Below are 115,091 nucleotides of genomic sequence, written 5' to 3'. Positions count from 1 at the left end.
CTCCAGCGCCTCGCGGTAGGCCGCGCGCTTCATCACCTGGGCGGCGACCCGGGAGGCGGCGCGGCCGCCGAGGGCCGAGCCGATGCTGTGCTCCGCGGTCACCCTGCCGAGCATGTCGCGCAGGCCGCCCTTGGCGACCCCTTCGGCCGCGTGCTCCGCGATCGAGCGGGCCGCCAGCCGGTCACCTATCCACTTGAGCGGCAGTTTCCGCCCGAGGTTCTGGATGGCCTCGTCGGCCGCGTCTCCGGCGACGTGACTCAACGCGTTCGAGGCAGCGTCCTCACCGGCATCGGCCAACGCCTTCGTGGCCGCGTCCTCACCGAGGTCGGTCAACGCCTTCGTGGCCGCGTCCCCACCGAAATCGGCCAACGCCTTCGAGGCCGCGTGCTCGCCGACATCGGCCAGCTGCTTGGCCCCGGCGCTCAACACTGTGCGGTCACCGAGGAACTTCGAGAAGTCGGCCAGCTCCCCGACGAACTTCTTACTGAGCAGCTTCCCCAACAGCTGCCGGGACGTCACCAGGAAGCTTTCCCGACAGGCCTCCTCCGCGGCCGGGGCGGCCAGCGTGGACAGTCCAAAGGTGGTGATGGCGGTCATCGCGATGGTGTAGATGGCCCACGCCAGCATGGCGAGATTCAGCGCGAACTCGCACAACGCCGTCTCGATCGCGACGCCGGCGTTCTCCACGACATCCGCTATACCGGAGAAGCCGCCGATGGCCTTGGAGAACTCCGTCTGAACCTCGGGCCAGTACTCGGCGAACTGCTCTGCTGCTGTGCCGGTCCACGATTCGACGATCGGCGAACTCATGGTGGCGAGCTGCTGCGCGCGGTCGGCGAGGGTCTCGCTCGCCTTGATGTAGAGGTCGGCCAGCTCGTACAGCTTGCCCGAGCTGCCCTGCGGCTTGTTCAGCAACCAGCTGTTGACCTCGCCGGCCAGGCGCGCGCTGATCTTTCCGATCCAGTCGAGGACCGGCCCGATCAGCTGATCGAAATCGTCACCACCTCCAGCCACCCTGTTCTTCCCCCGTTCCCGCGGACTCAGACCGAGCGGATCGAGTCGCCGCCGCTCGTGTCGGTGGCACCGACCTTGGCGAACGTGTTGACGACGTCGAGTCCGGACTGCGAAACCGTCTGCCCAGCGTCGACGGCCCCCTTCTGGGTCTGGTCGGCGGGCTTCACATACCCCTGGCGGTACGCGCTGGCGTAATCGTCGTCGTGGCCCTCCGGGTGCTGCTCCTCGACCTGCTTAATGTCGTCGATCAGCTTGTTGGTCAGCTCCGTGAGTTCGCTACCGAAATCGACGATGCGCATGGCGAGGTTGATGGCCTCGTCGGGTCCACCATTTGTGACGCTAACGGTCGGCTGACTCATCGCCGTCCTCCTCCTCGCGCGACAGCTCACTGTCGTGGGTCTCCATCAGCTTCCTGATGTTGAGTGGGCCGAGATTGTTCATCCGCATGTCGCTCGGGATCTTTTCGTCGAGCAGTTCGCGGCTGCGCCGGTTCGCGTCATCGACCGCGGCACGCACCGTGGCCACGACGCTCGCGGCGAGAGCCTTCGAGTCGGGCCGTCGGTAGATTTTGGGGTCGATGTCGAGCTCGATGAGCTGGCCCCGGGGACCGACCACCGCCTTGATGAGACGATCCTGCGACCAGGCGGTACCCGTGATCTTCATCATCTTGCGCTGGGTCTCGTCGAACCCGTCGATCGCCCGGCGCAGGTCGTCGAACTGGGCGTACACCGCGCCCCAGTCCGGCCGCTCAATCATCGTCGTTCCTCTCGGTCACCGTGCTGCCACGACGAATGCCCGGGCGGTCGCCGGTCGGCATTGCGCCGCAGCCTAGCTAAGCCCAGCATGATCGGTTCGCGCAAGGTCAACCGGCCCGGGTGGAGCGAGTGCCGCCGCCTCGGGCGCTGGCGTGTCTGCCTCACGACCGTGGGGAAGCGCGGCGCGGTCGCAGTGGCTGCCGCCGCACCACCGACCGGCGCGTCCAGGTGGCCGGCCCACCGTCCGGGACGGTGACGGTCCACGCCACCACGTCGAGCAGGAGCGTGAGCCCCACCGGGTGCCGGCGAGAGGACAGGAACTCCAGCACGGTCGTGTCACCCTCGCGGCGCACCACGGGAGCGCTGATCAGCCCCGGGTCGACCTCCGGGTACCGCGACCAGAACTCCTCCGGCTCGTCGATGAGGTATCCCGGACGGCCGCTGCGATGTACGGCGCGCTCTCCCTTGTCGTCGGTGTAGAGCGCCGCCAGGAGCTCCGCGTAGGCCAGCGGGTCGAGGCCGGTGGCCAGCCTGGCTCCGAGGCCCGCGAGCACGACCCGGTCGTTGAGAAAATGCTCCCCGCCGTCGCGCTCGAACAACAATCCGTAGTACAGCTCCAGATGCGTGACACCGAGCGAGGTGAACACCAACAGCGCGTCATCCACCCACGCCTCATCCTGGATCCGCCACCGCGCCGGAAAGGCCTCGTACCGCACGTCGTCGGCGAGGACCACGACACGCTCGCGCAGGTCGTAGACCTTGGTCACCCGCTCCTCCGGGTGCATCACGAAGCGTTGTATCGCCCCGGCGATTCGGTCCGCCTGCATAGGAACGCTCGACCTCCCCGTACCGTCCCGGCCCTGAAGAGGATAGACGGCATATGCGCGGATAGGGCCGGGCGCCCTGTCGTCACCCCGGACCCGGCGGCTACCCTCGCTTCCGGACGCGGTGCGAAGCCGCCCGCCGATGACGCGAACAGACTGCTCGAACGGGGACGAGGAAGCGTGTGGGCATGACCGATCAGGTACCGGTCGGCTCGTCGCTCGCCGGCCGGATCGTGCACCTGCGCTCCCCGGTGCTGCGCCTGCGCTACCGCTACGGCGTCTACGTCACCCAGCGCGGGTACCCGGACTGGCAGCCGTACGCGTCGGCGATGGTGCGCCTGCCACCGGTCCCGGCCGGAATGGCGGCCGACGAGGCGCGGCTGGTCGACGTGCTCGTGGCGAACCGGCTGCTGTCCGACGCCCTGGCCGCGACCGGGCGCGCCGACGCGCCACCGGCGGACGGGGAGACGGTGCGGGGCGGCACGCCGGCCGGCTGGGTGTGGGCGCACTCCGGCGCGGAGCGGCGGCTCGCCCTGGTCCCCGCCGAGCTGCACGCGGCGTTCCGCCACCGGGGCGGGGTCGGGGCGATGAGGCCGGCGGCCGGACGGGGGCTGCCGCTGGCCGCCCCCGAGGGGCAGGTGCGGTTCCGCGCGGCGCGCCCCGTGTCGCGGGAGGCGATGAGCAAGCTGGAGGGCTGGCTGGGCACGCGGCTGCCCCATGGGTACCGCGATTTCCTGCTGGCCACCAACGGTGGCGTGCCGTCCGCGCCGGCCGTGCATCCCAGCGCCGGGTTCCTGGTCGACCAGCCGCTGTTCGGGCTGGCCGAGGCCGATCGCACCCGCGACCTGACGCACGCCCGGGTCTGGTTCGCCGACCGCTTCACCGGCGACTACCTCGCCGTCGGGCCGGTGCAGGGCGGCCTGCTCGCCATCAAGCTGCGCGGCGAGGGGGCCGGCTCGGTGTGGTACTGGGACGACGACGACCCTCGCGACGACGACCGGTACTCGCCGGCCGTGATCTGCCGCGACCTGCTGATCCGGTGCGCCGACGACTGGCCGGCCTTCGTGGACCAGCTGTCCACGGTTCCGGTCCGGCTGCGCCGGATCACGCAGGCGCGGCTGGAATCGGGACGCGCACGGCTGATCGCCGAACCGGACGCGGGCGCGGCGCTGCCCCGGTCGCGCCGGCCGCAGTGGCTCGGCCGGGTGGGTGAGCCGGTCGGCGAGGCGGCGGCCGGATCCGCCTGAGGTCGGCGCGCGGGCGGGCGCACCACGGCAACGCCTCGGGCCGCGCCGAGGCCAGCCCGCCGAAGACCGCCGTCGCGGCGAGTTCAGCCCGCCTGGAGCCGCTGCTCCGTGCGGTCGCGCAGCTCCGCCGCCGCGACCCAGGCCCGGTACACGCCCGGCTCGGAGCGCTGAGGTGGCCACCAGGGCGGCCCGTCCGGCAGATCCCCGAGGTACTCGACCAGCACCCGCGCGCCCGCGGGGTCGTCCCGCTCATCCAGGAGTACGACCGGCTCACCGCGCAGCGTCGCCACAGTGCGCCGGTACCCGAACCACTCGGCCTCCTCCGCCGGCATCAGCCGCCGGTACCGGTCCGGCCCGACCGGCTCGAAGCCCGGCTCGGGCCGGTCGGTGTACAGCCGGATCAGCGCGCCGTCCGGGCTGGCCGGGTAATCCCGGCCGCGCCAGCTCGCCCAGTAGCCGTTGACGCTCATGAGCCGAGGGCCGCCCGCAGCAGCCCCGCGTCCGGGGTCCGCACCCAGCGCTGGGTGTCGGCGTCGTAGCTGGCCACCGGGGTAGTCCGGCCGGCCGCGTCGATCCGGAAGAACTGGGCACCGTGCGGTAGCACCGCCGCGTGGCTGTGCAGCAGCGTCACCGTCGCGGGCCGGCGGGCCGGCGGATGCAGGTCGGGGCAGGGCGCGAGCCACCGGATCGCGTGCACCTCACGGTCGTCGGGCCGGAACGGCTCGCCGAGCCCAACAGCGGCGTACAGCCGCGCCGGTGTCTCCAGGTCGCTGACCTCGTCGTGGGCGCACACCGCGCCGCTGACGAGGTGGCCGTGCCCGTTGAGGTACCAGTCGACCAGGTCGGGTGGCACCAACTTCTGCAGCATCATCAGCCGCCGCTCGCCGGGCCGCACCGGCACAGGCCCCGCCGGCACCGGCGACGCATCCGGTTCCGATACCCCCGTCGAAGCCGCGCCGACCAGCTCGTCGGCCCAGCCGATGAAGCCGAGCACGTGCTCGCCCGGAAGGTCCAATTCGATCGACGTGCCCGGGGCGACCATCAGCGCGACGGAGGGCCCTGGCCAGTCCAGCACCAGGTCCAGCAGCGCGATCGGCTTCGTGGGCAGGCCGTCCGGCACCCGCTCCGGCGCGGTGAACACCGCTATCGTCGCCCGCGGCGCCGGCCAGCGCAGCCACTGGCCGTCCGGCAGCACGGGCACGTGCACCTCGCCGGTCACCAGGGCGCCGATCAGCCCCTCGGTGTCCCCGGCATCCAGCGCGTCCACAATGGCGCGCTCGGTGTCGTTGACCGGCACCAGCTCATCCAGGTCGCCCGCGTACACCGGAGCCGCCTCGATCCCCCCGGCTGCGCCGTCCACCGGTGCCCCGAAGGGCATGTACCCCTGGATCGGCAGGCCGGGGTCGACCGCGAGTTGCCACTGGGGATTCGGCCAGTCCTCGGCCAGCTCCGCGTAGCGGATGGTGCGGTACCCGTCGATCCCGGTGAGGGTCGCGGCCAGGCTCTCCGGCGAGGTGAAGGTGAGCAGATAGGTCTGGTCTCCCGCGGTGGTGGTAACCACCCGCGGTTCGTCGGGGCCGGTGAAGCCGGGCAGGTACAGCGTGGCGCCCATCAGCGCCCGGAAGTACGCGGTGGTGTCCCCGTCGCGCAGCGCGTCGGCCATCGCGCGCTCGGTGTCGTTCGCGGGAGTCCACGTCGGCTCGGCGCTGGCGGTCATGCCACCCTCCTCGCCGGCCGTCGACCTCCCCTGGACCGGCCCACCTTAGCTCAGCGCCTCCCACCAGCTTCGTCGCCCGGGCTCGGCGCCCGGCCACGTCGGCGCCTACCGGCGGGTGTGCCCGGCCGGCTACGCTGACGTGGCACGCCGTGATCATCGGCGCGCCGCACGGCAAGCACGAACGGGGAACCGAGGAGCGCAGGTGAGTCTGGAACCGCCGGATACCTCTTCCGAGCCGTATGCCGGCCAGACCCAGACGAACACGGGCTCGGAGAAATGGCTGTCGAGCTACCAGACCATCAAGGCCGACTTCGGCAGCATCGCGGCGTACGCGTTGAACATGTTCACCGCGGCGCAGGACCTGCAACCGGCGGTCATGGCGCTGTTCCAGATTCCGGAGCTCATCAACGAAGCCTTCCGCAGCGGCGGCATGAATCAGCTCCCTGAGGGGGAGCTGGCCGCCGTTTACTCGACCGGCAATTTCCAGGACCTGACGAGCATGCTGAACGACCTGCACGTCGGCCTGCAGAACACCGCGTTCGCGGCGCAGACCATCTCCGACTCGTACCACCTCACCGACGGCATGAGCGCGCACGATCTCAACAGTGTGATCAAGGTCGACGGCGTCGACTTCGCGTTCGGAATGGGCGGGAGCCGGCCCGAAGGTCTCGACAAGCGGATCGGCGAGACCTGGGCCCAGGACGAGCAGAAAGAGGCCATCAAGGCCAGCAAGGCCGGCGCCAACGCCCCAGCGCTCAACTACGCCTCCGACCCGAACCAGCTGGGCGGCAAGGTGGCGGTCACGTGGGCCGGACCAAACGGGATCAAGGACACGACGATCACCTACCAGGACGGCAGCAAGATCATCATCGAGGAGTCCGGCGGCGGCGGTGGAGCCACCATCCGCGACACCTACATCGTCGGCGCGGACGGCAATGTCCAGTCGTCGAGCCGGGAAATCACCACCACCAAGGGCGGCACCACCACCGTGGTGAGCCAGGCGCCCAACAAGAACGGCGAGTTCCACGAGACCGGGCGACAGTCCACCACCACCAAGGTCGACTCGACCGGCGCCAAGGTGACCACCACCAAGTCGAGCAGCGTCCAGAAGGGCAAGGAGACGCCCAACAGCACCACGGTGAAGACGCAGAACCCGGACGGCAGCACCGAGACGGACACCACCACGATCACCCAGGAAAAGGGCGGCAAGACCTCCAAGCAGACCGACAAGCTTGCCGTGGGCGGCAACGACGGGGACATCAGCGACCAGAAGGGCGCCAACGACCCGAAGGCGCAGGCCGACAAAAAGGACACCACCTTCACCCAGCGGGCGCTCACGTGACGGCGCGGGCCTCGGTCGGGACCACGGCGGCGCGGCCGGCGGTGGCCGCACCGTGAGTGACAGCGGCGCCGACAACTTCGGGTACCAGGGCAACGATTACCAGCACGGCTTCTCCGGCGACACCGGCACCTACACGCAGACGCAGCTGCCCGCCAAGTACAAGCCGACCCCGAAACCGGACAGCAACTTCAAGTACCCGTACGACTACGACGAACAGAAGCTGTCCGACTCGATGCGCGACATCGAGAACATCAGGGCGACCATCAAGGCGCAGCAGCCGGGCAGCATTTCCGCGTTGGCCGACTACTGGGTCAAGATCGTCCAGCTGCTCGACACGGTGCAGAAGGCCGTCACGAGCAACGCCAACGCGCTGCACAGCGGCAACGACCACGGTTTCGCCGGCTGGTCGTCGCCCGCCGCCACCGAGTTCCTGCGTTGGGGCCCCGGCGCCACGCTCTACTCGCTCAAGCAGTGGACCGACGCCGCCAACGCGAACGTGCGTGGACTGCGCGCGCTGGTGGATGCCGTGCTGCAGGCGCACGCCGACATTGACCTGGCCTGGGAGGGCTACGTCGAGGAGTCCAAGTCCGACAAGGCCGGCCTCCTGCAGGAGTGGACGTACGACCCGACCGCGATCCCCGAGGCGCAGCGCAAGCAGCTGCCCGGGCCGGTCGCCGACAAGATAAGTCAGATCTACGAGCACCAGACCGCCATCTGGCGCAAGTGGAGCGTGAAGGCGCAGGGCATCGCGTACGAGCTGTCCCAGAAGTACTACGCCCAGTTGGAGGGCGACATCGGGGACGGGCGCGGTACCCGCTTCGAGGGGCCGTCCAACGCGGTGATCGACAACCCGATGGGAAGGACCGTCCCGCCGCCCGGCAGGCCGCCCGGTGGCCCTCCCCGCGCGGCGCCCCCGCCCGCACCGCCGCCCGGTGGGGCGGGCGCCGCCCCGCCACCTCCGCCGCCCGGTGCATCGGCCGCGCCACCGCCGCCCCCACCCAACGCCTCGGCCCCGCCACCACCACCGGACAATCCGCTGAACCAGCTCACCAAGCTGGCGGCGGACCCCCCACCGCCGCCAGCGCCGGAGCCGCCACCCGCGGCGGACACGCCCGCACCGCTGCCCGACGCGCCGCCCGGCAGCTCCCCGCTGCTGAGCCCGAACACCGCGCTGCTGCTCGGGCTGACTCCGCCGCCCGGGCCGGGCCTGACGGGGAACGCGCCGCCCGGAGCGGGTTCGGGGCCTGGCCTGTTCGACCGCTCGACGTCCGGCGTCAACGCACCCCCCGGCTCGAACGGACTGCGGGGCACGCTCACCAGGTCGGGGGTGCTCGGCAAGCAACAGGGCATGCCGCGCCCGCCGGCCGCCGAGGGGGCGCACGAGTCAGCTCCGCCCGGCGGCCAGGGCCGCGCGCAGGTGTCCCGGCCACGGTCGAGTGCGCCGCCCCAGGGCGAGGAGCCCGAGGGCTCACCCGGGCGGCGCGGCACGGCGCGGCCCGGGCAGGGGCCGGGCGACGCCAAGCGGCCCGGCGCCCCGGCGTTCGGCGACGAGGACCTGTTCAAGCGCGGCACCGCGGCCTCGGCGTCCGTGCTGGGCGGCCGGCGCACCAACGGCGTACCCAATGGGTTCCAGGACGAGCCGCCGCCCCGGACGGGCCCGACCCGGCCTGGTACCTCGCCGTCCGTGCTCAAGGCGGCCAAGCCCGGCCGGGGCACTCCCGGCGCCGGGGCGCCGGTGGACGAACCGTTCGGCGGCGAGCCCGGCCAGCCGGGCGCGCTGCGGCCGGTGCTCGGCTCCCCGGCCCGGCACCGCGACCGGGCACCGGACGAGCGGCTGGAGGAGATTCCGCGCGGGCTGCGTGCCGCGCGGCACGCGGCCGGTGCGGCGCCGCAGGCCGGACCGGCCGAGCTGGCCGCCCGGCACCGGCACGCCGCCGATTCGGCCGCGACCGACACCGGTGCGCACCCGGAGGAGGTCGACGACGTGTCCCGCGTGGTCAGCGACGAGGAGGCCTGGGCGGTACAGACCCCGGGCGGCCCGGTGCTGACCGGCCGCGCCGAGCAGCCCGGGTACCAGGCCGAGCACCGGCCGGTGCTAGGCGGTGGGGGCTGAGCGCCGCCGAGCACCGGCCGGTGCTAGGCGGTGGGGGCTGAGCGCCGCCGAGCACCGGCCGGTGCTAGGCGGTGGGGGCTGAGCGCGCGCCGTGCACACGAGGTCGAGCCGGGGCGGCGCCCGCCCCGGCTCAGGCCGCCGGCCAACGCTCCTGGCGCGGGGCGGACAGCTCCATCTGCCTGACCCAGGCCCAGCACACACCGGGCTCCGGCCGGTCGGCCGGCCACCACTGCGGGCCGTACGGCAGGTCGCCGCAGTACTCCACGAGGGACTGGCCGTCACGCTCGACGAGCAGCACGACCGGCTCCCCACGCAGCATCGCGACGGTGCGCACGTAGCCGAACCACTCGGCGTCCCGAGCCGGGATCACCCGCCGGTACCGTCCTGGGAAGACCACCTCGAAGCCGGGCTCGGGGCCGGTCGTGTACAGCCTGAGCAGCGCACCGTCGGGCGTGGCCTCGTAGTCGCGCCCCTGCCACCGGGCGCGGTAGCCGTTGACCACGCTCGGTGGTGCCGCCATCGGCTCGGGCCGGACCGTTTGCGGCGCCGCCACCCAACGCCGCAGATCGGCGTCGAAGCTGGCGACCCAGCTCGACCCGGCCTGGCCCAGCCGGTGCAGTTGGGCCCCGTGCGGCAGGGTGGCCGCGCGGACCCAGAGCACGGTGACGGGGCCGCCGGTGGGCACCGGGCGATACAGCCCGGGGCAGTCGGCCGCCCAGCGGATGACGTGCACCCACGGTTCGCCGGGTTGGAAGGCGCCGCAGGCTCCCGCGCTCGCCGCGTACAGGTCGGCCGGGGTACGCGGGTCGCCGAGCTCGGCGTGCCGGTACACCGGGCCGCTGACCTGAGCCCACTGCCCCCGCAGGTAGGACTCGACCTGCCGGAGCGGCACGATTTTCAGCCGCGGCTCGGTCGGCGGCGGCGCCACGACCCGCGCGACGCCCACGGACCGGGCCGCGACCGACCCTGCCGGCACCTCCGACTCCTCGACCGGCACGTCCGGCTCCTCGACCCGCACCGTGTCCTCGACCGGCGCAGGCTCCTCGACCGGCGCAGGCTCCTCGACCGGCTCGGCCGAGTCCTCGGCCGGCATCACGTCCGCCGGTATGGCCGGAAACGCCGCCCGACCCGCAACTCCCTCGGTGACCAGGCCTATCGGCATGAACGCCTGAATGGGCAGGCCCGGATCGAGCGCCATCAACCACTCCGGATCCGGCCACTTCGCTCGCAACTCCGGATAGCTGGTGGTGAGTAAGGAGTCCACGCCCTCCAACCGGTCGGCCAGCGCCTCGGTCGAGGTGAACACGAGCAGGTACGTGTGCTCGCTCGACGTCATCGTGACCGGTTGCTGGCCTGCGGACTCGCCCAGTCCGGGGAGGTAGAGCGCCGCGCCCTCCAGCGCCTGGAAGTACGCCCTGTCGTCACCGCGCAGCAACGCCTCGGCCATCGCCGTCTCGCCGTCGTTGGCCGGTGTCCACGTTGGTTGTGCCACTACCGCCGCCCCAGTCGAAGACGCACCCGGGCCGGTTGGGGTGATGCCGACCCGGTACGTCATGCCGACGCACGACCATACCGAACCCGCGATGGTGCGGCCGACTTCGCGCGGCGGCGGCTGCGGTAGAGTTTGCCGTCTCCCGATCCCGAGCAGGCGGAGCGATGGCACAAACTTTGTCGGTCTCCCCACGGCAGCCAGGCGCCCTCCCGACGATTAAGGATGCGCTTGAGGTCGCCGACGACGACGCGGTCATCACCATCGCGCCCGGCACCTACAACGAAACGGTGCTGCTTCAGGGGCGCCGGCTGAGTCTGGTGGCGGGCGGCGAGCCCGGAAGTGTGATTATCACCTCCGAGACGCCCGGACAGGCGACTATCACCTGTCGTGACAGTCAGATCACGCTGCAGGGATTGACGGTGCGCGCCGGCGACGCACCCGCCGTCGCGAGCATGCGCGGCCGCCTGAGGATCCGCCAGTGCGAGGCGAGCGCGCGCTTCGCCGCCGCGATCAGCGTCAGCGACGGCGCGGTCATCGAGGCCACCGAGGTGAGGGTGACCGGCGGCCAGTACGGCATTCTCATCGAGGACTCCGGCGGGTCCCTCGACCGGTGCGAGATCCGCGACGTCGGCGAGGACGGCCTCATCGTGCGGCTCGGCGCGGATCCGACCATCCGCGATACGGTCATCACCGGCAGCGGCTACCGCGGCGTGTACGTGTACCAGGGCGCCCGGCCGACGCTCGAGCACTGCGAGGTCGCCGAGTCCGGCGACATCGGCATCGCCATCGCGCACCAGAGCGCGCCTACCCTGCGCAGTTGCCAGATCGTCGGCGCCGGTGGCGTCGGCATCACGGTGGGCCGGGGCTGCCGCGGGCTCATCGAGGGCTGCACGGTGGAGAAGTGCGCCGCGCCGGGCATCCAGGTGGACGAGGGCGCCGCGCCGCAGATCGTGGAGGCGCGCGGCGGCACGGTCGGGCCCCGCTCCGTCGACGCCAAGCCCGACGGCGCCGGTCAGCAGGATCCGGAGCGGGTCGAGCGGCTGCTCGCCCAGCTCGACGCGATGGTGGGCCTGGCCGGGGTCAAGGAGGAGGTGCGCGCGCTGATCGACGAGATCCAGGTCAACGAGTGGCGCCGCGATGCCGGGCTGGCCGTCGGCGCGGTCAGCCACCACCTCATCTTCACCGGCGCGCCCGGAACGGGTAAGACCACCGTGGCCCGGATCTACGGCGAGCTACTCAAGGCGCTCGGCGTGCTTCCCGGCGGCAAGTTCAAGGAGGTCGCCCGGCGCGACCTGGTCGGCCAGTACATCGGCCACACCGCGGAGAAGACCAACGCCGTGTTCGAGGAGGCGCTCGGCGGGGTGCTGTTCATCGACGAGGCCTACACCCTGTCCCGCTCGAGCGGCGGCGGGGCGGACTTCGGCCGGGAGGCCATCGACACGCTGGTCAAGCTGATGGAGGACCACCGGGACGCGATAGCCGTCATCGTCGCCGGGTACACCGGCGAGATGCTCGAGTTCCTGGACGCCAACGCGGGTCTGGCGTCGCGTTTCGCGAAGACCCTGGAGTTCGCGAACTACAGCCCCGACGAGTTGGTGCTCATCGTCAATCGCATCGCGCACGGCGACGACTACCTGCTCGCCGCCGGCCTCGACGACGCGCTGCGCGAGTGGTTCGGCCAGGTCGAGCGCGACCAGAACTTCGGCAACGCGCGTGAGGCACGCCGGCTGCTGGAGAGCATGCGCAAGGCGCAGTCCGGCCGGCTGCGCAAGCTCGGCCGCGTCCCGGACCGCGATGACCTGCGCACTCTGGTCCTCGACGATCTGCTCGGCGCCACCCGGTAGCGGCGCCGCCCACCCCGCTCCGCCGACATCCCACGTCGGCCGGTTACGATCACCCGTACGAGGACGATTACGGTAGGAGAACTCCGCCGGCCGCGCCCGTGGCCCGCCTCGACGACACCTGATAGCCTCCGGCCGAGTGGACCCGCGTATGTCGATTGAGCCGCTGGTACCCGACCTACCCGGGTACGGCGATGTGACGCTGATCAGCACCGGCAGCTCGTCGCTGGTGTTCCGTGCGGTGCAGACCAGGTTGTCGCGCACCGTGGCCATCAAGGTGCTGCTCGTCGACGGGGACTCCGCCCTGCAGGCGATGTACCAGCGCGAGCTGGAGACGACCGTGCTGCTGTCCAGCCAGCCGCACATCGTCGGCATCATCGACACCGGTACCACCAGCGCCGGCAACCCGTACATCGTCATGGAGTACTGCCCCGGCGGCTCGTACGCGCAGATCCTCAGGCAGCGCGGCCCCCTGCCCGTCGACGAGGTGGTTGACGTCGGCATGAAGGTCGCCGAGGCGCTGCAGGCCGCGCACGACGTGGGCGTCCTGCACCGGGACGTGAAGCCGTCCAACATCCTGCGCTCCGCGTTCGGTCCGTCGCTTGCCGACTTCGGCATCGCCCGCGCCCCGCACATGCTGTCCAGCACCATGAGCGTCAACCGGATGACGCCGCACCACGCGTCGCCGGAGGCGATGCGCAAGGACGACCAGACGGCGGCCTCCGACCTGTACAGCCTCGCCTCGACCATGTGGCAGTTGCTGACCGGACAGCCGCCGTTCGTCGATGCCAAGCGCACCGACCTGGACAGCCTGCGCCAGCGGGTGCTCAACGAGCCGGCGCGGCCGGTGCCCCGGCCGGACGTGCCCAGTTGGCTGCAGCATGAGTTGCTGACCGCGCTGGCCAAGGACCCGGCCGCCCGGCACCCCAGCGCGGCGGCGTTCGCCGAGGCCCTGCGATTCCACGCCTACAACACGCCGACCGGCGCACCCGCCTCGGCACCGCCCGCCATGCCGGCCGGCCCGGTCGGCGCGCCGATGTCGGGGGTACCGCAGCAGTACGCCCAGCAGTACCCGCCTCAGCAGTACGCCCAGCAGTACCCGCTGCAGGGGTACGGACAGCAGTACCCGCTGCAGGGGTACCCCTCTCAGCCGTACTCGCCGCTGGTTCATCCGCAGCAGGAGTACCCGCAGCAGGAGTACCCCCAGCAGGCACCGGCGGTGCCCCAGCCACCCGCCCCGCCGCAGGCGTACCAGCCGCAGCCGCCGGCGTACCAGCCCCCGCCGCAGGCACCCGTTCAACCGCAGGCGTACCCACCCCAGCCACCGGTGGTGCCGCACCTGCCGGCGGCGATGGCGTCGGCCCCGCCGGCGGCGCCGACCAGCGCGCCCAGGGACGCGTTCCGCTGGCCGTCGGCCGCACCCACCCGCCGCGACGAGCCGGTGGTGGAACAGGCCGCTCCGGTGCTCGATCCGGCGGCCAAGGAGGCGGCGGGCGCCTCCACGATCCTGTGGCACGACAGCCCGGCCGCTGAGTCCTCCGCCGGAACCTTCGGTGAGCCAGCCGCCGACGGGGCCGAGCCCGACCCGCAGCCGGCCGGGCCGGACCACGAGGAGGACGCCAACCCGCCGGCAGAGGAGCCGGACGATGGCCGGATGTCGCTCGACGACCTGCTGCGGCCCATCGACGAGGAGCCGGACGAGCCCGGGCCGCACGATCTGCCGCCCGCGGAGGTCTCGAACGGCGCGGCGCTGACTCGGCCGACGGAGTTGCGCCCCACCCTCACCCCGCCGCACGAGACCCAGGCACCGGTCTCCGCCCCGCCCACCCCGTCGTACCCGGTCGGCCCGGTCTCGAGCCCGCCAGGTCAGTTGGGCTGGCCCGGCGAAGGCGGGTACAGCTACCCGTCCGGCCAGCCGATGTCGGGACCCCCGATGTCGGGCCCCCCGATGTCCGGCCCGCCGATGTCCGGCATGCCGATGTCCGGACCACCCATGTCGGTGCCGCCGCTGTCGGGACCGCCGATCTCGGGCGACCCTTTCGCCCCGCGACCGATGTCGGGCTCGCCGATGTCGAACGGGCCGATGATGGGTGGCCCCATGTCCGGCGCGCCGTCGTCGGGCGGGCCGTACGACCAGATCCCCCGGGACCGGTTCGGCAACCCGGCGCCTCCGTCCCGGCCCGGGCTCGAATTCCGCAAGGTCCCGGTCAAGCCCGGCCGGCCCCGGTCGCGCGACTCGGAACGGCCGCGGATACCGCTGGTCGCGATCGGCGCCTTCGTTGGGCTGATCGTGTTCGTGGTCATCGGCATCAAGTTCGCCGCGGGCGGCGACTCGTCCAAGCCCAATTCGGCCAACGTGGCCGGCGTGTCGCCCCAGGCGACCGCGGTCAACTCGCCGGCAGGCAAGCCGTCGGCCGCCAAGCCCCCGGCGGGCAAACCCCCGGCCGCCAAGCCCCCAACGGGCAAGCCCAACCCGACGGTCACCGCCAACCTCACCCACGAGGGTGCGCCCACCGACGTCAAGCTGACCGACAAGCACACCAGCATCACCCTGACGTGGACCGATCCGGCCCACGGCACCGTGCAGTTCTACGTGCTCGGCGCGCCCGCGCCCAACGTGCCGGCGCTGGTGGGCAGCGTCCCCGCGGGCACCACCACGTACACCCAGGACGGCGTCAACACGAGCGTCGACTACTGCTACACGGTGGCGGCGATCTACAGCGCCTCCGACTACGCGATCTCGCCCCAGGTGTGCACCAACCGGCGCAAGTGAACGACCGACCGGCCGCCGGGCCCGGCGGCCGGTCGCGGTTGCCGGCCCTCAGGCGCTATCTCCGGAGCCTGTGCTCGCCTCGCCAAAATGCGGCTGCGGCTGCGCTCAGGCGCTATCCCCAGAGCCTGTGCTCGCCTCGCCAAAAAGCGGCTGCGGCTGCGCTCAGGCGCTATCCCCAGAGCCTGTGCTCGCCTCGCCAAAAAGCGGCTGCGGCTGCGCTCAGGCGCTGATCGAGATGCCGATCCCGCCCCGGGTCTGGCCGCCGTAGCGGGCCTTTTCCCGGTCCAGGTCGAGGCGGCCGATGCGCATCCGGGCCGAGCGCGCCTCGTCGTCGAGCAGGTCCGCCGGGATGATCCAGGCGATCTCGAACTCCAGGCCGTCCGGGTCCTGGCCGTACAGGCTCTTGGTCGTGCCGTGGTCGCTCGCGCCCACCAGCGCCCCGGCCCCGGTCAGCAGCCCGCGCAGCCGCTCCAGCTCGTCGAGGGTGTCGACCTCCCACGCCAGGTGGTAGAGGCCGACCGTGGACCGCCCGGCCGGCGACGGGCCGGCCGCCGCGCCGATCTCGAACAGGCCGAGATCATGATCGTTGTTCGAGTCGGGGGCCTGCAGGAACGCCATGCCCGGGCCGGTCGTGACCGCCCGGAAGCCCAGCACGTCACGGTAGAAGGCGACGCTGCGCTCGACGTCACGGACGTAGAGCACCGCGTGGTTGAGGCGATGGATAGGCATCGTGGGGTCCCTCCTGATACGTGACCACAACGGTACGGCGGCCAGCCGGCCAGCGCGCCCGAGCGTGCCGTAGGCCACGCCCGCGCGGGGGCGAGGGTGCGACAGCATCAACCGGCCGGGCCGGCTGCCTCAGTCCTCGGTGCCGAGCGCCTCGAGCGCCGGCAGCGCCGCGGCCAGCGCGGCCCGCTGCTCCTCGGGAAGGCGGGCCATCCAGGCGTCGAGCAGCGCGGTCCCCTGCGAGCGCACCTCGTCCAGCAGCGCGGCGCCGGCCTCGGACAGCGCCACCCTGGTCGACCGGGCGTCGACCGGATCCGGGCTGCGTACGATCAGCTCCCGCTCGTCCAGCAGGGCCAGCAGCCGGGTCATGGTGGGCGCGGTCATCGACTCCCGGGCGGCCAGCTCACCGAGCCGCAGCGGGCCGTACTTCTCGATCGACGCCAGCGTGGACAGCTGCAGTGGCGACACGCCCATGTCGGCCTTAAGCCGGATCCTCCGGTACAAACGGGCCACCGCTATGCGCAGGCGCGCCGCGAGATGGGGATCTGCTTCAACCGGCGCGGTCATCACCGGCCACTCCCTTCGAACTGCGGGGCCGTGGTCAGGCAGACTACCGCGCCAGCAAGGTTACCGGCCGTAACACGTCAGGCATCGGCCGCCGCCAACTCGCCGATCCTGCTTCTCGCCGCTCAGGACGCCGAGCGCAGCCCGTTCACGGCGAGGTCGGCCGCGTGCTGGATCTGGTCGATGCCGTTCTGCTCGCTGGGGTGGTAGTTGGACAGCACCACCACCAGCCAGTCGTGCCCGGGCTCGATGATCCGGCCGACGCTGTTGACGATCCATTTGTAGTTGTCGGCGCTGTAGGACAGCCAGCCGTTCTTCACGTACACGTTGGTCGCCTGCTTGCTCGCGGCGTCGGGAACCCCCCCAGCGCTGATCGCTCTCCACCCGGTTCATCAGGCTGAAGATGTAGTCGCAGCTGGCCGCGTCCAGCGGCCCGGGGGTGCCGTGGCCGGCCGCGGAGGCGGGCGGCGCGCCGTCCGGCGGGTCGGTCGGGGTGTTGGCGGCCGGCGGGTTGCTGATCACCTGCAGCAGCCGCAGCTGGTCGGCGGCGGTGGTCTTGGTCAGCCCCCAGTACCCGTCCGTGCCCGGGACGGTCTCGGTGAGCCCGAACACCCGGTTCGCGGCGGCGAGCCCGTCGGCGCCGCCGAGGTCGTTCCACAGGGCGGTGGCCGCGTCGTTGTCGCTCTGCGTGATCATTTTGACCGCGTTGGCGTCCTCGGTCGAGCTCAGCTTCTGGTTGGCCTGCTGGTGCTGGTAGAGCACGGTGGCCAGGATGTCGACCTTGATGATGCTGGCGGTGTCGAACTGCTGGTCCTGCTGGTAGAGGACCTTCTCGCCGGTGTCCTGGTCGAGCAGGGCGAGCGCGGCGTGGGTGCCGGACGGGCCGAGATACGACGCCACCGCCGCGCGAACGGCGATCGCCGGATCGACCTTGGGCGACGGGGACGGGCTGGGGGACGCGCCGCCCCAGGTGGTGGTCCCGCTGGCGGAGGCGCTCTGGCCGCCCGGGCCGGCGTACACGCCGTAGATGATCACCATCGCTCCGGCCAGCACGATAGCGATGATCACAGCTCCGACCGTGCCTGGCCGTCCCGATGCACGCGACATGGGCCCCACAATGGACCTGAATTGTCCCCATTAGGTAAACGGAAGGTCACTATTAGGTCAACGAGATCAACTCGGCTCGCCGCCAACTTCCAGGACCCTCACAGGGAGTTCCAAGTTTCGGCCGGTACACCGTAACTGCAGCTAGACCGGCTAGTGATGAACCGTGGGGGTGGAGTGCGGTGACCGATGTGTCGAGCCGCCAGACCAAGGTGCTCGTCGTTGACGACGAGCCCAACATCTCGGCACTGCTCTCCGCGACGCTACGCCTGATCGACTTCGATGTCCGTTCCGCCGGCGGCGGCAACGAGGCACTGCTGGCCGCCGCCGAGTTCCAGCCCGATCTCGTGGTACTGGATGTCATGCTGCCCGACCTGGACGGCTTTCAGGTTGCCCAGCGGCTGCGCTCGGGCGGGCGGCCGGTGCCCGTGCTGTTCCTCACCGCCCGCGACTCGGTGGAGGACCGGATCTCCGGCCTGACCGTCGGCGGCGACGACTACGTGACCAAGCCGTTCAGCCTGGAAGAGGTCGTGCTGCGGATCCGGGCGATCCTGCGCCGCACCCACGCCGAGCCCACCCCGACGCCGGACGACGGGGTGCTGCGCTACGCCGACCTGGAGATGGACGAGGACGCCCACGAGGTACGCCGGGCCGGCAAGCTCATCGACCTGTCCCCCACCGAGTTCAAGCTGCTGCGGTACCTGCTGACCAACGCCGGCCGGGTGGTCAGCAAGGCGCAGATCCTCGACCGGGTGTGGAGCTACGACTTCGGTGGCGAAGGGCGCATCGTCGAGTCGTACGTGTACTACCTGCGCCGCAAGATCGATAAGGCTGCCCCTCCGCTGATCCACACCGTGCGCGGCGTCGGGTACGCGCTGCGCCTGCCCAGAGGCGCCGAGGAGTGATCCGCCGCCGGGGCCTGCGGCGCTGGCGACCTCGACGGTGGCGGCGCTGGAGCCTGCGGTCCCGGATGGTGGCGGCGATCGCGAGCCTGGCCGGCGTCGCGCTGATCCTGGCGAACCTGGCCGGCCTGTTCCTGCTGCACTCCTACCTGCTCGGCCGCATCGACCAGCAGCTGGCCAGCACCGTGAGCGCCTACGAGCACACCCCGGCGGCCAACGAGCCGGACCTGCCCGCCGCCCGCCCGCGCTTCCTGCAGAACCTCTCCCCCGAGCTTCGGGTCTACATCTTCGCGCCGGACGGCTCGCTGGTGCGGGGCAGCGCCGACAGCGGCGGCGGCGCGCCCGACCTGGGCTCGTTCGGGGCGCTGGCCGACCGGGCCGACGCCGGCCCGTACACGGCCCGGAACACGCGCAGGGGCGACCCGTGGCGGGTGCAGACCGCGCACCGCGAGGACGGCGACGTCGTCGCCGTCGCGGTGTCGCTGCGCCAGGTCGACGCGACCGCCGACCGGCTCTCCGCGATCGATTCCGCGGTCACCCTGCTGATGCTCCTGCTGCTCGGGCTGGCCGCCGCCTCGGTGGTGCGGCTCGGCCTGGCCCCGCTGACCCATATGGAGGACACCGCCGAGGCCATCGCCCGGGGCGAGGTGTCCCGGCGGGTCGAGGGCAGTGACCCACACACCGAGGTGGGCCGGCTGGGCATCGCGTTGAACACCATGCTCGGCCAGATCGAGGCGGCGCTGGCCGCCCGTACCGCGTCCGAACAGCGGCTGCGCCAGTTCCTCGCGGACGCCTCGCACGAGCTGCGCACCCCGCTGACCTCGATCCAGGGCTTCGCCGAGCTGTACCGGCGCGGCGGCGCCCCGCCCGGCCCGGCGCTGGACGAGGCGATGGGCCGGATCGAGTCCGAGGCCGCCCGGATGGCGCTGCTCGTGGCCGACCTCATGCTGCTGGCCCGGCTGGACCAGGAGCGGCCGCTGGACCGCTCGCCGGTCGACCTGCTGGCCATCGCGATGGACGCGGTACGCGACGCGCACGCCCGGGTACCGGGCCGGTTCATCCGGCTGGAGCCGTCCCCCGAGCCGCCCATGGTGTACGGCGACGAGCCCCGGCTGCGCCAGGTCGCCACCAACCTGATCGCCAACGCCCTCCAGCACACCCCGGCCGAGGCCGCGATCACGGTGCGGGTGGACACCGTGCGCCCGTCCGACGGCGAGCCGACCGCCGCGGTCGGGCGGGAGCCGGACCCGGGCACGCCGCTGGCCGTCCTGGAGGTCGTGGACACCGGGCCGGGGCTGACCCGCGCGGAGGCGGTCCACGTGTTCGAGCGGCTCTACCGGGCGGACCCGAGCCGCTCGCGGGCCGCCGCGCCGGCCGGCACCACCGCATCCGCCACCGAGGCCGAGTCCGCCAGCGGGGCCAGCGGGGCCGGGCTGGGGCTGGCCATCGTGGCCGCCATCGTCACCGCGCACGGGGGCCGGGCCGAGCTGCGCACCGCCCCCGGCGCCGGGTCCGCGTTCCGGGCCCTGCTGCCGCTGCGCACGCCGCCCGGCGCCCCCGCCGATGACGAAGAGGCGTGCGACGAGGAGCCGGGCGGCCAGGGGGTCGACGGCCGGAAGCACGGCGGCCAGGGGGCCGACGGCGGGGACGGGCCTTACCCGATCGAGCTGACCGGCTCGCCGCGGGGCTGAGTAGTCGCCCGGTCTGCCGGCGGCGGATCGGGCAGACTGGTGGCATGACCGACGAGAGGCGGGGACGGCTACGGGTCGAGACCGGCCACAAGCGGGTGCGCGCGTACCTCAACGGGGAGCTGGTCGCCGACACCCTGCGGCCGTTGCTGGTGTGGGAGGTGCCCTACTACCCGACCTACTACATCCCCTCCGGCGACGTGCTGGCCGAGCTGCGCGGCACCGGCGCCACCGACCACTCGCCGAGCCGGGGCGACGCCGACGTGCTGAACGTGGTGACCAAGCGCGGCACGGCGGCCGGGGCGGCCCGTTGGTACCGTGACTCGCCCGTCGAGGCGCTGCGCACCGCGGTCCGGCTGGACTGGGGTGCGATGCACGAGTGGCTGGAGGAGGACGAGCCGGTCTACACCCACCCCCGCGACCCGTACACCCGGGTGGACATCCTGGGCAGCGGGCGGCACGTGCGCGTGGAGCTGGACGGGGTGACCCTGGCCGACTCGCACAACCCCCGGATCCTGTTCGAGACCGGCCTGCCGCCGCGCTACTACCTGCCGATCGGCGATCTCCGCACCGACCTGCTGCGCCCCTCGCAGACCCAGACCCACTGCCCGTACAAGGGCACCGCCGCGTACTGGTCGATCGAGGTCGAGGGGCGCCTGCACGAGGACCTGGTGTGGATCTACCGCACCCCCCTGCCGGAGAGCCAGAAGATCGCCGGATTGGCCTGCTTCTACAACGAGAAGGTGGACATCGACCTCGACGGGGTGCGGCAGGAGCGGCCCCGGACGTTGTTCAGCTGACCCGCGTCAGTCCAGCACCACCACGCTGCGCAGCACCTCGCCCCGGCTCATCCGACCGAACGCCTCCTCGACATCCTCGAGCCCGATCGTCTCGCTCACGAACCTGTCCAGCGGCAGCCGGCCCTGCTGGAACAGCGTGATCAGCGTGGGGAAGTCGCGGCTGGGCAGGCAGTCGCCGTACCACGAGGACTTGAGTGCGCCTCCGCGACCGAACACGTCGAGCATCGGCAACTCCAGCGTCATCTCCGGCCGCGGCACCCCGACCAGCACCACGGTGCCGGCCAGATCCCGGGCGTAGAACGCGCTGCGGTACACCTCCGGCAGGCCCACCGCGTCGATTGCCACGTCCACGCCGTTGCCGCCGGTGAGCGCCCGGATCGCCTCGACCGGCTCGGTCTGGCGGGAGTTGATGACGTGGGTGGCCCCGAAGTCGCGGGCCCAGGCCAGCTTGCGGTCGTCCACGTCGACCGCGATGACGGTGGTGGCGCCGGCCAGGCTCGCGCCGGCGATCGCCGCGTCGCCCACCCCGCCGCAGCCGAACACCGCCACGCTGTCGCCGCGCCCGACGTTGCCGGTGTTCATGGCGGCGCCGAGGCCGGCCATCACCCCGCAGCCGAGCAGGCCGGCGACCGTGGCCGGCGCCTGCGGGTCGACCTTGGTGCACTGGCCGGCGGCGACCAGCGTCTTGGCCGCGAACGCGCCGATGCCCAGCGCGGGCGACAGCGGCGTGCCGTCGGCCAGCGTCATCTTCTGGGTGGCGTTGGCGGTGTTGAAGCAGTACCACGGGCGACCCCGCCGGCACGCGCGGCACTGGCCGCAGACCGCGCGCCAGTTGAGCACCACGAAGTCGCCGGGCGCCACGTCGGTGACCCCGTCCCCGACCGCCTCGACCACGCCGGCCGCCTCGTGGCCGAGCAGGTACGGGTAGTCGTCGCCGATCCCGCCCTCGCGATAGTGCAGGTCGGTGTGGCAGACGCCGCACGCCCGCACCGCGACGAGCGCCTCGCCCGGACCGGGGTCGGGCACCACGATGGTCTCCACCGTGACCGGAGCGTCCTTGGCCATGGCGACCACCGCAGAGACCTGACTGGGCATGCTGGGCTTCCTTCCGTCGACGAGGTACCACCGTCCTATCAGAGCCGGCCGCCTCGCGACAACGGCCGGTGCGCGCGGGCCCTCGGGAAAAACCGCGACTATCCCTTGTGGACATTCGGGCGGTCGGCGTTGATCTCGGAATATTCGCAAGTTCCAATCTGAGTCTTGCCACCCGAGATCGCGATGGGCGATAGTGGCGCGGTGTCATGGTTCCGGATGGGTACCGCCATCGTCGGCCGGTACGTCCTGCTCGGCCCAATCGGCTATGGCGGCGTCTCGGTGGTGTACAAGGCCATCGACACACTTCGCGGCGTGCGCAGCGCGGTCAAGCTGCTCGCGCCCGCCCTGGCCGGCGATCCCCGCGCCCGGATCAGGGTGCACGAGGAGGCCGTGATCACCGAGCGGCTGCGCCACCCCAGCGTCCCGAAGGTGTACGGGTTCGGCGACGCGCCACTGCCGGACGGCCGGTGCGTGCCCTACGTCGCGATGGAGCTGCTGACCGGCGCGGTGCTGGCCGGCCGGCTCGCCGGCGGGGCGCTGCCCTGGCGGGAGGCGGTACGGACAGCGGCGACCATCGCCGACGTGCTGGCCATCGCGCACCGGCGAGGGGTGGTGCACCGCGACCTGACCCCCGGCAACATCATGATGACGTCGAACGGCGTGAAGATCATCGACTTCGGCGCGGCCACCACCGTCGAGCCGGTCTCCGCCATGGCCCGCGCCGCCGGGCCGCTGCCCGCCCGCCGTGCCAGCATCGCCAACTCCCCCGCCGATGACGTGTACGCGCTGGGCGTGGTGCTGTACCAGATGCTCACCGGGCGCTCGCCCTACCCGAGCGCTGGGCCGGACGGCGACCTGGCCGCGGCCCGGCTGCGGCACAGCGCCCCGGTCCCGGTGCTGCTGGTGCCGCAGCTGCCGGACGGGCTGGCCGAGCTGTGCCGGGACTGCATGGCCAGGCGTCCCGAGGGCCGGCCGGACAGCGCCACCGTCGCGCTGGCGCTCTGGGCCATGCTGGCCGCCGAGCCGGGTCAGCTCATCCGCTGGCGCCGACCGACTCCGTCCGCTGCCCAGGCCCCGGCGGTTCGGTCGCGGCGCCGGGCGCGCCGGCCGGCTCCGCGACACGCCGCGCCGGCCGCCGCCGCGCGCGCCCGATCAGCGCCTTACTCCACGGGGTGCGACTGAGCAGGGCGGCCACCGCCACCGCGAGGAGGAAGTCCAGCACGCAGATCGTGAAGGTCACCGTCACCGCGTGCCGGGCCACCCCGGCCGGCAGCCGGCGCTGCAGGTAGAGCAGGCCGGTCAGGATCGCCGGATGGCTCAGGTAGATGCCGAAGGACAGGTACGTGCCGGAGGCCACTATCCGGCCCGACCACCGCCGACCGGCCAGCCACACCGAGACCTGGTAGAAGGCCGCGATCGCGGCGAGGCTCAGCGGCACCGTGATCGGCTGCAGCGAGCGCCCGGCGAACTCGGGCGGCTCGCCGGCCTGCACCGCGCCGAGAAACAGCCCGGTCGCCGCCAGGCACACGCCGGCCAGCGCGAACCCGACCACCAGCCGCCGGCGCATCGCCCAGGCGTGGAACCGCCCGAAATGGATGGCGGTGACGCCGCCGAGGATCACCCAGAACTGGTACGCGGTCAGGCTCGACTCGCCGACGAACGCGCGCCACCAGCCCTCCGGCTGGTACACGTAGTGGAACAGCGCCATGGTGGCCAGTTCCAGCAGGCCGGAGACGATCAACAGCCGGCCGTGATGCCCCCGGGTGGCGTGCAGCAGCTTGAGGAACACCGGGAAGACCAGCGCGAACTCGACGCTGACCAGCAGGAAGTACATGTGGTAGCCGTCGGTGCCCTGCAACAACCCGACGAACCAGGTCCACGGCAACTGCCGCAGCGCGCCCCCGGAGTAGGCGGTGACCAGCCCGAGTACTGCGTAGAACGTGCTCCACACCAGGTACGGCACGCCCAGCACGGCGACTCGCCGGCGCAGCGAACCGGGCGTGCTGTCCACCCGGCCGTCGGCCCGAACGTCCGACCAGTGCACGTGGACCAGGACCAGCGCGCTGATGAAGAAGAACGCCTGCCGGGTGTAGTGCAGGACGTTGACCACCGCGTTGGCCGGTCCGCTCTCCATCGGGTTGGCGTTGGACACGACGTGGGTGGCCACGACGGAGGCGCAGATCAACAACCGCATCACGTCGATCTGCGGAAGCCTGGCCGGCCGCGGCCGACCGCCGTCCCGGGTCTGCGCGGCCGAGGCGGATCGAGGCGCGGCCGAGCGCCCGCCACGCCCCTCCGGGGCGGCTGGCACCGGACGCTGGTTGGTGGAGGAAATGGCGGCCTCGGCCGAACTGGTTGGCACTCGCATCGGTGTCCAGCTTGCCGCAATTCGCCCGCGACGCAACCTGGTATGGGTAGGAGTTGCCTGGGAAGTCAACGCCAAGCCGCTGGTAGCGGCCTCGCGGGCGGTCACGCCGGGGAATGGTCGGTCGCGGCGCGGTGGGATTGAGCGGTACGGCATGCTGGCAGGGTGGCCGATCTTCTGCCGGTGACCCGCTCCGTCGCCATCCCTCGCAGCGAGTTGAGCTGGCGGTTCAGCCGCTCCGGCGGGCCGGGCGGCCAGTCGGTGAACACCGCCGACTCCCGGGTCGAGCTGCGGTTCGACCTCGCCGGTACCACCGCCCTGCCGGATCATCTCAAGGCGCGCGCGCTGGACCGCCTCGGCTCGCGGCTGATCGACGGCGCGATAGTGGTGACCGCGTCGGAGCACCGTTCGCAGCTGCAGAACCGGCGGGCCGCGGAGGCCCGGCTGGTCGCCCTGCTGGCCGAGGCGGTGGCGGCGCCGGCCAAGGCCCGCCGGCCGACCCGGCCGTCCCGGGGCAAGGTGCAGGCCCGGCTCGACGCCAAGAAGCGCCGCGGCCAACTCAAGCAGCAGCGCCGCGGCACCGAGGAGTAAGCCGGCGCCGGGCCGCGTCGCTACCCGTCGCCGGGCTGATCTGTCAGAGTCGGTACATGCGCGCACAGATCCTCGCCGACGGCGCCCAAGATCTGCCCGGAGTCAGGTTCGTCGGAATAGTCCTCGGACTGCTGCTGATCTACGCCGCGATCCGGGCCATGTTCGGCAAGGGCAAGGGCAAGCGCTGAGCACACCCGGGCCGGGCGCCGGCCCGGACCCCTCAGGCGGCGTTGCTCGGCTTGATCTCGTCCGGGTCCTGGCTGGGCACCACGGTCGGCATCGGCTGCAGGTGGAACCGCTGCTCGAGGTTGGGCAGCAGTACGCCCAGCGCGCTGATGGTGTGGCTGCGGTCGCCGCCACCATCGTGCATGAGCACTATCGAACCGGTGGTGGTCTGACTCAGCACCGTGTTCTCGATGGTGGACACCGCCGGCACCGTCCAGTCCTGCGGGTCGACGCTCCAATCCAGCGAGCTCATGCCCATCTCCGTGGCGATCTGCACGATCTGCGGTGACCAGTTGCCGCCGGGCTGCCGGTAGTACTTGATGGGCGTACCGGGCGCCGCCGCCTCGATCGCGTCGGTGGTGCGCTGGAGTTCGCTGCGGATGTACGACTCGGACTTGCCGGCCATCTCCTCGTCGTGGTCCCAGGAGTGGTTGCAGATGGTGTGCCCGTCGGCGACGATCGCCTGCACCAACTGCGGGTACTCCTGCACCTGCTCGCCGATGAGGCAGAACGTCGCGTGGATTTTGTACTGGCGCAGCAGGGCGAGCACCTGGAGGGTCCAGTCCGGGTTCGGCCCGTCGTCGAAGGTGAGCGCGACGTTGCCGTTGCCGGTGTCGGTCAGCGCACCGTCCGGCCCGGTCGGGTCGGGCGGCAGCGGAGGCCCGGACGGCACCGGGGCCGACGGCGAGGGCGTGGGGCTGGCGGACGGGAACGCGGGCCCCGCACCGGGACGGTCCGCCTGAGCGCCCGAGTCCGGTCGAGCGGCGGTCTGCGCGTGATGTCTGCCGACTCCGGCGAGGCCGAGGCCGATCAGCACGGCCGCCACCATCATCATCGCTATCACCGCGGCCGTGTACCGGCGCCGCGGACTCCACCGCTCACTCACAAAGTCAACGTTAGGCACAAACCATAGTGAGATATCTTCTAACCATTGATATCATCACAAAATCACTCAAATCGGTCAGTCGTCGGTGCGGTGTCGGCGGCGGGCCGCTGGGGCCGAGTCATGACGGCATCGGCGCCGGCCGCGCCCGGATGGCGGTCACGCTTCCGCGCAGCACGCACTGCCCCGACCCGTACCCGATGACCAGCGTGTCGCCGCCCGCGACCGGGACGGCGGGCCCGTCCTCCGGCTCGAGCACCCCGTGCCCGGCATCGACCACCACCACGCAGAAGCCCGGGTCGAGCACGCTGATCGGGTCCGGGCGCAGCAGTTCGGCGGCGAAGAACTCGTCGGCCGCCGCGGGGAACAGGCGCGCGACTCCGGGACGGCCGGCGATCCCCTCCGATCCGGCCGACGCCCGGTCGCGGCGCAGGCCGGACAGCCGGTCTGCGCCCCAACCGCTGCGGTCCACACAGGCCAGCGCCCGGTCGCGGGGCAGCCCGAGCAGCGCGGTGGCCGGGTCCAGCCCGAAGCCGTCCTGCTCCAGCATCACCGAGAAGTCGGTGGCCTCCTGCACCTCCACCAGCAGCACGCCCTCGCCGATGGAGTGCGGCAGGCCGGCCGGTACGAGCACGGTGTCGCCGGCACGCACGGGCACCCGGTTGACCGCGGCGAGCATGGCAGCCGAATCCCGCCCGGCGATCCAGCCGGCCAGCTCATCCCCGCCGACCGGACGACGGAAGCCGAGGAACACCTCCGCGTCCGGTACGGCGTCGAGGATCACCCAGGCCTCGGTCTTGCCGTACGGGGACGCCAAATGGGCGCGGGCGAACCCGCGGTCGGGGTGCACGTGCAGCGGCAGCCGTTGCCCGGTGTCGAGCAGCTTGACCAGGATCGTGGGGTCGGCGCCGTACCTGGCCACGTGCCCGGGTCCCAGCCACCGCTCGGGCGCCTCGGCTATCGCGTCGGCCAGCGGCCGGCCGTCGGGCAGGACGGTCATCCCGTCGGCGGGCGCGCCACCCTCCCGTCCGGTGCCGAAGCGCGCCGTGGTGGAGGCGATCCAGTCCTCCGGATACGTCTGGCCGGCGGCCGGCAGGTTACGGAACCGGGCGATCCGGCCGGCGCCCCGGTAGAACGTGGCCGGTGGGTTGGCTCCCAGCGCGACGGGCTGCATGCGTCACTCCCTCCGCCGGCCTCCGTGCCCCGTGCCCGCGACGGTCGGTGAGTTCGACCCCGCGCCGGCCAGCATTTTACTTATGGTTATCGATTATTTGCGATCGGCGACATAGGCTCCGCCCTATGTTTTCGCCATCGCGCCGCCGCGCCCTCATCCTGGGCGCGGCCGCCTTGCTGGCCGTCGGCCTGCTACCCGCACCGCACGCGTCCGCCGCAGCCACCGTCCACCGGGTGCTCTTTGACGACACCAAGGCGGAGGATGCGGGCAATGCTGACTGGATCATCAGTACCAGCATGCCAGATCCGTTGTCACAGAACGCCAACCCGACGAGCGAGACCTCCTGGACCGGAGCGCTCTCGGCCTGGGGGGTGGCCCTGCAGAGGACCGGGCAGTACAGCCTCAAGACGCTGGCGCCCGGCAACACCATCACGTACGGCGGCTCCGGTTCGCTGGACCTGTCGAACTTCGACGAATTCGTCATCCCCGAGCCCAACGTGCGCTTCAGCGCCGCCGAAAAGACCGCCATCATGCGGTTCGTCCAGAACGGTGGCGGCCTGTTCCTGATCGTGGACCACACCGGCAGCGACCGCAACAACGACGGCTACGACTCGGTGCAGGTCGCCAACGACCTGTTCACCAACAACGGCGTGGACAACACCGACCCGTTCGGCTTCAGCGAGGACTCCAACGACATCAGCACCGACAACCCGAAGGCCATCCACGACACCAGTAACCCGGTCCTCAGCGGCTCGTTCGGCACCGCGACCGGCAGCATCATCCGTGACGGCAGCACGCAGACCCTGCACCCGGCCGACAACCCGAACGTCAAGGGGCTGGTCTTCCGGACCGGGTCGAGCACGACCGGCACCACCGGCGCGTTCTTCACCACCTCCACGTTCGGCTCCGGCCGGGTGGCGATCTGGGGTGACAGCTCGCCGATCGACGACGGCACCGGACGGTCCGGTAACACGCTCTACAACGGGTGGAACGACCCGGCCGGTACCGATTCGACGCTGGCGCTGAACGCGACCGCCTGGCTGGCCGGCGCCGGCACGAGCGGCGGCGGAGGCGGCGGTGGGGGCGGCGGAGGCGGGGGCGGCGGAGGCGGCTGCACCGCCAGCCAGCTGCTGGGCAACCCGGGCTTCGAGTCGGGCACCTCGCCGTGGACGGCCGGGTCCGGAGTAATCAGCCGATCCACCAACGAACCGCCCCACGCGGGCAGCTACGACGCCTGGCTCGACGGGTACGGCACCACCCGCACCGACACCCTCTCGCAGACCGTGTCCATCCCGGCCACCTGCGCCAACGCCACGCTCTCCTACTGGCTGCACATCGACACGGCGGAGACCACCACCTCCATCGCGTACGACACGCTGACCGTGTCGGTCGGCGGATCCACGGTGGCCACCTACAGCAATCTCAATAAGGCGAACGGTTACGTCCAGCACAGCGTGAACCTCAACAGCTACATCGGGCGCAGCGTCGCGGTCACCTTCACCGGCGCGGAGGACTACCAGAAGCAGACCTCGTTCGTGGTGGACGACACCGCACTTTCCGTCTCCTGAGATTCCGTCTCCTGAGGCCCGTCTCGCTCGTTAACCAGACGTTATTGGAAACGGCCGACGCCGCGCGCCCCTCCGCCAGGGACGCGCGGCGCCGCCGCGTACGGGTCGGGCGTCAGGAACAGGTGACGGCCGTGGGGTTGGGCGTCGAGGAGCCGTTGGCCTGGAAGCCGAACGTCGCCGAGGCGCCCGGCGCCAGGTCGGTGGCCCAGGCCGGCGCCTTGACGGTCCAGGTGGAGCCGCTGGTGGTGACGGTGGCGCTCCACGCGTTGACCAGCGTCACGCCCGACGGCGCGGTCCAGGTGACCGTCCAGTTGTGCCAGGCGGCCGTGCCCTTGTTGGTGACCGTGACATTGTCGTTGAAGCCGCCCTGCCAGGCGCTGGCCACGCTGAAGGCCACCGTGCAGGAAACCCCTCCGCCGCTCGGCGTGCTCGGCTGGCCGGTCGGCCGCGACGAACTCGGTGGCGTGGTCGGCGGCGTGCTGGTCGGCGGGGTGCTGCTCGGCCGGCCGGTGGTCGGCGGGGTCGTCGGGGTGCCGCCGGTACCGCCGGCCACCGGCGGGATCAGGTACGGCTGGAGGATGTCCTGCTTGGCCTGGTTGACCGTGACCCAGTCGTCGGACACGATGCCGCCGGTGTCGCCCGAATCCGGGTTCCACGACCAGTACGTGAACGACATGCCGCCCGTCCCCGAGCCCATGTACTGCAACAGGCTCTGCAGCCAGACCTTGTCGATGTTGCTGGAAAGCGTGGTGCCGAACTCGCCGACCATGATGGGCGCGATGTTCTGCTTGTAGATGTATCCCCAGAAGTAGTCCCAGATGCCGGGCAGGTTGGCCGGGTAGCTGGGGTCGTGGAACCAGGTCTGGTCGGAGACCGACGTGGCGTAGTCGTGCGGCGAGTAGACCACCCGGTTGGCCACGTTGAGCTGCACCGGGTACTGCGCGACGCCGTGCAGGTTGCCGCCCCACCAGCCGCACGGGTCGTCCGGGATGTTGTCCCAGGTGTTGGCGTTGCCACCGTCCAGGCAGCTGATGCCCTCGACGAAGATGAGCCAGTTCGGGTTCACCGACAGGATGGCGTTGCCGGCCCGCTGGGCGGCCAGCCGCCAGTCCCGGCTGGTGTCCCCGCAGCCCCAGCAGGCGCCGGTGCCGTTGGGCGAGGTGCCGTCCGCGTGCGGCTCGTTGTGCAGGTCCGCGCCGATGACGGTCGGGTTGCCCGCGTAGTGCTGGGCCAGCATCTGCCAGTCGGAGATCCAGGTCGACTCCGGCACGGTCGGCGTGTACCACAGCGCGGTCTGGCCCGCGGAGTTCGGTCGGTGCCGGTCGAGGATGATGCGCATGCCCTTCTGGCCGGCGTAGTCGACCACCTTGTCGAGGATCTGCATCGGGGACAGCCCGATCAGATCGGGGTTGACGAAGGTGTTGATGCTGTTGGCCTGCGCGCCGGGCTTGAGCGCGTCGTCGGAGAACGGCACCCGGATCGTGTTGTACCCGAGCGACGCCATGTGGTCCATCATGGATTTCCAGGTGACGCTGGCCCACAGTCCGTGGAACGTCTCGTTGTCGGTCTCCATGCCGAACCAGTTGATGCCGGTCAGCCGCACGGTGGCGCCCGTGCTGTCGACAATCTTGTTGCCGCTGGTGTGCAGATAGCCGGTACCGGTGCCGCCGGACGCGGCCACCGCGGGTGGGGTGTTCAACAGGACCGCGGTCAGCGCGGTCGCGGCGAGGGTGACGGCGCCGGCCAGCGCTGCCAACCTCCGGGGAGCCGACCGGATGGCCGGCCGGAGTGCGCGGATTGCCATGAGGGGTGCCTTCCGGATCTGGTGCGGGCACGCGGCGCGGCGGGGCCTCGGCGGTACCGCCCGGCGCGATGCCTGGTCGGATGCCGCGCGGCACGGCTACCGATCAATGCCCGGCGGGACGCCCTGCTCGGCGCCGCCGGGCGCGGTCCGGCCCGTGCGCTGGGTCGCGGCTGATGGCGGGTGCGCCGCGGGATTGCCCGCACGCGGCGCGTTGATCCGGCTCCCCGGTCATTGTCGAACGGCCCGTGCGGCCGGTCAACCGGCGATGTTCAGGCCGAAGCGGCCCGGCCGCGCGTGGTCGGCCGGGCCGGGCGAGTGGTGCGAATGGGTTTGGTGCGAATGGATCGAGTGGGCTCTCGTGCGGCCGGCGCGGATGGGCCGGCGCCGGGAAACGGCTAGTCCTCGCCGGTGTCGTGGTCCGGGTGGTCCGCCTCGCCGTACTTCCAGTAGCCGCGGGTGTACAACCGCTCGGGCGCGATGCCCCGGTCATTGACCAGGTGGCGGCGGATGCGGCGCATCGCCAACGCCTCGGCGGCCACGAACACCTGCCCCTGCCCGTCGGGCAGTTCGGCCGCGCTGACCGCCAGTTCGAGGGACGAGCCGGCCACCGCGTCCCCCCGGTACACCCAGGTGATGCGCAGGTCGGCCTTGCTGTCCAGCGGGAGCTGCTCCTCGGCGTCGGCCACCTCCACCAGGACCAGGGCCGGCACGCCCGGCGCCAGGGACTCCAGGATGGTGGCGATCGCCGGCAGCGCCGTCTCGTCGCCGGCGATGAGCTGCCAGTCCACCGCGGGGTCGGGTAGGTAACGCCCGCGGGGCCCGACCATCACCACGGTGTCACCGGGACGGGCCCGGTAGGCCCAGGCCGACGCCGGCCCGGCGTGATCATGCAGGACGAAGTCGATATCCAATTCCTTGCGCGCGGGATCGAACCGGCGCGGTGTGTAGGTGCGCATCAGGGGGCGGGGCTGCCCGTCCGGCCAGACCAGCCCGTCCGGGCCGACGGTCGGAAGGGTCGGGTAATCCTGTCCGGGCGCGGGAAAGACCAGCTTGAGGTGGCTGGCCGGGCCTTCCGTAGCAAAGCCCGCCAGATCCTCCCCGGTCAGGGTGATCCGCACGGATCGCGGGGTCAGCCGACTCCTCGATGCCACCGTCAGGTTACGGAAGCGGGGAGCGGTTCGGGGCCTGGGTAAGGTCACCAGGTTACGGTAACCGCAACGTTCGACCCCGAACCTGGCATCGCACCAGCATGTGGCGTATGTCAACCCGCGGGAACCCGGTGACTTGACTGCCTCAACGCCCGTTTTCCGTACCCTTTCCCGTTGCCGGCGCGATCGGTCGGGCCACTGCGCCGGTCGGTAGTCATCGACCCGGACACGCCCGGCCAAACCTCCGGCACGGATCATGGTGTTCAGCGAGGTCCGGCGCCTCACTACAGTAGGCCCGGTGACGCCAGTCTTCGATCTTTGTAACGAGTACATCACGGCATCGGCCCTTCTCGACCCGGTCGCCGCGAGCAGCCGGGGAATCGCCGCCGAGTTCGGCGCGGCCACGGACTACAGCCCCGCTGGCCACGCCGCCCGGGCCGACCTGATCCGCGGCACGCTGGCCAAGCTCACCGGCCTGACCGCGACCTCCGACGCCGACCGGCACGCCGCCGCCCACCTGCGGGAGCGGCTTTCGGCCGAACTCGCCTGGCACGAGTCCGGGGAACCGCTGCGCACGCTGCGCGCCCACTTCGGGCTGATGGGCAGCGTGCGCGACAGCGTCGACCTGCTGCCGCACACCGACGACGACCAGTGGCGCGACGTGGCGTCCCGGCTCACGGCCGTGCCGGCGATGCTGGAGAGCTGGCGCGCGAGCCTCTCCGCCGGGCTGCGGCAGGGTCTTCCGGCCGCGCGGCGCCAGGCGCTTGAGGCGGCCGGCCAGGCCGACCGGTACGCCGGCACGCACGACGCCCTGGTGGCCTCCTACGGCGACGGGCCGCTGGCCGGCGAGCTGACCAAGGCCGCCGCCGCGGCGCACGAGGGGTACGCCGAGATGGGCCGCTACCTGCGCCAGGAGTACGCGCCGAAGGCGGCGGACGCCGACGGGGTCGGCGCCGAGCGGTACGCCGTCGCGTCCCGGCTGAGCCTCGGCCAGGACATCGATCCGGGCGACGCCTACCTGTGGGGCTGGGAGGAGCTGCGCCGGATCGAGGAGGAGATGCGGCGCGAGGCCGACCGGGTCCGCCCCGGAGCCAGCGTGGACGAGGCCATCGCGATCCTCGACGAGACCGAGTACGTGGTCGGGCTGGACGCCTACCGGGGCTGGCTGCAGGAGCGGCACGACTGGGCCATCGACCAGCTGCAGGGCAGGCACTTCGACATCGCCGAGCCGCTGCGTACCGTCGACGTCACCCTGGCGACCTCCTCGCTGTCCGGCGCGGCGTACTACACCGGGCCGAGCGAGGACCTGAGCCGGCCGGGCCGCACCTGGTGGCCGTTGGGTGGCCGGGATCGGTTCTCCACCTGGTCGGAGCTGTCGACCGTGTTCCACGAGGGGGTGCCCGGGCATCATCTGCAGATCGGCGCCACGGTAGCGGCCGGCGATTCGCTGTCCCGCTTCGCGCGGCTATCGATGGTCAGCGGGCACTGCGAGGGCTGGGCACTGTACGCCGAGCGCCTCGCCGACGAGTTGGGCTGGTTCTCCGAACCGGGTACCCGGCTGGGCATGCTCACCGGCTCGGCGTTGCGCGCCGCCCGCGTGGTCATCGACATCGGAGTACACCTGGACCTGCCGCTACCCGACGGTTCACAGTGGACGTTCGAGCGGGCCTGCGAGGTGCTGCGGGATCGGGGCCGCGCCGAGGAGCACCGGGTGCACGCCGAGGTGGTCCGGTACTTCGGCTGGCCGGGCCAGGCCATCTCGTACAAGCTGGGCGAGCGCGGCTGGCTGGCGGCGCGCGAAGAGGCCCGGCGCCGCCCCGGTTTCGACCTCAAGAGCTGGCACACCGCGGCGATCGGGCTCGGACCGATCGGGCTGGCCGGCCTGGCCGAGGCGCTGCGCCGGGTCTGAGCAATCCCGACCCGCCCACCGCCGACTCAGAAATGTGAGATCTTGGTGGCTTTCCGCCCTCATAGGGGCGGAAAGCCACCAAGATTTTAGAGTCGGCGGGTGACCGGGCGCCGGGCTCGCGCGTCGTACGAGTGATGGACGAACGAGAGCAGGTGCGAGAGGTCTACGCCGTGTCGGCCGGCCGGCTGGTGGCCCAGCTGTACGCGCTGACCGGCGACTTCGGCGAGGCGCAGGACGTCGTGCACGAGGCGTTCGCCAAGGCGCTGGTGCGCCCCGGCCAGCTGGCCCGGGCGGACAACCCGGAGGCGTGGCTGCGCACGGTCGCGGTCAACCTGGCCCGGTCGCGGTACCGGCGGCGCGCCGTGTTCGACCGGCTGGTGCGCACCGGCCGGGTGGACCGCCCCGAGGCGTCGGTGCCGGGGCTGTCCCCGGACCGGGTGGCGCTGGTGGCCGCGCTGCAGCGGCTGCCCCACGCGGTACGCGAGTCGATAGTCCTGCACCACCTCGCCGACCTGCCGGTGGCCGAGATCGCCGCGGTGCTCGGCTGCTCACCGAGCACCGTGAAGGCCCGGCTCGTCCGGGGCCGCAGGGCGCTGTCCGAGCTGCTCGGCGAGGACGACCCGGTGGTCGCCCTGGCGCCCGATCCCGAACCCGACCCGCCGGGCGTGCTCGCCGCCGGCCCCAGCCTCAGCGAGGCGCACCATGCCTGAACTCGACTTCTCCGGCCTCGTCGACGAGGTCCGGGCCGCCTACAAGCCGCACTTCGCCGAGGTGACCCGGCGGGCCGCCCGGCGGCGCGCCCGCGTCCGCACCGCCGGGGTGGCCGCCGTCGCGGTGGTGGCGCTCGGCGCCGCCGGCCTGGTCACGGGTACCGGCCACGCCCCGGCCGACTCCGGCCGGCCGAGCCCCTACGATTCCTCGGCGCCGTTCAGCATGGCGCCGGAGTTCGAGGCCGGCGACCTGAACCACCTGTACATCACCTACCTCGCCCAGTCCCAGTGCGAGCTCGGAAAGAACTGCTCGTACATCCTGGCCGCGTCGGCCGACCAGGGCGCCACCTGGCGGCGCGAACCGATCCCGATCCCGTCGGACCGCCAGCTGTTCAGCGTGATCCCGCTGAGCCCGACCACGCTGCTCGTCTCGTACAAAACCGCGAATTTCACGGATCCTCACGCCTCGCCGGCCGGCGACGGGTACCTGGCCAGCACGGACGCCGGTCGCACCTGGCACCTGGTCGACGTACACACCGTCAACGCGATCCCGTCCGGCTGGCAGCCGCTCGAGGTACCCAGTGACGCGTCGCCCCTGGTCGTGGGCGTCGCGGCCGCCTCCCCGGCCACCGGTGCGGTGGTGCGGCTGGCACCCGACGTGGTCCCCAACCCGGCGATGTACGCCCCCAGCCTGGACACCCGGCAGTCGACGACCGCCGGGTTGTGGATCAGCGGACTCCTCGTGCCGCTGGTGCCGCCCGGATCGACCGTGACCCTGACCACGCAGGGGCCGGACGGCACCACCGTGAATCCGGGGATCGGTGTCGGTACCGTCTCGGTGAGCCATAACGGCGGACGCACCTGGGACAACCACACCTTCACCGGCACCGACACCGAGTACCGGGGCCAGCCGGTCACCCCGCTGTTCGCCACCTACGACGGGCGCACCGCATACGTGGCCCTGCCCAAGAACGGCGCCGAGGTCGTCTACCGCAGCACCGACGGAGGAGCCAGTTGGACCGCCGGCGGGACAGTGGACACCGGGACGGGTGGCGACAGCGTGGCCCAGCTGACCGTGCGCCCGGACGGCACGCTGGTGGCCCTGCTGTCCACCGGCTACATCGAGTACGGGAGCACCGACGGTGGCCGCACCTTCCATCGGCTGACTGAGAGCCACCCGAACGCCTATCCGATCCCCGGTGGGTACGCCGACCTCGTCCCCGAGGACACCAGAGGCCCGGACGGCGTCGTCAGCACGTCCTACCCGGCGGTGTGGCTGTCGCCGGACCACACGCACTGGACCCGGGTGGCGTTGAACCCGTGAGGCCGCTCAGCCCTCGGCCTGTACCCTGGCCGGCTCGCCGTACCCGGCCAGGGTCAGCGCACCCAGCAGCGCGAGCACGAACCCGGCCGCCGCCACCGGTATGAACCCGTGCCGCGAATGGTCGCCGAGCACCAGTACGCCGACGATCGCCGGTACCGTCGTCTCCGCCATCACCACGGCCGCGCTGACCACGGTGACCGACCCGGATTGCAGCCCACCGGTGAAGAACAGGAACCCGATGATGCCGCCGACGGCCAGTGCCCACGCCGCCGGATCGCGCAGCAGGTGGCCGGGAGACAGGCTGGTCAGGCCCCGCGCGGCCAGCGCCGTGATGCCGAAACCCAACCCGGCCACCGAACCCAGGATGGCCGGCCGTGCGGCCGAGCGGGTACGCCGCACCGCGAGCCCGCACCCGGCCAGCGCCAACGCGCTGAACAGCAGGCCGAGGCCGAACCACGGGCCGGGCGGCAGCGGGCTCTGCCGGCCCGCCGACGAGGCGAGCAGCCCCAACCCGGCGCACACCCCGCCCACCGCCCACCACTGCCGGCCGCTGGGCCGCGCCGCCAGCAGCGGCACCGCCACCACCGCGGTCACCGCGAGATTGGACGCCTGGCCCGCCTGCACCACGAACAGCGGCAGGTTGCGCAGGGCCAACACCTGAAGCACCCAGCCGGCGGCGTCAAGGGTGACGCCCGTCACGAACGGCGCCTCGCGCAGCGCGCGAACCAGCAGCCGTGCACTGACCGTGCCAGCACTCTGCGGTGCGCGACGCGCGCCGACCGCCTGCAGCACCGACGCGACGCCGTAACAGACCGCCGAGCCGAGGACGGCCAGCAGTCCCGAAATCACCAGCTCACCGTAACGGTAGCGGCTGATCTTGCGACGGCGGCTCCGGCGTCGCCGGACGCCGTTGTCACGGCGACGCCGGTCCGCATAGATCGATAAACATCGACATCGTCGCATGGCGATGGGCGCCATGTTCCGTCGGATACCCGATAGTTCGGCCATCGCAGGGCGCGATGTCCCCCGTGGCCCCGACCATCACATTGGCCCGCCACCTGCGTCGCTTTCGTCGGGAACGACGGCCATGATGTGATGGGAGTTCCCGCCATCCCAGGAGGTCCACCCTGTGGCCAGCGTCGCCGAGGTCAAGTCGGCCATTGACGCCGTCATCGCGCAGATCGGCGAGGTGCAGACGGCAGTCCGAGCGGCCGGCGAGCAGCTCTCCGAGACGCAGCAAAGCCTCGCCGCGGCGGTCGAGGGCAGCGGGCACGACGCGGTGAACACCGCGCAGGCCGCGCTCAACCAGGCCACCACCGAGCTGGAGGACGCGCTGGCCGCCACGGTCACCGCCGTGGAGCAGGCACAGACCTACCTGGGCACTCTGTAAGTAGGCCCCGATGTCGCTGATCGAAGAGCTGGGTGCCGTGCTCTACGCCACCTCCGAGGGCGTGCCGGTGGCACCGGTCGGCGCCGCGCTGGAGCGGCTGCGGGCCGCGTCGTCGCTGCTGATGTGGATCCGGCAGGAGTCCAGCCGGTCCATCGGCGTCCCGGAGCTGGCCGGCGCCACCGAACACCTGGAACAGGCCGGCCGGGCCCTGCAGGTGGCCCAGGAGTCACTGGCCGAATACCTGGCGGCCATCGGCCTGGGCCTGGAGTCGAGGCGTCCGCCCGAGGAGGCCTGGCGCTCGGCGCTCGATGAGCCGGAGCCCAAGAACCGGCCGGCCGAGCAGGTCGAGGCCGAGCCCGCCGGCCGCCTCGGGCGGTGGTGGGCGCAGCGAGTCACCGTACTCACGGGTGGTCAGGCCGAGGACGAGGCGGCGGGCGGCGCCGACGAGGGCGGCGGCACCAACGGTGGCGGCGCGGGCGGCGGATCCGTCGGCGGTGCGAGCGGCGGAGGCGGCGCGAGCGGCGGAGGCGGCGCGAGCGGCGGAGGCGGCGCGAGCGGCGGAGGCGGCGCGAGCGGCGGGAACGGCGCCGGCGAGCCACCCGAACTGCTGCGCCGCGTCGCCAGGCACACGCGGTCGGGCAACCGGGAGGCGCTGCGCCGGGAGCTGACCGGGGCCGCTCCGCCGGTCGGGCTCGGCCTGGCCGCGATCAGCCCGCCCGTGCTGTACCGGCTGGCCAGCGACCTGCTTGGGCACCAGCCCCGCGCCGCCGACCTGGCCACCCTGGCGAAGACCACCCGGGATCCCGTGCGCGACCTGCTGCCCGAGCTGCCCCCCAGCGTGATGGACACCCTGCTCGCCCGGGTCTGCCGCACCCCGCCGCCCCGCCAGGAGGGGCCGCCGGCCCACCCGGCCGACTCCGCCGTCACCAGCGCCGTGCTGGTCGGCGTGCTGCTGTCCCGGCTCGGCCGCGACCCCGACTCGCTTCGGGCGGACGCACCGCAGGCGCTGCCCGACGAGCACGACCAGGGGCGCGCGCATGAGTGACTCGCTGGTCGAGGCCATCCGTCGGGACCTCGCGCGGGCCCAGGCCGGGGCGCTCGCCGGCCTCGCGACCGCCCGCGGCCGGGTCGAGGCCGCCCTTGCCCGGCACACCCGCATCGAGGAGGCGGCGGCCGCGGTGCCGCGCCGGGCCGAGGAGGTGCGCCAGCAACACCTGCGGAAGCTGGAGGTCGCGCACCGCGCCTCCGTCGCCGGTACCGCGGCGGAGGCCGTCCGGGCCGCCGAACTCCTCGCGCCCGGTGCGGCCGGCGACCCGTGGCCGGAGTGGCGGCCCACTCCGCTGCGCCGGGCCGCCGTACCGGGGCCGGTCCGGGTGGGCACCGTTGCGCCCGACGTACCGGCGCTGGTGCCGTTCCTCGACCGGGCACACGTGCGCATCACCGGTAGCGGGCGCGCCGAGTGCGACGGAGTGCTGGCCGCGCTGCTGCTGCGCACGCTGGGCTGCGTGCCGCCCGGGTCGGTGCGGCTGACCGGGTACGACCCGGAGCAGTTGGGCGGCGGGCTGGCCGGCTTCGCCCCGCTGAGCCCGGCCGGCCTGCTCACCTTCGTCGGGCCCGGCGGGCTGGGCCGGCTGCTCGACGACCTGGTCGACCACATCCGGCGGGTCAACGAGACGGTGCTGGCCGGCGAGTTCCCGTCCCTGCGGGCCTACGCCGAGGCGACCGGCCGGCGGCCGGAGCACTGGCGGGTGGCGGTACTTCTGGGCGCGGACGAGCCGAGCCGGCACGAGCAGGCACAGCTGGCCCGGGTGCTGCGCACCGGCGTCGCCTGCGGCGTACACCTGATCCTGCGCGGGCCTCCCATCGAGTCCATTGTGGACTCCGAATTCCTGGACACCCTGGAGACGGTCAGCGCCGACCGCTTCCACGACATGCCGCTGACCGTCGAGGCCCCACCCGCCGAGCTGGTCACCGCCACCTGCCGGAAAATCGCCGCGCACGTCGCGGCCGGCCCGGAACCGGCGGCCTTCGGCGACCTGCTGCCCGACGAGCTGTGGACCCACTCCGCCGCGACCGGGCTGACCGCGCCGATCGGCGAGGCCGCCGACGGCGAGATGGTCGACGTCACGCTGGCCGACTACCCGCCGCACGCGCTGATCGGCGGCCCGTCCGGCACCGGCAAGACCAACCTCGTGTACGCCTGGATGGGCGGCCTGGCCGCCCGCTACTCCCCCGCCGAGCTGGAGTTCTACCTGCTCGACTTCAAGGAGGGCGTCTCCTTCGCCAGGTTCGCGCCCGGCACCCGCGACCCGAGCTGGCTGCCGCACGTCCGGCTGGTCGGCATCAACGTGAACACCGACCGCGAGTTCGGGGTGGCGCTGCTGCACTTCCTGAGCCGGCAGCTGCGCGCCCGCGCCGAGGCGGCCAAGCGGCACGAGGTGACCACCCTGGCCGAGCTGCGCGCCGAGGACCCGACCGGGCACTGGCCCCGGATCGTCGCCGTGGTCGACGAGTTCCAGGTGCTGCTGTCCGGCCGCGACGCGCTGGCCGCCGAGGCGGCCACGCTGCTGGAGGACCTGGCCCGGCGCGGCCGTTCCCAGGGCATCCATCTGGTACTGGCCAGCCAGGACGTCTCCGGCATCGAGGCGCTGTGGGGCCGCTCCGCGCTGGTCGGCCAGTTCGCGCTGCGCATGGCGCTGCCCAAGGCGCGCCGGATCCTGGCCGAGAACAACGCCGCGGCCGAGTCCATCCCGCGCTACCACGCGGTCATCAACGCCGACTCGGGTGCCCTGCCCGGCAACCGCATCGTGCGGGTACCGGCGGCCAGCGACCGGGAATCGTGGAGCTCGCTGCAGTTGCGGCTGTGGGAGCGCCGGCCGCCGAGCCTGGAGCCGCCGAGGCTGTTCGACGGCGACGCGGTGCCGGACTTCCCGCTGGACCGCATCCCGGGACCGGGCGGCCGGGAGCCGGTCGCGCTGCTGGGCGAGACCATCGACGTCGCCGGTGAGCCGGCCAGGCTGCGGCTGCCCCGCGCGCCCGGGCGCAACCTGGCGGTGCTCGGCACCCGGCTGGAGGAGGCGTGTGCCGTGCTCGCCTCCTCCAGCCGCTCACTCGCCGCCCAGTTCCCGGCGGGGACCGCCCGATTCTCGGTGGCGTGCCTCGACCCGGACGCGGTGGGCCCGGCCGGCGACCTGCACGCCGCGCTGCCCGAGAACACCGAATGGTACGACCTGGACACGGTCGCCGAGCTGTTCGCCGAAACGGTCGACGACGCCAGCGGTACCCCGCACTTCCTCATCGTGTACGCGGCCGACGCCGCCCGTACCCGTGCCGCCGGCCCCAACGACCACCTGCGCCGCATCCTCCACAGTGGACCGGAACGGCGTACCCACGTGCTCGGCTGGTGGCGCGGAGTCGGGCGGCTGCGCGACGATCTCGGTGGAATGGGCGCGCGGCTGGATCCGATCGGCGCCTGGGTCGCCCTGGACGTACACGGTGGCGACCTGTCGGCGCTGTACCCGAAGCCGGGAGGCCCCTCCTGGTACCCGCGGCCGTGGCGGGGGCTGTACTTCGACCGTACGGTCCACCGCACCGCCGAAGCGATCATCCCTTATGGACTGTCGTGAGCGAGACCTACGAGCCCGGTACCGAGCCGGGCACCCCGCAGGCGCCCTCCGCGCAACCGCATCCGCGCGGGTCGGCCTGGGCCTGGCCGAGAACCATCCCGCGCAATCCCGTCATCCGGCCCCGAACGCCTCCGGACGAACCCGAGCCGACCGCAGGACCCGAGCCCGTCGAGGGACCCGAGCCTGCCGAGGGACCCGAGCCTGCCGAGGGACCCGAGCCCGTCGAGGGACCCGAGCCTGCCGAGGAACTTGAGCCTGCCGAGGAACTTGAGCCAACCCATGGACCCGAGCCAGCGCCAGCAACCCGGGGACCCGAGCCAGCGCCAGTAACCCGGGGACCCGAGCCAGCGCCAGCGACCGGGGCCGCGCCAGAAGCCGAATCGGCCACGGGCACTGCGCCGCCGCCGGGGCGCGAGGAGGCCCGGGAGCGGGACGGCGGCCACACGGCGGCCCCCGGCGAAGAGCCCGCAGGCACGTCGGGAACCGTCATCCGGACCGGCTCTCCCGATCCGGCACCGACCGACACCCGACCGACGGGTGCCTCGGCAGCGAACGCCCCAGTCGGCGGCCCCGAGCCGAGCGATACTCCGGCAACCGGCGCCGAGCCGAGGGACGCTCCCGTGACCGGCACCGAGCCAACCGGCACCCAGCCAACCGGCACCGAGCAAACCGGCGCCGACCCGACCGGCACCACGACAACCGACACCACACCGACAGGCACCTCGATGCCCATGCCCTCGATGCCCATGCCCTCGACGCCCATGCCGTCGACGCCCAACACCGCGACCCCGGACGCCTCGACGCCCGGCACCGCGACAGCCGGCACCGCGAAAACGCGACCGGCCGGCGAGCCCAGGGGCGCGGGCGCGCCCGGGCGCGCACCACGCACCGCGCCGAGGGCCGCCCCGGGTCGCGCGCTGGAACCCGTACCGGCCGGCTACGCCCAACTCATCTCCCGGCTGGCCGGGGCGGAGGTCGAGCACGCGCGGCGGCGCACCGCGGTGCACGAGTGGTTCGCCCGGCAGGGCGCGAACGCGCAGGCCGAGGTGGCCCGCTCGGCGCAGCGCGTCGCGGAGGCGGAGTCGGTGCTGGCCTCGGCGCAGGCGGCGGTGGAGTTCACCGAGGCCGAGTCCGCCCGGCTCTGGCTGATCCTGGCCGGCCGGATGCGGCTGCGCGACCCTGCTCGGCTGGGGCCCGCCCCGGGCCCGGACGAAAGCGGCGAGCCGGTCACCGAGCACCCGGCCCACCTGCTCGATCAGGTGCGGGAGATGCTCGACCAGGTGCGCCCCACCAAGCGCGGGCGCGGAGTCGTCCTGCCGCTGATGCTCCTGGCCGCGCTGGTGGTGGTGGCCGCCATCGGGATCGCGGCGTACCTGCTGGCCGGCTGACCGGCGCCAACCCGCCGCGGGCACAACCCACGCAGAGCCGCCCACCGCGCGCCCAACCAGCGCAGAGCCGCCCACCGCGCGCCCAACCAGCGCGGAACCGCCCGCCGTGGGCCTGGCCGGCGCGGGCCCAACCGTCGCGGATCCGGCCGGCGCCGGCTACGCGGCGAGCGTCCTTTCGTCCGCCGGCGCGCCCGTCGGCGAGGGCGCCAGGGCCGAGGCCGCCAGCATGGTGCCGGCCGCGAACGTGTACGCCCGCCGCCACGCGCTTTCGTACTCGTCGTTCCACGACTCGCCGGCGTACCTGCGCAGCACCACCATCAGCGCCTCCCCGACCGCGGCGTAGTGCGGCAGTTCGGCCCGGTACCGCACGTGGTTGCGACCCATCGCGGTCAGCGCCGGAACCAGCTGGTCGGGCTCGTCGTAGTGGGTGGCCAGCGCGACTAGCGCGTTCAGCAACCGCTCGCGCTGGAGGTCCATGGAGTCCGGGAACATCGGCCGGACCGCGGGATTGGTGGCGAACAGCTGATCGTAGAAGGCGGCGACCAACTGGTGCGCGACCGGCGCGAGCAGGTTGAGGCTCTCCCTGAGCAGCCGGGCGTCCTCGGCACGCCGGGTTGTGGACTCGGTCACGGGGTCTCCTATCGATTGGAGGTATCGCGCGCAACGAGCGCCCTCGATGCGGTTCCGCGGCGCCCGTGACGGAGAGTTTATTTGCGAACTCATTCGGTAAGGGCTCGAATCGCGAGGATCGCCGGAGCCTCGACCGCCCCGCCGAGGGCGGCCGGCGGACTGGATGGAGGAGGCGACCGAACCGCCGCTACCGTCGACTGAATGAACGAGCCGACCGAACCCGTAAGCCCATATCGGATGCTCGCCGCCGACCTCGAACTGGTCGACTGGCGCGAGCGCGTCGCCCAGATGTACCTGTCCGGCCTGGACCTGGCCGGCTTCCGGGCGGCCCGGAACGAGATGTTCGCCACTCACTCGCAGTCGCCGATCCCGACCGAGTCCCGGCCGGCATTCACCGGCCTGAACTACTTCCCCGCCAACCCCGACGCGATCGTCGAGGCGCCGTTGACCCCGGCCGACGGCGGGATCGACATCGACACCGGCGGACCGGACGGCGTGGTGCACTACCGGCGGGTGGCCGTCGCGGGTACCCCGTGGGGCCCTTTGACCCTGTGGTGGATAGAGGCGTACGGGGGCGGCCTGTTCCTGCCGTTCCGGGACGGTACCTGCGGTTCCGAGTCGTACGGGGGCGGTCGGTACCTCACCGACACCGTCAAGGGCACCTTCGGCCGAGGAGTGATCATCGTCGCACCGGATCGCGTGCGGCTCGACCTCAACTATGCGTATAACCCATCGTGTGCGTACGACGATCGGTGGGCCTGCCCGCTGGCTCCCCAGGAGAACCGGGTCTCCGCCCGGATCGAGGCCGGGGAGCTGGTCTACCACCCGTCCGGGCACTGACCGACGCGGAGTTGATCACGAAGCCGGCGCAGCAATGCCGTGCATGATGGAAGAGCGATGACGGCAGGCACCCTCGAAACCCAGGCCCCAGCCGCGCCCGGCACCCGGGTGCGCGGCTGGTGGCCGGACGTCATCGGCGCCGCCGCCGCGTTCAGCATGCTGATAGTGGTGGCCCTCTGGATTCACAACCAGGGCCTCCAGCAGCTGGCCAACTCGGCCACCACGTTCGACTCGCTGGGCCGCCTGACCGGCCTGGTCTCCGCGGACCTGCTGCTGGTCCAGGTGTTCCTGATGGCCCGGGTGCCGCAGATCGAGCGCTCCTTCGGCCAGGACCGGCTGGCCCGCTGGCACCGGGTGGTCGGCTTCACCTCGTTCGACCTGATGCTGGCGCACATCGTGCTCATCACGCTCGGGTACGCCGCGACGGACCACGCCGGGGTGATCCACGAGTTCGTCGACTTCGTGCTCAACTACCCCGGCATGCTGCTGGCCACCGCCGGCACGGTGGCGCTGATCCTGATAGTGGTCACCTCGCTGCGGGCGGCCCGGCGCCGCCTGCGTTACGAGTCCTGGCACCTGCTGCACCTGTACGCCTATCTCGGCGCCGGGCTGGCCATTCCGCACGAGCTGTGGACCGGCACCGACTTCGTCGGCAACGTGGCCGCCACCGCGTACTGGTGGACGGTCTACGGCATCGCGGCCGGCAGCGTGCTGGCCTTCCGGATCGGGCTGCCGCTGTGGCGCAGCAGGCGGCACGGCCTGGTGGTCAGCGAGGTGGTGCCCGAGACCCCGGGCGTGGTCTCGGTGTACCTGAGCGGGCGCAACCTGGACCGGCTGCGGGTACGGGCCGGGCAGTTCTTCCACTGGCGGTTCCTGTCGGGCCCCGGCTGGACGCGGGCGCACCCGTACTCGCTGTCCGCCGCGCCCCGACCGGATCGGCTGCGCATCACGGTCAAGGAGCTGGGCGACGGCAGCGCGGGGGCGCGGGCGCTGCGGCCCGGTACCCGGGTGCTGATCGAGGGGCCATACGGGCAGATGGGCGCGGTCGGCCGGACCCGGCAGAAACTCACCATGATCGCCTCCGGGATCGGCATCACCCCGCTGCGCGCGCTGCTGGAGGAGTTGCCGTACGGGCCGGGCGAGGCGACGCTGCTCTACCGGGCCCATACCCCGGACGGCTTCACCTTCCGCGACGAGTTGGACGAGCTCGCGGCCCGGCGCGGGGTGCGCGTGGTCTACCTGCCCGGTCCGCGCGCCTCGGACAGTTCCTGGGGGCCGGTCGGCGACGTCGAGGACGAGATGCTGCTGGTGCGGCTGGTGCCGGACATCGTCGAGCAGGACGTGTACGTCTGCGGGCCGGACGGCTGGATGGCGTCGGCGGCCAACGCCGCGCGCCTGATCGGCGTGCCCGAGCAGCAGTTGCATCTCGAATGGTTCAGCTGGTGACGGTGCGATCGAGGTTACGGTGCGATCGAGGTTGAGGAGGCGGCCGACGTGCGGCGGATAAGCCTGTGGCTGGTGGCCACTGTCGTCGTGGTGGTGCTGCTGTTCAGCTACAAGACGAGCCTGAACTCGACCAACTCCACCCGTCCGGGCGCGAACGCGCCGGGCATCGTGTCGGGGCAGCCCATCGCCGCGGGCGGGCCGCCCACCGGTCAGGCCGCGCCCGCCGGCCAGTCCGTGCCGGGCGCCTCGGGCGCACCCGGCGCGTCGGCGTCGCCGACCCGCCCGACCGAGACGGTGGTCAACGGCAAGGTCGCGAAGACCATCTGGGGACCGGTGCAGGTGCAGGTGACCATCTCCACCGGGAAGATCACCGACGTGATCGCGCTGCAGGTACCCGACGGCACCTCGATGGACCAGAACATCAACTCGTACGCGGTGCCCCGGCTGCGCCAGGAGGTGCTGACGGCGCAGAGCGGGCGGATCGACGCGATCACCGGTGCGACGATCACCAGCGACGGTTATGCGCAGTCGCTGCAGGCCGCCCTGGACAGCGCCCATTTCCAGAGGTGACCGCGCACCCAACGACGTTCTCACCGGCGCCCGCATGATCCGCGACATCCTCGTGGTGGCCCTGGCGGTCTGCCTGGCCGGGCTCGTGGCACTGGTCGCGCTCATCCTGTCGCGGCGGGCCCGCCGGGCCGCCACGGACCGACGAGGCGTCGAGGGCGCGCGGCCCGGCCACGACCCGGCTCGGCCACACCTCCCCGCCCCGGCCGGGCTCGACGGGCTGAGCGGGCTCGACGGGCTCGACGGGCTCGACGGGCTTGACGGGCTTGACGGGCTTGACGGGCTTGAGGAGCCGGCTGACGGGACGCAGCCCGGCACCGCCACCCGACCGAAGCCGCAGGCCGGGCCGGAACCTGGGTTCGGGCCGGAGCCGGGGGTCAGGCCGCTGCCTCTCGGGCCGGTGCCCATCGAATCGCCGCCCATCGGATCGCCGCCCATCGAGTCGCTGCGCGAACAGGCACGCGAGCTGGCCGCGCACGCCGCCGCCAGCGAGGGCCGGGCCGAACGGGCGGCCGAGGCCGTCGACGAGGCCCGGCTCGAGTACGCCGAGGCCGAGGCGGACCGGACCGCGATCGAGGCCGAGTACGACGAGGCCCGGCTCGAGTACGCCGAGGCGCTGCGCGCCGTACGCGCCGGGCAGCCCGCGCGGCCGACCGAGCCGGAGCGGCTGCGCCGGCGCGAGGTGGAGAGTGCCGCGCTGGCCGCGTACCGGCGCGGTGAGCTGTCCATTGACGAGCTGCGGGCGGTCTTCGCCCGGGCCGGTGAGCGGGATCCCGCCCAGGAGGCGCTGGCGCACCGGGCCGAGCGGCTGGCCGCGCGAGAGGGCGAGATCCGCCGCCGGTACGACATCGCGGTGGCGGCCGCCCGGGTGGCCGGCGAGCGGTTGAACGTCGCCGAGGTGGCCGCGGCCGCCATCACCCAGGAGGCGGTGGACGCCGCCATGGAGGCCCAGGTCGCCGCCGACGAGCTGGAGCGCGACGCCGGACGGGACCGGTGGTGACCGGCGATCGGGTCCATGGGGCAACCGAGTTAAAGTCATTACCTGATTTAAAATTTGCCTCGGTTACATAATCTCGCTACGCTCGCTCCGCCGACCTGGACGCGGAGGGGTGTGGTCATGCGAACCTGGTTGATCACGGGGAATCGGACGACCGTCGAACGGGCCCGGGCCCTGTTCGAGACCGACGCCTTCGGGGCCCCGGCCGTCCTCAACGCGGCCGGCGCGCTGGCGAACGTCCGGCACCGGCTCGACGCGGTGCACGCCGAGCCGGTCGGCTAGGCGGCGTCGCGCGGCTCGACGTAGGTCGCCAGGCTGCGGATGAACATGTCCAGACCGAACTCGAAGCGCTGGCCGCTGTCGCCGGACATCAGCAGGTCGACGTGCTTGCTCAGCAGCGGAAACCGCTCCGGCGGCAGGCTGGTGAAGAACGACCGGACGCCGTCGTAGTAGGCCTGCGCGTACTCCTCGTGCGACTGCCCCGTCGCGGTGCGCCGCTTGCTGAAGATCGCTCCCTCGTACGCGTCCGCCGCGATGTAGAGCGCCAGGCGATCGATGGCGTACGCCGCGACCTGCGGCGGCACCCCGCCGGCGAGCATGATCGCCATCAGCCCCTCACCCATCCGCAGCCCGTTGAGGCCGGTCGGGATGTTGGCCAGGCTCACCCGGGAGATGTCGCGGTGCGCGACATAGACCCGGAAGGCGCTCATCGCCACCGCGCGCAACTGCTCCCGCCAGTGCTCCGGATCGGGCTCGGGCAACTCGACCTCGCCGAGCACCCGGTCGTGCACCAGCTCCAGCAGCTCCTCCTTGTTCGCCACGTGGGCGTACAGCGAGGCGGGGCCGGTGCCCAACTCCTCGGCGACCCGCCGCATGCTCACGCCTTCCAGCCCGTCGGCGTCGACCAGCCGCAGCGCCACGTCCACTATCGCGTTGCGGGACAGCGCCGGGCGCGTGCGCGACGGCTGGCGCGTGGGTTTCCACCCGGGTACGGGCAGGTCTTCGGCCATGTCGTGCATCGTACTCCCCGGCGAACGCTGTTCCCTGGACGAACGATGTTCGCTGGCGGTACGGTGTTCGCTGAACGTACGACGTTCGCCACAACGAACGATGTTTGGAACGGGGAGACCAAATGACCCTCACCACACCCTCGACCGCCCTCGACCCGCCTGCCACCCAGCCCTATCGCTGGCGCTGGGCCGGCCTCTTCGTGATCCTCGCCGCCGAGGTCATGGACCTGCTGGACGCCCTCGTCACCACGATCGCCGGGCCGTCGATCCGGGCCGGCCTCGGCGGCACGGAGAGCCTCATCCAGTGGCTCGGCGCCGCGTACACCCTCGCCATGGCCGTCGGCCTGGTCACCGGCGGCCGGCTCGGCGACCTGTTCGGCCGCCGGCGCATGTTCATCATCGGCGCCGCCGGGTTCGCCGCCTCATCGCTGGCCTGCGCGTTCGCCCAGGATCCGGGCATGCTGATCGCCGCCCGGGTCGCCCAGGGGCTGTTCGGCGCCGTCATGCTGCCGCAGGGGCTCGGCATGATCCGGGAGATGTTCGACCCGAAGGAGTTGGGTGCCGCGTTCGGCGCCTTCGGCCCGGTCATGGGCCTGTCCGCGGTCGGCGGACCGATCCTGGCCGGGTGGCTGGTCACCGCCGACTACTTCGGCATCGGCTGGCGCATGATCTTCCTTATCAACCTGCCGCTGGGCATCCTCGCGGTGCTGGGCGCGGTGAAGTTCCTGCCCGCCAGCCGCGCGAGCCACGCCACCCGGCTGGACCTGGCCGGCGTGGCCATCCTGTCGGCCGGCGCTTTCATGGTCATCTACCCGCTGGTGGAGGGCCGCGACCTCGGCTGGCCACTGTGGACGTACCCGCTGATGGCCGCCGGTGCCGTCACCTTCGGCCTGTTCGGTTGGTACACCAGGGGCGTGCAGCGGCGCGGCGGCGAGCCGCTGGTGACCCCATCCCTGTTCGCCAAGCGCGCCTTCACCGGCGGGCTGCTGGCCGGCGGCGCGTTCTTCTCCGCGATGATCGGCTTCTCCCTGGTGTTCAGCCTCTACCTCCAGATCGGCCTGCACGACTCCCCGCTCAAGACGGGGCTCACCGCGGTACCGCAGGCGGCCGGCATGATCGTCGGTTTCGGGCTGGCGAGCGCCGGGCTCACCGCGAAGCTGGGCCGCCGGCTCCTGCACGTGGGGCTGGTCGTCATGACGGCCGGGATCGCGCTGTTCGCGGTCATCCTGCACTCGGCCGGCACGGCGGGGGTCACCCCGTGGCACGTGGCACCGGCGCTGGCCATCTCGGGCATCGGGACCGGCCTGCTCATGGCGCCGTTCTTCGACCTCATCCTGGCCGGCGTCGAGGAACACGAGATGGGCTCCGCGTCCGGCACGCTCAACGCCGTCCAGCAGTTCGGCGGCGCGCTGGGCATAGCGATCCTGGGCACGGTCTTCTTCAACACCATGAAGATCGGCCCGCGGGGCCCGGTACCGAGCACCGTCGAGCACGGCATCCAGACCGCTATCTGGATCGAGCTCGGGCTGCTCGCGCTCACCTTCGTCACGGCCTTCCTGCTGCCGACGCGGCCCCGGCAGGACGAGCCCGCGCACTAGCGCGGCGGCACCGGCACCCGGGCCAGGTCGGCGGCCACGACTATCTGCCCGTCGAAGTGCCGGGCCGCCTCGGCGCCGAACGCGGTCGGGTCGGTGTACCGCTGCGAGAAGTGCGTGAGCACCAGCAGCCGTACGCCGCACTCGGCCGCGACCCGTCCCGCCTGCGCCGCGGTCAGGTGGCCGAAGTCCTCGGCCAGCTTCGCGTCCTCGTCCAGGAACGTCGCCTCAATGACCAGCATGTCCACCCCGTCGGCGAGCGCGAACACGTTGTCGCACAGCCGGGTGTCCATCACGAACGCGAAGCGCTGGCCGCGCCGAGGCTCGCTCACCTGCTCCAGCCGCACGGTCCGGCCGGCCACGCTCAGGCTGCCCTCGCGCTGCAGCCGGCCGATGTCCGGCCCGGCCACGCCGGCCTCGGCGAGCCGCTCGGGCACCATCCGGCGGCCGTCCGGCTCCACCAGCCGGTACCCGTAGCAGTCCACCGGATGCTCCAGCCGGCGCGCCGACAGGGTGCCGAACTCGCCCGTTGCCACCGGGCCGTCCCCGCCGATCGGCTCCTGGCGCAGATCGGCGGTCTCGTAGAACGACGAGGCGTGCCGCAGCCGTGCGAAGTAGGACTCCCCCTCGGCCGGATAGTGCGCGTACACCGGCCGGGCCACCCGGTCGAGCGACAGCCGCTGGACCACACCCGGCACGCCGAGACAGTGATCACCGTGGAAGTGGGTCAGGCAGATCCGGGTGACGTCGGTGGCACTGACCCCGGCGAACAGCATCTGCCGCTGAGTGCCCTCGCCGGGATCGAACAACATCCCCTCGCCGTCCCAGCGCAGCAGGTACCCGTTGTGGTTACGCAGGCGGGTGGGGGCTTGGCTGGCGGTACCCAGCACGACGAGTTCGCGCACCGGGTGACGATACGCGACCCGGGAGCGGCGGACTGTTTGGATTCAGGGCCTTGGCGGGAATACCTCCACTAAAGGAGGAGGTCGTCATGACCACTGCTCAGATAGTCATCCTGATCGTCGTCATCGTGGTAGTCGCCGCGATCGTCGCCCTGGCGGTGGCGTCGGCTCGCCGGCGCGCCCTGCGCCAGCGCTTCGGGCCGGAGTACGAGCGCGTCGTCGCCGAGCAGCCCAGCCGCTCGGCCGCAGAGCACGAGCTGCGGGAGCGTGAGCGCAGGCACGCCGAGCTCGATCTCCGGCCGCTGCCGGCGCCCGCCCGGGCGGAGTACGCCGCCGCCTGGCAGGACGTGCAGACCCGTTTCGTGGACTCGCCGCGCGACGCCGTACGCGCCGGCGATGAGCTGGTCACCCGGCTGCTGCGGGAGATCGGGTACCCGACCGAGGACTATGACGAGCGGTTCGCCACGCTGTCGGTCGAGCACGCCCAGACGCTGGGCCACTACCGCGACGCGCACGACGTCTTCCAGCGCAACGAGCGCGGCGAGGCGAGCACCGAGCAGCTGCGCCAGGCCCTGATGCACTACCGGGCCCTCTTCGACGAACTGCTCGGCGACGAAACGGCACCGCGGACCCAACCCGCGCCGACCGAAATGACCGAGCCGACGCAGCGGACCGAACCGACCGACCTGACGGAGCCGACCCGGCGAACCGAACCGACCCAGCGAACCGAACCCGCGCAGCGAACCGAACCGACGCGGCAGACCGAACCGACGCGGCGGACCGATGGGCCTCGGTCCGGCGCCACCGCCCGCTGAGCAACTGACGAACGAGGAGGACTCTCATGCGCGACAAGCCGCATGCCTGGCAGTACCGACCGACTGACGCGTCCGACCAGGCGACCGGGGCGGTCCCGGCGCCGCGCGACCCGGCCGAGGGCCCGCACGGCGCGCACGCGGGCGCCATCGACGAGACTCGCCCGGTCGACGAATCGACGGCAACGGCCGGACCGGCGACCGTCGATGAACCGGTAGACGTCCATGACCCGGTAGACGTAGATGACCCGGTAGACGTCGATGACCCGGAAGGCGTCGACAGGTCCGGGTTGGACGAGGATCGAGCGGATGCCGACGATCGGGCGGATGCCGACGAGCGTTTGACTGCCGGGGACCGGGCGGAGGCGGAGGAGCGAGCGCACGCCGATGAGCGGGCCCGCGCCGACGAGCGAACGGATGCCGACACAGACGAGCCGGCGATCGGCACGGCGCACGTTCCGTCCCCGCCTACCGGTGAGGCGATGCCCGCCAACGACGCGATGCCCGCCAATGACGCGATGCCTGCCGGAGAGGCGATGCCTGCCGGAGAAGCGATGCCCGGCGAGGCGATCGCGCCCGGACAGCGGGCGGACGGGCGCCGGGGCGACGGCGAGCTGATGCCCGGCGAGGTGGCCGAGCAGCCGATGGCCGCCCTGTTCGAGTCCGGCGCGGCCGACGACTTCCGCGACCGCTGGCAGCGGCTGCAGATGCGCTTCGTGGACGACCCGCGCGGTGCCGCCGAGGAGGCACGCGTGCTCACCAACGACGTCGTGTCGACCCTGCACGACGCGTTGAACCGGCGGTGCGACGCGCTGGCCGGCTGGCAGTCCGCGACGGCGGGCGACACCGAGGAGTTGCGCGTCGCGGTGCGCCGGTACCGCGACCTGCTGGACCAGCTGCTCGAGATCTGAGCCGACCAGCCGGGATGGGGTGGCCGCGGCCACCCCATCCCCACGTCTACGATGCCGCCTCAGCCGACCGGGGGCAGCCCGAGCAGGTTGGGCAGCGGCGAATCGGCGCGGCACGCCGCCGCCACCGTTGCCAGCGACTCGACCAGCCGTTCGGCCGCCCGCGCGCCGAGGGCGCGCCACGGTCCCTCGGCACGCCGGTCGGTCACGTCCTCGGCCTCCCGGTACAGCTGGGCGCCGGCCGCCGTGGTCCGGCCGCCGGCGTCGAGCAGGCCGCGCTCGACCAGCCCGTCGGCGGCGGCCTGCCACTGCTCGTCGGTCCAGCCTCGGGCAGCCTGGAGCACCTCACGGGACAGGTCGAGCCCGGCGCGCAGGATCAGCGCCTCCAGGCCGGAGATTCCGGCCGCGACCAGAGCGGCCACGTGGCCGTCGCCGCGGTGCTCGCGCAGCACGGTGGCCGCGTGCCAGAGCCGAGCCACCGGCTCGTCGGGGGTGGGCAGCGCGGCGTTGGCCGCACCCAGTACCCGTCCGGAGTGCTCCGCCGCCGCGGCTGCCTCGACCAGCAGGTCCACCGCCCCGGCCAGCGGCCCGATCGTCTCGTCGGTGAGGCCCGCGGTCGCGCGCAGCGCGTCGAGGGCGGCGCGCTGCCGGGCCACCAGCGCCCGCTCTGGGGTGGCTCGCTGCCAGATGTCGGGCAGCGCGCGAAAGACAACACTGGGCGCGAAGCTGAAGAACGCGGCCACCACCGGTGCCGGGCCCACGGCGCCCATCGGCGACGACCGGGCCGCGAAGTAGCCGCGCCAGAACCCGCGCAGGCCGGCCTCCTCCAGCGCCGGCTTGGCGGCCCCGGAGTAGATGACCCCGTGCACCGGCTCGAACACGGTCCACATCCGCCGGGCGGTGCCAGTGACCGCCGCCGTCATCGCCGACCGTCCGTGCGCATCAGGTAGTACAGCAACCCGTCCCCCTGAATTCCATTGACAGACGTAGCTAGGAGCGCGCTGAGTCTACTTCCACGACCCAGCGCGCGTCGAGAGGCCGGGCGCTCACCGTCGGGATCGCGTCACCTGCCGGTTCGCCGTTTGTTGTAGGCCGCCCGGGCCCAGAGATACCCGGCCACCGCGCCACCGGCGCACCAGGCGAGCGCTATCCAGCCGTGGTCGCCGATCGGAGTACCGGTCAGCAGGCCGCGCAGGGTCGACACGATGTGCGTCATGGGTTGGTTGGCGGTGAAGGCCTGCAACCAGCCGGGCATGGTGCCGGTGGGGACGAAGGCACCGGACAGGAACGGCAGCAGCTGGAAGATGGCGGCCAGGCCGGCCGCGCCGGACGCGGAGCCGGCGGCAAGACCGATCCCGGTGGCGACCCAGGCGACCGCGAACAGCATCAGCACCACCAGCCCGACGGCGGCCAGCCAGCGCAGCGGGTCGGCGGTAGGACGGAATCCGATGGCCAGCGCCACGAGCACCACAAGCGCGATGCCGAACAGCGAGCGCAGCACGCTGCCGACGACGTGCCCGGTCAGCACGGCGGTGCGGGCGATGGCCATGGTGCGGAACCGGTCGATGATGCCCTGACTGCTGTCGGTGGCCACGGCCACGGCGGTGACACTGGCCGAGTAGCTGGCGCCCATCAGGATGATTCCGGGGATCAGGTAGTCGACGTACCGGCCGCCGCCGGTGTTGATGGCGCCACCGAAGCCGTAGTCCAGCAGCAGCAGGAGCACCCCGGGCAGGATGATCGCCATCATCAGGGTCGAGGGGTTGCGGGTGGTGTGCCGCAGCACCCGGCGCAGCATGGTCGAGGAGTCGGTCAGCGCGTGGCTCACGGTGCTCATGGTGTCGTCGCCTCCTGGCGTTCGGCGCCGTTGTCGGTGTCGGTGTCGGTGTGCCCGGTGAGGGCGAAGAAGACGTCGTCGAGGTCCGGGGTGTGGATCGACAGCCCCTCCACCGCTATCGACCGGTCGTCGAACCGGTCGAGCAGGGCCCGCAGCGAGGCGACGCTGCCGTCGGAGGGGACCTGAAGGGACAGGGTGTCGGGGTCGCGCGGGACGTCGCCGAGCGCGCGGGCCGCGGCGTCCAATCCCGCGGCGTCGGTGAACCGCACGTCGATGTGACCGCCGGCGACCAGGCGCTTGAGCTCGTCGGGGGTGCCCTCGGCGACCAGCCTGCCGTGGTCGAGCAGTGCTATCCGGTCGGCGAGTTGATCGGCCTCGTCCAGGTACTGGGTGGTCAGGAACACGGTCACCCCACCGGTGACGAGCGCGCGGACGCCCTGCCAGACGGTGCGCCGGCTGCGGGGATCCAGGCCGGTGGTGGGTTCGTCGAGGAACAGGACACTCGGCCGCCCGATCAGGCTCATCGCCAGGTCGAGGCGGCGGGTCATGCCGCCGGAGTAGGTGCTCGCCAGCCGTCCGGCGGCATCGACGAGGTCGAACCGTTCGAGCAGTTCGGCCGTGCGCCTACGGACCTCCCGGCGGGGCAGGTGGTGCAGGTCGCCGATCAGGGTCAGGTTTTCCTCACCCGACAGCAGCGGGTCCACCGCCGAGAACTGGCCGGTGACGCCGATCGCGGCGCGGACCGCGTCGGGCTCCTCGGTCAGGCCGTGGCCGGCGATCCTGACCTGTCCCGCGTCGGGGCGGATGAGGGTGGTCAGGATGTTGACTGCGGTGGTCTTGCCGGCCCCGTTCGGGCCCAGCAGACAGAAGACCGTCCCCGAGGGCACCTCCAGGTCGATGCCGTCGAGCACGGTGTGCTCACCGAATGACTTGCGCAGCCCGGTCACCGTGATGGCGGGCGGGGCTGAACGATCGCGCATGGCTACCTCGTTTTCGGGTCTCGCCGGTGGGTGCACCGGTCAGTGGGTCTCGCCGCTGGGGTCGGACAGCTCGCCGGACGCTCGCAACGCGTCGCGGTGCGCGCGCCATTCGGCCAGCACCTGCGGCAGCCGCTCGCCGAAGAACTCCGCGGAGGCGACGAGTTCCTCCATGGCGGCGCGACGGGCCGGCGGCGCGTCGTCCAGCAGTTTCAGCCCCTCGCGGAACAGCGCGCCGTACGCGTCGAAGAGTTGGGAGGTGAGATTGCGCGGCTCGAGCGAGGTGAGCGTGAGGCTCACCCGGTCGACCCGCTCGCCCGCCGTGCGGGTGCGTGCGGCGTACCCGGCCCCCTCCAGCAGCTTGACCGCGCCGGCGATCGCGCTGCGACTGGCCAACAGCGCCTCACTCAGCTCGTCGATGGTCTGGTTCGGCGGATCGCAGATCATCAGGTATCCCAACAGCCGGCCCGCCATCGGCGGGAACCCGTGCTCGCGAGCGTAGAACCGCCCGGCGTGGTCAGCGAAGACCAACTCGTCATCCCTCGGCATGCGACGACAGTACCAGTGATGACAGAGATAACACAAATTTGTGTCATCACTGACGAACGCGTGCGGCCGGCGACCCGCCGGTGGTCCGAGCTTGGCTCAGGTGGTGGGGCCCGGGGTGGTTTCGGATTTCGTGTAGAGGACTTCGCGGCCCTGGTCCGCGGCGCGGATGAGCGCTTCGCTGACGAAGTCGAGGAACCGGGCGGCGTTTTCGAGGCGGGTGGCGGCGGGGGTGCCAGGCCCGAGGATGGCCACGCCGTCGCGTGCGGCTTCGATGAACTCGTCGTTGGAGCGGGCACTGCGGATCATCGATTGGTACCAGAGGTCGTCGTCGACGACGTAGCGTTCGCGGCGACGCTCGTCGCGCTGGCGGCGCACGAGGTCCAGGTCGCTGAGGAACGTGATGGCCTTGGAGACGGACGCCGGGCTGACCTGCAGGCGGGTGGCCAGTTCGGCGGCGGTGAGGCTGCCGGTGTCGGTGGTGTAGAGGCAGGCCAGCACTCGGGACATCATCTTGGGCAGGCCGGAGGTCATGTAGACGGTGGTGAGGGTTTCCTGGTAGTCGCGCACCGCTTCGGCGTCGCGCCCGTAGGGCTGCGGTGATGCCTGCGGGGTGCGGAGGGTGGCCTGACTGCGTCGGTGGGTGCGTTGTTGGGTGGCGCGGTGGGCCAGGTCGGGGCGGTAGCCGGTGGGGCCGCCGTTGCGGGATACCTCGCGAGTGATGGTGGAGGTGGGGCGGTCGAGGCGGCGGGCGATTTCGGCGTAGGCCAGGCCGTCGGCCAGTCCCACGGCGATCTGTTGGCGTTCCTGCTGGGTGAGTCTGCCTCCCGGCATCACGGCCCCCTCTTTCTGTGTCCCGCGGGTGCTTGCTGGCGTCCACGATAGCGTTCACCTTCATATATTGCAACGATCAACCACTCCGCCATTGCATTAAACGGGAGCCCGTTGCAATGATTGCAACACTCTGAGCTGCACGAATGCTAACCACAAGCAAAGACCTCATTGCGCAGATGTGGAAAGCAACGTAGCGTTTCCGGTGTCAGAAACAACCGGGCAAACACGGGAGACCACGATGCACACCTTCACCACCCCCACCCCCATCACCACCGTCCTGACCATCCCCGCCGGACGCGTCCAACTCATCGCCGCAGACCACGCCGAGACCACCGTCGAGATCCAGCCCACCAACGCCCACAAGGGCCGCGACGTCAAGGCCGCCGAGCAGACCACCGTCGAATACACCAACGGCACCCTGCGCATCCAAACCGCAACCAAGAACCAGTACCTCGGCCCCACCGGCTCCATCCAGGTCACCGTCAAACTGCCTGCCGGTTCTCGCATCGAGGCCAAAACCGCCGCGGCCGAACTGCGCACCGTCGGGCGTCTCGGCGACGTCACCTTCCACGGCGCCTACCACCACATCAAGCTCGACGAAACCGCCAGTCTGCACCTGACCGCCACCGACGGCGACATCGAGATCGGCCGCCTGCGCGGCCCCGCCCAGATCAGCACCGCCCGCGGCGACATCCGCATCACCGAGGCCACCGGCGGCGCGGTCGTGCTGCGCACCCAGTCCGGCGACATCACCGTCGGCGCCGCCACCGGCGTCTCCGCCGCCCTGGACGCCGGCACCAGCTACGGCCGGGTCAACAACGCCCTCAAGAACGACGGCACCACTCAACTCGACATCCACGCCACCACCTCCTACGGCGACATCACCGCCCACAGCCTGTGACCCACGGCCTTCAGGGCAACAGCAGTGCCACTGCGGCGAATGGGCCGCGCAAGCCTCATCGTGAACCGACCGAACAGGGCCGTCAGACCATGGGTCTGACGGCCCTGAACCGTTCCGAGCGTCGTCTTGGGCTGGGATTAGCTACATCACTGCTTACTGACGACCGGCCGGCGGATGGCCGCGATCTCGCCCACCCAGTCCGAGACCTTCTCCATGTCGACGACGGCGCCGGTGTGCGGCGCCTGGATCAGGTACTGGACGCCGTTGGCATCGCCGGCGTACATGCCGACGTGACCGGGATTGGAGATGCTGCCGTCGCTGCCGGGGATGAAGATGAGATCGCCGGGCTCCATCACCTGCAGGGAGGGCACGTCCACACCCACACTGACCTGACCGGCGGTGGTGCGTGGGAGGGCCACCCCGGCCTGCGCCCAGGCGGCCTGCACCAGCCCCGAGCAGTCCCATTTGTCCGGGCCGCTGCCGCCCCACTGGTACGGCTTGCCGAGTTGCTCCATCGCGAAGTCGATGACCGCCAGCTGCTGTGCCTGGCTGGGTGGCACGAAGCCCTTGGGGATGCCGGTGAGGCCGGTCGAGATCGAGCCGTCGCTATCCGAACAGGTGGTCGCCGCACCCGGCCACAACTTGCTGGTCAGATCCTCGGCGAGCCCCTGCCACTGCGCGTACGCGTTCGGATTGGCTGAGACCTGCACCGCCTGTGCGGCCACGCTCAGCGGCTCCACCTGCCAGTTCGGCACCTTCACCAACCGCTTGATGAACGCGGTGGTCGACTTGACCGGGTCGGCCGCGGTGGCCTCACCGTAGATCGACACTCGCTGCTGAAACAGCCCGATCGAGTCGTGGTCGACCTGCTGGAGGTTGTTCGTCAGGCTCGACTCCTGCATGGCGGTCGCCAGCGCGACGGTCGCCGCGTACGGCGTATCCGGCAGCAGCGACTTCACCGTGGACACGATGGTGGCCGCGTTGGCGAGCTGCTCGGCGCTCAGGCTCGTTCCCTCGACCTTCTGCGCCGAGCCGCCAGGCCCGCAGTCGGCCGCCGAGGCCGCCGGGACGCCCACCGCCAGAAGGAACACGACCACCGTGGTCGGGGCCAGAACGAGCAGGGCGACCAGGGCGAGGATCACACTTTTCACTCCGCCATCAACGCCGCATTCGTGTCGAACAGCGGTGCCTCCACCGGGGTACGCACCGTGGTCACCTTGAACACCCGGTCGCCGACCATCCACACCGCCCGGCCGGTGCGCTGGCGGGCCCAGCCGCAGACCCAGTCCCGGGCGAGGTCGCTCAGCCCGACGAGGTCGCGCAGCTCATCGGCGATCGTCGGGTCCTGCGCGAACATCACCTTGGTATCGCACAGGGCCATCATGTCCTTGGCGATCGACACTTCCTGGCTGCCCGCGTCGCCGACGCTGAGCAGGTCGCTGGGCTTGTGTGCGACCACGATCTGGATCTCACCGTCGTTGCGGGACAGCCGGAGGTCGGCGTCGAGCGACTGGACCGCGCCGACGCCCAGCCGCATCTGGCGCCACACCTCGTCGCGTACCACGATGGTGATCTCACCCGGACGGCGCAGGTCGGTCATCGCCCTGGACCACGAGTTCACGCAGGCCAGCGCCACGCCGACCACCTCGTCGCCCAGCTCGTCGAGGCGACGCAGGGACAGCGACTGGATCGGCGAGGACCAGTCCAGCCGCACCGTCGTCTCCGCGTCGAACAGGCCGGAAAGCGCACCGCGCACCAGCCCGCCCAGCGCGTCGGTGACCTGCCGGGTAGCGTCGATCATGCTCTGGATGTCCGGATACCGGCACGCCCGCGCCAGCTCGAGGGTCGGTCGGGCGAGCGCGTCGTGTACCTGAGGGATGGTGACGGTCCGCAGCATGCCGCCGCCGCGCGACCAGCCGGACAGCTCGCCCAGCACCGTGGTCAGCGCGCTCTCGTCGGATGGCGAGACGATCACGTCCCGGGCACCGACCAGGGCCTTGAGCAGCACCACCCAGCGCGCGAAAATCAGCGCCGCGCGGGATTCCCGCTCGATGGTCGACAGCCGGTCCCAACCGGTCCCCAGCGGGCCGAGGTCCAGCGGATTGATCCGGACGGGCAGGCCGAGGCCGAGCGCGATCGGCTCCGACCCGACCGCCCGGCACAGCGACTCGTACTCGCCCTTGACGTCGCCCGCGATGAGGGTACGCGCGGAGAACAGCATCATCCGCAACAGGAACGCCTTGACCGTGGTTGACTTTCCCTGGCCCGGCTTGCCGAAGAAGATCAGGTTCGGGTTGGTCACGGTCTGCGAGAGCACCCACCCGACCGGGTCGACATAGAAGCCGCCCGCCGACAGCGAGTCGTACCCCATCAGCGCGCCGGTCGGCGGCAACCCGTTCGAGGCCAGCAAGGGGAACACCCCACCGACCTCGGCGGTCGAGGCGCGGTACACCGCGAGCGGGGCCGCCATCGGCGACCAGCCGTGGCCGGGCAGCGACCGGCCCCGGCGCGGCGTGTCCGCGCGGATGAGCGCCGCTTCGGCCCGGCGGTCCGTGCCGTGCTTGATCGGCGCAGCGGTGGGCAGCTGGCCACCGAAGTCGGAGACCAGGTCGAGGACCGACCTGCCCTTGGTCTTGCGCCGGAACATCAGGCCTCCCTCCGATCGGGCAGGCCGATGCCCAGCGGCAGGCACGCGGCGACGAATCCGGAATCCTGGGCCAGCTCCAGCCTCAGCAGGCGGAAGTGCGAGGCGCGGGCGGTCGCCTCGAATCGGGCCGCGTGGTCGTCGATCGGCCATGAGGAGGGCACCGTGACGGCCGCCGCTCCGGCCACCCGGACCATCGTGTGACCGGCGGCGAGCTGCCCCTCATGCGAGGCGGTCTCTTGCTGTCGCCGCCGCTCCGCCCGACCGACCCGGAAGCCCCGGCGCATTCGGATGTCCGCGGACATCTCGGCGGACCAGATGTCCCGCTCGACCTGCCGGCCGGCCTTGTGCGGATCCAACGGTTCGTAGTGCAGCGCCAGCGTGCGCCGCTCGCCCGGGGCGGACGGCGCGAGCATCTGGGCCAACGCGCCGACCTGGGTCGGCAGCTCGGGCAGGAGCAGCGCGTAGCTGACCGTCGTGTACGCGTCGTGCGTGTAGCTGCGCGGTGCCGGCGCGGGTGCGGCCGCCGGACCCGCCGCGCCCACCGGGACACCGGTTACGGTCGGGCGCCCCCGGGCCGCCTCCTGCCGAGCCTGCTCCAGGGTCGCCGCCTCCGCCGGGTTGTACCCGGTACGGATCGCCGAGGCCACGTCCTCGGTGTGAAGCCACCGGAGGTGGGTGGCGCCCAGTCCCCGCAGGTGGTTCTCCATCTCCTGCATGTGCCGGTAGAGCACCCGGGCGCGGCCGTCGACGCCACCGCCGGCCTGGGCCGCGTTGCGCCGGATCCGCATCTCGGACACGCTCACCGTCACATACACCTCGTGACGCACAGCGGCGGCGACCACCGCGCGTTCCAGCTGCGCGCTGGCCTGCCGTACCACCTCGGGTGCGTTCATCGCGACGTTGTCCGCGATCCAGGCCGCCCGTTGCGCGCCGTCATCCGGCACGGTACGGACCAGGATGGAGACCCGGGAGATCTGCTCACCCCGGGCCGCGGCGGCCAGCATGGCGCCGAGTTGGTCGGCGTAGCCGTCCCGGGTGACTCCGTTCACCGAACCCAGCCCGGGGTGGCTCACCTCCGCCACCGCGGTCCAGCGGCCCGCCTGTGGATCCTGGATCACACAGACCCGTTGCAGGGTCGCGCCGAACGGCGGCCCGTCGTGCAGCCGCACGGAGGCCAGTACGCCGGGCAGATCCGGCGACTCCAGCTCATCCAGCGTGGCGGCGCCGGTCGACGCCGCGGACCGCCATCGTGACCAACCCATCGCTCTCCCCCACGAATAAAGACACAGGTCGAACAGCCAACGCACCGCCGGTCGACCGCGCACTGGCACCGCCACCAGTGCCGCCGCCAGCAGGGCGAACGGCGTGAACTCGGCGGCCAGCGCCCAGCGACTGCGGCCGATGGCGAGCAGGACCGGCAGGGCGGAGACGGTCACCAGGCACAGCTGCCAACCGTTGAGGCCCATGAACCAACCGAACCGTTCCCGCCGCCAGCCGCTGTACAGCCGGCTCTCGCTCGTCGCGTTGGTCATAGCGCCACCGCACCCAGGGCAGCGGCCTCGCCCGCCGCCGACCCGCCGGCAGCGGCTCCACCACCGACGCCACCGCTAGCGCCGCCGACGCCACCGGCAGCACCACCACCAGGGAGGCCACCGCCACCACCAGGGAGGCCACCGCCGGGGAGGCCGCCACCGGGGAGGCCACCGCCACCGCCGGAACCACCGCCACCACCAGGGAGGCCACCGCCACCGCCGGAACCACCGCCGCCACCGGAACCGTCGGAACCACCGCCGGGCTCGTCAGCGACGGGGGCCTGGTAGATCTCCGGCGGCCGCAGCTGACTTTCGTCGTTGTCGTTGTCGTTATCACCATCGCCGAGCCCTGCTTCCCGGTTGGCGGTAGTGCTGTAGCCCGTTGTCCACGACGGTCTCTTGACCGGATCGGGCCCGCCCTTCCAACCGGCGCCCATGGCGTCGAGGATGTTGCTTCCGAATGAGGCCAGGTTGATCGCGTTCGCCGCCGCCAGCTCCGGCGAGAAGACCGCACCGAGCACCATGTTGAAGCGCGAGTCGGTGCTGTCGCCGCCACCGCCACCACCGCCGCCACCACCGGACGTGGCGGCCCTCCTGGCGTAGTAGCCCCCGGTGTCGTCGAGGCTGTTGGGTTCGATCCACGCGAACAGCTTGAACAGCGCTATCGGAAGCCCCAGCGCGACGTAGAACGTGACACCGATGAGGAGCGTCTGCACGAGAATCCGGCTGACGCTCCCCTGATCGCCGCCGGTAGCCCCGGTCGACGCTAGCTTGATGCCTATCTGCATCGCCAGCGCCGTCGACGGCGTCGACACGCACAGGGCGATGGCCCAGCGCATGGCGATCCAGAACCATCGCCGGGTGGTGTCGGAGACCAACCCTGCGGCCACGATGGGGATGGTCGCCGCGAGGACCATGATGCCCGCCGCCCGGACCAGCGATTCGAGCAGCAGGCACACCGAACCCGGGATGAAGGTGCTGAGAGCGATGAACATCAGGGCGATGCCGCCCAGTTGCTGGGCACTGTTCTGTAAGACCGTGGACTTACCGGTGATCGAGACCCAGGTCCCGTCGCCGCTGGCAGTGAGGATGGCTTTAGTCATCCCATCGCTCGCCCCCACCATGACGCCCAAGATGCCGAGACCACCGGTGGCCGCCGCGAAATACTGGAATAGTCCAACAAATAGGCGGCTGAAGCCGTCGCCGCTTCGCATCACCGCGCGCCCGACCTGGACGAACGCCATCAGGATGAGCACCGCGCCGCCGATCCATTCGGTCAGCGGCATGATCCCCTTCAGTGGCCCGTTGGTCGGGTCGAGATTGGGGCTGATCTGAGCGTCACACCAGCTCAGCACCGAGCCGAGGAGTTGGGAGGCGAAATTCCAGACTTGGTTGCCGAAGGAGTCGAACACATCCGTCGCCGCCGTGCTCGCCGCGTGGCTCAACAGGCCACCGATAGCTGTGATGGGATTGGGGATATCAATGCCCATAAGATCAAGCTGCACGGTTGAATGCCCTCCATCCGGCTCGAACCGATTCGGCGCTACCCGGCCAGACCGGCGACGGGAACGCCGGCTGGTCGCCGGGTCCGATCCGCCACCGTCCGTCTGACCACACCATGCGTTGGCAGTCAGCGGCGCCGGAGCGGGCGAGCTGCGCTTGGGTCACGTCCCACTCGCCGAGCACGCAGGCCACCACGAAGTCGGCGCCGACCGTCCCCTTGATCTGCCCCTCCACGGCCTGAAAGACGACGATCGCCTGCCCGGCGTCGTCGCCCATCGACTGGTTGATCGAGGTCACGCCGGCGCTCGGCGTCCAATCGGCCTCTGAAACGGCGCCCGGCATGGCCGCCCAGGTGTACACCTCGTGCGCCTTGCCGACGTCCGTGGTGCTCAACGCGGCCTCGTCTATCGCGGCCAGCTGGCCGATCGCGCCCTCCGGTGTCTCCGGAAAGCCGGTCGGCACCGGCGGGCCACCGGCCCCCGGCTTGACGGTGGGCGCCGGCACGTCGATGGGTGGCCCCGCGGACGCGGTCACCAATGGCGCGGGCTGGGCCGCCGATTCCGGCAGGCTCATCATCGGCGCGGCGGCCAGCGCGTCCTGCTGGTCCTGGGGAGTGCCCGTGGCAGGATCGGCGGTCGGGCTCGAGGCCGTGCCAGGTGTCGCGGTCGCGCTGCCGCCCGCGATGGCGGGCGGATTCGCCTTCGCCGCCGGCTTGCGGGCCGCGTTGACGATGAGCAGCACCAGACCGGCGACGAGCGACAAGCCCACGACCGCCACGACCACGAGCACCGCCAGCGCACGGCCACGGCCGTTGTCGGCGATCGTGTTGACCATTAGTTGGTCACCGAGGTGATGAGCGCGTAGATGCCGACGTAGAGAACGGCTCCACCGAACGCGGACATCAAGATGGTGGTGCCGATCTTGCTGGAGCCGTGGTGGGCCAGGGCCCGGCCTCCGGCGATGGCGGCCGTGCCGACGAATGCCGCCGCGATGATGATGAACAGCACCCCCCACTTCACGTAGGCGAGCAACTGCTCCAGCGGCTTGTCCACGCCCGGCGGCACCGACGCCTTGGGATTGGGAACGGCCGGTGCGGCCACCACGTGGATAGCGTCCGCCAAATGATGAGCGAGCACTTTGACTTCCTCCCCATGACTTTCATCAGGAACGGCCGAACCGCCGTGCCTTTCGGTTGTGCTGTTGTGGCGCGAGTGCCTCACCGATCGGGCCACCAACGCCCTGAAGCAATGCCATCGCTGTGCGCACCGAGTTCGCCGGCACGGGCGCGACGGACCAGCCGGCCGTCGCGGCCTCGGGTGACGGCGAGATGAACAGCGTCCGTTCGGACAGCGACTCGAGCTGTAGACCCATCACCGCCCGCACGACAGTGGGCCACGACTCGCCGCCCACGGCGACCGCGCACCCCATCTCGACGAAGCCGCGTTGCCGCACGCCGGTGTCGTATCGGGTCAGCATCCCCTCGGCGAGGCCGACCGAGCCGACCGTCGAGCGCATGACCACGACGGGAAAAGTACAGGTCGGTGATCCGGTACACCAGAGCAGAGGGCCCAACGATTCACCCGGAATCGTCAACGGCCACACGTCCCAACCCACATCGACGATGGTCAAATCGAAGTCGCTGGGCTCGGCGGAGGCCCACGACGTGGGCAGCGGCAGTTGGGCGATGGTGATGGGAGTACCGGTGCCAACCAGCCGGCGCACCGCCAACCTGCTGTTCTGGACCGTCCGGGTGCCAATCCGCATCGCCGAACGACCGTGCGCGCCGGGCACCGAGCGGCCCTCCACCGCACAGACTCCGGCCAGTCCGGAGCGCGCCGGGTCGGCGCTGTCTATCAGCAGCACTCGGAGTCCGGCGACGGCCGCGGCGTCGGCGAGGGCGAGTGCGACACCCGAGGCGCCCGCCTGCGGATGCGCACCCAACACCGGAATAACCGTACCGAGTCCAAGATCGCTGGGGTTGAAGGCTCCGGAACGACCGGGAGACGGATTGGGGAACGACACCGGACGCGACGGTGTCGTGGTCAGTTCATCCATGGGTTCACAACATCCAGCCCTTGCCGTGCCTCTACGGCTCGTACCACTCGGAGGTGTTCAACCGGGCGGTGTGGGCGTAGTTGACGAACGGGTCCTGCTCCTCGGCCATCCGGGTGTACGCCTGAATCATCTCGGTCGTCTGGGCCCTGCCGGCGGCGATCTCCGATGCGTCTTTGCGCTCCGTTATAGCGGTCATCCGCACCTCGACCGGCCGCACGTTGCGAGCCAACACCACCGCCCGGCCACGCGGTAGCGTGCGCAACTCCTCCGGCGACAGGATCCGGTCGCTGGTCAGGTGGCCGCCGCCCCGTGACTTGTTGGGCAGGTCGCCGATCAGCTTGGACAGGTCCTCCAGGTCGGCGGCGTTTCCCTGGCCGCCCAGCACCATGCGGACCGCGGCCATCTCCCAGAGGCCCGGGCCCCACGTATCGCGCATCGAGGTCAGCGACGACACGTACACGTGCAGCGCGATCGACTGATAGACGGCGTCGCCCATGTAGCTGCCCAGGTTGGGCATCGGTACCAGGGCCGCGGCGTCGTTGAGCTCGATGCTGACCGGCGGATCCAGCCGGGCGTTCGGCGCCTGCCGGCCGATCCGGTAGATCTCGTAGAGCAGGTCCTCCATCAGGGCCGTAGCCACCGGCGTCACCGTCCGGTCGCCCACCACGTACAACGTGTTGCGGCCGGAGAGGAACTCTCGCAGGTCGAAGACCTCGTTCGGTCCGGGCGAGCACGCCTCGAGGATTCTCGGGTCGGAAAAGCTGTTGAGCGCCTGCACCACCGTTGCCCACACCGCGCCGCTGTGCTCCGGATTCGCCTGCGCCGCCGCCTCCAGCGCCATCGCCCAACCCCGCGCCGCCGCCCCCGCGGCCTCGGCCTCGCGCAGCAGCGCGACGGGCTCGGGATCGGTCGGCCGGGTCGACCAGCGAATCACGTCCAGCAGCGTCCGACCGCCCAGCGCCGCGGCGTGCAAATAGCAACGCAACACCATGGTCGCCGCGGTGACGAAGTTCGCGCCCTCCCCGCCCGGACGGAACCCCGCACCGTGGATGAACGCGCGGGCCCGCTCATTCGCGATGCGCGGGCGCTCCGCGCCGGCAACCGGCGACCAGCGCATGCGGTCGGGCCAGTTGGTCAGGCCGATCGGATCGAAGACCAGGACCCGGCCCACCTTCGCCCGAGACGCGTAGAAGTTGGCGAAGGACGGCACCACATCCGAGCCGAGCGAGGTGTGGATGGACGGTCCCGGAGCGTCGATGGTGAACTGGTCGCAGAGGAACGGCTCCTTACCCTGCGACGGAGGCGCGACGACCAGCATCGTCTCGTTGACCGAGGCGTACACGCGGCGCTGCGAGCGGATGTCGCGCCCCAGGTAGAACCCGACCTCTTGGGGGTCGACGTCACGGCGTCCCTGCGAGGACGGTCGAGCGACGGCCCCCTTCGCGATGATGGCCTTCACGCCCATCGTCCGGCGGATGTCGTTGCCGGGAGCGAACCCGAGCCGGAAGTACCGCAGCGGCTGCCGGCGCCGGAAGTTCAGCATCAACCGCACGACCTGGACGGTCAGGAACGCCAGGATCACGCACAACACGATGAAGATGAAAAAGACCAGCCAGGCCGGCCCGACCGCGGCGGCCGCCACGACGGGCCAGGCGCGCGCCGGATCGCCCGGGTGCTTGACCCAGTTCTCCATGATGGTGACAATGTCGGCCGGCGACGAATGCGGCCAACCGTGCCCGGTCAGCAGACCGGCGACTTCTCCCGCGAACCAGAACGCGATACCCAGCGCAAACACGATCTCGAGGATGACGAGCACGAAGTAGGCGAGGTATTCCGCAGGCGCGCGGGGCGACCCATCACTCACGGCTGCTCCCCTTCTACCGATAGCCCGTATAAATTATCTGTCATGATCTCGCAGCGCAATGAATCTCACGTTCCGCTACGAGGTTACTTGCGGTAGTCGGGTCCACACTGGACAACAACCACCGCCACGAGTCCACGATGGACAGAACGAAGAAATCCCTGGTCCGCCGGGGTGGCGGCGCCCATCGCGGCAACTCGCTGCGCGCGTCAGACCTCGAACATCGCCGATGAGCGCGGTAACGTTTTACCCGGAGGTAACCAAGGACGGTGGTCGTGGACGGACTCGGGCACGTACACCTGGCGATCCGGTCGTCGGCGTGAACGCCGACCTGGTCGGCAGGGTCGTCCTGGTCACCGGGGCGGCCCGGGGCATCGGCGCGCACACCGCGCGGCTGGCCGCGGCCCGGGGCGCCCGGCTCGCCCTGATCGGACTGGAGCAGGACCGGCTGGCCGCGCTGGCCGCCGAGTTGGGCGAGGGGCACGCCTGGGCCGAGTGCGACGTGACCGACCAGGTGGGGCTGGAGCGGGCCGTCCGGTACGCGGCGGACACGCTGGGCGGCATCGATATCGTGCTGGCCAATGCCGGGGTGGCCAGCTACGGCACGGTCGAGGTGACCCCGGTCGAGGCGCTGGCGCGCACCATCGAGGTGAACCTGCTCGGCGTGGTCCGCACGGTGAGCACCACCCTGCCGTACCTGGCCCGGCGGCGCGGGTACTACCTGTTGGTCTCGTCGGCCGCCGCGTTCACCGCGCTGCCGGGGATGGCCGCGTACTGCGCGTCCAAGGCCGGCATCGAGCAGTTCGCGAACGCGCTGCGGCTGGAGGTGGCGTACCGGGGCATCGGGGTGGGCACCGCGCACCCGGCGTGGATCGACACCGACCTGGTCCGCGACGCCCGCCGGGACCTGCCCACCTTCGGCGACACCCTGCGCCGGCTGCCCTGGCCGGTCGGGTCGGTGGCGCCGGTCGACCGGTGCGCGCGGGCGCTGGTCGACGGCATGGCGCGCCGGCGCCGGCGGATTTATGTGCCCGGCGCGATCGGGCTGGTGCAGGCGCTGCGCACGGTCGTGCTGGGCCCGGTGGGCGAGGCGGTACTGCGCGGCGGCGCGCGCACGTCGGTGCCGGCGCTGGAGTCTGAGGCACGCGCGCTGGGCCGGTCGTTCGGTGAGCACAGCGCCGGCGGATCGGCCCCGGATCGGAACAGCCCGTGATAGCCCTGCACCGGGTCGGCGCCGGCGAACCCCTGCTGCTGTTGCACGGCATCGGTCACCGCTGGCAGGCCTGGCAGCCGGTGCTCGGCCCGCTCGCCGAGCACCACGACGTGCTCGCCGTGGACCTGCCCGGCTTCGGCACGTCCCCGCTGCCGGATGGGCCGATGGACATGCCCGCGACCGTCCGTCGACTCGGTGAATTCCTCGACGGCCTCGGCGTCGCGCGCCCGCACGTGGCCGGCAACAGCCTGGGTGGTGCCGTCGCGCTGGAGCTGGCCGCGCACGGCCTGGCCCGGTCGGCGACCGCGCTGTCACCGGCCGGCTTCACCAGCGCCTGGGAGCTGCGCTGGGCGCTGTCGGTCCTGCGCCTGCACCGATGGTTGGCCGCACGGCTGCCCGACTCGGTGGTGTACCGCGTCGCCCGTTCACCACGACTGCGCGCGCTGGCCTTCGGCATGATGGTGGCCCGGCCGGGCCGGCTGGATCCGGACGCCGCCGCCGGGGATGCGCGGGCGCTGCGCGACGGGCCCGGCTTCGCCACCGTGGCGCGGGAGGCCCGGCGGTACCGGTTCGGTGGGAGCCCGGACGTTCCGGTGACCGTCGCCTGGGCCACCCGCGACCGCATCCTGCTCCCCCGCCAGGCACGGCGGGCGGGTCGGGCGCTGCCCCGGGCCCGGCACGTGCCGCTGCCCGGCTGCGGTCACCTGTCGATGAGCGACGAGCCGGAGTTGGTCGCCCGCGTCATCCTGCGGACCACCGGCGCGCTGCCGGCCGAGGGGCGCTGACCCCGGGCACCAACCGCGTGACCCGGCGCACCCGTTACGGCTCGTCCCAGTCGTTGGTGTTCCCGCGGGCCGCGTGGGCGTAGTTGGTGAAGGGATCCTGCTCCTCGGCCAGCTGCGTGTACGTCCGGATCATCTGGGTCGTTTCGGCCTTGCCCGCGGCGATCTCCTGGCCATCCTTGCGCGCCGAAATCTCCCTGAGCTGCACCTCGACCGGGCGTACCAGGCGAGCCATCACCACGGCCCGGCCACGCGGCATGGTGCGCAATTCCAGCGGCGACAGCACCCGGTCGCTGGTCAGGTTGCCCGCACCCCGTGACTTCTTCGGCAGGTCGCCGATCGTCTTCGACAACTCCTCCAGCTCGGAGGCGTTCCCCGTGCCGCCCAGCACCATGCGGATCGCGGCCTGTTCCCACAGCCCCGCACCCCAGGTGCTACGCATCCCGGACAGCGACGACACGTACACGTGCAGCGCGATCGACTGGTAGACGGCCTCGCCCACGTACGTGGGCAGGTTGGGCATCGGTACCAGGTTCGCGGCGTCGTTGAGTTCCACGGTGAGCGGGGGATCCAGCCGGGCATTCGGCTCCTGCCGGGCGATCCGGTAGATCTCGTAGAGCAGATCCTCCATCAGGGCCGTGGCCACCGGTGTCACTGTCCGGTCGCCCACCACGAACAGCGTGTTCCGGCCGGAGAGGAACTCCCGCAGGTTGAAGACCTCGTCGGGCCCGGGCGAACAGGCCTCGAGCACCTTCGGGTCGGAGAAGCTGTTGAGCGCCTGCACCACCGTCGCCCACACCGCGCCGCTGTGCTCGGGGTTCGCCTGCGCCGCGGCCTCCAGCGCCATCGCCCAACCGCGGGCCGCCGACCCGGTCGTCTCGGCCTCGCGCAGCAGCGCGACGGGCTCGGGATCGGTCGGCCGGGTGGACCAGCGGATGACGTCCAGCAGCGTCCGACCGCCCAACGCCGCAGCGTGCAGGTAGCAGCGCAGCACCATGATGGCGGAGGTGACGAAGTTCGCGCCCTCGCCATCCTGGCGGAACCCCGCGCCGTGGATGAACGCGCGGGCCCGCTCGTTGGCGATCCGGGGGCGCTCCGCGCCGGCAACCGGCGACCAGCGGAAGCGATCCGGCCAGTTGGTCAGGCCGATCGGGTCGAAGACCAGGACCCGGCCCACCTTCGCGCGGGAGGCATAGATGTTGACGAAGGAGGGCATCACGTGCGAGCCGAACGACGTATGGATGCACGCTCCCGGCGCGTCGATGGTGAACTGGTCGCAGAGGAACGGCTCCTTGCCCTGCGACGGAGCCGAGACGACCAGGAGCGTCTCGTTCACCGAGGAGAACAGCCGGCGCTGCGAACGGATGTCCCGGCCCAGGTAGAACCCGACCTCCGTCGGCTCGATGTCGCGACGCCCCCGGTAGGACGGCCGCGCGTCGTTGGCCTTGGCGATGACGGCCTTGACACCCATCGAACGCCGGATGTCGTTGCCGGGAGCGAACCCGAGCCGGAAGTACCGCAGCGGCTGCCGGCGCCGGAAGTTCAGCATCAACCGCACGACCTGGACGGTCAGGAACGCCAGGATCACGCACAACACGATGAAGACGAAGAACACCAGCCAGGCCGGCCCCACCGCGGCGGCCGCCACCGCTGGCCACGCCCGCGCGGGATCGCCCGGGTGCTTGACCCAGTTCTCCATGATGGTGACGATGTCCGCCGGTGACGAGTGCGGCCAACCGTGCCCGGTCAGCAGCCCCGCGACCTGCCCCGCGAACCAGAACGCGATGCCGATGGCGAACACGATCTCGGCGACGATGAGCACGAAATAGGCGAGATATTCGGCAGGTTCGCGAGATCCATCACTCACGACGACTGGTCCCCTTGAGTCGACAGCGGGTACACGCTATCCGTCGCGATCTGCGAACGCCATGAAATTAATTTACCTATATCAATGTCTGACCTTTAGAACAATCGATGCTCCACAGTAGACCGAACAGCGAATACCCTGGCCGGACGGCATGGCGACGCCCGGCCAGGCGGCGACACCCCGCACCAGTCAAATCTCAAACTTCGCCGACGAGTTCATTAGCGTTAACCCCTTGATAACCGAGGGCCGGCGGACGCGGACGGATTGCCGACCGCGTACGCGTGACGAAAGCCACGACGGCGCCGACGACAAAACATCCTTCGTCGACCCCGGAGTGACGAGCCGGTTAAATGGAACGGATAACCCGGCCGAGAATCGGTCGCGGTCGGCGCAGCGCCTACTCCGGCTCGACCTGCGGAGGCTCGCGGTGCAGCGGCACCCGTCCCGCCGGCTGACTCGGACGCGGGCCCGCCGTGATCGGCGGGATGTCCAGCCGCACCGGGGCGCCCGGCTTGACGTCCACGGTCTCTCCGAAGTGGAGGATGCGCAGCGGCATGCCCTCCCGCACCTCGTAGCTGACGCTTTCGTGGTCGAACGAGACGTGCAGCGTCTGGCGCCGCCAGCAGAGGCGGAACGTCAGCCGCTGGAGCGCCTCCGGCAGGCGCGGCGCGAACGACAGCTGACCGTTGTGGTCGCGCATCCCGCCGAACCCCGACACCAGCGCTATCCACGCGCCCGCCAGCGACGCGACGTGCACCCCGTCGCGGGTGTTGTGTTCCAGGTCGGCCAGGTCCATCAGCGCCGCCTCGCCCAGGTAGTCATAGGCGAGGTCGAGCTGACCGACCTCGGCCGCGATGACCGACTGGATGCAGGCCGACAGCGACGAGTCGCGAACCGTGATGCCCTCGTAGTACGCGAAGTCGCGCGCCTTCTCCTCCGGGGTGAACGCGTCGCCGCGCAGGAACAGCGCGAGCACCAGGTCCGCCTGCTTGACCACCTGGGTGCGGTACAGGTCGCCGTACGAGTAGTACAGCATCAGCGGGTAGTGCTCCGGCGGCGTGTTCTCGAAGTCCCACGGGGAATGGTCGGTGAACCGCTCCGCCTGCGGGTGCACCCCGCGCCGCTCGTCGTAGGGCACCACCATCGCGTCGGCGGCCCGGCCCCACTCCCGCAGCTCCTCGGTACTGACCTCCAGATCCCGGGCCCGGTCGGGGTGGCGGGCCACCAGCGCCTGTGCACCGCGCAGGTTCCGCTGCGCCATCAGGTTGGTGTAGACGTTGTTGTCCGCTATCGCGCTGTACTCGTCGGGTCCGGTCACCCCGTCGATGTGGAACCGGCCGTCACCGTCGAACGCGCCCAGCGACATCCACAGCCGCGCGGTGTTGACCAGCAGCTCCACCCCGATCTCGCGGGCCAGGTCGGCGTCGCCGGTCACGTCGAGCTGCCGGATGACCGCGTCGGCGATGTCCGCGTTGATGTGGTACGCGGCCGTGCCGGCCGGCCAGTACGCCGAGCACTCTTCGCCGGTGATGGTGCGCCAGGCGAATGCCGCTCCCTTCAGATGCAGCTCCTGGGCGCGCCGCTGGGCGATCGGCAGGGTGGCGTAGCGCCAGCGCAGCGCGTCGGCCGACGCCTCGGGGTTGGTGTATGCCAGTACCGGCAGCACGAAGGTCTCGGTGTCCCAGAACGCGTGCCCGTCGTAGCCCGGGCCGGTCAGGCCCTTGGCCGGGATCGGCCGCCGCTCCGCCCGCGCGCTGGCCTGCAGCACGTGGAACAGCCCGAACCGGACCGCCTGCTGCACCTCGTCATCGCCCTCCACCTCAACGTCGGCGCGGGCCCAGAACTCGTCGAGGTACTCCCGCTGCGCGTCGCACAGCCCCTTCCACCCGGTCGCCCGCGCGGCGATCAGCGCCGCCTCGACCTGGGCCCGGATCGCCGGCTGGGAGCGCTCGCTGGACCAGCCGTAGGCGAGGAACTTCACGATGCGCAGCGGCTCCCCGGCGGCCAACTGGGAGGTGACGGTGGTGCGGGCCGAGTCCTCGTAGCTGCGCGTGCCGATCAGTTCGCTGCGACTGCCGTCGATGACGTGGTCCATGCCGGCGCCGATGCGCAGCCCGCTGCGCTTGACCCGGTGGATCAGCAGCGCGCGGGCGTCCTCCGCGGCGTGCTCCTCGGAGACCAGCGGCGCCTCCAGCACCGCCGCTGCCCGCGGGTCGTCGGATGCCTGCGGCCCCGGCTCGTTGGCGACCAGCTCGGACTGCACCACCACCTGTGCCGGCCCGTCGATGGGGCGCACCTCGTAGGCGATGGCGGCGATCGACCGGTACGCGAAGGAGACCAGCCGGGTCGAGCGCACCTCGACGGTACGGCCGGCCGGCGAGGTCCACAGGGTGGTCCGGCGCAGCACCCCTTCACGCAGGTCCAGCACCCGTTCGTGCCGGTGCAGCTGGCCGTAGCGCAGGTCGAACGGCTCGTCGTCGACGAGCAGCCGGATCAGCTTGCCGTTGGTGACGTTGATGACGCTCTGCGCCGAGGCCGGGTACCCGTACCCGGCCTCCGCATATGGCAGGGGGCGCAGCTCGTACACCGAGTTGAGGTAGGTGCCCGGCAGCGCGTGCGGCTCGCCTTCGTCGAGGTTGCCGCGCATGCCGATGTGCCCGTTGGCCAGTGCGAACAGCGACTCGCACTGGGCCATCATGCCGAAGTCGAGGCTGGTCTCCTTGATCGACCACGGCTCGACCAGATACGACGGGTGCTTGATCACGATTCGTCCAACAGGTCGGCGAGGTCCCGGACCACCGCGTCGGCGCCATGCGCCTTCAAATCCGCCGAATGCGAGTGCGGGCCCTGGTCGCCGATCCGGTCCACACCCACCACGTACCCGAACCGGCCGGCGCGCCCGGCGGACACCCCGGCCAGCGCGTCCTCGAACACCGCGGCCTGAGTGGGTATCACGTTCAGCAGGCCGGCGGCGGCCCGGTAGGTGTCCGGCGCCGGCTTGCCGGGCAGCCGGTCCCGGGCCGCCACTATGCCGTCGATCCGCGCGTCCAGCAGGTCCTCCAGGCCGGCGGCGCGAACGATCTGGGCGCAGTGCCGGCTGGCCGAGACGACCGCGGTGCGCAGCCCGGCCGCGCGCACGGCGCGCAGGTACCGCTCCGAGCCCGGGTACGGCTGGATCCCGCCCTTCTCCACCATCCGCCGGAAGATCTCGTCCTTGCGCTCGCTCAGACCCTCGACGGTGTCCGCGTCCGCGGGGTCTTCCGGCGAGCCCTCGGGGACCATGACGCCCCGGGAGGCCAGGAACGACCGGGTGCCGTCGGCCCGGGCCCGGCCGTCCACATACTGGTTGTACTCGTCCTGGGAGAAGGGCCGGAAGCCCGGACCCTCCCGCCCGCGCAGGAAGGCGTCGAACATCTCTTTCCAGGCCGCCGCGTGGACGGCGGCGGTCGGAGTCAACACCCCGTCGAGGTCGAACAGCGCGGCGCGGATCCGGTCGGGCAGGCCATTCACGTGACCAACGCTAGCCGACAGCAGGGCGCGGCGCTCACGGACACATTCGGTAGCCGGCCACTCGCCCCGCGCCCACCCGAACGGTACGCGCCTACTCAAACAGGGTGTGGTGCCGCGGATCGATCCTGCGCCGCTGCCGGCGCCGTAGCTGGATCACCACGATGTCGACGATGGTGACCGCCGCGAGCGCCACCGCTACCCCGCCGAGTACCGGCTGGTGGAACGCGAACATGGCGACCGCCAGGGCGGCCAGGAGCACGAGCCCGAAACTGGCCAGGGCGAGCCGCAGGTTCAGCGCGCTGTACGGGTGCTTCGCGGTGCCCCGCGCTCCCCTAGGCTGTGGACCGATCGGCATGCCCGATGGGTACCCGGCCGGCGCCGGCAGTACTCCAGCAGTGATCAATCGAGAACGATGATCATGGTGAATATACGGGACGAACGGCACTAGTACGTTTGTCCCACGTGTTCGGGTACGGACCACACTGTGCCGGCACGGCGAACGCCTGTCATGGTTGTGGGGTGGATGCGACGACTGCGTCTCCGGGCGCCGAGGTGCCCTTGGGGACACCTGTGTCATCAAACGCGCCCGGCGCGCGCCTGGCCGACGCGGCGACGACGGCGGCCACCCTGCGCCTGCGCGCACCCCAGCACCGGGTCAGCCGCCGGGCGATCGGGTACTGGACGCTGCGGGCCGCGCTCGGCTGGCTGGTACCGCTGGCCGTCGAGATCCTCTGGACGGTGGCCGACACCCGCCACCTGGGTACCCACCTGACCTGGCTCGGCGTGACGGTGGTCGTGGCACTGCTGCACGTCCTGGTGATGCCGCAGTGGCGCTACCGGGTACACCGCTGGGAGACCACCGCACAGGCCGTCTACACCCAGGCCGGCTGGCTCAACCAGAGCCGGCGCATCGCGCCCGTGTCCCGCATCCAGACGGTGGACACCGAGCGGGGGCCGTTCGAGCAGTTGCTCGGCCTGAGCAACATCACCGTCACCACGGCGTCCGCGGCCGGGCCGCTCAAGATCGAAGGGCTGGACCACGCGACCGCGCAGCGGCTGGTGGACGAGCTGACCAGCACCACGCAGGCGAACCCGGGCGACGCGACGTGAGTGCCCCGATGGCGCCCGGCGCCCCGGGCCCGGCCGCCACCCCCGGCCCCACCGCCACGCCCACCCCGGCCGCGGCGCCCGACGCCCCGGGCCCGATCGGGCCGGCCGACCCGGTCGGCGCGCCCGCTCCGGCCGGGGCCGGTCCGGCCGCCGGCGCGGGCGGCGTCCCCGCCCAGCCCGACTGGCGGCGGCTGTCCCCGCGGATGCTGGCGGTCCATCCGGTCCAGGAGACGGCGCGCGCCCTGCCGGCGCTGCTGGCCGTGCTGGTGGCGGGCAGCAGCAGCGGGCACTCCGCGCTGTGGACGCTGGCCGGCGTGGCGGTGACCATCGGGCTGGGCATCCTGCGCTGGGCCACCACGAGCTACCAGGTCTCCGCCGAGCAGGTGCAGGTGCGGCGCGGCTTCCTCCGCCGCCGGGTGCTGTCCACCCCCCGCGACCGGGTCCGCACCGTCGACCTGACCTCGCACGCGCTGCACCGGGTGCTCGGGCTGTCCCGGCTGACCATCGGCACCGGGCAGTCCGATCGCAAGGAGGGACTGCGGCTGGACGGGTTGACGGTCGCCGAGGCCGAGCGGCTGCGCGTCGCGCTGCTGCGCCGCACCGCCTCCGGCCAGCCCACGCTGCCGACCCAGTCCACGCTGCCCGGCCAGTCCACGCTGCCCGGCCAGTCCACGCTGCCCGGCCAGCCCACGCTGCCGGTCCCCGGCCGCATCCCGGCCGGCGAGTTCGGCGCGGGCGGCCAGTTCGGTGAGAGCGGCCAGCCGACCGTGGCGGGCCCGCTGGACTGGTCGCGGGCCGACCGGCCGGCCCGCGAGACGGTACTGGCGGCGCTGCGTCCCGGTTGGGTGCGGTACGCGCCGTTCACCCTCTCCGGCCTGGTCACCATCGGGATCGTGTTCGGCTTCATCTACCGGCTGGTCAACGAGGCGCACCTCGATCCCAGCCGGTTCGGTGCGCTGCGTGACCTGGCCCATCACCTGTCCCAGGCGCCGCTCGGGCTGGCCGTCACCGAGGTGGTGCTCGCCGCGATCGTGTTGGTCGCCCTCGCCTCGACCTTCGGGTACGTGCTGGCCTTCTGGTCCTTCCGGCTGGCCCGCCAGGACGGCGGCACGCTGCACGTGAGCCGGGGTCTGATCACGACCCGGGCCACCACCATCGAGGAGCGCCGGCTGCGCGGCGCGGAGCTGAGCGAGCCCCTGCTGCTGCGGATGGTGGTCGGTGCCCGGTGCATCGCGATCGCGACCGGCCTGCGGGTGGGGCGCGGGGCCGAGCGGGGCGGGTCGTTGCTGCTGCCCCCGGCGCCCCGGCGGGAGGTCGTGCGGGTGGCGGCCGAGGTGCTGCGCGACCCGCAGCCGATGACCATCGCGCTGCGGTCGCACGGGCCGCGTGCCCGGCGACGGCGCTACGTCCGCGCCCTGACGCTGGCCGCTATCGTGCCCGCCGTGCTCGGCGTGCTGTGGGGCGTGGCCGGCTGGCCGGTGTGGGCCCCACTGGTCGCGCTGGTGACGCTGCCGGCCGGTGCGCTGCTGGCCGCCGACCGGTACCGCAGCCTGGGCCACGCGGTCACCGGCGGGTACCTGGTGCTGCGGCAGGGCTCGATGATCCGCCGCCGGTGCGCCCTGGCCCGGGACGGGATCATCGGCTGGCACCTCCGCCAGTCGATCTTCCAGCGCCGGGCTGGGCTGGTCACGGTCATCGCCACCACGGCGGCCGGCCGGCAGCGGTACGCGCTGCCCGACGTCGAGGTCGGCACGTCGGTGCCGCTGGTCGACCGGGCCACGCCGGACCTGTTCACTCCGTTCCTGGTCGAGACCCCGAGCCGCTAGCCGCGCGGCGCGACCCGACCGCCGTCGGCGCGCAGCCGCCGCAGCCAGCCCTGTGCCGTGTGGCGCGGCACGCCGTAGTGGTCGGCCAGCGCCGCCGTGTCGGGTGTCCGGGCGTAGACCTCGGCCAGGTCGCCGGGCGCGCGCCGGTAGGCACGCCGGCCGTCACCGGCGACGGCCGGCACGGCCGCGGGCGATTTCACCGCCCTCGACTTCACCGCCCTCGACTTCACCGCCCTCGACTTCACCGCCCTCGACTTCGCGGTTCCCGGCCGCCGAGCCACCGGTGGCGCGGGCGGGGTCAGTGCGCGCAGCAGCCGGCCGAGATCGACCCCGGGCAACCGCCCCGGCACCAGCTCTCCGCCGGTGCCGGCCCGCACCGTCAGCTCGGTGATGCGCGGGCCGGCGGGGCCGATCTCGACGCGCACGATCGCGCTGGCGTCGGCGCTGTCCTCGGGTGTGAGCGTGATCGTGTATGTACTCACCGGACTGCCTCCGCTGCTGGACGAGCGAACGATGACGGTCAAAGTACCCTGCCCAGCGGCCTGCGCCAACAGCCGAACGCCCGCTCGTACCGGCGGATCAGTCGGCGGCCGGCGACGCCTCCTGGGTGTGGTTGCCCCGCCGCACCAGCAGTGCGATCAGGGCGGCGGCCAGCGACACCGCCGCCGCGACGCCGAAGGACAGCCGGAACCCGTCCATGAACGCCAGGTGGCTTCCGGTGGTGATCGCGTGCGCCAGTGAGGCCGGGGCGCCCGATGGCACCGGTGCCACGCCCTGCGCCACGTACTGCTTGGCGGCCACCAGGCCGGAAGCCTCGGCGCCCGGTACCCCGGCGCTGCCGAGCCGGTGCACCAGCACGTCACCGACCTGGGTGGTCAGCAGCGTGCCGAAGACGGTGGTGCCCAGCACCCCGCCGATCTGCGCGCCGGTCTGCTGGATGCCGCCGGCCAGCCCGGCCAGGTGTACCGGCATGTTGCCGACGATCGCCTCGGTGCCGGCGACCACCACGAACCCGAACCCGATGCCGGTCATCAGGAACGATGGCCACATCGAGTTGTACCCGGCGTCCACCGAGAGCCGGGACAGCGCGAACAGGCCCACCGCCGACAGCAGCATGCCCAGTACCAGCGGCGGTCGCGGACCGAACCGGGCGGTGAGCGTGCCGGCCACCGGCGAGCCCACGATGACCATCGCCGTCATCGGCAGCAGGTGCACACCGGCCTGCACCGGCCCCATCCCGTGCACCTGCTCCAGGTACAGGGTCAGGTAGAAGAACCCGCCGAACAGCGCGTAGAAGCCGAGGAGCACCAACATCGTGCCGGCCGACACCGACCGGGACCGGAACACCCGCAGCGGCAGCAGCGGATGGGCGGCCCGCCGCTCCCAGGTCAGGAACGCCGCCGCGAGAACCACGGCGATGCCGAAGAAGACCAGCGGCATCGGGTCACCGAAGCCGTACGACTGCGCCTTGATCAGACCCCAGACGAGGCTGAACAGCGCACCGGACAGCAGCACCACCCCGGGCAGGTCGAACGAGCCCCTCGCCTGCCGGTCCCGCGACTCGCGGACGACCCAGAGGCTCACCAGCAGCGCCAGCGCGGCGAGCGGCACGTTGAGGTAGAACACCGACTGCCAGTTCACGTGCTGGACGAGCAGTCCGGCCACGATCGGGCCGCTGGCGATGGCCAGACCCGAGGCGCCGCTCCAGATGCCGATCGCCATGTTGAGCTTGGCCGGCGGGAACGTGCTGCGCAGGATCGCCAGGCTGGCCGGTTGCAGCAGGGCGCCGAAGAGCCCCTGGAGCACCCGGAACAAGATCACCAGACCGATGGTGCCGGACAACCCGACGGCCGCCGAGGCGACCGCGAAGCCGGCCACCCCGATCAGGAAGATCCGCTTGCGCCCGAGCCGGTCGGCGATCCGACCGGCCGTGATCAGCGAGACCGCCAGGGCCAGCAGGTAGCCGTTGGTCACCCACTGCAGCCCGGAGAGATCGGCGTGCAGGTCCTGGGCGATAGCCGGGTTCGCGATGGCCACGACCGTCGCGTCCAGGGCGACCATCATGACGCTCAGCGCGACGGCGGCCAGGGTGAGCCAGGGATGGCCGTAACCGCGCCTGGTGCGCGCGCCCTCGCCGGACCGGGGTGGGTGTTCGTCGATCAGAGCTGGCTGGGCCATGAGGACCGCCTCCCGTGAGTTGTGGACACAGGAAAGAATCTGTCAGCTTCTGACAAGTGTCGTCAACCGACGTACGTCACTCAGTGACAAGCATCATCACGGGAATAAAGTCGGCTTCTGACGCGAGGGGTAGACTGAGGGCATGGTCTTGTCATCGACGGCCTCATCGACGGCCCGCCGGCTGGGCGCGGCCGACCAGAGCGGACGGGCACCCCAGGGCGGGGCGGCCGAACCCGGGCTGCGCGAGCGCAAGAAGCAGCGCACCCGCGACGCGCTGCGCGCCGCGGCCTTCGAGCTGTTCGCCCGCAAGGGCTTCGAGGCGACCACGGTGGAGGAGATCGCGGACGCGGTGGAGGTCTCCTCGCGGACCTTCTTCCGCTACTTCGGCGGCAAGGACGACGTGGTCCTCGCGACCATCGACGACCAGTACACCGACGTGCTCGCCGCGTTCGAGCTGCGCCCGGCCGACGAGCCGGTGTGGACCGCGATGCGGCGCGCCACGGCCGAGGTGCTGGCCCGGTATGAGTCCGGGGAGACGGGGATGAGCGCGGAGAGCTTCGCCCGGGTGACCGGACTGGTGTCGGTCTCGCCAGCGCTGACCGGCCGCGCGCTGGAGCTGTGCACCACCCGGATCGACGAGGGGACGCAGCTGATCGCGCGGCGGATGGGCGTGCGGCCGGAGCAGGACCCGCGCCCCGCGCTGGTCGCCGCCGTGATGCTGTCCGCGATCCAGACGGCGACCGGTGCGTGGCGGGAGAACGAGCCGGACACCCCGACCTCGGTGCTGGTCGACCGGGCCTTCGAGTTGCTGGGCGCCGGGATCGACTACCCGGCCGCCTGAGGGCTAAAGGGAGACCGGTTCGCCGGTCTGCGGGCGGGTGTAGTCGGTGCTGCCCTTGAGGTCCATCCAGTTGTCGAACGCGTGCTGACCGACCTCGCTGAGCAGGGCGTCGTGGATCGGGTACGCCCGGGCCGGCTTGACGTCCCGGACGAAGTCCAGCGCCTCGGCCAGCTTGAGCCACGGGGCCGCCGCCGGCACCAGCAGAGTCTCGACGGCCGCGTCCGGCCGGAACAGCGAATCGCCCGGATGATAGAGGCTCTCGTCGACCAGGTACCCGACGTTGGCGCAGCCCGGCAGCCCCTCGTAGATCTCCGCGTGCTCGCCGCCGACCGCGCGCACGGAGAAGCCACCGGCGGTGAACCTGTCGCCCACCGACACCGTCACCACCGAGTCGCCGAGGGCGGCGAGCTGCCCGGCGACCGATGCCGGCGCGTACACCCTGAGGTTGGGGTTGTCCTGGCGCGCCTCGGCGAGCTTGTCGCTGTCCACGTGGTCGTAGTGCTCGTGCGTGATCAGTACGTCGGCCACCCCGGCCAGCGCCTCGACCTCGCTCCAGAGGCCGGGATCGATCACCAGTCGGCGTTCCCCGTCCTCCAGGCGTACGCAGGCATGGGTGTACTTGATCATCTGCATGGGGTAACGATATCCGTTCCCGGCCGGACCCAAACCCGCCGAGCGCGGGTTAAAGACGCACGGAGCGCCGGTCCGAACCGGCAACGTGCGCCAGGGAACACCCGCACACCCAGCCCGTCGATCCTGGCGCTCGCGGGCGTACGTTGTGCACCGTGTCCATTTACGATGTAAAGATCGGTTCCCTGCAGGGCGGCGAGGCCGACCTCGCCCAGTACCGCGGCCGTGCTCTGCTCATCGTCAACGTCGCCTCTCAGTGCGGGCTGACTCCCCAGTACACGGGGCTGCAGAAGCTCGCCACCGAGTACGAGCGGCGCGGCCTGGTGGTGCTCGGCGTGCCGTGCAACCAGTTCGGCGGCCAGGAGCCCGGCACGGCGGACGAGATCGCCGAGTTCTGCGACGCCAACTACGGCGTGACGTTCCCGATGACGGAAAAGGTCGACGTCAACGGCCCGAACCGGCACCCGCTGTACCAGCAGCTGACCGCCACGGCCGACGCCGGCGGCGAGGCCGGCGACGTGCAGTGGAACTTCGAGAAGTTCGTCGTGGGTCCCGATGGTGCGGTGGCGGCGAGGGTGCGCCCCCGGACCACGCCGGACTCGCCCGAGCTGATCGCCGCCGTCGAGGCTGTCCTGCCCGCCTGAGGCAGCTCAGCGATCCACCTGCCGCCCGAGGCGGCCCAGCGATCCACCTGCCCGCCTGAGGCGGCTCAATGATCCGCTGCCGGGGCGCGTCGCGTTCCCACGCCGCGCCCCGGCCGAAAAATACGCCGATACTTCTTCATTTCATAAATCGACGCTTGTTTATACCTTCCGAGACTGGCAGCATCCGATGATATCGGCGAACGCCGATGCTGTCTCACTCCCCGGGAGGTATTCGTGAGACTCACGAGGTCCACGTACCGGCGCACCACTCTGCTCACCGGCGCGGTCACCCTGATCGCCGGCGCGATGATGCTGGTACCCGGCACCGCGCAGGCCGCCACCGCGGCGACCCCCCAGTCGGCTGCCGCACTCGCCAGCCAGCTGGGTTCCCGCGCCGCGGGCAGCTACCTGGACCAGGCCACCGGCAAGATGGTGGTCAACATCAGCGACCCCGCGCTGGCCCAGACCGTCCGTTCGGCGGGCGCGCAGCCGCGCCTGGTCGCGCACAGCGCCGCGCAGTTGGCCCAGGCGACCGCCAGGCTGAACAGCTCCCCGGAGATCGCCGGCACGGCGTGGGCGACCGACCCCGTCACCAACCAGGTCGTCATCTCCGTCGACAGCACCGTCACGGGCGCCCACCTCGCCCAGGTCAAGGCCCTCGCCGCGAGCCTCGGCAACACCGCACGCGTCGAGCAGGTCGAGGGCGCCTTCCGCACCGAGATCGCCGGTGGCGACGCCATCTACGGTGGCGCGTACCGCTGCTCGCTGGGCTTCGCCGTACGCAGCGGGAGCACGTACTACTTCCTGACCGCCGGGCACTGCGGCAACGTCGCGTCGACCTGGTACTCCAACTCCTCGCACACCACTCTGCTGGGCAGCACGGCCGGCAGCAGCTTCCCGGGCAACGACTACGCGATCGTGCGCTGGACCGGTAGCGGCACCCCGTCCGGCACCGTCGACCTGTACAGCGGCAGCCAGGACATCACCTCGGCCGGCAACGCGGTCGTCGGCCAGGCGGTGCGGCGCAGCGGCAGCACCAGCCACGTGCACAGCGGCACGGTACAGCAGGTCAACGCCACGGTCACCTACGCCGAGGGCAGGGTCACCGGCCTGATCCGGACCAACGTGTGCGCCGAGTCCGGCGACAGTGGCGGCGCCCTGTTCGCCGGCACCGTCGCGCTGGGCCTGACCTCGGGCGGCAGCGGCAACTGCACCAGCGGCGGCACCACCTACTTCCAGCCGGTCACCGAGGCGCTGAGCGCGTACGGGGTCAGCGTCTTCTAAAAATCCCTGGCTCGCCGTTCCCACCGGCGCCAACGGGCGCGACCGGGCAACCCGGACGCCGTCCACGGACCCCGGGGCCTACCTCCAGGCCCCGGGGTTCGCGCCGCGTCGATCGGCCGGGCGACCAGGCCATCCGCCCGGTCCGGGGCCGGCCCGCCCGCGGCGGACCGGGCCGGGACAGACCCCACCGGGACTGACTCGTCCGGGGTCTCCGGCGCAGGCCGGCGGGCGCCGGGCAGGAACAGCGCGGGAATCAGCGCGATCACCGTGAAGCCGGTCGCCCACCAGAACCCGTCGCGGTACGCCGCGACCGCATCGGCGCCGCCGCCAAGCTGATGCTGCAGGATCACCGCCAGTACCGCCGCCCCGAACGACCCGCCGACCTGCTGCGCGATCCGGGTGGCGCTGCTGGCGTGCGGCACCTGGTCGCGGCGCAGCCCGTCGAACGCGGCGGTCATCACGGCCAGCATGACGCCGCCGAGGCCGGCACCGCGTACCACCAGCGCCGCGCCGAGCGCCCATTGGTTCGTGTGCGCCCCGGCGAAGGCGAACGGCACGGTGCCGGCCAGCGTGACCAGGACGCAGACCAGGATCACCGGTCGCGCGCCCAGCCGGTCGGTCAGCCGGCCCAGCCAGGAGCGGGTGAGCAGGCTCCCGAGCCCCTGCGGCGCCAGCGCCACGCCGGCCGCCACCACGCTCGCCCCGCGCACCTGCTGGTAGTACAGCGGCAGCAGCAGCATCGCGCCGTACAACGACAGGCCGGACAGGAACAACAGGGCCGACGCCGCACGGAACGATCGCACCGCGAACAGCCGCAGGTCGACGACCGGGACCGCGCGGGTGCGCAGCGTGTGCGCGATGAACGCGGCCATCAGCGCGACGAAGACGGCCAGCGGCACGGTGACCTGTGGTGCGATGAGCCGGGAGAACCCCGGCCGGCCGCCGGAGGCGACCTGTGACAGCCCGAAGATTCCGGCGGCCAGCCCCGGCGAGATCAGCGCCAGCCCGACGACGTCGAGCCGGTACCCGGTGCGTGGCGCGCGGTTGGGGGCGGCGCGGTCGGAGCCAGTGCGGTTCGGGGCCGTGCGGTCGGCGGCCGTGCGGTCGGCCGGCAGGCCCCACCAGGCCAGCGCCAGCGCGATCAGGCAGACCGGGGCGTTCACGTAGAAGATCCAGCGCCAGCTCTCGTGGCCGACGATCAGCCCGCCGACGACCGGGCCGAGGATCGGCCCGACCAGCGCCGGCATGCTGACCGTGGCCATCAGCCGGCCGAGCGGCCTGCCCCCGGCCGCCTGTACCAGCAGCGTCTGCATGATCGGGATCATCAGCCCGCCCCCGATCCCCTGGAAGGCACGGAACGCGATCAGCGAGCCCACATTCCAGGCGAGGCCGCACATCGCCGAGCCGGCGAGGAAGACCACCAGCGCGCTCAACCACATCCGTTTGGCGCCGTACCGGGCGACCGACCACCCGGTCAGCGGGATGGCCATGGCCAGCGCCAGCAGGTACGCCGTGACCACCCACTGGATGTTCGCCACGGAGGTGTGCAGGTCCCGGCCGAGGGTGCCGAGCGCCACGTTGACGATCGTGCTGTCCAGCACCGGCGCGATGATGCCGACGATCAGGATGGCGGTGAGCCTGCCGAGGCTCGGGCCGGAGTTGCGATCAGTCATCTCAGACTCCAATAGGAGACGGCATGTCTCTTACTCCGGCCGAGTGTAGGCTTAAGAGACGCAGAGTCTCCAATCGGAGGTGATCGGGATCACCGCGCAGCGCCGCCGGGGTACGGAGCTTGAGGGGGCGATCCTCCGGGCTACCTGGGACGAGCTGGCCGAGGTCGGCTACGCCCGGCTGACCATGGAGGGAGTCGCCGCCCGGGCCGGCACCGGCAAGCAGGTGCTCTACCGTCGCTGGCCCAACCGGGTGGAGCTGGTCCTCTCCGCGATCCGCCACCGCTGGTCCTCGATCGTGGACGACCTACCGGACACCGGTTCGGTGCGGGGCGACGTACTCGACATCATGCAGCGCATGGTCGGCCGTTTCCGCCAGATGCCGCCCGATCTGATCAGCGGCATCCTGACCGAGTCGGGCGAGCTGCGGGTGAACTTCATCCACGTGTTGGAGGACGCGATGGCGACCATCCTCGAGCGCGGCGCCGAGCGCGGCGAGGTACGGCTCGACGCGGTGACGCCGCGCATCGCGCGGCTGCCCACCGACCTGATCCGCCACGAACTCCTACTGCGCCACCGCGTGGTCGACGAGTCCACGCTCACCGAGATCGTCGACGACATCTTCCTGCCGCTGCTGCGGCCCGCCTAACGGCACGCTGCGCGGCCCGTTCAACGGCGCGGTGCGCGGCCCGGCTGCGCGACGACCTGCTCCTGTTGGGTGGTCGGCACGCCCTGCTCGGTCAGGTGCCCCACCCAGTTGAACACCGACGGGCGCAGCCGGCCGTCGTCGCGTCGCCAGGAACACAGCGACGCGTTGGCCAGCGTGGTCGCCTCGACCAGCTCCAGCAGCCGCTCCTGGCTCAGCCGCTCGATGACGTACCGGAGCAGGAAGATGACCGACTCGTGGGCGACCAGCAGCACGCGCTGCCCCGGGTACTCCAGGCGCAGATCGCCCAGCAGGGTACGCAGCCGTAGCGCGACGTCCGCCCAGGACTCCCCGCCCGGCGGGCGGTAGTAGAAGCGGCCCAGCCGGCGCTTGCGCTCGGCCTCCTCCGGCCGCCGGGCGGTCACACCCCTGCTGGTGAGCAGGTCGAGGACGCCCAGCTCGCGGTCGCGCAACCGCTCGTCCATCAGCAGCGGCGGCGCCCCGAACCCGGCGGCGGCCACGGCCAGTTCGGCGGTCTGCATGGCGCGCCGGTATGGGGAGCTGAACACCACCTGCGGCCGTTCCCGGGACGGCAGCTCGGCCATCCAGCGTCCGATGGCGGCGCCCTGTTCCCGACCGGTCTCAGTCAGCCGCACGTCGGCGTCGCTGATCCGCAGATCGACCAGCTCCTCGCCGGCCGCCTCGGCCCGCTCGGCCGCCACGTTGCCGGCGCTCTGACCGTGCCGCACCACACCAAGCCACGCCAGCTCGCTCATCCCGGGCCGCTTACCCCGGCTCGACTACCCGCTAACCGGTGCCCGGCGGCAGGTTAGTTGATCTCTTGGTCGGCTATGCATCCATAGGGCAAAAACGGGAGGTGGACGGAGAACCATGGCGGAGTTCGGATACACGCTGCTGGGCGAACAGCGCGGGCCGCGGCGTCTGGTCGAGGATGCGATCCGTGCCGAGGAGGCGGGATTTGACTTCGCGGTCACCTCGGATCACTACTACCCGTGGGTGGAGGAGCAGGGGCACTCTCCGTACGCCTGGGCGGTGTTGGGTGCGGTCGCGTACGCCACCCAGCAGATGCGCCTGATGTCCTTTGTCACCTGCCCCACCCGCCGGTACCACCCGGTCGTGGTCGCGCAGAAGGCAGCCACCATAGCGCTGATGTCCGAAAACCGGTTCACCCTGGGGCTCGGCGCGGGTGAGAACATCAACGAGCACGTGGTGGGTGGCTGGCCGCACGCCACCGAGCGGCACCGGATGTTCGCCGAGGCGTTGCAGATCATCCAGCCGTTGCTGGTCGGGCAGACCGTGCACCACGACGGCGAGTACTTCGACGTGCCCGAGGCACGACTGTGGGACCGGCCGCCGGAGGGCGTACCGATCGGGGTGGCGGTGTCCGGTCCGGACTCGTGCGAGCTGGCCGCCGCGTACGGGGACGCGATGATCGCCGCCGAGCCCAGGGCCGACCTGGTCCAGGAGTTCGAGGCGCGCGGCGGGGTGCGCCGGCCCCGGTACGGGCAGGTGGCGCTCTGTTACGGGCAGGACGAGGGGCGCTGCCGCCGGATGGCGCACCAGCAGTTCGCGTGGTTCGGGCTCGGCTGGCCGGTGATGTCGGAGCTGCCCGGTCCCGATTCGATGGCGAGGGCCAGCAGCGCGGTCACCGAGGATCAGGTGGCCGAGTCCATCCCGTGCGGTCCGGACCTGGACCAGCACGTGGCGGCGGTGCGTCGGTACCTCGACTCGGGCTTCACCCACGTGGCGCTGATCCAGGTGGGCGGCGAGAGCCAGGGCGCGTTCCTCGACTTCGCGGAGAAGGAGTTGCTGCCCGCGCTGCGGTCGTCGTAGACCGCCGCATCGCGGCAGAACGTGAGGATCGCTGGCATCACCGGCGGCCCGGTCGGAAAACGGCCGGGCCGCCGGTGTCGGGTCGTTACGCCGCCACCTGGAAGGTGGGCCGCAGGGTGGCCCGGGCCAGGGTGTGGAAGGCCAGGTTGAAGCCGACGTAGGCCGGGCTGACCGAGTCGTTGAGGCCGAGGTCCTCGACGTCGATCGCGTGCACCGTGAACACGTACCGGTGCACCACGTCGCCCGCCGGCGGGGCGGAGCCGCCGTAGTTCAGGTCGCCGTAGTCGTTGCGGACGTGAAAGGCACCGGGCGGCAGCATGCCGGCCGCACCCGCACCGGCCGGCAACTCGGTGACGGAGGCCGGCAGGCCGACCAGGACCCAGTGCCAGAACCCGCTTCCGGTGGGCGCGTCCGGATCGAAACAGGTCACGACGAAGCCCTTGGTCTCGGCCGGGAACCCGGACCAGCTCAGCTGCGGGCTGACGTTCTCGCCGCCGACGCTGCCGTGCGCGAACCTCGAATCCAGCGGCTGCCCGTCGGCGATGTCGGTGCTGCTCAACATGAACGCCGGTCGGGCCGGGAGAATGTCGAACGGATCCGGCGCGGTGGCGCGATCCAACAAAGACATGATGATCCTTTCTGCCTGGGTACTCGTCATTCTTACCCCACCTCGACGCCCGTCGTGCCGGCGTGTCGGCGTCCGCAATGCCTGATGTGCACGTGAACCGCCGTAAGGTTTTTGTAACGAGTCATCCTCTTGACGCAATTACACCAGCGCGGTTCGTTGACACATTCACTTTTTTCTATGCAGGGTAATGGCGGCGATACATGGAGTTTCGCCGTCGACCCTGATCAAGGGCCGGCCAGGTGCAACGAGGCTGGAGGACCTTGATGCACATACCCCGGATCATCCAACCCGGCTTCCACACCGGGAGAAGCCACTCACCCGCCCGGAGAGGTCTGCTCGCCGCCGCGGCGGCGCTCGCCATCGCGGTGTTCGGGCTGCCCGCCACCGCACACGCCATGCCGGACGGGCCTGCCGCGCGCGCACCGTCCGGCAACGCGGCAGGACCGGCCGCGCCCGGCGGCGCGTCGACCGGCCGCGCGGCCACCGGCACGACGAGCAAGCTCGATGTCGAGGCGCTGTGTCCCGCACCGAAGAAGGGCGAGGCCGCCTGCTTCGCGCTGCGCCGACGCGACATCAAGCCCAGCCGGGGGCTGCGGCCGGCGGACACCCCGGCCGGGTACGGGCCGGCCGACCTGGCCAGCGCGTACGGGTTGCCGGCGGACGGCGGTGCCGGCGCGACCGTGGCCATCATCGACGCGTTCGACGACCCGAACGCCGAGGCCGACCTGGCCGTCTACCGGCAGCAGTACGGCCTGCCGCCATGCACGACCGACACCGGCTGCCTGCGCAAGGTGGACCAGCGTGGCGGGACCGACTACCCGGACCCGGACTCCGGCTGGGCCGGCGAGATCTCGCTGGATCTGGACATGGTCTCCGCCATCGCGCCGGCCGCTCACATTCTGCTCGTCGAGGCCGACTTCAACGACGGCCTCGACCTGGCCATCGCGGCCGACGAGGCCGTCACCTTGGGCGCGAAGTACGTCTCCAACAGCTACGGCTCGGGTTACACGAGCACACCGGGCAGCGGCGAGGACCCATCCTTCCCGACCGACCTCGACCCGTACTACAACCACCCGGGAGTGGCCATGGTGGCCAGCACCGGGGACGGCGACTACGGCGTGCAGTACCCGGCCGCGTCCAGCTATGTGACGGCGGCGGGCGGCACCTCGCTGGTCCGCGATTCCAGCACCCGGGGCTGGTCGGAATCGGTGTGGCACAACGGGTACGGCGGCCCGGGCAGCGGCTGTTCGCTGTACGAGCCGAAGCCGGCCTTCCAGCACGACACGGGCTGCGACAAGCGCACCGTGGGTGACGTCTCCGCGGTGTCCGACCCGGCCACCGGTGTGGCGACGTACGACACCTACGGCGAGGACGGCGACGGCTGGGGGGTCGCCGGCGGAACCAGCGCGGCATCACCCATCATCGCGGCGGTGTACGCGGTGGCCGGCACTCCGGCGCCGGGCAGCTACCCGAACTCGTACCCGTACGCGAACCCCGACGCGCTCAACGACGTGACCACCGGAGCCAACGGCAGCTGCAGCCCGGCCTACCTGTGCACCGCCGGGGTCGGCTACGACGGGCCGACCGGGCTGGGCACGCCCAAGGGCCTGGAGGCGTTTACCACCGGGCCGCACGGCGACATCACCGGAACCGTGACCGACGCCGGCACCCACGCGCCGATCGCCGGCGCCACGGTGTCCACCTCGGACATGAACACGTCCACCGACGCGGCGGGCCACTTCGACCTGAGCGTGCCGGCCGGCAGCTACGACCTGACCGTCGCCGCGTACGGGTACGGCAGCGCGACCGTGACCGGTGTCGCGGTCGCGGACGGCGCGACGGTCACCGAGAACGTGGCGCTGAGCGCGCTGCCCAGCGCGACCGTCAGCGGTACGGTCACCGACGGCTCCGGGCACGGCTGGCCGCTGTACGCGAAGCTGAGCGTCGACGGGGTGCCGGGCGCGCCGGTGTTCACCGATCCCTACACCGGGCACTACGAGCTCCAGCTGCCACAGGGGCAGACCTACCACCTGAAGGTCACCGCCAACTATCCCGGGTACCAGACCGTCACCCGCGACGTGACGGTGGGCACCCACGACGCGACAGCCGACGTCGCCGTGCCGGTCGACGCGACCAGCTGCACGGCAGCCGGGTACCAGGAGTCCTTCGACGGCTCGACGCAGACCTTCGAGGGCACCGACACCCCGGCGGGCTGGACGGTCACCGACGCCAACGCCAACGGCGGCTGGGAGTTCGACGACCCGGAGCCGCGCGGCAACCTCACCGGCGGCACCGGTGGATTCGCCATTGTGGACAGTGACTACCTCGGCGAGGGCAAGACCGAGGACACCGTACTGACCACCCCGGTGGTCAACTTCTCCGGCACGACCGCGCCGGACCTCAGCTTCGACACGGACTACAGGTCGTTCCTCAACGGCGAGGCCAACGTGGACGTCACGGTCAACGGCGGGGCGACCTGGACCAACCTGTGGCATCACGACGCGGACTCGGTCACCGGGCCGGCGCACGTGGACCTGCCGCTGCCGCAGGCCGCCGGCAAGCCGGCGGTGCAGCTGCGGTTCCACTACGTGGGCATGTGGGCGTACTGGTGGGAGGTCGACAACGTGTTCCTGGGCTCGCGCACCTGCGACCCGGTACACGGCGGGCTGGTGGCCGGCCAGGTGACCGACGCCAACACGAAGGCCGGCGTCAACGGCGCGGTTGTGTCCACTGTGGACTCCGATGTCGCCACGGGTACCAGCGCGGCCACACCGGACGACCCGAACCTCGGCGACGGCTTCTACTGGCTGTTTTCGCCGGTGACCGGGGCGCACCAGTTCACCGCGTCCAAGCCGCACTACGCCTCGCCGTCCAAGTCGGTGAAGGTGGCCGCGAACTTCACGACGAAGGCGAACTTCGCGCTGGCCGCCGGACAGCTCAAGGTGACACCGACCAGCATCACCAAGACGGTGCCCTGGCAGGGCCAGGCCACCGCGACGGTGACCGTGAAGAACACCGGGGGCCAACCGGCCACGCTGAACATCGCCGAACAGTCCGGCGCGTTCCAGCAGGCCAGCCGCACCACCGGCGCCCCGTTGAACCTGGTGCGTACCACCGTCAACCGGCACTCGATGAGCGCGGCCGTCAAGGCCGCGAAGGCCGCGGGCAGGGCGGCGGGTAAGGCGGCGGCCGACGATTCGCCTGCGGACGCGCCGTGGACCGCCATCCCCGACTACCCGGCGACGATCCAGGACAACCTGGCGGGCTCCGACGACGGCAAGCTCTACTCGGCGTTCGGCTTCGACGGCGAGGAAGACCTGGCCGACCTGTACACCTACGATCCCGACGCGGGCAGCTGGACCAAGCTGGCCAGCGCCGCGGACACCCGGGAACATCCGGGCGGCGGGTTCATCGGCGGCAAGCTGATCGCCGCCGGGGGCTGGGGCGCCAGCGGTGACCCCGATCCCAAGGTGGAGATCTACGATCCGGCCACGAACGCCTGGTCGACCGGCGCGGACAACCCGAAGCCGTACGCGGCGGGCGGCAGTGCCGTGCTGGGCAACCGGCTGTACCAGGTGGGTGGCTGCGGCACGGACACCTGCGGCAACAGCGATGTGCAGGTGTACGACGCGGCCAGCAACTCCTGGTCGAGCGCCGCCGCCTACCCCGAACCGGTCGCCTGGGAGTCCTGCGGCGGCATCGACGGGAAGGTGTACTGCGCCGGCGGTACCACCGACGAGGCGGCCATCACGCACGCCTACGCCTACGACCCGGACAGCGACTCCTGGTCGCCGGTGGCCGACCTGCCGATCGACCTGTGGGCCGCGGACACCGCGACCTCGGGCGGACAGCTGCTCGTCTCCGGCGGAGTCACCGCGGGCAGCAGCACAATCACCAACCAGGGGTACGCGTTCGACCCGGACAGCGGCCAGTGGTCGGCGCTGCCCAACTCCAACAATTCGCTGTACCGCGGCGGCGGTGCCTGCGGCTTCTACAAGGTCGGCGGCAACCCCGGCGGCCCCCTGGGCACGCCACCGCTGGCCAACTCCGAGGTGCTGCCCGGATTCGCCGACTGCGCTGCCGGCAGCGGGGACGTGAGCTGGCTGTCGGCCAACCCGACCAGCCTGACCCTGGCACCGGGTGCGAGCGCGACGGTGACCGTGACGCTGGACGCCACCGCACCGGATATCACCCAGCCGGGCACGTTCACGGCGAGTCTGGCGCTGCGCTCCGACACGCCCTACTCGCTCGCACCGGTGAACGTCACGATGACGGTCAAGCCCCCGAAGACCTGGGGCAAGATCGCCGGCGCCATCACCTCGGCCAGCGGCGCACCGATCGCCGGTGCGACCGTGCAGGTCGACACCTGGGCGGCGAGCTACACGCTCAAGACCGACAGCAACGGCCAGTACGCGCTGTGGCTCGACGTCCGCAACAACCCGCTGCAGGTGATCGTCGCCAAGGACGGCTACCAGCCGCAGGTACGCACCGTCAAAATCGCCAAGGGCACGACGACGACGGCGAATTTCGCACTGAAGACCGCCTGAGCGCAGCCGGAGCCGTTTTGTGGCGGAGGCGAGCACAGGCCATTGCCTCAGCCTGACGGCATGTGGTGGATGGCGGGCCGGCCGGTCCGCCATCCACCACCCGTCACCCAACCCCGCCGGAGACCAGGCATTATCTAGGCCATGACGGGACGACCGGCGACACGCGGAGGGTACGCGAGCAAACGCGGCGCGTTACTGACCGTCCTGTTCGCCGGTCTGACCGCGGGTCTGACCGGCGGATGCGGCGGCCAGACAACCGGATCCCCGGGGCCGATCGTGACGCCGCCGCCGGGCGCCGGGCAGCAGCCGCCGAGCGTCTCGCCCGGCTCGGCGCCGCAGGGCCACGCCATTGGCGAGACGGTCACCGCGAACAACGGGTTCATCTCGGCGACAGTGTTCGGGTACGACCAGCCGGCCGCCGCCGCGATGGCGCCCGATCGGCCCGGCGACGAGTGGGCCGCGGCCGACATCCAGACCTGCGCCGAGTCCGGGTCGGTCTTCGAGGCGACGGTCAGCGACGGGCCGTGGTCGCTGCGGTACCCCGACGACTCGTCCATCGTGGCCACCCGGACCAGTTCGGCCCAGTTCCCCAAGCCGGCGTACCCGAGCAGTCCGCAGAGCCTGCGGCCGGGCCAGTGCCTGCGCGGCTGGGTGGTGTTCGCGGTGCCGGCGGGCAAGCGGCCGCAGATCATCCGGTACGCGCCGCAGGGCGCCACCCCCGTCGATTGGCTGGCGCAGTAGGCGCCGCGCCCACCCCACCCGTCCCATAGGTTGACAGGTATCTATCTATTGGACTATCTTCGATACTTCGGAAAGCGCTTTCCGCCTCACCGAGGCGTCTCCGACCCGGACGCCACCCCGCTCCCGCTCCCGAGGTCGCCATGACACCGCTCGCTTCCCGTCCGATCCGCCCACCCGCCCCGAGCCCGGCCGGCAGCCGCGCCGCGATCCACACCGCGATCCGCGCCACGGCCCTGGCCGCGACCCTGGCCGCCGCGACCCTGAGCGTCGCGTCGCTCGGTGCCGGACGCGCCGCCTCCGCCGCGTCGTCGTCCGTCGTCGCCAAGGACGGCACCGGCAACTACACCACCGTGCAGGCCGCGGTCAACGCGGTGCCGGCGAACAACCCGAGCCGGTACACCATCACCATCAAGGCCGGCACCTACAAGGAACTCGTCAACATCCCCTCGAACAAGCCGTACATCTCCTTCGTCGGGGCCGGTGCCGGACCCAGCAACGTCGTCATCACCTACGACAACGCGAGCGGCACCGCCAAGCCGGGCGGCGGCACGTACGGCACGTCCGGCAGCGCCTCGGTGACCATCGCCGGCCACGACTTCACCGCGTCCAACCTCACCTTCTCCAACACGTTCAACGAGGCGGGGCACCCGGAGATCGCCGACCAGCAGGCCGTGGCCGTGCTCACCAGCGCCGACCGGTTGACCTTCGACAACGTGCGGTTCCTCGGCAACCAGGACACGCTGTACCTCAACAGCCCGTCCACCGCCACCCGTGGCCGGGTGTACCTGCACTCCTGCTATGTCGAGGGCGACGTGGACTTCATCTTCGGCCGGGGCACCGCGGTGTTCGACGGCTGCCAGATCAACTCCCTCAACCGGGGCTCGTCGAGCAACAACGGGTACGTCACCGCCGCGTCGACCGACATCGGCAACCCGTACGGCTTCCTGTTCTACCGTTGCACGCTGACCAGTCCGGCCGCCGCGAAGACGGTGTACCTCGGCCGCCCGTGGCACCCGAGCGGCGATCCGAACGCCATCGCGCAGGTGGTGTACCGCGAGTCCACATTGGGCGCGCACATCAAGGACGCACCGTGGACGGACATGTCCGGCTTCTCGTGGAAGAACGCGCGCTTCTTCGAATACCACGACACCGGCGCGGGTGCGACGGTCAACAGCAACCGGCCCCAGTTGACCGACGCCCAGGCAGCGACCTACACGCCGCAGCGCTACCTCGCGGGCAGCGACGGCTGGAATCCGGTCCACTGAAGCGGTAATGACGGCGGCGCGCCACTGCCCGGACGGGTGGCGCGCCGCCGCACCATGCGGTAACCGTTGAGGACCACCCGTTCGCGCGTCAGCCAGTCGCGCATCTCAAGATATCCATCGTGCACGGCCTCGATGGTCCCGCCGATGTTGGAGCGGTTACCCGAGCAACCTCCTGGGCCTCCTCGTACGACTACAGAGCAGATACTCGTGAGAGAGAGGAGCCGGCATGCAGCCGGAGGCTGAGCGGGATTACGTTGAGTATGTTTCCGCGCGGCTGCCGCGCCTTCACCACGCTGCGTATCTGTTGTGCGGTGACGCACATCGAGCCGACGACATTGTGCAGGCGGCTCTGACGGCGCTCTACCTGAGCTGGCGTCGCGCGCGGGCCGCCGACGACCTGGACGCCTACGTTCACAAGATCTTGATCCACAAGTTCGTTGATGAGCGGCGCTCGCGGTGGTCACGGGTCGTGCTGCGGTCGGCCTGGGTAGACAGTGCGCTACCAGAAGCACCCGGCGTGGAGGAACGCGACGAGATCGAGAACGCTCTGCGGCGGTTGCCGCCGGGGCGACGGAGCGTGCTCGTGTTGCGGTACTTCTGCGATCTCTCTGTGGAGGCGACCGCGGAGGCGCTCGGCTGTTCGGTCGGGACTGTGAAGAGTCAAACGGCCCGAGGTCTGGCCGCGCTGCGTGAAGTGCTCGGCAATTCGGAATCGATGGTCGGTCAACGGGAGATGAGATGACTGAGGAAGACCGCGACTTCGTACTACGCGATCTACTGTCCGGCGTGTCGGCGCCACCAACCCGGGTCGACCTCAACCAGGTGATCACGGTCGGCCGGCGCAGCCTGCGTCGACGGCGGTCGTTCGGTGTCGCGGGTGTGTCCGCGCTCGTCGTGGCCGCCATGTTGGCCACTCCGTTGGTCATCAGAGCGGCGGACGGGCCGTCCGGGCATCGGTCGGTGGCTGCGCCGATCGCTGCCGGCGCACCCCGAGCGACGCAGGACGCGGCCAGCGCGACACCGAGCGCTCAACCCTGCGCGGTGACGGCGCTGCCGTCCCCCAACGGATTGGCCGATGTCGAGGCATCCGCCGTGGATCCGACCGGCCGGTACGTCGGTGGCCAGGCCTGGGTTGGCCAGAACGGCGTACCTATCCTCTGGACCGGCGGCAGAGCGCAGGTCCTTCCCGTGCACGCGAAATCCGCGACGGTGGACGCGATCAACGCGAACGGCGTCGTCGTGGGACAGGCGGAGAACAGCCCCGATGACCAGTACGTGTACCGGTACCAGAACGGGACGGTGACCAAGCTGTCACCGCTGCCGCATTATCCTCACCTCTTTCCCACGGCGAGCATCAACGCGGCCGGCGACGTCGTCATCAACGCGGAGGCGAAAGGCTCGGTAGAGGGTGCCGGCGCCGTCGGAGTGATCTGGCCGGCCGGGTCGACGACCGCGCACAAGGTGACGCTGCCCGCCGGGGCCAACCTCTTCGCGATCACCGACGACGGCACCCGGGTCGGTACGTCTTATGTCGCGGGCGTGGCCGACGCCGCGTACACCTGGGATGCGAACGGCCACGGTCGGAAGCTGGCCGCACCCTCCGGTCAGAAGTCGCTGGCCTATGGAGCACGGGGCGAGTGGGTCACCGGCGCTGTCGGCGAGTTTCCCGGCGCCAGCCAGACAGCACGCTGGAACCTGCGAACCGGTAGCGTGACGATCCTGAACTCCGCCGACAACGGCGGCGCCGTGAACGCCTCGGGCTGGGTGGTGACCCCCACCGCCGTGATCCCGGATAAGAACCCGATTCCGCTGCAGAGTTTTTCGGCTGACGCGAGGGTCACCTTGAAGGGGATCTCCGACACCAACCTCGTCGTGGGCTACGCCGCCCCCAAGTCGAGGGACGGCCACAGTCAGGCCGTGACCTGGCAGTGCTGAGCACCTGACCGGAATTCGACCTCGGAGATTATGGATTTGGGGCGCCCGTCGCGAGACGGGCGCCCCCTTCTGTCTGACAGTCCTCCTGCCGACTCGGGTTGCCGGCGCTGGCCCGCGCGGCGGCCTGCCCGGGAGCCAGGCGCGGCGGGCGAGGCGTTCGGCGTTGAACGGTGAATGAATCGCAGACCAATTGCGACTGGCGCAATGGTTTGGTCAAGGGTTCGCACGGAGAAATTGCGCGGCCGAACTGGATCTTGAAGCCGACGCCCTGCTACGCTGCCGGTGAGCGCGACAGTTTCCCCGAAAATGCGTTTTCCCGAAAGCGTGCGACGCAGGGCCCACGTCGCTCGCAATTCATTCACAAACTCAAATTCTTGGAAAGCCATCGCATTTCCGTTGACAACGCGACGGATAGCGACGGCCGGCTCCTCCTACCCGCTATTGGGAGCAGTACCAATGAACATCGTTCTCATCCACGGCGCCTTCCACGACGGCCGGGCCTGGGACAGGGTCGTCGCGCACCTGAAGGACCGGGGCGTCGCGAACGTGTGGGCGCCGACCATCCCCGGGCACGGCCCGCACGTCCCCCGCAACCTCAGCCACGACCAGATGGTGGCGGGCCTGGTGGACTTCATCACCCAGCACGACCTCGACGACGTCGTACTGGTCGGGCACTCGTTCGGCGGAAGCATCATCATGGCCGTCGCCCAGGAGGTCTCCGAGCGGGTGGCCGCCACCATCTTCGCCAACGCGGTGGTGCCGGTGCACGGCCAGGAACTGATCGACCTGAACGCCGACACCTCGCGGCTGCAGCACATGTTCGTCTTCCACGAGGACGGCAGCTGGAGCCCCACCTACCAGACCTGGCGGGCGGCGTTCATCCAGGACTCCACCGAGGCCGTCGCGGCCCTCGCGTTCGCCGAACTCACCCCCGAGGGGCCCGGTTCGCTGACCTGGCGGGCCGACGTGCAGCGGTTCTTCGACCTGCGCCTGCCGGCGGGGTACATCCACATGACCGACGACACGCTGTTCGCCTGGAAGGAGTTCTGGGAGCGGCTGCACGAGCCCAAGGTGGTCGAGATCCCCGGGTCGCACGAGGTCATGTACTCGGCCCCGGAGCGGATGGCGGACGCCATCCTGGAGGCGATCCCGGACGGGCTGAAGGCGTCGCTGCTCTCGGCCGCGTGAGGGTTGGACGTCGCGAGGTCCGGGTGCCCGATCGGGTGCCCGGACCCGGTCCTCAGACGGTGCGGCCGTCCCGGTACCGCGCCTTGATGCGGGTGGTGGGCATGGTCGGTGCCGGCAGCCGATCCCCGTTGAAGCCGGTGACCTCACCGAAGCGGCGACCGGCCTGCCAGTCCTCGCGGGCCTGAACCATCTCGTCGTGCGTACGGGCGACGAAGTTCCACCACATCACGAGGGGCTCGTCGAACGGCTCCCCGCCGAGCAGGAACAGCCGTGCCCCGTCCTCGCTGCGCAGCGTCAGGTCGGTGCGGCCCCGGCCGAGGTACAGCAGGCTGCCCGGGGACAGGTCGGCGTCGGCGACCCGCGCCGTGCCGTTCATCGCGAGCACCCCGTACTCGAAGTCACGCTCCAGCGGTATCCGGGCACCCGCGGCGGCCGCCAGCATGATCTGGGCGCCGACCAGCGGCGTGTGCACCAGCGCGGGCGACCGGTGCCCCGCCATCTCCCCCGCCACCACGGTGGTGCTCATCCCGGCCTCGGCGAAGGTCGGCAGCTGGGGGTGGTGGTCGAACCGGGGCTCACCGTGCCGGGCCGACTCGGGCAGCGCCACCCACAGCTGGAGCCCGTGGATGACCGGCGGGTGCTCGACCGGAGACTCCTCGGAGTGCGCGATCCCTCGGCCGGCCGACATCAGGTTCACCTCGCCGGGTCTGATCCGGGCGAGGCTGCCGAGGCTGTCGCGGTGCAGCACCTCGCCGTCCACCAGCCAGGTGACGGTCTGCAGGCCGGTGTGCGGGTGCGGGCCGACGCTCATGCCCGGCCGACCCGACACGTCGTCCGGCCCGAAGTGGTCGACGAAGCACCACGCGCCGATCATCCGGAGGCTGCGCTGCGGCAGCAGCCGGCGCACCGTCGTGTACCGGCCCAGCGGCACGTCGTGGCCGGGGAGCAGCACGCTGGCCGGGTCGGCGACGGTGGCCACGCCGGCGTCGTACGAGGTGGTCTGCGGCACGGGTGCGGAGCTGTTCACGACTCGACTCTACGACGCGCCCGGGCCCGCCGACGCGGGCCCTTTGCTAACCGGGGAGGTCCCCGGTAGCGTACGGGGCCGAAACGGGGATAACCCCTCTTCAGCGATCCGGCTCATCCTGGAGGATTGGCGATGGCACTGACCGCCGAGGACCGTACGGCGATCGTGGATCTGATCAACCGGCACGGGCACCTGGTCGACGCGGGCGAGCACGACCGGATGCACGAACTGTTCACCGACGACGTCACGTACGACATGACCGACCTCGGTGGCGGCACCCTCACCGGCCTGGCCGCGCTGCGCGAGGCGGCCCTGGCGCTGGGCGGCGCGAACCCCGTCGGGCACCACGTCACGAACATCGTGCTCGGCGAGCCCGACGGCGACGAGGTGCGGGTCCGCTCCAAGGGCATCGGCATCAACGCGGACGGCACGTGCGGGAGCGTGACGTACGAGGACACCGTCCGGCGGGGTGATCGGGGTTGGCGGATCGCCTACCGGCGCATCCTCGCGCGCCGCAGCCCGCTGGCCGGTCGGGTCGGCCAGCCGGAGCAGGCGCGCCGGGCCGGGCCCTCCGGGCGGGACGAGTAGGCGGCGGGCGAGTAGGCGGCGTCAGCCGAACAGGTCGCTGGGCGGGGCCGGGGAGGCCACGGCGGTGGCGTCGGTCACCGGCCGGGTGCCGGCGATGAACCGATCCAGGTCCGCGCCGTGCAGCAGCCGGGCCGGGAACACCTCGGTGGCCGCCGAGCGGGCCAGCGCGGCCACCGGCAGGTCGCTGCCGGCGGCGAGCACCACGTTGCCGAACCGGCGGCCGCGCAGCACGCCCGGCTCGGCCATCAGGCACACGTCGTCGAAGACCTCGCGCAGGGTGGCGACCTGCCCGCGGCTGAACGACAGGGGCGCCGCGTCGGCCAGGTTGACCGCGTACCAGCCGCCCGGGCGCAGCACCCGGGCCACCTCGGCGGCGAACTCGACGGACGCGAACCGGGACGGCATCCGCGAGTCGCTGTACACGTCGGCGATCACCAGGTCGTGCCGGTCCGGGCCGGAACCCTCCACCGCGTCGCGCGCGTCGGCCACCCGTACCCGCAGGTCGGCGTTGCGCGGCAGGGGTAGGACCTTGCGCACCAGGGCGGTCAGGGCGGCGTCGCGCTCCACGGCGCGCTGGACGGAGCCGGGCCGGGTGGCCGCGACGTACCGGGGCAGGGTCAGCGCCCCGCCGCCCAGGTGCAGCACCCGCAGCGGCCGGCCGGGCGGCGCGGCGGCATCGACGACGGAGGCGAGCCGCCGCACGTACTCGAACTCCAGATGCCGGGGCTCCTCCACGTCCACATAGGAGTGTTGGACCCCGTCCAGCAGTAGCGTCCAGCCGCCCGGGCGATCCGCATCGGGTACCAGCTCGGCGCTGCCGAAGTCGACCTGCTCAACGATCCCCGCCGTGCCACGCCTGCCCATTGGTCAGAGCCTACCCCCGGTCGAAGAAACGGGGCAGGCAGGACGAAGCCGTGCAAAGCGAACTAGCCGCGCCGGGCGGGTAGCTCCGGGGTGGCGGTGTCCAGCGGCACGCTGACCGCGTGAACCAGGCCCACCTGCACGATCTGCCGGTGCAGCACGGCGTCCAGCGCCCAGTCCACGACGATCCGGGTCCGGTTGGTCGGCATGGCCAGCAGATGGTACGCGCGGGTGACCGCCTTCGCCGGCAGTCCGGCCAGCGGTATCCCGAACGGGTTCGCCGCCGCCGTCGAGTCGCCCAGATCGACCACGAACCCCAGATCCCGGTGCTTGTACGCGCGCCGGTTGCCCTGGCCGTACGAGGCCGCCACGTTGCGCGCCACGACCTTGCCCTGTCGCTGGGCGTGCTGCGCGGTCATCGGGGTGATCTCCCCCGGCCGGGTCAGGTCCGGCACCGCGGCGGCGTCGCCGCAGGCGTAGATCTCCGGGTGGCCGGGCACCGTCAGGAACTCGTCCACCACCACCCGCCCCTGGCGGGTCTCGAGGCCCAGCGAGTCCACGAACGGGTCGGGCCGCACCCCCACGCACCAGATCAGCGAATGGGTGCCCACGAACTCGCCGTCGGACAGCTTCACGCCGGTCGGCGTGGCCTCCTGCACCGACGTGCCGGTGCGCACGTCGACCCCGCGTTCGCGCAGCACCCGGTCGGCGGTGACGGACAGCCGCTCATCCAACTCGGGCAGCACCCGGGGGGCCAAGTCCAGCAGCATCCACCGCGGCATCAGCTCACCGATCTGCGGCGACCGCGCGGCCATGATTTCGGTGTACAGCTGGCCGTGCGCGCACACCTCGACCCCGGTGTACCCGGCGCCGACCACCACGAAGGTGCTGCGCGCCCGCCGCTCCTCGGGATCGGCGGCGGCGGAGGCCAGTTCGAGCTGGCGGGTCATGTGGTCACGCAGGTACATCGCCTCGGGCAGGCCGCGGAAGCCGTGCGCGTGCTCCGCCACACCCGGGATCGGCAGCAGCCGGTTGACGCTGCCGGCGGCCAGCACCAGCCGGTCGTAGTCGAGCTGGCCGTGGCCGCCGTCCGGGTTGACGTAGCTGACCCGGCGCCGGTCGACGTCCACGGCGATCGCCTCACCGAGCACCAGCCGCACACCGCGCAGGGTCGCGGGCAGCGAGACGGAGGCGTGCGGCGGCTCCAGGATGCCGGTGGCGACCTCGGGTAGCAGCGGCAGGTACAGGAAATAGTCGGTCGGGTTCAGCAGGACGATGTCCGCCCGACCCCGGGCGTGCCGCAGAAGACTGCGGGCGGCATGGTAGCCAGCGAAGCCGGCCCCGACGATGACAACCCGTGGACGAGCCATGAACGCCGTCCTACCCGCCGCTGGTTGCCGGCAAACCAGCGCGGCACGGCACGTTTGGCCGGACCGGGCCGGGGAAGAGGCTGCGCAGGCGACTCGCCAGGGCCCGCCGGCGGCGGGCCGCGCCGCGCGTGCGGCCCACCGGTCCGGCCCGCGGCGCTCGCGGACCAGGCGGCGGGCGGCGGCGCTCGCTGACCGGCGGCCGTTGGCCGGCGGTTGCGGCGTTCGCGGACCAGCCGGCGGGCCCCAGGCCGATGCGGTCCGGGCGAGGCGCCGGAGCGTCGCGGGGCGACGGGTCGGAGGTGGGCAGTGGGCGTCGGCGCGTGGCTGCGCGGGTGGCCGGTGTACCGGCAACTGACCGGCGCGGACCCGTTCGGCCGCGGCTCCGCCACCCGGTCCACGCGCACCGACCTGCTGACCCCGCGCACCGAGACCGCCGACACGGTGGTGCCGTCGATCTGCCCGTACTGCGGGGTGGGCTGCGCGCAGAGCGTGTACGTCCGGGACGGCCGGGTGGTGCAGATCGAGGGGGATGCCGACTCGGCGGTCAGCCGGGGCCGGCTGTGCCCCAAGGGTTCGGCCAGCCTGCAGCTGACCACCGGGCCGGGTCGCCAGTACCAGGTGCTCTACCGCCGGCCGTACGGCACCGACTGGGAGCGGCTGGACCTGGACACGGCGATGAACCTGGTGGCCGACCGGGTGGTCGCCACCCGCCGGGACACCTGGGAGTGGAAGCAGGACGGCGTGCCTACCCGGCGCACGCTGGGCATCGCGAGCCTGGGCGGCGCGACCCTGGACAACGAGGAGAACTACCTCATCAAGAAGCTGTTCACCGGCCTGGGCGTGGTGCAGGTGGAGAACCAGGCGCGGGTGTGCCACAGCTCGACGGTCGCCGCCCTGGGCACCTCGTTCGGCCGGGGCGGCTCCACCACCTACATGCAGGACCTGCAGAACTCCGACTGCATCGTCATCGAGGGCTCCAACTTCGCCGAGGCGCACCCGGTCGGCTTCCAGTGGGTGATGGAGGCCAAGGCGCGCGGGGCCACCGTCATCCACGTCGACCCCCGGTTCAGCCGGACCAGCGCGCTGGCGGACCTGTTCGTACCGATCCGGGCCGGCACCGACATCGCGTTTCTGGGTGGGCTCATCCACCACGTGCTGGAGACCGAGAGCTATTTCCGCGAGTACGTGGTCAACTACACCAACGCCGCGTCCATAGTGGACGATGCCTTCCAGGACACCGAGGAAATCGGCGGGGTGTTCTCCGGTCTGACGCCGGGCAACCGGCACTACCGGGCCGACCGGTGGGGCTATCGCGGGGTCATCACGGCGGCCGCGGTCGGCCAGCGGGAGCACGGGTTCAACGACCTGACCCACGACGGGCTGACCATCGCCGAGTCCGGGCATCCGGAGAAGCACGGCAACAACGGGCCGCCGCTGCTCGGCCAGCCGGAGACGGACGCCACCCTGGCCGATCCCCGCTGCGTGTTCCAGATCCTGCGCCGGCACTACGCCAGGTACACCCCGGAACTGGTCGAACGCACCTGCGGCATCCCGCGCGAACTGTTCGACCGGGTGTGCGCGGCACTGACGGCCAATTCGGGGCCGGAGCGCACCAGCGCGTTCGCCTACGCGGTGGGCTGGACCCAACACACCGTGGGCGTCCAGTACATCCGGGCCGCCGCGGTGCTGCAGCTGTTGCTGGGCAACATCGGCCGGCCGGGCGGCGGCATCATGGCGCTGCGCGGGCACGCCAGCATCCAGGGCTCCAGCGACATCCCGACGCTGTTCGACCTGCTGCCCGGGTACCTGCCGATGCCGCACGCGCACCTGCACGAGTGCCTGGAGCGCTACGTGGCCCGCAACCTCTCCGAGAAGGGGTACTGGTCGCGGATGAAGGCGTACCTGGTGAGCCTGCTCCGGGCGTACTTCGGCGACGCGGCCACGGTCGACAACGACTGGTGCTTCGACCACCTACCCCGGATCACCGGCAGCCACAGCACCTACGACACCGTGCTGGCGCAGCGCGACGGGATCTGCAAGGGATACTTCCTCTACGGCGAGAACCCGGCGGTCGGCTCGGCCAACTCGAGGCTGCAGCGGCAGGGCATGGCCAACCTGGACTGGTTGGTGGTCCGCGACTTCAGGCTCATCGAGAGCGCCACCTGGTGGAAGGACGGCCCGGAGATCGAATCCGGCGAAACGTCCACCGAGGACATCCGGACCGAGGTCTTCTTCTTCCCGGCCGCCGCGCACACCGAGAAGGCGGGCAGCTTCACCAACGCCAACCGGCTGCTGCAGTGGCACGCGGAGGCGGTCGAGCCGGCCGGCGACGCGCGCAGCGACCTGTGGTTCACCTACCACCTGGGCCGGCTCGTCCGCGAGCGGCTCGCCGGCTCCACCGATCCGATGGACCGTCCCGCGCTCGACCTGTCCTGGGACTATCCGACACACGGCCGGCACGACGAACCCGACGCCGAGGCGGTGCTGGCCGAGATCAACGGTCAGGACGCCCAGGGCCGGCCACTGGCCGGCTACGACGCGCTCAAGGACGACGGCTCGACCACCTGCGGCTGCTGGATCTACTGCGGGGTGTACGCCGACGGCGTGAACCAGGCCGCCCGCCGCAAGCCGTGGCGCGAGCAGAGCTGGGTGGGAGCCGAGTGGGGCTGGGCGTGGCCGGCCAACCGGCGCACCCTGTACAACCGCGCCTCCGCCGACCCGGACGGCCGGCCGTGGAGCCAGCGCAAGGCACTGGTCTGGTGGGACCCGGACACCGTCCGGTGGCGCGGCCACGACGTGCCTGACTTTCCGGCCACCCGGCCCCCGGACTACCGACCGGCCCCGGGTGCGACGGGGGTTGCCGCACTGTCCGGTGTGGACCCGTTCATCATGCAGTCCGACGGAAAGGGCTGGCTCTACACGCCCGCGGGGCTGGTCGACGGACCGCTGCCCACGCACTACGAGCCGGAGGAGTCCCCGTTCCCGAACGAGTTGTACCCGGACCATCCGCGCAACCCGGTCCGCCGGACGCTGGCCCGCGACCCCGACAACCTGTACCACCCGAGCGGCGACGAGCCCGGCGCCTCGGTGTTCCCGTACGTCGTCACCACCTACCGGCTGACCGAACACTTCACCGCCGGCGGGATGAGCCGCTGGATGCCGTACCTGTGCGAGCTGCAGCCGGAGTTCTTCTGCGAGGTCTCCCCCGCGCTGGCCGCCGAGCGGGGCCTGACCCACCTCGGCTGGGCCACGATCATCACGGCGCGCAACGCCATCGAGGCGCGGGTGGTCGTCACCGACCGGATGCGGCCGCTGTCGGTGCAGGGCCGCACCGTGCATCAGATCGGCCTGCCGTTCCACTGGGGACCCAACGGGTACAGCACCGGCGACGCGGCCAACGAGTTGGCCCCGGTGGCGCTGGATCCCAACGTGCACATCCAGGAGGTCAAGGCGTGGACCGCGGACATCCGGCCCGGCCGCCGGCCGCGTGGACCGCAGCGGCCCCAACTGGTGGCGGAGTACCGGCGCCGGGCCGGGATCACCGAGGACACCGGGACGGGGGTCTGAGACATGACCGCGCAGCTGATCGCCGGGCTGCGGCTGCCGGTGCGGGACGGGGACCCGGCCAGTGAGGCCGGCTACCACCGGCACCCGCGGCGCAAGGGTTTCTTCACCGACACCTCGGTCTGCATCGGCTGCAAGGCGTGCGAGGTGGCCTGCAAGGAGTGGAACGCCATCCCCGAGGACGGGCTGCGGCTGACCGGCATGTCGTTCGACAACACCGGCAGGCTGGACGCCAACAGTTGGCGGCACGTGGCGTTCATCGAGCAGCACCGGCCGGACGCGCCGGCCGGCGAGGATCTGCGCTGGTTGATGTCCTCGGACGTGTGCAAGCACTGCACGCACGCCGCGTGCCTGGACGTGTGCCCGACGGGTTCGTTGCTGCGTACCGAGTTCGGCACCGTCGTGGTGCAGGAGGACGTGTGCAACGGGTGCGGGTACTGCGTGCCGGCCTGCCCGTACGGGGTCATCGACCAGCGGCCCGGCGACGGTCGGGCCTGGAAGTGCACGATGTGCTACGACCGGCTCACCACCGGCCTGGAACCGGCCTGCGCCAAGGCCTGCCCGACCGACTCCATCCAGTTCGGCGACCTGGACGAGCTGCGCACCCGGGCCGCCGGGCGGCTCGACGCGCTGCACGCCGCCGGGGTGAGCGACGCCCGGCTGTACGGCCACGACCCGGCCGACGGGGTGGGTGGCGACGGCGCCTTCTTCCTGCTGCTCGACGAGCCGGAGGTGTACGGGCTGCCGCCCGATCCGGTGGTGGGCACCAGCCGACTGCCCTCGATCTGGCGGCACGCGGCGGTGGCGGGCCTGAGCCTGCTCGCCGGGGTGGCCGCGGCGTTCCTCGGCGGGCGGGGCCGGTCCCGGCCGAACCGAGCCGGGCCCAGCCGATCCGGGCCGAACCGAGCCGGGCCCAACCGAGCCGGGCCCAGCCGATCCGGGCCCAACCGAGCCGGGCCGAGCTGGCTCGGCCCCGGCGGGCGCCGATGACCCGGCGTCCCGGAAACGGGCGGCCCGGCACCGGGCTCACGCCCCGGCAGCCGCCCGAATCCGCCTCCTCCTCCTACTACGGCCAGCCGGTCCTGCACCCGCCGAACTGGGCGGCCGTCGACATCGCCGGGTACTTCTTCCTCGGTGGCCTCGCCGGGGTGTCCTCGCTGCTGGGCGCCGGTGCGCAGGTCGCCGGGCTGCCCGCGCTGGCGCGCACCGCCAAGCTCGGCGCCGCGGTCGCGATCGGCGGGTCGCTGGTCGCGCTGGTGCACGACCTGGGCCGGCCCGGCCGGTTCCTGAACATGCTGCGGGTGCTCAAGCCCACCTCGCCGATGAGTCTCGGGTCCTGGCTGCTGTCCGGGTACACGCCGATGGCGGGGGTGGCCGCGGCCAGCGCGCTGACCGGCCGGGCGCCCCGGATCGGCGCGCTGGCGACCGGCACGGCGGCGCTGCTGGGGCCGGCCGTCGTCGAGTACACCGGCGTGCTCATCGGCGACACCGCCATACCCGCCTGGCAGGACGGCCACCGGGAGATCCCGTTCATTTTCGCCGGATCGGCCGCGGCGGCGGCCGGCGGCCTCGGCATGCTCGGGGCGCCCGCCGCCCAGGCCGGCCCGGCCCGGCGCGTGGCGGCGTTGGGCGTGGCCGTCGACCTGGCCGCGACGCGGCTGATGCACGAGCGGATCGGGCTGGTGACCGAGGCGTACGAACGGGGCCGGGCGGGACGGCTGATGCGGGCGGCGCGGGTGCTGTCCATGGGCGGGGCGATCGGCGGTCTGGTGTTCGGCCGGCGCAGCCGGATCGCCTCGGCGCTGTGCGGCACGGCCCTGCTGGCCGGCTCGCTGTGCACCCGGTTCGGCGTCTTCGAGGCCGGGGTGGCCTCGGCCAGGGATCCGCGCTACACGGTGGTGCCGCAGCGCGCCAGGCGGCGCTGACCGATCGGTATCCGGGCCGGGGCGGCTACCCGGCGACGATGTTACCGTTTTCGTCCACCCCATAGAGCCACTCACCGTTGGGGCCGCTGGCGACCGGGGCCAGGTCGGTGGGAATCCGCCAATTCGCGGGCATCTCAAGGACCCACCTCACGTGGTACTGGCGGAACAATGCGGCCCGGCGGGCCGGGTCCTTCGCGGTCATCATCTCGTACTGGGCCACCCGGCGCGCATCCCTGTCCGGCAGCATCGGGTCCGGCCAGATGACGGACAGGACCATGCGCACGCCGTACCCGGGGAGGACGTGCTGGGCGAAGTAGTCGTCGGTCAGCACCACGTCGCCGGCGTGGACGTACCGCGTGGCCCACGAATAGTCCGGGAACTTCAGGTACGCGTTGACTCCGTCGCGCGCCCCGGCGGTCGCCAGCGACGAGGGTGCCAGGTAGACCAGTTTGCCGGCCTGCGTGACCAGCCCGACGGCGCAGGCCAGCACGGTCGCCGGTATCCAGGCCCGGCGCACCCGTCGGGATGCCGGCAGCGGACCCGCCAACTCCACGGCGATCGCCAGTTGGGCGGAGAGCATGACCCCGGGCCACACCCGGCCGTACTCGTACTTCCCGGTGAGCCCGCCGAAGGCGACCAGCAGCGCCGACATTCCGAACAACAGCACCAGCGGATCGAGCCGGTTACGTCGCGCCCGCAGCCACAGCGCCGGCAACGCGACGACGCACAACCCGTACCACAGGAACGGCTTCTCGTAGAGCCGCCGGTGGACGCCGTCCAGGTCGCTCACGCCGATCAGGTCGAAGAACGAGTAGTACGGCCAGATCAGGATCAGCCCGGCGACCTCGATCACCGCCAGGATCAGGAACAACCAGCCGAGCCGGGACAGCCCGCGGGCCTTCGAGACGACCAGCGCCACGGCGCCGAGCGCGGCGATGACGAAGGTGAACTGGTGGGTCAGCGCGATCACCGCGCCGAGCAGCCCGAGCCCGAGATAGCGGTACCAGCGGGGTTCGGCGTCCAGGGCGCGGGACAGCCCCGTCCACCAGAGCAGGGTCAGCCCCAGCGCGATCGTGCTGGGGTACGCCATCACGAGCGGCAGGGCCCAGAACGACAGGAACCCGCTCCACACCCACGGCTGGGCGCCCCACAGCAGCAGAATGAAGACGATCGCCAGCACCGGCGCCCAGGTGCGGGTGCTGAGGGTGCGCACGAAGGTCCACAGCCCGATCAGCAGCACCAGCACGTTGATCGGGCTGACCACGTCCAGCACGGTCAGGGCCGACCACCCGAACAGCCGCGCCACGGCCGCCAGCAGCACCGTATAGGGCGAGTAATAGGGGCTGGGGGTGTCTTCGTCGACCACGGGGTTGCCCGGGTGGGTGAGGCTGCGCCGCAGCGCCTCGATGGTCGCACCGTGCATCCCGAGGTCGCCGGACCAGGGCCCACGGATGGAGAAGACCAGTGCCAGAAGCACTATCAACGCGCTCAGGATGAGATAGGGGTGACGCATCGACCACCGCGACTTCACGTTGCGCATCGTGTCACGGCCGTCGGGGTCGCCGCTGCCCCGGCGCGGCCGTCCCCGGCCCGGCACACCACGACGGTCCACATTGGACGATCATCGCTTCGGGGGCGTGTCTTCCACTCGGACCGCCTTGACGGCCGCACGCGCGACCGGCTAACACCGCATGTCCGGACCGATACTGCTCAGTGAACGGACTCTGGGAATGAGCCCGCCGGCACCACGACCCGGCCCCGAGTGACGTGGGACACGCTGCCACCTTCCCTGAACCGGAACGGCGACGGCACCCGTTTGTGGGTCATGGGGATGCCGCTCGTACAGAGGGCGGGCCAATTTCAGGGGGTTTTCATTCATGCTTAGACGAGTAGGCGTCGTCGGGGCCGGCGTGTTGGCCGCGGCGGCCGCCGCCGTGGCCTTCCCGCTTCCCGCGAACGCTCAGGCCGCGCACGCACCGGCGAAGCCACACGGCTACGCACAGACGAATTTCGTATCTGACCAGCCCGGCAGGGCCGCACTGACGGATCCGAATCTGATCAACCCGTGGGGGGTGGCGGCGAGCCCGACCAGCCCGCTGTGGGTCTCGAACGCGGGCACCAGCACCTCGACGCTCTACGCCGGTGGCGTGGGCAGCACCCCGCCGAGCATCAACTCACTCGTCGTCAACATCCCCGGTGGTCCGCCGACCGGTCAGGTGTTCAATGACACCAAGGGTTTCGACGTTCCGGGCAGCACGACGCCGGCAAGCTTCATCTTCGCGGGGGTGGGCGGGTCCATCACCGCGTGGGCGTCCGGCACCACCGCGACCATCGCCGCCACCGAGACGGGGCACGGGTACACCGGTCTCGCGCTGTCGCACAGTCCGTTCGGTCCGTTGCTGCTGGCGGCGAACCCGGTGACCAACTCGCTCGACGTGTTCGACTCCACGTTCACCAACCTGTCGGTGGATGGGCTCTTCCGGGACAACGACCTGCCGAAGGGCTACGCGCCGTTCAACGTGCAGGAGATCAACGGCGACGTCTACGTGACCTACGCGCAGATCGACCCGAAGACCGGTAAGAACGTCGACAAGAAGGGCGACGGGGTCGTCGACGAGTTCACCACGTACGGCACGCTCGTGCGGCGGGTGGCCGCGCATGGTCAGCTCAACTCACCCTGGGGCCTGGCCATCGCGCCGTCCTCGTTCGGCAAGTTCGGTGGTGACCTGCTGGTCGGCAACTTCGGCGACGGCCGGATCAACGTGTTCTCCCCGTCGACGGGTCGCTCGCTCGGCCAGCTGACCGACGCCTCCGGACGGCCGATCACCATCGATGGCCTGTGGTCGCTCACGCCGGGTACCACCCGGGTGGGTGGGACCGACTCGATCCTGTTCACCGCCGGTCCGGACGGCGAGACGCACGGGCTGTTCGGCAAGCTCACCGCGAACTAAACACCCACGGCGGGGTCCGGCCGTGCATGCCACGGCGCGGCCGGACCCCGCCACCTGAGGGCCACCGGCTCGTGCACTGGGGGGAGGGCACGAGCCGGTGGCCCAATTCGCGGATCTGTCCGGCGTCGGCTCGCTAAAGTTGGCGTGGACAGCCAAGTACCGCGTGCTACGACCCGTGCCCCTCACCGCCGGGCCGCGTCTACCGGAGTGCGGATCTCATGAACGAAGACACCTTGGTCGGGGCGGTGGCCCGGGAGCTGGCCGCCGAGATCGATCCGGGTCTGGTAGTGACGTCGGGCCCCGGTTACGAGGACAGTCTGCGGATCCTGAACGGCGGGGTGACCAGCCGGCCGGCCCTCGTCGTGCGCGCCCGGAGCGCGGCGGACGTGCGGGCCGCCGTGTGCGCCGCGGGCCGCCACGGCCTGCCGCTGTCGGTCCGGGCGGGCGGCCACGACTGGGCCGGACGGTGCCTGCGGCACGACGGGCTGGTGATCGACCTGACCGGCCTGCGGCAGGTCGCCGTGGACCCACGGGCGCGGGTCGCCATTCTCGGCGGCGGGGCCACGGCCAACGACGTTCTCACCGCCGCCGCGCCGCACGGCCTGGTCGCGGCCACCGGCTCGGTCGGCACCGTCGGCATGGTGGGGCTGACCCTCGCCGGCGGGTACGGGCCGCTGAGCGGCCGCTTCGGCCTGGCCGTCGACAATTTGCTCGGCGCCGACCTCGTTCTGGCGGACGGGAGGATGGTCACCGCCGACGACGAGCACGAGCCGGAGCTCTTCTGGGCCATCCGGGGCGGTGGCGGCAACTTCGGCGTCGTGACGTCGATGCGCGTCCGGCTGCACCCGGTCGACCGGGTGCTCGCCGGGCTGATCCCGTACCCGTGGGAGCAGGCCGCGGACGTGCTCGGGCAACTGGGCGAGGTCCTCGTCGCCGCACCCGACGAACTGACGGTGGAGAGCGCCATCCTCACCGGTCCGGACGGGAGGCGGGGGCTGTTCGTCGCGCCGGTGTGGGCCGGCGACCTGGACGCCGGGCAGCCGCACCTCGACCGGCTACAGGCGCTCGGCACCCCGGCGCGGGCTCAGGTCGGCCCCCTCGCGTACCACGATGTGGTGCACTTCTTCGACGCCCAGGGCGAGGTCGCCGGGCACCACTATGCCGCCCGGACCCGATCGCTGGCCCGGCTCACCCCGGACGCCATCGCCGCGCTCGTCCGGGCGGGCGACACCGTCACGACCCCCCTGTCGAGCGTGCCCATCTCCCACTTCCACGGCGCCGCGGCCCGGGTACCCGTCGAGAGCACCTCGTTCGGTCTCCGGCAGGAGCACCTGATGGTTGAGATGCTGGCGACGTGGGAGCCCGGCGACCGCGAGCCACACCAGGCGTGGGCGGATTCGGTCGCCGACGCCCTGGCGGCCGAGGCGCTGCCGGGCGGCTACCCCAACGTGCTCGGCCCCGACGACCAGGCGCAGGCTGCCCATGCGTACGGACCCAACACCGAGCGGCTGCTCGCCGCCAAGTCCCGCTTCGACCCCGACGGGGTCTTCTCCGCCACTCCCCTGCCGGTCACCGGCACCGGGGCCGACGATCAGTCGTAGCGATTCGTGAGGTCGCGGCCCGCATCCGGCGAGCGCGGTGAGCACTTCGTGAACCGCCGATGAACTGTAACCGACCGTGTATGTATCATGCACTCGTTTCGAGCGTGTTCACGGCTGGGGAGGACATGTGGACGGCGACGGGGCGGCTGAGGATTGGTTGGAATCGTGGGCTGGTGGGGTGAGCGCGCGGGCGGCGCGTGCTGTGGAACTGTCGAACCGAGTGGCTGGATTGACTGGTACCGCTGAGGCGTCGGGCGGGAAAATCGAGGTCACAGTGGGTTCTGCGGGTCAGTTGCGTGATCTGCGGCTGGATGACGCGTCGGGCGGTGAGGAGTTGGCCCGGCGCATCATGGCGGTCGTTCGGGCCGCGCAGGCCGATCTGTCTGTTCGAGTGGCACACGAAGTGCGAGCGACGGTCGGCGAGGACACCGAGACCGGCCGCGCCGTGATCGGGTCGTTCCAGACTCGCTTTCCGCCGGCGGACGCTCAGGCCGCCAGCCAACGGAATGGGGCTCGTCATGACTGGTGAGCCGGTGACCCGTTTCGACGAGTACCTGGTGAGCCAGCACACTGGCAAAGTAGAGAGCTTGTCGGGGGATGTCGCCGCCGTCCGCCGCGCCGTGGACCTGGCGATGGACCCGCAGGCGTACGGCTATCTGTGCCGGTTCCTACCAGCGTTGTTGGAGTCGGTGTTCGCCTCGGCTCTCGACACGCTGGATGGGGAAGCCGACGCGTTGGCCGAGACCGCGGCCAATCTACGCACCGCTACCGCGATTCTCCACGACACCGACACACGAGGTGGTGCCGTGATCGCCGCCGTCGTCTCAGACCCGCCGGCATGACCTCGGTGGACAATCCACTGGTCGCGCCGGTGCGTGAGTCCACGACCTGGCACACCGGTACCGGACTGCTCGACGACATCGCGACGCTCGTCGACGCGATCAGAACGAACAGTTGGGTCGATGCCGGCCTGGATGTGGCGGGCGGCGCCCTGGACGCGCTCGCCATGGCGTTCGATCCGCTCGGGTCGCTGCTCGCCTGGGGCGTGGGATGGCTGCTCGAACATGTCCGCCCCCTTCAAGACGCCCTCGACGCCCTCGCCGGCAACCCCGACGCGGTCACCGCCCAGTCCCAAACCTGGACCAACATCTCCGAGTGTGTCGCTCAAGCTCAGCAAGCATTCGGCGACGCGGTCGACGCCGACACCAGCGGCTGGGCGGGCGCCGCCGGTGACGCCTACCGCGGCCACGTCACCGAGCACGCCGCGGTCCTCAACGGCATCGCCACCGCCACCGGAGGCATCTCCGCCGCCGTGAGTGGTGCGGGGGTGGTGGTTGCCCTCGTTCGCGGCATCGTCAGCGACCTGATCGCCCAGTTCGTCGCCACTCTCGCCGCTCGACTGCCGGAGTGGCTCGCCGAAGAGGGGTTCACCTTCGGCCTGGCCACCCCCGCGGTCGTCGGTCAGGTCGCCAGCCTCGTCGCCAAGTGGGCCAACAAGATCCAACGCTTCATCCGGGCGCTCTTGAACAGCATCCGCCAGCTCCGCCCTCTCCTCGGCCGCCTCGGCGAGAATCTCGGCCAGCTCACGAAACAGGCCAAGCGACTGGCCCGGTCGAATCCGGTCGAAATCAAGATCGGTAGCCTGAATACGGGTGGGCTCAGAAGAATGGATAATGGCAGGGAGGACCTCTCCATGTTCCGGAATGCCTTCACACCGGCCGACCTTTGGTTCTTTCAGGAAGATCATTCGCGCGAAGGCGTTTCACTGGCCGGTAAGATAGCGGATGAGTTCGGCATGGACAACGTCACTCACACGCCCGCGAGTACGTCGTTCCTCGATTCGACCTACGAGATGGGCAACACCCTCGCAGTCGGTCCGAATGTCGAATTGCGAGACTTCTCGACATACCGATACCCCGATCCCGACTTCCCGCTGACCTTCAACGGGCAGCCGGTAGAGCCACTCGGCCGGTACCTCGAAGTCGCCAAGCTCGCTATCAACGGCACCGAATACACCGCGGTGAACGTCCATTTCCCACCCATGGACGCCCTCGGGTACAAGGGCGGCTATCTCGAGGGCGAGGGTGCTCGGTACGCGAGAGTCTTGGAAGACTTCGTTCTGGAAAAAGTCCAGGGCGATCGCGTCCTCGTCGCCGGCGACTTCAATGTGGACGATGTGGCTAAGGCCTTCCCCAAGCTTGTTGAAGAGCTTGGACTCAAGGACGCCCTGGCGGGAGTGCGCGCCACGGTGCCGTGGGGCACGCACCCGGACCACATACTCGTGCCATCGAGAGACTTCAAGATAGTCGAGGCGCAAGCGGTGCGCTTCGGTGCCGATCATTACCGTTGCACGGTCATACTCAAGACCAGATCATAAGCAGGCGGCGCGCTCGGTGCGGTGCGCCGAACGCGGGTCCAGGCTAACCGCAGACCACCTTCACCGTCTCCATCGTGGGGTCGGCGGCATCCGGTACCCGCATCGCCGACGTGGCCACCCCGGCCCGCAGGTAGTCGACCACCGCCTCGCTGATCCGCTCCCCCGGCACGACGGCCGGAATGCCCGGCGGGTACGGCGTGATGGTCTCCGCGGCCACCCGGCCCGCCGCTCGGCGCACCGGTACCGTTTCGGCGTTGCCGAAGAACGCGTCCCTCGGCAGCATCACCACCTCGGGCTCCAGGTCGGCAGGGTCCGGCAGGTCCACCGGCGTCTGGGCCGGCAGGGCGGTGCGCGCGTTGACCAGCCGGCGCAGCCCGGCCAGCAGCGGCCGGATGGTGTCCTCGCTGTCCGCGTGGGTCAGCCGCACGACGATCCGCCGGTGGTCGGCCAAGCCCACCTCCACCCGGGCCTGCTCGCGCAGCCAGGCCGCCGCCGTGGTGCCACCCACGCCCAGGCCGGACACGTCGATGACCACCTGCAGCGGGTCGAAGTCCGCCGACCGGCCCGGCCCGACCAACTCGCGGCCGGCCACGGCCAGGCCCGCCGGACCCTCCGGAGCGGTCAACTCGGTGAGCTCGGCGCGCACCCGCTGGGACAGGCGCAGCGCCCGTCCCAACAGTTCCTTGCCGTGCTCGACCATCTGCCGCCGCCAGCCGTCCATCGCGACGTGGATGGCCGGTGACGGGCTGGCCGTACCCAGCAGATCCGCGCGCAGCTTGAGTACCGCCGGATCGACCAGGTCGCCACGCAGCTGGTACACCGAGCCCTGCTCCAACCCACCGCCCATCTTGTACGCGCTGGTGACCGCGAGGTCGGCGCCGGCATGCATCGCGGACCGGGGAAGATCCGGGTGGAACGGCAGGTGCGCACCCCACGCCTCGTCCACCACCAGCACCCGGCCCCGCTGGTGGCACAGTTCGGCGATGCCGGCGAGGTCGGCGCAGGTGCCGTACGCGGTCGGGCTGACCAGCAGCACGCCCTTGGCGTCGGGATCGCGGTCCAGCGCCCGGCGCACCGCGTCGGGGCCGGGCGGGTGGGGCAGTTGCGCGTCGGCGTCCCAGCCCGGCCCGACCCAGATCGGCTCGATGCCGGCGATGATGATGCCGTACACCACCGACTTGTGGGCGTTGCGGTCGACCACCAGCCGGTCGCCGGGCCCGGCGACGGCCAGCATCGCACTCTTGACCGACAGGGAGCTGCCGCAGGTCGAGAACAGCGCGTGCCGGGCGCCCACGGCCTCGGCCATCAGCCGCTCGGCCAGTCCGAGGGCGTGCTGCCCGGGCGGCCGGTCGTCCAACCCGCCGAGGGCCAGCGACTCGGCCACGAACACGTCCCGGCCGAGCAGCTTGACCACGCGTTCGTCGGCACCCCGGCCCCGCCGGTGGCCGGGTGGGGCGAAGGACGCGTCGTCGCGACGGCAGTGCTCGGCGAGGGCGTCCAGGATCGGCGCGGCGGACTGGTCGAGTTGCTGAGTTACCCGCACCTCATGACGATTTCCGCACGGCCGGCGTTTACGCGGCCCGGGACGGCTCGAATCGGCACCGGCCCGGCCCCCGCCACACCGGAACGGATTCCGCGGCGGATAGTCCGCATCGGTCGCCAAGGTGCCACGAGGACCGATGAGGCGCCCAGCCACCCTGAACGCTCAATGCGAACTGACGAATGTCATGGGTGAACGGGGGGCGTTCACACTGCCGACGGTACCGGGTCCGCGACGACGATTGTCCGCATGACCGACACCCAGGCAGTACTCGCAGCCAGCACCCGCCAAGCCCGTAACCTCCAGGGCTTCCACACCGTCAAACTGCTCCTCGGCGGCTACCTCACCCTCAGCGTCGCGACCATCGTGGCCGCGTTCCTGATGCGCCACAACCCAACCGCGGTCAACCCCGCCGTCTGGATCCGC

General features: G+C 71.5%; 99 protein-coding genes and 1 pseudogene (1 of these 100 running past the window's edge). 52 read left to right on the top strand and 48 right to left on the bottom strand.

Features of this window, described 5'->3' with window-relative positions; genetic code table 11:
* The 4 genes from add to ABEA87_RS19955 all read right to left on the bottom strand — a co-directional run.
* Positions 1 to 1,014, bottom strand: partial view of an adenosine deaminase gene (add, locus tag ABEA87_RS19970; protein WP_345631593.1) — the 5' end (the start) only. The gene continues 53,514 nt to the left of window position 1, outside the view; 1,014 of the gene's 54,528 nt are visible here — the first part of the coding sequence; it begins with the start codon at positions 1,012 to 1,014; its stop codon lies off the left edge, out of view.
* Positions 1,015 to 1,040: 26 nt separating this feature from the next.
* Positions 1,041 to 1,373 carry a hypothetical protein gene (locus tag ABEA87_RS19965; RefSeq protein ID WP_345631591.1) on the bottom strand — a complete coding sequence of 111 codons (333 nt, stop codon included), beginning with the start codon at positions 1,371 to 1,373 and terminating at the stop codon, positions 1,041 to 1,043.
* Positions 1,354 to 1,770, bottom strand: coding sequence for a YbaB/EbfC family nucleoid-associated protein (locus tag ABEA87_RS19960; RefSeq protein WP_345631589.1), 417 nt, complete (start codon positions 1,768 to 1,770; stop codon positions 1,354 to 1,356). The genes ABEA87_RS19965 and ABEA87_RS19960 overlap by 20 nt, the downstream gene beginning before the upstream one ends.
* Before the next feature lie 160 nt (positions 1,771 to 1,930).
* Positions 1,931 to 2,596, bottom strand: a complete 666-nt coding sequence (locus ABEA87_RS19955; protein ID WP_345631587.1) for a hypothetical protein — start codon at positions 2,594 to 2,596, stop codon at positions 1,931 to 1,933.
* Between the two features lie 185 nt (positions 2,597 to 2,781).
* Here ABEA87_RS19955 and ABEA87_RS19950 point away from each other — a divergent pair, with 185 nt between their 5' ends.
* Entirely contained in the window at positions 2,782 to 3,840 is a 1,059-nt protein-coding gene (locus tag ABEA87_RS19950; RefSeq protein ID WP_345631586.1) for an SMI1/KNR4 family protein, read from the top strand.
* Positions 3,841 to 3,923: 83 nt separating this feature from the next.
* Here ABEA87_RS19950 and ABEA87_RS19945 read toward each other — a convergent pair whose 3' ends face one another.
* Positions 3,924 to 4,310, bottom strand: coding sequence for a hypothetical protein (locus ABEA87_RS19945; RefSeq protein WP_345631585.1), 387 nt, complete (start codon positions 4,308 to 4,310; stop codon positions 3,924 to 3,926).
* The gene (locus ABEA87_RS19940) at positions 4,307 to 5,557 is read right to left on the bottom strand and encodes a hypothetical protein (RefSeq protein ID WP_345631583.1); all 1,251 of its coding nucleotides are present in this window, start codon (positions 5,555 to 5,557) and stop codon (positions 4,307 to 4,309) included. The genes ABEA87_RS19945 and ABEA87_RS19940 overlap by 4 nt, the downstream gene beginning before the upstream one ends.
* Positions 5,558 to 5,759: 202 nt before the next feature.
* On the opposite strand from ABEA87_RS19940, the gene ABEA87_RS19935 reads away from it, so the two are divergent.
* Both ABEA87_RS19935 and ABEA87_RS19930 read left to right on the top strand, forming a co-directional pair.
* On the top strand, positions 5,760 to 6,899 hold the full coding sequence (locus ABEA87_RS19935) for a hypothetical protein (protein WP_345631582.1): 1,140 nt from the start codon (positions 5,760 to 5,762) through the stop codon (positions 6,897 to 6,899).
* 52 nt (positions 6,900 to 6,951) lie between these two features.
* Positions 6,952 to 9,012 (top strand): hypothetical protein, encoded by a 2,061-nt coding sequence (locus tag ABEA87_RS19930; RefSeq protein WP_345631580.1) that lies wholly within the window; start codon positions 6,952 to 6,954, stop codon positions 9,010 to 9,012.
* 130 nt (positions 9,013 to 9,142) lie between these two features.
* Here ABEA87_RS19930 and ABEA87_RS19925 read toward each other — a convergent pair whose 3' ends face one another.
* Entirely contained in the window at positions 9,143 to 10,504 is a 1,362-nt protein-coding gene (locus ABEA87_RS19925) for an SseB family protein (protein WP_345631578.1), read from the bottom strand.
* Between the two features lie 164 nt (positions 10,505 to 10,668).
* Here ABEA87_RS19925 and ABEA87_RS19920 point away from each other — a divergent pair, with 164 nt between their 5' ends.
* Positions 10,669 to 12,348, top strand: coding sequence for a right-handed parallel beta-helix repeat-containing protein (locus tag ABEA87_RS19920; protein WP_345631577.1), 1,680 nt, complete (start codon positions 10,669 to 10,671; stop codon positions 12,346 to 12,348).
* Positions 12,349 to 12,496: 148 nt separating this feature from the next.
* Entirely contained in the window at positions 12,497 to 15,118 is a 2,622-nt protein-coding gene (locus ABEA87_RS19915; protein WP_345631576.1) for a protein kinase domain-containing protein, read from the top strand.
* A 219-nt stretch (positions 15,119 to 15,337) separates the two neighbouring features.
* Here the strand turns inward: ABEA87_RS19915 and ABEA87_RS19910 are convergent, their stop codons facing one another.
* The 3 genes from ABEA87_RS19910 to ABEA87_RS19900 all read right to left on the bottom strand — a co-directional run bounded on the left by ABEA87_RS19910 (position 15,338) and on the right by ABEA87_RS19900 (position 17,476).
* Complete coding sequence (locus tag ABEA87_RS19910; RefSeq protein ID WP_345631575.1) at positions 15,338 to 15,847, bottom strand: VOC family protein; 510 nt, start codon at positions 15,845 to 15,847, stop codon at positions 15,338 to 15,340.
* Between the two features lie 129 nt (positions 15,848 to 15,976).
* Entirely contained in the window at positions 15,977 to 16,411 is a 435-nt protein-coding gene (locus tag ABEA87_RS19905) for a MarR family winged helix-turn-helix transcriptional regulator (protein ID WP_345631573.1), read from the bottom strand.
* A gap of 60 nt (positions 16,412 to 16,471) precedes the next feature.
* Entirely contained in the window at positions 16,472 to 17,476 is a 1,005-nt protein-coding gene (locus tag ABEA87_RS19900; RefSeq protein WP_345631572.1) for a serine hydrolase, read from the bottom strand.
* A 218-nt stretch (positions 17,477 to 17,694) separates the two neighbouring features.
* Here ABEA87_RS19900 and ABEA87_RS19895 point away from each other — a divergent pair, with 218 nt between their 5' ends.
* From ABEA87_RS19895 to ABEA87_RS19885, 3 genes are all read left to right on the top strand, one after another.
* The gene (locus ABEA87_RS19895) at positions 17,695 to 18,417 is read left to right on the top strand and encodes a response regulator transcription factor (protein WP_345631570.1); all 723 of its coding nucleotides are present in this window, start codon (positions 17,695 to 17,697) and stop codon (positions 18,415 to 18,417) included.
* A gap of 65 nt (positions 18,418 to 18,482) precedes the next feature.
* On the top strand, positions 18,483 to 20,105 hold the full coding sequence (locus ABEA87_RS19890) for a sensor histidine kinase (RefSeq protein WP_345631568.1): 1,623 nt from the start codon (positions 18,483 to 18,485) through the stop codon (positions 20,103 to 20,105).
* Between the two features lie 44 nt (positions 20,106 to 20,149).
* Complete coding sequence (locus ABEA87_RS19885; protein ID WP_345631566.1) at positions 20,150 to 20,902, top strand: DUF427 domain-containing protein; 753 nt, start codon at positions 20,150 to 20,152, stop codon at positions 20,900 to 20,902.
* Positions 20,903 to 20,908: 6 nt separating this feature from the next.
* Here ABEA87_RS19885 and ABEA87_RS19880 read toward each other — a convergent pair whose 3' ends face one another.
* Complete coding sequence (locus tag ABEA87_RS19880; RefSeq protein ID WP_345631565.1) at positions 20,909 to 21,997, bottom strand: S-(hydroxymethyl)mycothiol dehydrogenase; 1,089 nt, start codon at positions 21,995 to 21,997, stop codon at positions 20,909 to 20,911.
* A gap of 183 nt (positions 21,998 to 22,180) precedes the next feature.
* Here ABEA87_RS19880 and ABEA87_RS19875 point away from each other — a divergent pair.
* A pseudogene (locus ABEA87_RS19875) lies at positions 22,181 to 22,975 on the top strand (serine/threonine-protein kinase); the annotation flags it as partial.
* A 55-nt stretch (positions 22,976 to 23,030) separates the two neighbouring features.
* Here ABEA87_RS19875 and ABEA87_RS19870 read toward each other — a convergent pair.
* Entirely contained in the window at positions 23,031 to 24,365 is a 1,335-nt protein-coding gene (locus tag ABEA87_RS19870) for an acyltransferase (protein ID WP_345631563.1), read from the bottom strand.
* Between the two features lie 162 nt (positions 24,366 to 24,527).
* Between ABEA87_RS19870 and arfB the strand changes: the two genes are divergently transcribed.
* Both arfB and ABEA87_RS19860 read left to right on the top strand, forming a co-directional pair.
* Positions 24,528 to 24,953 (top strand): alternative ribosome rescue aminoacyl-tRNA hydrolase ArfB, encoded by a 426-nt coding sequence (gene arfB / locus ABEA87_RS19865; protein ID WP_345631562.1) that lies wholly within the window; start codon positions 24,528 to 24,530, stop codon positions 24,951 to 24,953.
* Positions 24,954 to 25,009: 56 nt separating this feature from the next.
* Complete coding sequence (locus ABEA87_RS19860) at positions 25,010 to 25,141, top strand: hypothetical protein (RefSeq protein ID WP_345631561.1); 132 nt, start codon at positions 25,010 to 25,012, stop codon at positions 25,139 to 25,141.
* A 32-nt stretch (positions 25,142 to 25,173) separates the two neighbouring features.
* Here ABEA87_RS19860 and ABEA87_RS19855 read toward each other — a convergent pair whose 3' ends face one another.
* Positions 25,174 to 26,064: a polysaccharide deacetylase family protein gene (locus ABEA87_RS19855; RefSeq protein WP_345631560.1), complete on the bottom strand. Its 891-nt coding sequence runs from the start codon at positions 26,062 to 26,064 to the stop codon at positions 25,174 to 25,176.
* A 118-nt stretch (positions 26,065 to 26,182) separates the two neighbouring features.
* Positions 26,183 to 27,235 (bottom strand): class I mannose-6-phosphate isomerase, encoded by a 1,053-nt coding sequence (locus ABEA87_RS19850; protein ID WP_345631558.1) that lies wholly within the window; start codon positions 27,233 to 27,235, stop codon positions 26,183 to 26,185.
* A 125-nt stretch (positions 27,236 to 27,360) separates the two neighbouring features.
* Here ABEA87_RS19850 and ABEA87_RS19845 point away from each other — a divergent pair, with 125 nt between their 5' ends.
* Complete coding sequence (locus tag ABEA87_RS19845; protein ID WP_345631557.1) at positions 27,361 to 28,803, top strand: hydrolase; 1,443 nt, start codon at positions 27,361 to 27,363, stop codon at positions 28,801 to 28,803.
* A 112-nt stretch (positions 28,804 to 28,915) separates the two neighbouring features.
* Here ABEA87_RS19845 and ABEA87_RS19840 read toward each other — a convergent pair whose 3' ends face one another.
* Both ABEA87_RS19840 and ABEA87_RS19835 read right to left on the bottom strand, forming a co-directional pair.
* Positions 28,916 to 30,607: a cellulase family glycosylhydrolase gene (locus ABEA87_RS19840; RefSeq protein WP_345631555.1), complete on the bottom strand. Its 1,692-nt coding sequence runs from the start codon at positions 30,605 to 30,607 to the stop codon at positions 28,916 to 28,918.
* A gap of 395 nt (positions 30,608 to 31,002) precedes the next feature.
* Entirely contained in the window at positions 31,003 to 31,758 is a 756-nt protein-coding gene (locus ABEA87_RS19835) for a siderophore-interacting protein (protein WP_345631553.1), read from the bottom strand.
* A gap of 295 nt (positions 31,759 to 32,053) precedes the next feature.
* On the opposite strand from ABEA87_RS19835, the gene ABEA87_RS19830 reads away from it, so the two are divergent.
* The 3 genes from ABEA87_RS19830 to ABEA87_RS19820 all read left to right on the top strand — a co-directional run bounded on the left by ABEA87_RS19830 (position 32,054) and on the right by ABEA87_RS19820 (position 35,698).
* Positions 32,054 to 33,664: a DUF885 domain-containing protein gene (locus ABEA87_RS19830; RefSeq protein ID WP_345631551.1), complete on the top strand. Its 1,611-nt coding sequence runs from the start codon at positions 32,054 to 32,056 to the stop codon at positions 33,662 to 33,664.
* A gap of 134 nt (positions 33,665 to 33,798) precedes the next feature.
* Complete coding sequence (locus tag ABEA87_RS19825) at positions 33,799 to 34,374, top strand: SigE family RNA polymerase sigma factor (RefSeq protein ID WP_345631549.1); 576 nt, start codon at positions 33,799 to 33,801, stop codon at positions 34,372 to 34,374.
* Positions 34,367 to 35,698 carry a WD40/YVTN/BNR-like repeat-containing protein gene (locus ABEA87_RS19820; protein ID WP_345631547.1) on the top strand — a complete coding sequence of 444 codons (1,332 nt, stop codon included), beginning with the start codon at positions 34,367 to 34,369 and terminating at the stop codon, positions 35,696 to 35,698. The genes ABEA87_RS19825 and ABEA87_RS19820 overlap by 8 nt, the downstream gene beginning before the upstream one ends.
* Before the next feature lie 6 nt (positions 35,699 to 35,704).
* Here the strand turns inward: ABEA87_RS19820 and ABEA87_RS19815 are convergent, their stop codons facing one another.
* A complete protein-coding gene (locus ABEA87_RS19815) occupies positions 35,705 to 36,547 on the bottom strand; it encodes a DMT family protein (RefSeq protein ID WP_345631545.1) in 843 nt (280 codons plus the stop codon).
* A 280-nt stretch (positions 36,548 to 36,827) separates the two neighbouring features.
* On the opposite strand from ABEA87_RS19815, the gene ABEA87_RS19810 reads away from it, so the two are divergent.
* The 4 genes from ABEA87_RS19810 to ABEA87_RS19795 all read left to right on the top strand — a co-directional run bounded on the left by ABEA87_RS19810 (position 36,828) and on the right by ABEA87_RS19795 (position 42,102).
* Positions 36,828 to 37,088, top strand: a complete 261-nt coding sequence (locus tag ABEA87_RS19810; protein ID WP_345631543.1) for a hypothetical protein — start codon at positions 36,828 to 36,830, stop codon at positions 37,086 to 37,088.
* Positions 37,089 to 37,098: 10 nt separating this feature from the next.
* The gene (locus ABEA87_RS19805; protein ID WP_345631541.1) at positions 37,099 to 38,133 is read left to right on the top strand and encodes a hypothetical protein; all 1,035 of its coding nucleotides are present in this window, start codon (positions 37,099 to 37,101) and stop codon (positions 38,131 to 38,133) included.
* Positions 38,126 to 40,714, top strand: a complete 2,589-nt coding sequence (locus ABEA87_RS19800) for an FtsK/SpoIIIE domain-containing protein (RefSeq protein WP_345631540.1) — start codon at positions 38,126 to 38,128, stop codon at positions 40,712 to 40,714. Before ABEA87_RS19805 ends, ABEA87_RS19800 begins: the two co-directional genes overlap by 8 nt.
* A gap of 620 nt (positions 40,715 to 41,334) precedes the next feature.
* Positions 41,335 to 42,102: a hypothetical protein gene (locus tag ABEA87_RS19795; protein WP_345631538.1), complete on the top strand. Its 768-nt coding sequence runs from the start codon at positions 41,335 to 41,337 to the stop codon at positions 42,100 to 42,102.
* A gap of 156 nt (positions 42,103 to 42,258) precedes the next feature.
* Here ABEA87_RS19795 and ABEA87_RS19790 read toward each other — a convergent pair whose 3' ends face one another.
* On the bottom strand, positions 42,259 to 42,732 hold the full coding sequence (locus ABEA87_RS19790) for a globin domain-containing protein (protein WP_345631537.1): 474 nt from the start codon (positions 42,730 to 42,732) through the stop codon (positions 42,259 to 42,261).
* A 201-nt stretch (positions 42,733 to 42,933) separates the two neighbouring features.
* Here ABEA87_RS19790 and ABEA87_RS19785 point away from each other — a divergent pair, with 201 nt between their 5' ends.
* The 5 genes from ABEA87_RS19785 to ABEA87_RS19765 all read left to right on the top strand — a co-directional run bounded on the left by ABEA87_RS19785 (position 42,934) and on the right by ABEA87_RS19765 (position 46,864).
* On the top strand, positions 42,934 to 43,572 hold the full coding sequence (locus tag ABEA87_RS19785; protein ID WP_345631535.1) for a DUF1684 domain-containing protein: 639 nt from the start codon (positions 42,934 to 42,936) through the stop codon (positions 43,570 to 43,572).
* 57 nt (positions 43,573 to 43,629) lie between these two features.
* Positions 43,630 to 45,018 carry a ferredoxin reductase family protein gene (locus ABEA87_RS19780; protein ID WP_345631533.1) on the top strand — a complete coding sequence of 463 codons (1,389 nt, stop codon included), beginning with the start codon at positions 43,630 to 43,632 and terminating at the stop codon, positions 45,016 to 45,018.
* Positions 45,019 to 45,066: 48 nt separating this feature from the next.
* On the top strand, positions 45,067 to 45,588 hold the full coding sequence (locus ABEA87_RS19775) for an FMN-binding protein (RefSeq protein ID WP_345631532.1): 522 nt from the start codon (positions 45,067 to 45,069) through the stop codon (positions 45,586 to 45,588).
* Between the two features lie 34 nt (positions 45,589 to 45,622).
* A complete protein-coding gene (locus ABEA87_RS19770; protein ID WP_345631530.1) occupies positions 45,623 to 46,585 on the top strand; it encodes a hypothetical protein in 963 nt (320 codons plus the stop codon).
* A 117-nt stretch (positions 46,586 to 46,702) separates the two neighbouring features.
* On the top strand, positions 46,703 to 46,864 hold the full coding sequence (locus tag ABEA87_RS19765) for a hypothetical protein (protein ID WP_345631529.1): 162 nt from the start codon (positions 46,703 to 46,705) through the stop codon (positions 46,862 to 46,864).
* Here the strand turns inward: ABEA87_RS19765 and ABEA87_RS19760 are convergent.
* Positions 46,861 to 47,592, bottom strand: a complete 732-nt coding sequence (locus ABEA87_RS19760) for a TetR/AcrR family transcriptional regulator C-terminal domain-containing protein (RefSeq protein WP_345631528.1) — start codon at positions 47,590 to 47,592, stop codon at positions 46,861 to 46,863. The two genes, ABEA87_RS19765 and ABEA87_RS19760, sit on opposite strands and share 4 nt — an antisense overlap.
* A gap of 122 nt (positions 47,593 to 47,714) precedes the next feature.
* Here ABEA87_RS19760 and ABEA87_RS19755 point away from each other — a divergent pair, with 122 nt between their 5' ends.
* Positions 47,715 to 49,190, top strand: a complete 1,476-nt coding sequence (locus ABEA87_RS19755; protein WP_345631526.1) for an MFS transporter — start codon at positions 47,715 to 47,717, stop codon at positions 49,188 to 49,190.
* Here ABEA87_RS19755 and ABEA87_RS19750 read toward each other — a convergent pair.
* The gene (locus ABEA87_RS19750) at positions 49,187 to 50,092 is read right to left on the bottom strand and encodes a ribonuclease Z (protein WP_345631524.1); all 906 of its coding nucleotides are present in this window, start codon (positions 50,090 to 50,092) and stop codon (positions 49,187 to 49,189) included. The two genes, ABEA87_RS19755 and ABEA87_RS19750, sit on opposite strands and share 4 nt — an antisense overlap.
* Positions 50,093 to 50,178: 86 nt before the next feature.
* Here ABEA87_RS19750 and ABEA87_RS19745 point away from each other — a divergent pair, with 86 nt between their 5' ends.
* Together ABEA87_RS19745 and ABEA87_RS19740 are read left to right on the top strand one after the other, a co-directional pair.
* The gene (locus ABEA87_RS19745) at positions 50,179 to 50,904 is read left to right on the top strand and encodes a hypothetical protein (RefSeq protein ID WP_345631522.1); all 726 of its coding nucleotides are present in this window, start codon (positions 50,179 to 50,181) and stop codon (positions 50,902 to 50,904) included.
* 26 nt (positions 50,905 to 50,930) lie between these two features.
* Positions 50,931 to 51,812: a hypothetical protein gene (locus ABEA87_RS19740; protein ID WP_345631521.1), complete on the top strand. Its 882-nt coding sequence runs from the start codon at positions 50,931 to 50,933 to the stop codon at positions 51,810 to 51,812.
* Positions 51,813 to 51,871: 59 nt separating this feature from the next.
* Here ABEA87_RS19740 and ABEA87_RS19735 read toward each other — a convergent pair whose 3' ends face one another.
* From ABEA87_RS19735 to ABEA87_RS19715, 5 genes are all read right to left on the bottom strand, one after another.
* Complete coding sequence (locus ABEA87_RS19735) at positions 51,872 to 52,732, bottom strand: SCO6745 family protein (protein WP_345631519.1); 861 nt, start codon at positions 52,730 to 52,732, stop codon at positions 51,872 to 51,874.
* A gap of 140 nt (positions 52,733 to 52,872) precedes the next feature.
* Positions 52,873 to 53,646, bottom strand: a complete 774-nt coding sequence (locus ABEA87_RS19730; RefSeq protein ID WP_345631517.1) for an ABC transporter permease — start codon at positions 53,644 to 53,646, stop codon at positions 52,873 to 52,875.
* Positions 53,643 to 54,626, bottom strand: a complete 984-nt coding sequence (locus ABEA87_RS19725; protein ID WP_345631516.1) for an ATP-binding cassette domain-containing protein — start codon at positions 54,624 to 54,626, stop codon at positions 53,643 to 53,645. The genes ABEA87_RS19730 and ABEA87_RS19725 overlap by 4 nt, the downstream gene beginning before the upstream one ends.
* 39 nt (positions 54,627 to 54,665) lie before the next feature.
* Positions 54,666 to 55,172, bottom strand: a complete 507-nt coding sequence (locus ABEA87_RS19720) for a GbsR/MarR family transcriptional regulator (RefSeq protein WP_345631514.1) — start codon at positions 55,170 to 55,172, stop codon at positions 54,666 to 54,668.
* A 96-nt stretch (positions 55,173 to 55,268) separates the two neighbouring features.
* Entirely contained in the window at positions 55,269 to 56,003 is a 735-nt protein-coding gene (locus tag ABEA87_RS19715; protein WP_345631733.1) for a GbsR/MarR family transcriptional regulator, read from the bottom strand.
* A 238-nt stretch (positions 56,004 to 56,241) separates the two neighbouring features.
* Here ABEA87_RS19715 and ABEA87_RS19710 point away from each other — a divergent pair, with 238 nt between their 5' ends.
* Positions 56,242 to 56,904, top strand: a complete 663-nt coding sequence (locus ABEA87_RS19710) for a DUF4097 family beta strand repeat-containing protein (RefSeq protein ID WP_345631513.1) — start codon at positions 56,242 to 56,244, stop codon at positions 56,902 to 56,904.
* A 146-nt stretch (positions 56,905 to 57,050) separates the two neighbouring features.
* Here the strand turns inward: ABEA87_RS19710 and ABEA87_RS19705 are convergent, their stop codons facing one another.
* The 8 genes from ABEA87_RS19705 to ABEA87_RS19670 form a co-directional block, all read right to left on the bottom strand.
* Positions 57,051 to 58,055: a C40 family peptidase gene (locus ABEA87_RS19705; protein WP_345631511.1), complete on the bottom strand. Its 1,005-nt coding sequence runs from the start codon at positions 58,053 to 58,055 to the stop codon at positions 57,051 to 57,053.
* Positions 58,052 to 59,551 (bottom strand): ATP-binding protein, encoded by a 1,500-nt coding sequence (locus tag ABEA87_RS19700; RefSeq protein ID WP_345631509.1) that lies wholly within the window; start codon positions 59,549 to 59,551, stop codon positions 58,052 to 58,054. The genes ABEA87_RS19705 and ABEA87_RS19700 overlap by 4 nt, the downstream gene beginning before the upstream one ends.
* Positions 59,551 to 61,083 (bottom strand): SCO6880 family protein, encoded by a 1,533-nt coding sequence (locus tag ABEA87_RS19695; protein ID WP_345631508.1) that lies wholly within the window; start codon positions 61,081 to 61,083, stop codon positions 59,551 to 59,553. The genes ABEA87_RS19700 and ABEA87_RS19695 overlap by 1 nt, the downstream gene beginning before the upstream one ends.
* Complete coding sequence (locus ABEA87_RS19690; protein ID WP_345631506.1) at positions 61,080 to 62,588, bottom strand: hypothetical protein; 1,509 nt, start codon at positions 62,586 to 62,588, stop codon at positions 61,080 to 61,082. The genes ABEA87_RS19695 and ABEA87_RS19690 overlap by 4 nt, the downstream gene beginning before the upstream one ends.
* Positions 62,578 to 63,420 carry a hypothetical protein gene (locus ABEA87_RS19685; protein WP_345631505.1) on the bottom strand — a complete coding sequence of 281 codons (843 nt, stop codon included), beginning with the start codon at positions 63,418 to 63,420 and terminating at the stop codon, positions 62,578 to 62,580. Before ABEA87_RS19685 ends, ABEA87_RS19690 begins: the two co-directional genes overlap by 11 nt.
* On the bottom strand, positions 63,420 to 63,722 hold the full coding sequence (locus ABEA87_RS19680) for a hypothetical protein (RefSeq protein ID WP_345631503.1): 303 nt from the start codon (positions 63,720 to 63,722) through the stop codon (positions 63,420 to 63,422). Before ABEA87_RS19680 ends, ABEA87_RS19685 begins: the two co-directional genes overlap by 1 nt.
* Before the next feature lie 25 nt (positions 63,723 to 63,747).
* Positions 63,748 to 64,530: a hypothetical protein gene (locus tag ABEA87_RS19675; RefSeq protein ID WP_345631501.1), complete on the bottom strand. Its 783-nt coding sequence runs from the start codon at positions 64,528 to 64,530 to the stop codon at positions 63,748 to 63,750.
* A 142-nt stretch (positions 64,531 to 64,672) separates the two neighbouring features.
* Positions 64,673 to 66,505 carry a type IV secretory system conjugative DNA transfer family protein gene (locus ABEA87_RS19670; RefSeq protein WP_345631499.1) on the bottom strand — a complete coding sequence of 611 codons (1,833 nt, stop codon included), beginning with the start codon at positions 66,503 to 66,505 and terminating at the stop codon, positions 64,673 to 64,675.
* A 316-nt stretch (positions 66,506 to 66,821) separates the two neighbouring features.
* Here ABEA87_RS19670 and ABEA87_RS19665 point away from each other — a divergent pair, with 316 nt between their 5' ends.
* Together ABEA87_RS19665 and ABEA87_RS19660 are read left to right on the top strand one after the other, a co-directional pair.
* Positions 66,822 to 67,715, top strand: a complete 894-nt coding sequence (locus ABEA87_RS19665; RefSeq protein WP_345631497.1) for an SDR family oxidoreductase — start codon at positions 66,822 to 66,824, stop codon at positions 67,713 to 67,715.
* Entirely contained in the window at positions 67,712 to 68,500 is a 789-nt protein-coding gene (locus tag ABEA87_RS19660; RefSeq protein ID WP_345631495.1) for an alpha/beta fold hydrolase, read from the top strand. The genes ABEA87_RS19665 and ABEA87_RS19660 overlap by 4 nt, the downstream gene beginning before the upstream one ends.
* Positions 68,501 to 68,534: 34 nt before the next feature.
* Here ABEA87_RS19660 and ABEA87_RS19655 read toward each other — a convergent pair whose 3' ends face one another.
* From ABEA87_RS19655 to ABEA87_RS19640, 4 genes are all read right to left on the bottom strand, one after another.
* Positions 68,535 to 70,364: a type IV secretory system conjugative DNA transfer family protein gene (locus ABEA87_RS19655; RefSeq protein ID WP_345631494.1), complete on the bottom strand. Its 1,830-nt coding sequence runs from the start codon at positions 70,362 to 70,364 to the stop codon at positions 68,535 to 68,537.
* A 397-nt stretch (positions 70,365 to 70,761) separates the two neighbouring features.
* Complete coding sequence (locus ABEA87_RS19650; protein WP_345631493.1) at positions 70,762 to 73,128, bottom strand: glycoside hydrolase family 65 protein; 2,367 nt, start codon at positions 73,126 to 73,128, stop codon at positions 70,762 to 70,764.
* Positions 73,125 to 73,874: an HAD family hydrolase gene (locus ABEA87_RS19645; RefSeq protein WP_345631491.1), complete on the bottom strand. Its 750-nt coding sequence runs from the start codon at positions 73,872 to 73,874 to the stop codon at positions 73,125 to 73,127. Before ABEA87_RS19645 ends, ABEA87_RS19650 begins: the two co-directional genes overlap by 4 nt.
* A 91-nt stretch (positions 73,875 to 73,965) precedes the next feature.
* On the bottom strand, positions 73,966 to 74,229 hold the full coding sequence (locus ABEA87_RS19640; protein WP_345631490.1) for a DUF6343 family protein: 264 nt from the start codon (positions 74,227 to 74,229) through the stop codon (positions 73,966 to 73,968).
* Between the two features lie 215 nt (positions 74,230 to 74,444).
* On the opposite strand from ABEA87_RS19640, the gene ABEA87_RS19635 reads away from it, so the two are divergent.
* Together ABEA87_RS19635 and ABEA87_RS19630 are read left to right on the top strand one after the other, a co-directional pair.
* Positions 74,445 to 74,984, top strand: a complete 540-nt coding sequence (locus ABEA87_RS19635) for a PH domain-containing protein (RefSeq protein ID WP_345631488.1) — start codon at positions 74,445 to 74,447, stop codon at positions 74,982 to 74,984.
* Positions 74,981 to 76,810 (top strand): PH domain-containing protein, encoded by a 1,830-nt coding sequence (locus ABEA87_RS19630; protein ID WP_345631486.1) that lies wholly within the window; start codon positions 74,981 to 74,983, stop codon positions 76,808 to 76,810. The genes ABEA87_RS19635 and ABEA87_RS19630 overlap by 4 nt, the downstream gene beginning before the upstream one ends.
* Here the strand turns inward: ABEA87_RS19630 and ABEA87_RS19625 are convergent.
* The gene (locus ABEA87_RS19625; RefSeq protein ID WP_345631484.1) at positions 76,807 to 77,292 is read right to left on the bottom strand and encodes a hypothetical protein; all 486 of its coding nucleotides are present in this window, start codon (positions 77,290 to 77,292) and stop codon (positions 76,807 to 76,809) included. The two genes, ABEA87_RS19630 and ABEA87_RS19625, sit on opposite strands and share 4 nt — an antisense overlap.
* Before the next feature lie 97 nt (positions 77,293 to 77,389).
* Positions 77,390 to 78,988: an MFS transporter gene (locus tag ABEA87_RS19620; protein WP_345631482.1), complete on the bottom strand. Its 1,599-nt coding sequence runs from the start codon at positions 78,986 to 78,988 to the stop codon at positions 77,390 to 77,392.
* A gap of 142 nt (positions 78,989 to 79,130) precedes the next feature.
* Between ABEA87_RS19620 and ABEA87_RS19615 the strand changes: the two genes are divergently transcribed.
* Positions 79,131 to 79,829: a TetR family transcriptional regulator gene (locus ABEA87_RS19615; RefSeq protein WP_345631481.1), complete on the top strand. Its 699-nt coding sequence runs from the start codon at positions 79,131 to 79,133 to the stop codon at positions 79,827 to 79,829.
* Between the two features lie 3 nt (positions 79,830 to 79,832).
* Here the strand turns inward: ABEA87_RS19615 and ABEA87_RS19610 are convergent, their stop codons facing one another.
* On the bottom strand, positions 79,833 to 80,462 hold the full coding sequence (locus tag ABEA87_RS19610) for an MBL fold metallo-hydrolase (RefSeq protein ID WP_345631479.1): 630 nt from the start codon (positions 80,460 to 80,462) through the stop codon (positions 79,833 to 79,835).
* A 152-nt stretch (positions 80,463 to 80,614) separates the two neighbouring features.
* On the opposite strand from ABEA87_RS19610, the gene ABEA87_RS19605 reads away from it, so the two are divergent.
* Entirely contained in the window at positions 80,615 to 81,103 is a 489-nt protein-coding gene (locus ABEA87_RS19605) for a glutathione peroxidase (protein WP_345631478.1), read from the top strand.
* A gap of 234 nt (positions 81,104 to 81,337) precedes the next feature.
* On the top strand, positions 81,338 to 82,387 hold the full coding sequence (locus ABEA87_RS19600) for a S1 family peptidase (RefSeq protein ID WP_345631476.1): 1,050 nt from the start codon (positions 81,338 to 81,340) through the stop codon (positions 82,385 to 82,387).
* On the opposite strand, the gene ABEA87_RS19595 is transcribed toward ABEA87_RS19600, so the two are convergent.
* Positions 82,384 to 84,060: an MDR family MFS transporter gene (locus tag ABEA87_RS19595; RefSeq protein WP_345631475.1), complete on the bottom strand. Its 1,677-nt coding sequence runs from the start codon at positions 84,058 to 84,060 to the stop codon at positions 82,384 to 82,386. The genes ABEA87_RS19600 and ABEA87_RS19595 overlap by 4 nt on opposite strands.
* A gap of 79 nt (positions 84,061 to 84,139) precedes the next feature.
* Here ABEA87_RS19595 and ABEA87_RS19590 point away from each other — a divergent pair, with 79 nt between their 5' ends.
* Positions 84,140 to 84,706 carry a TetR/AcrR family transcriptional regulator gene (locus tag ABEA87_RS19590; protein ID WP_345631474.1) on the top strand — a complete coding sequence of 189 codons (567 nt, stop codon included), beginning with the start codon at positions 84,140 to 84,142 and terminating at the stop codon, positions 84,704 to 84,706.
* A 20-nt stretch (positions 84,707 to 84,726) separates the two neighbouring features.
* Here ABEA87_RS19590 and ABEA87_RS19585 read toward each other — a convergent pair whose 3' ends face one another.
* Positions 84,727 to 85,479: a histidine phosphatase family protein gene (locus ABEA87_RS19585; RefSeq protein WP_345631473.1), complete on the bottom strand. Its 753-nt coding sequence runs from the start codon at positions 85,477 to 85,479 to the stop codon at positions 84,727 to 84,729.
* A 115-nt stretch (positions 85,480 to 85,594) separates the two neighbouring features.
* Between ABEA87_RS19585 and ABEA87_RS19580 the strand changes: the two genes are divergently transcribed.
* On the top strand, positions 85,595 to 86,557 hold the full coding sequence (locus ABEA87_RS19580) for a TIGR03557 family F420-dependent LLM class oxidoreductase (RefSeq protein WP_345631471.1): 963 nt from the start codon (positions 85,595 to 85,597) through the stop codon (positions 86,555 to 86,557).
* 85 nt (positions 86,558 to 86,642) lie between these two features.
* Here ABEA87_RS19580 and ABEA87_RS19575 read toward each other — a convergent pair whose 3' ends face one another.
* Positions 86,643 to 87,185: a YbhB/YbcL family Raf kinase inhibitor-like protein gene (locus ABEA87_RS19575; RefSeq protein WP_345631470.1), complete on the bottom strand. Its 543-nt coding sequence runs from the start codon at positions 87,183 to 87,185 to the stop codon at positions 86,643 to 86,645.
* A 263-nt stretch (positions 87,186 to 87,448) separates the two neighbouring features.
* Between ABEA87_RS19575 and ABEA87_RS19570 the strand changes: the two genes are divergently transcribed.
* The 6 genes from ABEA87_RS19570 (at position 87,449) to ABEA87_RS19545 (ending at position 96,861) form a co-directional block, all read left to right on the top strand.
* Positions 87,449 to 91,732, top strand: coding sequence for a carboxypeptidase regulatory-like domain-containing protein (locus ABEA87_RS19570; RefSeq protein WP_345631468.1), 4,284 nt, complete (start codon positions 87,449 to 87,451; stop codon positions 91,730 to 91,732).
* 141 nt (positions 91,733 to 91,873) lie between these two features.
* The gene (locus ABEA87_RS19565) at positions 91,874 to 92,473 is read left to right on the top strand and encodes a hypothetical protein (RefSeq protein WP_345631467.1); all 600 of its coding nucleotides are present in this window, start codon (positions 91,874 to 91,876) and stop codon (positions 92,471 to 92,473) included.
* 140 nt (positions 92,474 to 92,613) lie between these two features.
* On the top strand, positions 92,614 to 93,738 hold the full coding sequence (locus tag ABEA87_RS19560) for a pectinesterase family protein (protein WP_345631466.1): 1,125 nt from the start codon (positions 92,614 to 92,616) through the stop codon (positions 93,736 to 93,738).
* Positions 93,739 to 93,964: 226 nt separating this feature from the next.
* A complete protein-coding gene (locus tag ABEA87_RS19555) occupies positions 93,965 to 94,480 on the top strand; it encodes a SigE family RNA polymerase sigma factor (protein WP_345631464.1) in 516 nt (171 codons plus the stop codon).
* Entirely contained in the window at positions 94,477 to 95,673 is a 1,197-nt protein-coding gene (locus tag ABEA87_RS19550; RefSeq protein ID WP_345631462.1) for a hypothetical protein, read from the top strand. Before ABEA87_RS19555 ends, ABEA87_RS19550 begins: the two co-directional genes overlap by 4 nt.
* 456 nt (positions 95,674 to 96,129) lie before the next feature.
* Positions 96,130 to 96,861: an alpha/beta fold hydrolase gene (locus tag ABEA87_RS19545; RefSeq protein ID WP_345631460.1), complete on the top strand. Its 732-nt coding sequence runs from the start codon at positions 96,130 to 96,132 to the stop codon at positions 96,859 to 96,861.
* Between the two features lie 52 nt (positions 96,862 to 96,913).
* Here the strand turns inward: ABEA87_RS19545 and ABEA87_RS19540 are convergent, their stop codons facing one another.
* Positions 96,914 to 97,840 carry a pirin family protein gene (locus ABEA87_RS19540; protein WP_345631731.1) on the bottom strand — a complete coding sequence of 309 codons (927 nt, stop codon included), beginning with the start codon at positions 97,838 to 97,840 and terminating at the stop codon, positions 96,914 to 96,916.
* A gap of 180 nt (positions 97,841 to 98,020) precedes the next feature.
* Here ABEA87_RS19540 and ABEA87_RS19535 point away from each other — a divergent pair, with 180 nt between their 5' ends.
* Positions 98,021 to 98,476: a nuclear transport factor 2 family protein gene (locus ABEA87_RS19535; protein ID WP_345631459.1), complete on the top strand. Its 456-nt coding sequence runs from the start codon at positions 98,021 to 98,023 to the stop codon at positions 98,474 to 98,476.
* A 21-nt stretch (positions 98,477 to 98,497) separates the two neighbouring features.
* Here ABEA87_RS19535 and ABEA87_RS19530 read toward each other — a convergent pair whose 3' ends face one another.
* Together ABEA87_RS19530 and ABEA87_RS19525 are read right to left on the bottom strand one after the other, a co-directional pair.
* A complete protein-coding gene (locus ABEA87_RS19530) occupies positions 98,498 to 99,340 on the bottom strand; it encodes a spermidine synthase (protein ID WP_345631457.1) in 843 nt (280 codons plus the stop codon).
* Between the two features lie 62 nt (positions 99,341 to 99,402).
* Positions 99,403 to 100,707 carry an NAD(P)/FAD-dependent oxidoreductase gene (locus tag ABEA87_RS19525; RefSeq protein WP_345631456.1) on the bottom strand — a complete coding sequence of 435 codons (1,305 nt, stop codon included), beginning with the start codon at positions 100,705 to 100,707 and terminating at the stop codon, positions 99,403 to 99,405.
* A 306-nt stretch (positions 100,708 to 101,013) separates the two neighbouring features.
* On the opposite strand from ABEA87_RS19525, the gene fdh reads away from it, so the two are divergent.
* From fdh to nrfD, 3 genes are read left to right on the top strand one after another with little or no spacing between them, the layout of a single operon-like run.
* Positions 101,014 to 104,274: a formate dehydrogenase gene (gene fdh, locus ABEA87_RS19520; RefSeq protein ID WP_345631454.1), complete on the top strand. Its 3,261-nt coding sequence runs from the start codon at positions 101,014 to 101,016 to the stop codon at positions 104,272 to 104,274.
* Between the two features lie 3 nt (positions 104,275 to 104,277).
* Positions 104,278 to 105,261, top strand: a complete 984-nt coding sequence (locus ABEA87_RS19515; protein WP_345631452.1) for a 4Fe-4S dicluster domain-containing protein — start codon at positions 104,278 to 104,280, stop codon at positions 105,259 to 105,261.
* Entirely contained in the window at positions 105,258 to 106,196 is a 939-nt protein-coding gene (gene nrfD / locus ABEA87_RS19510) for an NrfD/PsrC family molybdoenzyme membrane anchor subunit (RefSeq protein ID WP_345631450.1), read from the top strand. Before ABEA87_RS19515 ends, nrfD begins: the two co-directional genes overlap by 4 nt.
* Positions 106,197 to 106,221: 25 nt before the next feature.
* On the opposite strand, the gene ABEA87_RS19505 is transcribed toward nrfD, so the two are convergent.
* The gene (locus tag ABEA87_RS19505) at positions 106,222 to 107,808 is read right to left on the bottom strand and encodes a hypothetical protein (RefSeq protein ID WP_345631449.1); all 1,587 of its coding nucleotides are present in this window, start codon (positions 107,806 to 107,808) and stop codon (positions 106,222 to 106,224) included.
* A 265-nt stretch (positions 107,809 to 108,073) separates the two neighbouring features.
* Here ABEA87_RS19505 and ABEA87_RS19500 point away from each other — a divergent pair, with 265 nt between their 5' ends.
* The 5 genes from ABEA87_RS19500 to ABEA87_RS19480 all read left to right on the top strand — a co-directional run bounded on the left by ABEA87_RS19500 (position 108,074) and on the right by ABEA87_RS19480 (position 113,125).
* Positions 108,074 to 109,147, top strand: coding sequence for a TIGR03118 family protein (locus ABEA87_RS19500; protein ID WP_345631447.1), 1,074 nt, complete (start codon positions 108,074 to 108,076; stop codon positions 109,145 to 109,147).
* Between the two features lie 218 nt (positions 109,148 to 109,365).
* Positions 109,366 to 110,748, top strand: a complete 1,383-nt coding sequence (locus ABEA87_RS19495; RefSeq protein WP_345631446.1) for an FAD-binding oxidoreductase — start codon at positions 109,366 to 109,368, stop codon at positions 110,746 to 110,748.
* Positions 110,749 to 110,875: 127 nt separating this feature from the next.
* Positions 110,876 to 111,277 carry a YbaB/EbfC family nucleoid-associated protein gene (locus tag ABEA87_RS19490; RefSeq protein ID WP_345631444.1) on the top strand — a complete coding sequence of 134 codons (402 nt, stop codon included), beginning with the start codon at positions 110,876 to 110,878 and terminating at the stop codon, positions 111,275 to 111,277.
* A gap of 4 nt (positions 111,278 to 111,281) precedes the next feature.
* A complete protein-coding gene (locus ABEA87_RS19485) occupies positions 111,282 to 111,590 on the top strand; it encodes a hypothetical protein (RefSeq protein WP_345631442.1) in 309 nt (102 codons plus the stop codon).
* Entirely contained in the window at positions 111,587 to 113,125 is a 1,539-nt protein-coding gene (locus ABEA87_RS19480; protein ID WP_345631440.1) for a hypothetical protein, read from the top strand. Before ABEA87_RS19485 ends, ABEA87_RS19480 begins: the two co-directional genes overlap by 4 nt.
* Before the next feature lie 43 nt (positions 113,126 to 113,168).
* On the opposite strand, the gene ABEA87_RS19475 is transcribed toward ABEA87_RS19480, so the two are convergent.
* A complete protein-coding gene (locus tag ABEA87_RS19475) occupies positions 113,169 to 114,668 on the bottom strand; it encodes an aminotransferase class I/II-fold pyridoxal phosphate-dependent enzyme (RefSeq protein ID WP_345631438.1) in 1,500 nt (499 codons plus the stop codon).
* Positions 114,669 to 115,091: the final 423 nt, after the last annotated feature.

This window comes from Rugosimonospora acidiphila (genome assembly GCF_039543385.1).
GTDB classification, from domain to species: domain Bacteria; phylum Actinomycetota; class Actinomycetes; order Mycobacteriales; family Micromonosporaceae; genus Rugosimonospora; species Rugosimonospora acidiphila.
The sequence above is the reverse complement of the archived record's forward strand: the minus strand, read 5'-3'. Positions and strand labels throughout refer to the sequence as shown.

Excerpts from the sequence above, each read along its gene's own strand:
- ABEA87_RS19965 (WP_345631591.1), bottom strand. The coding sequence starts at position 1,373 with ATGAGTCAGCCGACCGTTAGCGTCACAAATGGTGGACCCGACGAGGCC.
- ABEA87_RS19960 (WP_345631589.1), bottom strand. The coding sequence starts at position 1,770 with ATGATTGAGCGGCCGGACTGGGGCGCGGTGTACGCCCAGTTCGACGAC.
- ABEA87_RS19955 (WP_345631587.1), bottom strand. The coding sequence starts at position 2,596 with ATGCAGGCGGACCGAATCGCCGGGGCGATACAACGCTTCGTGATGCAC.
- ABEA87_RS19950 (WP_345631586.1), top strand. The coding sequence starts at position 2,782 with ATGACCGATCAGGTACCGGTCGGCTCGTCGCTCGCCGGCCGGATCGTG.
- ABEA87_RS19945 (WP_345631585.1), bottom strand. The coding sequence starts at position 4,310 with ATGAGCGTCAACGGCTACTGGGCGAGCTGGCGCGGCCGGGATTACCCG.
- ABEA87_RS19940 (WP_345631583.1), bottom strand. The coding sequence starts at position 5,557 with ATGACCGCCAGCGCCGAGCCGACGTGGACTCCCGCGAACGACACCGAG.
- ABEA87_RS19920 (WP_345631577.1), top strand. The coding sequence starts at position 10,669 with ATGGCACAAACTTTGTCGGTCTCCCCACGGCAGCCAGGCGCCCTCCCG.
- ABEA87_RS19915 (WP_345631576.1), top strand. The coding sequence starts at position 12,497 with ATGTCGATTGAGCCGCTGGTACCCGACCTACCCGGGTACGGCGATGTG.
- ABEA87_RS19910 (WP_345631575.1), bottom strand. The coding sequence starts at position 15,847 with ATGCCTATCCATCGCCTCAACCACGCGGTGCTCTACGTCCGTGACGTC.
- ABEA87_RS19905 (WP_345631573.1), bottom strand. The coding sequence starts at position 16,411 with ATGACCGCGCCGGTTGAAGCAGATCCCCATCTCGCGGCGCGCCTGCGC.
- ABEA87_RS19890 (WP_345631568.1), top strand. The coding sequence starts at position 18,483 with ATGGTGGCGGCGATCGCGAGCCTGGCCGGCGTCGCGCTGATCCTGGCG.
- ABEA87_RS19885 (WP_345631566.1), top strand. The coding sequence starts at position 20,150 with ATGACCGACGAGAGGCGGGGACGGCTACGGGTCGAGACCGGCCACAAG.
- ABEA87_RS19880 (WP_345631565.1), bottom strand. The coding sequence starts at position 21,997 with ATGCCCAGTCAGGTCTCTGCGGTGGTCGCCATGGCCAAGGACGCTCCG.
- ABEA87_RS19870 (WP_345631563.1), bottom strand. The coding sequence starts at position 24,365 with ATGCGAGTGCCAACCAGTTCGGCCGAGGCCGCCATTTCCTCCACCAAC.
- ABEA87_RS19860 (WP_345631561.1), top strand. The coding sequence starts at position 25,010 with ATGCGCGCACAGATCCTCGCCGACGGCGCCCAAGATCTGCCCGGAGTC.
- ABEA87_RS19850 (WP_345631558.1), bottom strand. The coding sequence starts at position 27,235 with ATGCAGCCCGTCGCGCTGGGAGCCAACCCACCGGCCACGTTCTACCGG.
- ABEA87_RS19845 (WP_345631557.1), top strand. The coding sequence starts at position 27,361 with ATGTTTTCGCCATCGCGCCGCCGCGCCCTCATCCTGGGCGCGGCCGCC.
- ABEA87_RS19840 (WP_345631555.1), bottom strand. The coding sequence starts at position 30,607 with ATGGCAATCCGCGCACTCCGGCCGGCCATCCGGTCGGCTCCCCGGAGG.
- ABEA87_RS19825 (WP_345631549.1), top strand. The coding sequence starts at position 33,799 with ATGGACGAACGAGAGCAGGTGCGAGAGGTCTACGCCGTGTCGGCCGGC.
- ABEA87_RS19820 (WP_345631547.1), top strand. The coding sequence starts at position 34,367 with ATGCCTGAACTCGACTTCTCCGGCCTCGTCGACGAGGTCCGGGCCGCC.
- ABEA87_RS19805 (WP_345631541.1), top strand. The coding sequence starts at position 37,099 with ATGTCGCTGATCGAAGAGCTGGGTGCCGTGCTCTACGCCACCTCCGAG.
- ABEA87_RS19800 (WP_345631540.1), top strand. The coding sequence starts at position 38,126 with ATGAGTGACTCGCTGGTCGAGGCCATCCGTCGGGACCTCGCGCGGGCC.
- ABEA87_RS19785 (WP_345631535.1), top strand. The coding sequence starts at position 42,934 with ATGAACGAGCCGACCGAACCCGTAAGCCCATATCGGATGCTCGCCGCC.
- ABEA87_RS19780 (WP_345631533.1), top strand. The coding sequence starts at position 43,630 with ATGACGGCAGGCACCCTCGAAACCCAGGCCCCAGCCGCGCCCGGCACC.
- ABEA87_RS19770 (WP_345631530.1), top strand. The coding sequence starts at position 45,623 with ATGATCCGCGACATCCTCGTGGTGGCCCTGGCGGTCTGCCTGGCCGGG.
- ABEA87_RS19765 (WP_345631529.1), top strand. The coding sequence starts at position 46,703 with ATGCGAACCTGGTTGATCACGGGGAATCGGACGACCGTCGAACGGGCC.
- ABEA87_RS19760 (WP_345631528.1), bottom strand. The coding sequence starts at position 47,592 with ATGGCCGAAGACCTGCCCGTACCCGGGTGGAAACCCACGCGCCAGCCG.
- ABEA87_RS19755 (WP_345631526.1), top strand. The coding sequence starts at position 47,715 with ATGACCCTCACCACACCCTCGACCGCCCTCGACCCGCCTGCCACCCAG.
- ABEA87_RS19745 (WP_345631522.1), top strand. The coding sequence starts at position 50,179 with ATGACCACTGCTCAGATAGTCATCCTGATCGTCGTCATCGTGGTAGTC.
- ABEA87_RS19740 (WP_345631521.1), top strand. The coding sequence starts at position 50,931 with ATGCGCGACAAGCCGCATGCCTGGCAGTACCGACCGACTGACGCGTCC.
- ABEA87_RS19735 (WP_345631519.1), bottom strand. The coding sequence starts at position 52,732 with ATGACGGCGGCGGTCACTGGCACCGCCCGGCGGATGTGGACCGTGTTC.
- ABEA87_RS19730 (WP_345631517.1), bottom strand. The coding sequence starts at position 53,646 with ATGAGCACCGTGAGCCACGCGCTGACCGACTCCTCGACCATGCTGCGC.
- ABEA87_RS19725 (WP_345631516.1), bottom strand. The coding sequence starts at position 54,626 with ATGCGCGATCGTTCAGCCCCGCCCGCCATCACGGTGACCGGGCTGCGC.
- ABEA87_RS19720 (WP_345631514.1), bottom strand. The coding sequence starts at position 55,172 with ATGCCGAGGGATGACGAGTTGGTCTTCGCTGACCACGCCGGGCGGTTC.
- ABEA87_RS19715 (WP_345631733.1), bottom strand. The coding sequence starts at position 56,003 with ATGCCGGGAGGCAGACTCACCCAGCAGGAACGCCAACAGATCGCCGTG.
- ABEA87_RS19710 (WP_345631513.1), top strand. The coding sequence starts at position 56,242 with ATGCACACCTTCACCACCCCCACCCCCATCACCACCGTCCTGACCATC.
- ABEA87_RS19700 (WP_345631509.1), bottom strand. The coding sequence starts at position 59,551 with ATGTTCCGGCGCAAGACCAAGGGCAGGTCGGTCCTCGACCTGGTCTCC.
- ABEA87_RS19695 (WP_345631508.1), bottom strand. The coding sequence starts at position 61,083 with ATGACCAACGCGACGAGCGAGAGCCGGCTGTACAGCGGCTGGCGGCGG.
- ABEA87_RS19685 (WP_345631505.1), bottom strand. The coding sequence starts at position 63,420 with ATGGTCAACACGATCGCCGACAACGGCCGTGGCCGTGCGCTGGCGGTG.
- ABEA87_RS19640 (WP_345631490.1), bottom strand. The coding sequence starts at position 74,229 with ATGCCGATCGGTCCACAGCCTAGGGGAGCGCGGGGCACCGCGAAGCAC.
- ABEA87_RS19620 (WP_345631482.1), bottom strand. The coding sequence starts at position 78,988 with ATGGCCCAGCCAGCTCTGATCGACGAACACCCACCCCGGTCCGGCGAG.
- ABEA87_RS19615 (WP_345631481.1), top strand. The coding sequence starts at position 79,131 with ATGGTCTTGTCATCGACGGCCTCATCGACGGCCCGCCGGCTGGGCGCG.
- ABEA87_RS19610 (WP_345631479.1), bottom strand. The coding sequence starts at position 80,462 with ATGCAGATGATCAAGTACACCCATGCCTGCGTACGCCTGGAGGACGGG.
- ABEA87_RS19595 (WP_345631475.1), bottom strand. The coding sequence starts at position 84,060 with ATGACTGATCGCAACTCCGGCCCGAGCCTCGGCAGGCTCACCGCCATC.
- ABEA87_RS19585 (WP_345631473.1), bottom strand. The coding sequence starts at position 85,479 with ATGAGCGAGCTGGCGTGGCTTGGTGTGGTGCGGCACGGTCAGAGCGCC.
- ABEA87_RS19580 (WP_345631471.1), top strand. The coding sequence starts at position 85,595 with ATGGCGGAGTTCGGATACACGCTGCTGGGCGAACAGCGCGGGCCGCGG.
- ABEA87_RS19575 (WP_345631470.1), bottom strand. The coding sequence starts at position 87,185 with ATGTCTTTGTTGGATCGCGCCACCGCGCCGGATCCGTTCGACATTCTC.
- ABEA87_RS19570 (WP_345631468.1), top strand. The coding sequence starts at position 87,449 with ATGCACATACCCCGGATCATCCAACCCGGCTTCCACACCGGGAGAAGC.
- ABEA87_RS19565 (WP_345631467.1), top strand. The coding sequence starts at position 91,874 with ATGACGGGACGACCGGCGACACGCGGAGGGTACGCGAGCAAACGCGGC.
- ABEA87_RS19560 (WP_345631466.1), top strand. The coding sequence starts at position 92,614 with ATGACACCGCTCGCTTCCCGTCCGATCCGCCCACCCGCCCCGAGCCCG.
- ABEA87_RS19555 (WP_345631464.1), top strand. The coding sequence starts at position 93,965 with ATGCAGCCGGAGGCTGAGCGGGATTACGTTGAGTATGTTTCCGCGCGG.
- ABEA87_RS19550 (WP_345631462.1), top strand. The coding sequence starts at position 94,477 with ATGACTGAGGAAGACCGCGACTTCGTACTACGCGATCTACTGTCCGGC.
- ABEA87_RS19545 (WP_345631460.1), top strand. The coding sequence starts at position 96,130 with ATGAACATCGTTCTCATCCACGGCGCCTTCCACGACGGCCGGGCCTGG.
- ABEA87_RS19535 (WP_345631459.1), top strand. The coding sequence starts at position 98,021 with ATGGCACTGACCGCCGAGGACCGTACGGCGATCGTGGATCTGATCAAC.
- ABEA87_RS19530 (WP_345631457.1), bottom strand. The coding sequence starts at position 99,340 with ATGGGCAGGCGTGGCACGGCGGGGATCGTTGAGCAGGTCGACTTCGGC.
- ABEA87_RS19525 (WP_345631456.1), bottom strand. The coding sequence starts at position 100,707 with ATGGCTCGTCCACGGGTTGTCATCGTCGGGGCCGGCTTCGCTGGCTAC.
- ABEA87_RS19515 (WP_345631452.1), top strand. The coding sequence starts at position 104,278 with ATGACCGCGCAGCTGATCGCCGGGCTGCGGCTGCCGGTGCGGGACGGG.
- nrfD (WP_345631450.1), top strand. The coding sequence starts at position 105,258 with ATGACCCGGCGTCCCGGAAACGGGCGGCCCGGCACCGGGCTCACGCCC.
- ABEA87_RS19500 (WP_345631447.1), top strand. The coding sequence starts at position 108,074 with ATGCTTAGACGAGTAGGCGTCGTCGGGGCCGGCGTGTTGGCCGCGGCG.
- ABEA87_RS19495 (WP_345631446.1), top strand. The coding sequence starts at position 109,366 with ATGAACGAAGACACCTTGGTCGGGGCGGTGGCCCGGGAGCTGGCCGCC.
- ABEA87_RS19480 (WP_345631440.1), top strand. The coding sequence starts at position 111,587 with ATGACCTCGGTGGACAATCCACTGGTCGCGCCGGTGCGTGAGTCCACG.